110 protein-coding genes, 2 pseudogenes and 1 riboswitch (1 of these 113 running past the window's edge) are annotated in these 115,343 nt (G+C 52.8%); of the genes and pseudogenes, 55 read left to right on the forward strand and 57 right to left on the reverse strand.

Going from position 1 to position 115,343, the window contains the following annotated elements; genetic code table 11:
- Positions 1–272: 272 nt before the first annotated feature.
- A complete protein-coding gene (locus BSZ31_RS08670; RefSeq protein WP_146106647.1) occupies positions 273–824 on the reverse strand; it encodes an alpha/beta fold hydrolase in 552 nt (183 codons plus the stop codon).
- 300 nt (positions 825–1,124) lie between these two features.
- Between BSZ31_RS08670 and BSZ31_RS08675 the strand changes: the two genes are divergently transcribed.
- Both BSZ31_RS08675 and BSZ31_RS16885 read left to right on the forward strand, forming a co-directional pair.
- Complete coding sequence (locus BSZ31_RS08675; RefSeq protein WP_105028410.1) at positions 1,125–1,421, forward strand: hypothetical protein; 297 nt, start codon at positions 1,125–1,127, stop codon at positions 1,419–1,421.
- Positions 1,422–1,678: 257 nt separating this feature from the next.
- On the forward strand, positions 1,679–1,852 hold the full coding sequence (locus BSZ31_RS16885; protein WP_168426908.1) for a hypothetical protein: 174 nt from the start codon (positions 1,679–1,681) through the stop codon (positions 1,850–1,852).
- 50 nt (positions 1,853–1,902) lie between these two features.
- On the opposite strand, the gene BSZ31_RS08680 is transcribed toward BSZ31_RS16885, so the two are convergent.
- Positions 1,903–3,186 (reverse strand): Ig-like domain-containing protein, encoded by a 1,284-nt coding sequence (locus BSZ31_RS08680; protein WP_168426909.1) that lies wholly within the window; start codon positions 3,184–3,186, stop codon positions 1,903–1,905.
- An 80-nt stretch (positions 3,187–3,266) separates the two neighbouring features.
- A complete protein-coding gene (locus BSZ31_RS08685; protein WP_105028412.1) occupies positions 3,267–3,488 on the reverse strand; it encodes a hypothetical protein in 222 nt (73 codons plus the stop codon).
- Between the two features lie 607 nt (positions 3,489–4,095).
- Here BSZ31_RS08685 and BSZ31_RS08690 point away from each other — a divergent pair.
- On the forward strand, positions 4,096–6,375 hold the full coding sequence (locus BSZ31_RS08690) for a Coagulation factor 5/8 type domain-containing protein (RefSeq protein WP_105028413.1): 2,280 nt from the start codon (positions 4,096–4,098) through the stop codon (positions 6,373–6,375).
- A 40-nt stretch (positions 6,376–6,415) separates the two neighbouring features.
- Here the strand turns inward: BSZ31_RS08690 and BSZ31_RS08695 are convergent, their stop codons facing one another.
- Positions 6,416–7,462: a methyltransferase domain-containing protein gene (locus BSZ31_RS08695; RefSeq protein WP_105028414.1), complete on the reverse strand. Its 1,047-nt coding sequence runs from the start codon at positions 7,460–7,462 to the stop codon at positions 6,416–6,418.
- A 154-nt stretch (positions 7,463–7,616) separates the two neighbouring features.
- Here BSZ31_RS08695 and BSZ31_RS08700 point away from each other — a divergent pair, with 154 nt between their 5' ends.
- Positions 7,617–8,030, forward strand: coding sequence for a TM2 domain-containing protein (locus BSZ31_RS08700; RefSeq protein WP_206018576.1), 414 nt, complete (start codon positions 7,617–7,619; stop codon positions 8,028–8,030).
- 29 nt (positions 8,031–8,059) lie between these two features.
- Here BSZ31_RS08700 and BSZ31_RS08705 read toward each other — a convergent pair whose 3' ends face one another.
- Complete coding sequence (locus BSZ31_RS08705; RefSeq protein WP_105028415.1) at positions 8,060–9,448, reverse strand: PLP-dependent aminotransferase family protein; 1,389 nt, start codon at positions 9,446–9,448, stop codon at positions 8,060–8,062.
- Between the two features lie 281 nt (positions 9,449–9,729).
- Here BSZ31_RS08705 and BSZ31_RS08710 point away from each other — a divergent pair, with 281 nt between their 5' ends.
- The 8 genes from BSZ31_RS08710 to BSZ31_RS08745 all read left to right on the forward strand — a co-directional run bounded on the left by BSZ31_RS08710 (position 9,730) and on the right by BSZ31_RS08745 (position 17,505).
- A complete protein-coding gene (locus tag BSZ31_RS08710; protein WP_105029808.1) occupies positions 9,730–10,212 on the forward strand; it encodes an MSMEG_0572/Sll0783 family nitrogen starvation response protein in 483 nt (160 codons plus the stop codon).
- Positions 10,213–10,274: 62 nt separating this feature from the next.
- Positions 10,275–11,231: a Nit6803 family nitrilase gene (locus tag BSZ31_RS08715; protein WP_105028416.1), complete on the forward strand. Its 957-nt coding sequence runs from the start codon at positions 10,275–10,277 to the stop codon at positions 11,229–11,231.
- Complete coding sequence (locus BSZ31_RS08720; protein WP_105028417.1) at positions 11,218–12,294, forward strand: MSMEG_0568 family radical SAM protein; 1,077 nt, start codon at positions 11,218–11,220, stop codon at positions 12,292–12,294. The genes BSZ31_RS08715 and BSZ31_RS08720 overlap by 14 nt, the downstream gene beginning before the upstream one ends.
- Positions 12,295–12,315: 21 nt before the next feature.
- Positions 12,316–12,891: an MSMEG_0567/Sll0786 family nitrogen starvation N-acetyltransferase gene (locus BSZ31_RS08725; protein ID WP_206018577.1), complete on the forward strand. Its 576-nt coding sequence runs from the start codon at positions 12,316–12,318 to the stop codon at positions 12,889–12,891.
- On the forward strand, positions 12,888–13,904 hold the full coding sequence (locus BSZ31_RS08730) for a sll0787 family AIR synthase-like protein (RefSeq protein WP_105028418.1): 1,017 nt from the start codon (positions 12,888–12,890) through the stop codon (positions 13,902–13,904). Before BSZ31_RS08725 ends, BSZ31_RS08730 begins: the two co-directional genes overlap by 4 nt.
- On the forward strand, positions 13,885–14,169 hold the full coding sequence (locus BSZ31_RS08735; protein ID WP_105028419.1) for an MSMEG_0570 family nitrogen starvation response protein: 285 nt from the start codon (positions 13,885–13,887) through the stop codon (positions 14,167–14,169). The genes BSZ31_RS08730 and BSZ31_RS08735 overlap by 20 nt, the downstream gene beginning before the upstream one ends.
- A gap of 11 nt (positions 14,170–14,180) precedes the next feature.
- Positions 14,181–15,452 carry an MSMEG_0569 family flavin-dependent oxidoreductase gene (locus BSZ31_RS08740; protein WP_240605676.1) on the forward strand — a complete coding sequence of 424 codons (1,272 nt, stop codon included), beginning with the start codon at positions 14,181–14,183 and terminating at the stop codon, positions 15,450–15,452.
- A gap of 205 nt (positions 15,453–15,657) precedes the next feature.
- Positions 15,658–17,505 (forward strand): hypothetical protein, encoded by a 1,848-nt coding sequence (locus BSZ31_RS08745; RefSeq protein WP_206018578.1) that lies wholly within the window; start codon positions 15,658–15,660, stop codon positions 17,503–17,505.
- A 16-nt stretch (positions 17,506–17,521) separates the two neighbouring features.
- On the opposite strand, the gene BSZ31_RS08750 is transcribed toward BSZ31_RS08745, so the two are convergent.
- The 5 genes from BSZ31_RS08750 to BSZ31_RS08770 all read right to left on the reverse strand — a co-directional run bounded on the left by BSZ31_RS08750 (position 17,522) and on the right by BSZ31_RS08770 (position 23,509).
- The gene (locus tag BSZ31_RS08750) at positions 17,522–18,025 is read right to left on the reverse strand and encodes a thioesterase family protein (protein ID WP_105029812.1); all 504 of its coding nucleotides are present in this window, start codon (positions 18,023–18,025) and stop codon (positions 17,522–17,524) included.
- Positions 18,026–18,171: 146 nt separating this feature from the next.
- A complete protein-coding gene (locus BSZ31_RS08755; RefSeq protein ID WP_105028420.1) occupies positions 18,172–18,753 on the reverse strand; it encodes a TMEM165/GDT1 family protein in 582 nt (193 codons plus the stop codon).
- 6 nt (positions 18,754–18,759) lie between these two features.
- Positions 18,760–18,943, reverse strand: a riboswitch (yybP-ykoY riboswitch).
- 47 nt (positions 18,944–18,990) lie between these two features.
- Entirely contained in the window at positions 18,991–20,112 is a 1,122-nt protein-coding gene (locus BSZ31_RS08760; RefSeq protein ID WP_105029813.1) for an enoyl-CoA hydratase/isomerase family protein, read from the reverse strand.
- A gap of 112 nt (positions 20,113–20,224) precedes the next feature.
- Positions 20,225–22,432 (reverse strand): catalase/peroxidase HPI, encoded by a 2,208-nt coding sequence (gene katG / locus BSZ31_RS08765; RefSeq protein ID WP_105028421.1) that lies wholly within the window; start codon positions 22,430–22,432, stop codon positions 20,225–20,227.
- A gap of 162 nt (positions 22,433–22,594) precedes the next feature.
- A complete protein-coding gene (locus BSZ31_RS08770) occupies positions 22,595–23,509 on the reverse strand; it encodes a LysR family transcriptional regulator (protein ID WP_105028422.1) in 915 nt (304 codons plus the stop codon).
- 122 nt (positions 23,510–23,631) lie between these two features.
- Here BSZ31_RS08770 and ycaC point away from each other — a divergent pair, with 122 nt between their 5' ends.
- The 7 genes from ycaC (at position 23,632) to BSZ31_RS08810 (ending at position 29,310) form a co-directional block, all read left to right on the forward strand.
- Entirely contained in the window at positions 23,632–24,252 is a 621-nt protein-coding gene (ycaC, locus tag BSZ31_RS08775) for an isochorismate family cysteine hydrolase YcaC (RefSeq protein WP_105028423.1), read from the forward strand.
- Positions 24,253–24,275: 23 nt separating this feature from the next.
- Complete coding sequence (locus BSZ31_RS08780) at positions 24,276–25,166, forward strand: pirin family protein (RefSeq protein ID WP_105028424.1); 891 nt, start codon at positions 24,276–24,278, stop codon at positions 25,164–25,166.
- A 110-nt stretch (positions 25,167–25,276) separates the two neighbouring features.
- Positions 25,277–26,446: an acyl-CoA dehydrogenase family protein gene (locus BSZ31_RS08785; RefSeq protein WP_105028425.1), complete on the forward strand. Its 1,170-nt coding sequence runs from the start codon at positions 25,277–25,279 to the stop codon at positions 26,444–26,446.
- Positions 26,447–26,455: 9 nt separating this feature from the next.
- The gene (locus tag BSZ31_RS08790) at positions 26,456–27,229 is read left to right on the forward strand and encodes an SDR family NAD(P)-dependent oxidoreductase (RefSeq protein WP_105028426.1); all 774 of its coding nucleotides are present in this window, start codon (positions 26,456–26,458) and stop codon (positions 27,227–27,229) included.
- An 11-nt stretch (positions 27,230–27,240) separates the two neighbouring features.
- Positions 27,241–28,269 carry a phosphotransferase family protein gene (locus tag BSZ31_RS08795; RefSeq protein WP_105028427.1) on the forward strand — a complete coding sequence of 343 codons (1,029 nt, stop codon included), beginning with the start codon at positions 27,241–27,243 and terminating at the stop codon, positions 28,267–28,269.
- The gene (locus BSZ31_RS08800; RefSeq protein ID WP_105028428.1) at positions 28,269–28,643 is read left to right on the forward strand and encodes a DUF6285 domain-containing protein; all 375 of its coding nucleotides are present in this window, start codon (positions 28,269–28,271) and stop codon (positions 28,641–28,643) included. The genes BSZ31_RS08795 and BSZ31_RS08800 overlap by 1 nt, the downstream gene beginning before the upstream one ends.
- A gap of 352 nt (positions 28,644–28,995) precedes the next feature.
- Positions 28,996–29,310 carry a histidine phosphatase family protein gene (locus BSZ31_RS08810; RefSeq protein WP_255411444.1) on the forward strand — a complete coding sequence of 105 codons (315 nt, stop codon included), beginning with the start codon at positions 28,996–28,998 and terminating at the stop codon, positions 29,308–29,310.
- Positions 29,311–29,331: 21 nt separating this feature from the next.
- Here the strand turns inward: BSZ31_RS08810 and BSZ31_RS08815 are convergent, their stop codons facing one another.
- The 4 genes from BSZ31_RS08815 to BSZ31_RS08830 form a co-directional block, all read right to left on the reverse strand.
- A complete protein-coding gene (locus BSZ31_RS08815; protein ID WP_105028430.1) occupies positions 29,332–29,718 on the reverse strand; it encodes a YciI family protein in 387 nt (128 codons plus the stop codon).
- A 2-nt stretch (positions 29,719–29,720) separates the two neighbouring features.
- Positions 29,721–30,173, reverse strand: a complete 453-nt coding sequence (locus BSZ31_RS08820) for a YciI family protein (protein WP_240605677.1) — start codon at positions 30,171–30,173, stop codon at positions 29,721–29,723.
- Positions 30,109–30,525: a nuclear transport factor 2 family protein gene (locus BSZ31_RS08825; RefSeq protein WP_105028431.1), complete on the reverse strand. Its 417-nt coding sequence runs from the start codon at positions 30,523–30,525 to the stop codon at positions 30,109–30,111. The genes BSZ31_RS08820 and BSZ31_RS08825 overlap by 65 nt, the downstream gene beginning before the upstream one ends.
- An 81-nt stretch (positions 30,526–30,606) precedes the next feature.
- Entirely contained in the window at positions 30,607–31,857 is a 1,251-nt protein-coding gene (locus tag BSZ31_RS08830; RefSeq protein ID WP_105028432.1) for an RNA polymerase sigma factor, read from the reverse strand.
- Positions 31,858–31,938: 81 nt separating this feature from the next.
- On the opposite strand from BSZ31_RS08830, the gene BSZ31_RS08835 reads away from it, so the two are divergent.
- A complete protein-coding gene (locus BSZ31_RS08835; protein WP_105028433.1) occupies positions 31,939–34,095 on the forward strand; it encodes a TonB-dependent siderophore receptor in 2,157 nt (718 codons plus the stop codon).
- Between the two features lie 108 nt (positions 34,096–34,203).
- Complete coding sequence (locus tag BSZ31_RS08840) at positions 34,204–35,313, forward strand: putative solute-binding protein (protein WP_206018579.1); 1,110 nt, start codon at positions 34,204–34,206, stop codon at positions 35,311–35,313.
- A 9-nt stretch (positions 35,314–35,322) separates the two neighbouring features.
- Here BSZ31_RS08840 and BSZ31_RS08845 read toward each other — a convergent pair whose 3' ends face one another.
- Both BSZ31_RS08845 and BSZ31_RS08850 read right to left on the reverse strand, forming a co-directional pair.
- Positions 35,323–36,585, reverse strand: a complete 1,263-nt coding sequence (locus BSZ31_RS08845) for a DUF3089 domain-containing protein (protein ID WP_146106649.1) — start codon at positions 36,583–36,585, stop codon at positions 35,323–35,325.
- Positions 36,582–39,020, reverse strand: a complete 2,439-nt coding sequence (locus BSZ31_RS08850) for a neutral/alkaline non-lysosomal ceramidase N-terminal domain-containing protein (RefSeq protein ID WP_168426911.1) — start codon at positions 39,018–39,020, stop codon at positions 36,582–36,584. The genes BSZ31_RS08845 and BSZ31_RS08850 overlap by 4 nt, the downstream gene beginning before the upstream one ends.
- 192 nt (positions 39,021–39,212) lie before the next feature.
- Here BSZ31_RS08850 and BSZ31_RS08855 point away from each other — a divergent pair, with 192 nt between their 5' ends.
- On the forward strand, positions 39,213–40,520 hold the full coding sequence (locus BSZ31_RS08855) for a di-heme oxidoredictase family protein (RefSeq protein WP_105028436.1): 1,308 nt from the start codon (positions 39,213–39,215) through the stop codon (positions 40,518–40,520).
- A gap of 7 nt (positions 40,521–40,527) precedes the next feature.
- On the opposite strand, the gene BSZ31_RS08860 is transcribed toward BSZ31_RS08855, so the two are convergent.
- From BSZ31_RS08860 to BSZ31_RS08870, 3 genes are all read right to left on the reverse strand, one after another.
- Complete coding sequence (locus BSZ31_RS08860; protein WP_105028437.1) at positions 40,528–41,130, reverse strand: nitroreductase family protein; 603 nt, start codon at positions 41,128–41,130, stop codon at positions 40,528–40,530.
- A gap of 99 nt (positions 41,131–41,229) precedes the next feature.
- Positions 41,230–42,228: a catalase family peroxidase gene (locus BSZ31_RS08865; RefSeq protein ID WP_168426912.1), complete on the reverse strand. Its 999-nt coding sequence runs from the start codon at positions 42,226–42,228 to the stop codon at positions 41,230–41,232.
- 115 nt (positions 42,229–42,343) lie between these two features.
- Positions 42,344–43,558 carry an iron-containing alcohol dehydrogenase gene (locus tag BSZ31_RS08870; RefSeq protein ID WP_206018580.1) on the reverse strand — a complete coding sequence of 405 codons (1,215 nt, stop codon included), beginning with the start codon at positions 43,556–43,558 and terminating at the stop codon, positions 42,344–42,346.
- A gap of 176 nt (positions 43,559–43,734) precedes the next feature.
- Here BSZ31_RS08870 and BSZ31_RS08875 point away from each other — a divergent pair, with 176 nt between their 5' ends.
- From BSZ31_RS08875 to BSZ31_RS08895, 5 genes and pseudogenes are all read left to right on the forward strand, one after another.
- The gene (locus BSZ31_RS08875) at positions 43,735–45,576 is read left to right on the forward strand and encodes a TonB-dependent receptor domain-containing protein (protein ID WP_105028439.1); all 1,842 of its coding nucleotides are present in this window, start codon (positions 43,735–43,737) and stop codon (positions 45,574–45,576) included.
- Between the two features lie 2 nt (positions 45,577–45,578).
- Positions 45,579–45,767: a hypothetical protein gene (locus BSZ31_RS17555; RefSeq protein ID WP_369907265.1), complete on the forward strand. Its 189-nt coding sequence runs from the start codon at positions 45,579–45,581 to the stop codon at positions 45,765–45,767.
- A gap of 127 nt (positions 45,768–45,894) precedes the next feature.
- Positions 45,895–47,783, forward strand: a pseudogene (locus BSZ31_RS08885) (methanol/ethanol family PQQ-dependent dehydrogenase).
- A 137-nt stretch (positions 47,784–47,920) separates the two neighbouring features.
- A complete protein-coding gene (locus BSZ31_RS08890; RefSeq protein WP_240605678.1) occupies positions 47,921–48,148 on the forward strand; it encodes a pentapeptide repeat-containing protein in 228 nt (75 codons plus the stop codon).
- On the forward strand, positions 48,145–48,510 hold the full coding sequence (locus BSZ31_RS08895; protein WP_105029816.1) for a pentapeptide repeat-containing protein: 366 nt from the start codon (positions 48,145–48,147) through the stop codon (positions 48,508–48,510). The genes BSZ31_RS08890 and BSZ31_RS08895 overlap by 4 nt, the downstream gene beginning before the upstream one ends.
- On the opposite strand, the gene BSZ31_RS08900 is transcribed toward BSZ31_RS08895, so the two are convergent.
- From BSZ31_RS08900 to BSZ31_RS08910, 3 genes are read right to left on the reverse strand one after another with little or no spacing between them, the layout of a single operon-like run.
- The gene (locus BSZ31_RS08900) at positions 48,462–49,136 is read right to left on the reverse strand and encodes a response regulator transcription factor (RefSeq protein ID WP_105028442.1); all 675 of its coding nucleotides are present in this window, start codon (positions 49,134–49,136) and stop codon (positions 48,462–48,464) included. The genes BSZ31_RS08895 and BSZ31_RS08900 overlap by 49 nt on opposite strands.
- Positions 49,117–49,719 (reverse strand): hypothetical protein, encoded by a 603-nt coding sequence (locus BSZ31_RS08905; RefSeq protein WP_105028443.1) that lies wholly within the window; start codon positions 49,717–49,719, stop codon positions 49,117–49,119. Before BSZ31_RS08905 ends, BSZ31_RS08900 begins: the two co-directional genes overlap by 20 nt.
- Complete coding sequence (locus tag BSZ31_RS08910) at positions 49,695–50,564, reverse strand: HAMP domain-containing protein (RefSeq protein WP_146106651.1); 870 nt, start codon at positions 50,562–50,564, stop codon at positions 49,695–49,697. The genes BSZ31_RS08905 and BSZ31_RS08910 overlap by 25 nt, the downstream gene beginning before the upstream one ends.
- Before the next feature lie 29 nt (positions 50,565–50,593).
- Between BSZ31_RS08910 and BSZ31_RS08915 the strand changes: the two genes are divergently transcribed.
- From BSZ31_RS08915 to BSZ31_RS08995, 17 genes are all read left to right on the forward strand, one after another.
- A complete protein-coding gene (locus BSZ31_RS08915) occupies positions 50,594–51,697 on the forward strand; it encodes an alpha/beta fold hydrolase (protein WP_105028445.1) in 1,104 nt (367 codons plus the stop codon).
- 68 nt (positions 51,698–51,765) lie between these two features.
- A complete protein-coding gene (locus BSZ31_RS08920; RefSeq protein WP_105028446.1) occupies positions 51,766–52,359 on the forward strand; it encodes a hypothetical protein in 594 nt (197 codons plus the stop codon).
- Positions 52,360–52,364: 5 nt separating this feature from the next.
- Positions 52,365–53,201 carry a ChaN family lipoprotein gene (locus BSZ31_RS08925; protein ID WP_105028447.1) on the forward strand — a complete coding sequence of 279 codons (837 nt, stop codon included), beginning with the start codon at positions 52,365–52,367 and terminating at the stop codon, positions 53,199–53,201.
- Between the two features lie 26 nt (positions 53,202–53,227).
- Positions 53,228–53,896: a hypothetical protein gene (locus tag BSZ31_RS08930; protein ID WP_146106652.1), complete on the forward strand. Its 669-nt coding sequence runs from the start codon at positions 53,228–53,230 to the stop codon at positions 53,894–53,896.
- Positions 53,897–53,956: 60 nt separating this feature from the next.
- Entirely contained in the window at positions 53,957–54,823 is an 867-nt protein-coding gene (locus BSZ31_RS08935) for a dienelactone hydrolase family protein (protein ID WP_105028449.1), read from the forward strand.
- Positions 54,824–54,967: 144 nt separating this feature from the next.
- The gene (locus BSZ31_RS08940) at positions 54,968–55,405 is read left to right on the forward strand and encodes a MarR family winged helix-turn-helix transcriptional regulator (RefSeq protein ID WP_105028450.1); all 438 of its coding nucleotides are present in this window, start codon (positions 54,968–54,970) and stop codon (positions 55,403–55,405) included.
- 128 nt (positions 55,406–55,533) lie between these two features.
- The gene (locus tag BSZ31_RS08945) at positions 55,534–55,956 is read left to right on the forward strand and encodes an organic hydroperoxide resistance protein (protein WP_105028451.1); all 423 of its coding nucleotides are present in this window, start codon (positions 55,534–55,536) and stop codon (positions 55,954–55,956) included.
- 80 nt (positions 55,957–56,036) lie between these two features.
- Positions 56,037–57,026, forward strand: coding sequence for an amidoligase family protein (locus BSZ31_RS08950; protein ID WP_105028452.1), 990 nt, complete (start codon positions 56,037–56,039; stop codon positions 57,024–57,026).
- A complete protein-coding gene (locus BSZ31_RS08955; RefSeq protein WP_240605679.1) occupies positions 56,978–57,682 on the forward strand; it encodes a gamma-glutamyl-gamma-aminobutyrate hydrolase family protein in 705 nt (234 codons plus the stop codon). The genes BSZ31_RS08950 and BSZ31_RS08955 overlap by 49 nt, the downstream gene beginning before the upstream one ends.
- Positions 57,683–57,685: 3 nt before the next feature.
- The gene (locus tag BSZ31_RS08960; protein WP_105028453.1) at positions 57,686–58,117 is read left to right on the forward strand and encodes a YqaA family protein; all 432 of its coding nucleotides are present in this window, start codon (positions 57,686–57,688) and stop codon (positions 58,115–58,117) included.
- Positions 58,118–58,149: 32 nt separating this feature from the next.
- Positions 58,150–58,860 (forward strand): arsenical resistance protein ArsH, encoded by a 711-nt coding sequence (arsH, locus tag BSZ31_RS08965; RefSeq protein WP_105028454.1) that lies wholly within the window; start codon positions 58,150–58,152, stop codon positions 58,858–58,860.
- Between the two features lie 24 nt (positions 58,861–58,884).
- Entirely contained in the window at positions 58,885–59,649 is a 765-nt protein-coding gene (modA, locus tag BSZ31_RS08970; protein ID WP_105028455.1) for a molybdate ABC transporter substrate-binding protein, read from the forward strand.
- Complete coding sequence (gene modB, locus BSZ31_RS08975) at positions 59,646–60,314, forward strand: molybdate ABC transporter permease subunit (RefSeq protein WP_335618486.1); 669 nt, start codon at positions 59,646–59,648, stop codon at positions 60,312–60,314. The genes modA and modB overlap by 4 nt, the downstream gene beginning before the upstream one ends.
- Positions 60,311–61,474 carry an ABC transporter ATP-binding protein gene (locus BSZ31_RS08980; protein ID WP_105028457.1) on the forward strand — a complete coding sequence of 388 codons (1,164 nt, stop codon included), beginning with the start codon at positions 60,311–60,313 and terminating at the stop codon, positions 61,472–61,474. The genes modB and BSZ31_RS08980 overlap by 4 nt, the downstream gene beginning before the upstream one ends.
- Before the next feature lie 121 nt (positions 61,475–61,595).
- Entirely contained in the window at positions 61,596–64,193 is a 2,598-nt protein-coding gene (locus BSZ31_RS08985; protein WP_105028458.1) for a DUF6351 family protein, read from the forward strand.
- A gap of 112 nt (positions 64,194–64,305) precedes the next feature.
- Positions 64,306–65,874, forward strand: a complete 1,569-nt coding sequence (locus tag BSZ31_RS08990) for an ATP-binding protein (RefSeq protein WP_168426914.1) — start codon at positions 64,306–64,308, stop codon at positions 65,872–65,874.
- Between the two features lie 42 nt (positions 65,875–65,916).
- On the forward strand, positions 65,917–66,771 hold the full coding sequence (locus tag BSZ31_RS08995) for a MurR/RpiR family transcriptional regulator (RefSeq protein WP_105028460.1): 855 nt from the start codon (positions 65,917–65,919) through the stop codon (positions 66,769–66,771).
- Here BSZ31_RS08995 and BSZ31_RS09000 read toward each other — a convergent pair.
- The 6 genes and pseudogenes from BSZ31_RS09000 to BSZ31_RS09030 form a co-directional block, all read right to left on the reverse strand.
- On the reverse strand, positions 66,759–67,655 hold the full coding sequence (locus tag BSZ31_RS09000) for an SMP-30/gluconolactonase/LRE family protein (protein ID WP_105028461.1): 897 nt from the start codon (positions 67,653–67,655) through the stop codon (positions 66,759–66,761). The two genes, BSZ31_RS08995 and BSZ31_RS09000, sit on opposite strands and share 13 nt — an antisense overlap.
- Positions 67,652–69,199 carry a glucose-6-phosphate isomerase gene (locus BSZ31_RS09005; protein WP_105028462.1) on the reverse strand — a complete coding sequence of 516 codons (1,548 nt, stop codon included), beginning with the start codon at positions 69,197–69,199 and terminating at the stop codon, positions 67,652–67,654. Before BSZ31_RS09005 ends, BSZ31_RS09000 begins: the two co-directional genes overlap by 4 nt.
- 95 nt (positions 69,200–69,294) lie before the next feature.
- A complete protein-coding gene (locus BSZ31_RS09010) occupies positions 69,295–69,708 on the reverse strand; it encodes a biopolymer transporter ExbD (protein WP_105028463.1) in 414 nt (137 codons plus the stop codon).
- Between the two features lie 3 nt (positions 69,709–69,711).
- Positions 69,712–70,431, reverse strand: coding sequence for a MotA/TolQ/ExbB proton channel family protein (locus BSZ31_RS09015; RefSeq protein WP_105028464.1), 720 nt, complete (start codon positions 70,429–70,431; stop codon positions 69,712–69,714).
- 30 nt (positions 70,432–70,461) lie between these two features.
- Positions 70,462–71,178 carry an energy transducer TonB gene (locus BSZ31_RS17685; RefSeq protein WP_105028465.1) on the reverse strand — a complete coding sequence of 239 codons (717 nt, stop codon included), beginning with the start codon at positions 71,176–71,178 and terminating at the stop codon, positions 70,462–70,464.
- Positions 71,179–71,291: 113 nt separating this feature from the next.
- A pseudogene (locus tag BSZ31_RS09030) lies at positions 71,292–73,485 on the reverse strand (TonB-dependent siderophore receptor).
- Between the two features lie 304 nt (positions 73,486–73,789).
- Here BSZ31_RS09030 and bfr point away from each other — a divergent pair.
- Complete coding sequence (gene bfr / locus BSZ31_RS09035; protein ID WP_105028468.1) at positions 73,790–74,266, forward strand: bacterioferritin; 477 nt, start codon at positions 73,790–73,792, stop codon at positions 74,264–74,266.
- Between the two features lie 99 nt (positions 74,267–74,365).
- Positions 74,366–74,566: a bacterioferritin-associated ferredoxin gene (locus BSZ31_RS09040; RefSeq protein WP_008251330.1), complete on the forward strand. Its 201-nt coding sequence runs from the start codon at positions 74,366–74,368 to the stop codon at positions 74,564–74,566.
- Positions 74,567–74,601: 35 nt separating this feature from the next.
- Here BSZ31_RS09040 and BSZ31_RS09045 read toward each other — a convergent pair whose 3' ends face one another.
- The 7 genes from BSZ31_RS09045 to BSZ31_RS09075 form a co-directional block, all read right to left on the reverse strand.
- Positions 74,602–75,351: a hypothetical protein gene (locus BSZ31_RS09045; RefSeq protein ID WP_105028470.1), complete on the reverse strand. Its 750-nt coding sequence runs from the start codon at positions 75,349–75,351 to the stop codon at positions 74,602–74,604.
- A 61-nt stretch (positions 75,352–75,412) separates the two neighbouring features.
- A complete protein-coding gene (locus BSZ31_RS09050; protein ID WP_105028471.1) occupies positions 75,413–76,588 on the reverse strand; it encodes a type III PLP-dependent enzyme in 1,176 nt (391 codons plus the stop codon).
- On the reverse strand, positions 76,557–78,323 hold the full coding sequence (locus BSZ31_RS09055) for an IucA/IucC family siderophore biosynthesis protein (RefSeq protein ID WP_105028472.1): 1,767 nt from the start codon (positions 78,321–78,323) through the stop codon (positions 76,557–76,559). The genes BSZ31_RS09050 and BSZ31_RS09055 overlap by 32 nt, the downstream gene beginning before the upstream one ends.
- Complete coding sequence (locus tag BSZ31_RS09060; RefSeq protein ID WP_168426916.1) at positions 78,269–79,489, reverse strand: MFS transporter; 1,221 nt, start codon at positions 79,487–79,489, stop codon at positions 78,269–78,271. The genes BSZ31_RS09055 and BSZ31_RS09060 overlap by 55 nt, the downstream gene beginning before the upstream one ends.
- Positions 79,486–81,192 (reverse strand): IucA/IucC family protein, encoded by a 1,707-nt coding sequence (locus BSZ31_RS09065; protein WP_105028474.1) that lies wholly within the window; start codon positions 81,190–81,192, stop codon positions 79,486–79,488. The genes BSZ31_RS09060 and BSZ31_RS09065 overlap by 4 nt, the downstream gene beginning before the upstream one ends.
- The gene (locus BSZ31_RS09070) at positions 81,189–82,346 is read right to left on the reverse strand and encodes an ATP-grasp domain-containing protein (RefSeq protein ID WP_105029818.1); all 1,158 of its coding nucleotides are present in this window, start codon (positions 82,344–82,346) and stop codon (positions 81,189–81,191) included. The genes BSZ31_RS09065 and BSZ31_RS09070 overlap by 4 nt, the downstream gene beginning before the upstream one ends.
- 1 nt (position 82,347) lies before the next feature.
- Positions 82,348–83,136 (reverse strand): HpcH/HpaI aldolase/citrate lyase family protein, encoded by a 789-nt coding sequence (locus BSZ31_RS09075; RefSeq protein WP_105028475.1) that lies wholly within the window; start codon positions 83,134–83,136, stop codon positions 82,348–82,350.
- A gap of 209 nt (positions 83,137–83,345) precedes the next feature.
- Between BSZ31_RS09075 and BSZ31_RS09080 the strand changes: the two genes are divergently transcribed.
- Positions 83,346–85,406 carry a TonB-dependent receptor domain-containing protein gene (locus BSZ31_RS09080; protein WP_105028476.1) on the forward strand — a complete coding sequence of 687 codons (2,061 nt, stop codon included), beginning with the start codon at positions 83,346–83,348 and terminating at the stop codon, positions 85,404–85,406.
- Positions 85,407–85,464: 58 nt separating this feature from the next.
- On the opposite strand, the gene BSZ31_RS09085 is transcribed toward BSZ31_RS09080, so the two are convergent.
- From BSZ31_RS09085 to hemP, 7 genes are all read right to left on the reverse strand, one after another.
- A complete protein-coding gene (locus BSZ31_RS09085; protein ID WP_105028477.1) occupies positions 85,465–87,378 on the reverse strand; it encodes a c-type cytochrome in 1,914 nt (637 codons plus the stop codon).
- 56 nt (positions 87,379–87,434) lie between these two features.
- Positions 87,435–87,668, reverse strand: a complete 234-nt coding sequence (locus BSZ31_RS09090) for a hypothetical protein (RefSeq protein WP_146106653.1) — start codon at positions 87,666–87,668, stop codon at positions 87,435–87,437.
- Positions 87,669–87,714: 46 nt separating this feature from the next.
- The gene (locus BSZ31_RS09095) at positions 87,715–89,352 is read right to left on the reverse strand and encodes a PepSY domain-containing protein (RefSeq protein WP_105028479.1); all 1,638 of its coding nucleotides are present in this window, start codon (positions 89,350–89,352) and stop codon (positions 87,715–87,717) included.
- Positions 89,353–89,361: 9 nt separating this feature from the next.
- Positions 89,362–89,664, reverse strand: a complete 303-nt coding sequence (locus tag BSZ31_RS09100; RefSeq protein WP_105028480.1) for a hypothetical protein — start codon at positions 89,662–89,664, stop codon at positions 89,362–89,364.
- Positions 89,645–91,399, reverse strand: a complete 1,755-nt coding sequence (locus BSZ31_RS09105; protein ID WP_206018581.1) for a TonB-dependent siderophore receptor — start codon at positions 91,397–91,399, stop codon at positions 89,645–89,647. Before BSZ31_RS09105 ends, BSZ31_RS09100 begins: the two co-directional genes overlap by 20 nt.
- On the reverse strand, positions 91,378–91,764 hold the full coding sequence (locus BSZ31_RS17565) for a TonB-dependent receptor plug domain-containing protein (protein ID WP_206018582.1): 387 nt from the start codon (positions 91,762–91,764) through the stop codon (positions 91,378–91,380). The genes BSZ31_RS09105 and BSZ31_RS17565 overlap by 22 nt, the downstream gene beginning before the upstream one ends.
- Positions 91,765–91,835: 71 nt before the next feature.
- Complete coding sequence (gene hemP, locus BSZ31_RS09110; RefSeq protein ID WP_105028481.1) at positions 91,836–92,021, reverse strand: hemin uptake protein HemP; 186 nt, start codon at positions 92,019–92,021, stop codon at positions 91,836–91,838.
- Between the two features lie 134 nt (positions 92,022–92,155).
- On the opposite strand from hemP, the gene BSZ31_RS09115 reads away from it, so the two are divergent.
- The 4 genes from BSZ31_RS09115 to BSZ31_RS09130 are packed head-to-tail and all read left to right on the forward strand — an operon-like array spanning position 92,156 to position 96,933.
- Positions 92,156–93,325 carry an imelysin family protein gene (locus tag BSZ31_RS09115; protein WP_105028482.1) on the forward strand — a complete coding sequence of 390 codons (1,170 nt, stop codon included), beginning with the start codon at positions 92,156–92,158 and terminating at the stop codon, positions 93,323–93,325.
- Positions 93,325–94,734, forward strand: coding sequence for a di-heme oxidoredictase family protein (locus BSZ31_RS09120; RefSeq protein WP_105028483.1), 1,410 nt, complete (start codon positions 93,325–93,327; stop codon positions 94,732–94,734). The genes BSZ31_RS09115 and BSZ31_RS09120 overlap by 1 nt, the downstream gene beginning before the upstream one ends.
- Positions 94,734–95,864, forward strand: coding sequence for an imelysin family protein (locus BSZ31_RS09125; RefSeq protein ID WP_105028484.1), 1,131 nt, complete (start codon positions 94,734–94,736; stop codon positions 95,862–95,864). The genes BSZ31_RS09120 and BSZ31_RS09125 overlap by 1 nt, the downstream gene beginning before the upstream one ends.
- Before the next feature lie 4 nt (positions 95,865–95,868).
- Positions 95,869–96,933, forward strand: coding sequence for a DUF1513 domain-containing protein (locus BSZ31_RS09130; RefSeq protein ID WP_168426917.1), 1,065 nt, complete (start codon positions 95,869–95,871; stop codon positions 96,931–96,933).
- On the opposite strand, the gene BSZ31_RS09135 is transcribed toward BSZ31_RS09130, so the two are convergent.
- Entirely contained in the window at positions 96,926–98,698 is a 1,773-nt protein-coding gene (locus BSZ31_RS09135) for a PQQ-binding-like beta-propeller repeat protein (protein ID WP_105028486.1), read from the reverse strand. The genes BSZ31_RS09130 and BSZ31_RS09135 overlap by 8 nt on opposite strands.
- 158 nt (positions 98,699–98,856) lie before the next feature.
- On the opposite strand from BSZ31_RS09135, the gene BSZ31_RS16895 reads away from it, so the two are divergent.
- Complete coding sequence (locus tag BSZ31_RS16895) at positions 98,857–99,012, forward strand: hypothetical protein (RefSeq protein ID WP_168426918.1); 156 nt, start codon at positions 98,857–98,859, stop codon at positions 99,010–99,012.
- A gap of 16 nt (positions 99,013–99,028) precedes the next feature.
- Here the strand turns inward: BSZ31_RS16895 and BSZ31_RS17810 are convergent, their stop codons facing one another.
- From BSZ31_RS17810 to BSZ31_RS09150, 4 genes are all read right to left on the reverse strand, one after another.
- Positions 99,029–99,820, reverse strand: a complete 792-nt coding sequence (locus tag BSZ31_RS17810) for an MFS transporter (RefSeq protein WP_369907266.1) — start codon at positions 99,818–99,820, stop codon at positions 99,029–99,031.
- Complete coding sequence (locus tag BSZ31_RS17815) at positions 99,805–100,248, reverse strand: MFS transporter (protein ID WP_369907267.1); 444 nt, start codon at positions 100,246–100,248, stop codon at positions 99,805–99,807. The genes BSZ31_RS17810 and BSZ31_RS17815 overlap by 16 nt, the downstream gene beginning before the upstream one ends.
- A 55-nt stretch (positions 100,249–100,303) precedes the next feature.
- On the reverse strand, positions 100,304–101,248 hold the full coding sequence (locus BSZ31_RS09145) for an AEC family transporter (protein ID WP_105028487.1): 945 nt from the start codon (positions 101,246–101,248) through the stop codon (positions 100,304–100,306).
- Between the two features lie 147 nt (positions 101,249–101,395).
- A complete protein-coding gene (locus BSZ31_RS09150) occupies positions 101,396–102,472 on the reverse strand; it encodes a substrate-binding domain-containing protein (RefSeq protein WP_105028488.1) in 1,077 nt (358 codons plus the stop codon).
- A 102-nt stretch (positions 102,473–102,574) separates the two neighbouring features.
- On the opposite strand from BSZ31_RS09150, the gene BSZ31_RS09155 reads away from it, so the two are divergent.
- The 3 genes from BSZ31_RS09155 (at position 102,575) to BSZ31_RS09165 (ending at position 106,425) form a co-directional block, all read left to right on the forward strand.
- On the forward strand, positions 102,575–103,390 hold the full coding sequence (locus BSZ31_RS09155) for a quinoprotein dehydrogenase-associated SoxYZ-like carrier (RefSeq protein ID WP_369907289.1): 816 nt from the start codon (positions 102,575–102,577) through the stop codon (positions 103,388–103,390).
- Complete coding sequence (locus tag BSZ31_RS09160; protein ID WP_105028490.1) at positions 103,387–104,373, forward strand: quinoprotein relay system zinc metallohydrolase 1; 987 nt, start codon at positions 103,387–103,389, stop codon at positions 104,371–104,373. Before BSZ31_RS09155 ends, BSZ31_RS09160 begins: the two co-directional genes overlap by 4 nt.
- A gap of 300 nt (positions 104,374–104,673) precedes the next feature.
- Entirely contained in the window at positions 104,674–106,425 is a 1,752-nt protein-coding gene (locus BSZ31_RS09165) for a PQQ-dependent methanol/ethanol family dehydrogenase (protein ID WP_105028491.1), read from the forward strand.
- Between the two features lie 274 nt (positions 106,426–106,699).
- Here BSZ31_RS09165 and BSZ31_RS09170 read toward each other — a convergent pair whose 3' ends face one another.
- From BSZ31_RS09170 to BSZ31_RS09220, 10 genes are all read right to left on the reverse strand, one after another.
- Positions 106,700–107,995: an OmpP1/FadL family transporter gene (locus BSZ31_RS09170; RefSeq protein WP_105028492.1), complete on the reverse strand. Its 1,296-nt coding sequence runs from the start codon at positions 107,993–107,995 to the stop codon at positions 106,700–106,702.
- 124 nt (positions 107,996–108,119) lie between these two features.
- A complete protein-coding gene (locus tag BSZ31_RS09175; RefSeq protein WP_206018583.1) occupies positions 108,120–108,953 on the reverse strand; it encodes an ABC transporter permease in 834 nt (277 codons plus the stop codon).
- Complete coding sequence (locus BSZ31_RS09180) at positions 108,937–109,722, reverse strand: ABC transporter ATP-binding protein (protein WP_168426919.1); 786 nt, start codon at positions 109,720–109,722, stop codon at positions 108,937–108,939. The genes BSZ31_RS09175 and BSZ31_RS09180 overlap by 17 nt, the downstream gene beginning before the upstream one ends.
- Positions 109,719–110,915: a pyrroloquinoline quinone biosynthesis protein PqqE gene (gene pqqE, locus BSZ31_RS09185; protein ID WP_105028495.1), complete on the reverse strand. Its 1,197-nt coding sequence runs from the start codon at positions 110,913–110,915 to the stop codon at positions 109,719–109,721. The genes BSZ31_RS09180 and pqqE overlap by 4 nt, the downstream gene beginning before the upstream one ends.
- Positions 110,912–111,193 carry a pyrroloquinoline quinone biosynthesis peptide chaperone PqqD gene (pqqD, locus tag BSZ31_RS09190; RefSeq protein ID WP_105028496.1) on the reverse strand — a complete coding sequence of 94 codons (282 nt, stop codon included), beginning with the start codon at positions 111,191–111,193 and terminating at the stop codon, positions 110,912–110,914. Before pqqD ends, pqqE begins: the two co-directional genes overlap by 4 nt.
- Positions 111,190–111,915 carry a pyrroloquinoline-quinone synthase PqqC gene (gene pqqC / locus BSZ31_RS09195; protein WP_105028497.1) on the reverse strand — a complete coding sequence of 242 codons (726 nt, stop codon included), beginning with the start codon at positions 111,913–111,915 and terminating at the stop codon, positions 111,190–111,192. The genes pqqD and pqqC overlap by 4 nt, the downstream gene beginning before the upstream one ends.
- Positions 111,912–112,844, reverse strand: coding sequence for a pyrroloquinoline quinone biosynthesis protein PqqB (pqqB, locus tag BSZ31_RS09200; protein WP_105028498.1), 933 nt, complete (start codon positions 112,842–112,844; stop codon positions 111,912–111,914). The genes pqqC and pqqB overlap by 4 nt, the downstream gene beginning before the upstream one ends.
- Before the next feature lie 72 nt (positions 112,845–112,916).
- On the reverse strand, positions 112,917–112,991 hold the full coding sequence (pqqA, locus tag BSZ31_RS17570; RefSeq protein ID WP_083797182.1) for a pyrroloquinoline quinone precursor peptide PqqA: 75 nt from the start codon (positions 112,989–112,991) through the stop codon (positions 112,917–112,919).
- 255 nt (positions 112,992–113,246) lie between these two features.
- The gene (locus BSZ31_RS09210; RefSeq protein WP_206018584.1) at positions 113,247–114,458 is read right to left on the reverse strand and encodes a porin; all 1,212 of its coding nucleotides are present in this window, start codon (positions 114,456–114,458) and stop codon (positions 113,247–113,249) included.
- Positions 114,459–114,838: 380 nt separating this feature from the next.
- On the reverse strand, positions 114,839–115,343 hold the end of the coding sequence (locus tag BSZ31_RS09220; RefSeq protein WP_105028501.1) for a sigma-54-dependent Fis family transcriptional regulator. It continues 1,904 nt past the right edge of the window; the window shows 505 of its 2,409 coding nt (coding positions 1,905–2,409); its start codon lies beyond the right edge, outside the window; it ends in the stop codon at positions 114,839–114,841.

Here is a 115,343-nt window from a genome sequence, read left to right on the forward strand (position 1 = left end):
ACCGCGCAATCGATTGAGCAAGAAATGTTTGAGCTCTCGGTAATGCTTCTCAAACATGAATATTACTAATTAATGAGGATGTCTAAATGATAATCGATAATAGTTCTCATTAACAATAGAGAAGTTTTGCTAAATATCGAATAATCGAATTTGATAGTTAGTAGACATCTCTTTGTAGATCCAGACATGGACAGAAATTACGTAAGGATGTCCCGTGTACGTGTCTGCGGTCAACCTGCCGCCAGGCTGCTTCATGCAGGGTGATATGCCCCTCAAGGTTGCATAAACCTGTGAATGAAGGCCGCTGACTCTTTTGGGTACTCCGCATAAGGGAGCAATTTGGCGTTCTTGATCGTGACGAACTCCCCAGGGTTGGCGAACTTCTGAAACATCTCACGAGCCTCCGAAACTGGGAAGAATGGATCAGCCTCTCCCCAGATGCAGTGGACTTTTGCATTGATTTGAGTATGCACTTGAGAGAGCCTCTCACACTCGTTCCAGTCCATGGATTTCAGGAAGCGAAGGCATCCGGCCAATTTCTCAGGATTTTCGATCAGAGGTTTGGTTGTGAGCGAGAAGAACTCGCCATGGATAAGATCTTTGTTGGCAAAACATCCGCCGAAGCCCATTGGGCTTCGCGCGAGAAAACTGAGTGGTGTTGGGGCTGTTGAAGGCCGCGATTCACCAATGTCGATCAAGTCGAAGCAGATACACCTGAAATCTTTTTGCAGAATTCTTGTAATTGGCAAAAAAGTTTCTTTCTGCATTGGCCAGCCATGTATAAAAACCAATGCAGGACCAGTACCCGAGTCGATGTAAGACATCGGTCCGAAAGTCGTGTTCACCTTGTTTGTGTTGCCGCTAACGTATGTCTCCCTCATTCGCTTCTGATACTTAACTTGATTTCCTGGTATTTCACAGCACGCCAGAATCGCTTAATCACCAAATTGTCACGCCAACAGCCTTAGCCTTCCATGCTGATTTGTATGCCATGATCTATGAAAATTTCAATGAATTCCATGGACTTAGCGTGAGTAATCCGCCAGGTTCGTTTTGCATTGTGGCGCGTTTGCACATTCGTAACTTTGACAGGGTAGTATCAAAGGAAGTCTAAGGAGCACCCTATGCAATATTTTTTCATCATCAGGCATCTCGCCAAAGCTCAATTTGAACTACGTTTTCCAGATTTCGTGGGAGCTCGGGAATTGTTCTCCTCAATCGAGGAGGCGCAGAAAGAGGCCATGAGTATTTTTCTTGAGGCGGTTCAAGAGCGGTTTGAGAACAAGCAAAGAGTGCCAGAGCCGACCCAGGTTTTGAACGCTCAGGGTGTACTGAACGTTCCAGAGTCTTTTTGTGAATTGATTAAACAGCACAATTTGAGCATGGAGCTGCTGGGCGAAATTCAGGATGTGAATGAGTAGACGTTGCGGAAGCTTCTAAGCGTGTCTTGTGATGAAAATGGACTATCAAACGGCCAGTCACAATGGTGGCGATCATTAATACGGTATGTGTCAATTACAAGGACTGAATTCGGGTGACCACAGTTGTGGTGCCTCAACGCTGTTCACAGATCGCTTCAGTTCAAAGTGACATGTCATGCTGAATAGTTGCTCTTTAAATTAGACAAAGAAGTAGATCGGGTAGTCAGTAAAATACTCGTTTTATTCAAGGGCAGAACATGGAAGATTTCATTAAAGAGTTGAAGAACGTTCGAAAGGCCTTGGAACATGCAATTCAGGCAGCAGATGAAAAGCAGGTGGCTGAACGTACGTTGAAAGATTTGAAAGAGGCTCAAACCTTGATTGAATCCGTTATTCGGCGAAACAAAGCACAGCTTGAAAGAAAAAAGTAAGTGAGGGCTAAAGTGCCACTTTCAGTTTGGGAGTCAGTGGACTCACTGATTCACATGCCTGGAGATTGAGCGGACTGAGTTTCAAACCGCCAAATGTAAGCTTTTTTCAGAGCGCGGCCCTGTTTGTCTTTCACGCCGGTGCTGATCACCATAGTGTAAGTGTGTCCCGGTAGCAGGTTGGTCTCAGGTTCAAATCGAATCAGATGGGTGTGTTCCCGATCGTAAATACCAACGCTTGGTTTGCCTGCCACTGGTTTACCTTTTTCATTGAACATCTTCACGGTTTGGGTATTCACGGATGAGGGCTGAACATTGCGTCCCATGACGGCATATATTCTGAAATTATCCTGCTGAATATTTGTGGGTAGGTTTCGGGCGCCGTTTTTTGGATACACCCCGGCAACTTGGGGAGAGAAAATATCGTTGTCCGCTTTCGTGATCAACATTTGCCACCATTGCTCGTACATGCCTGCGACCATGTAGCCTGAGTCTACGACACCGCCTGGTCCTGCAAAGTAATTGCCGTGCAGCCATGGCATTGTGTTGCGGATGCGGATTATTTCTGCTGCTGCGCCTGTGCGCTCGGCTGCGACTGCGCTACGTGCAACAAGATGAGCGCGTTGAACGGCAGCCTCACCCACGGAGTTGCCCACAAAACGATTGCCTCGGTACACCTTTACCAGATCGGCGCTTGGGGGAAGTTCCAGTGCGGGTATTTCAGCCCACAAATTATGTTCGGCAATTCCTACAATGTCTCCAGCGTACTCGATTGCATTCAAAGGCGTCATCCCGAACAGATCGGACAGCTGCTTGTAACCAGCTTCGCCAATAATCGGAATCAAGGCCTCTTTGGGTGTGAAAGGTTTAAAAACCGCTTTACTGCCCAGCAATGAAATTGGGTTGGGATCTTCGCCGCGTGCTCGAACCTGTGGCTCGAATAATGAGTCCCAGGATTCATCGGTTAATCCATGTGCCGCGTTACCAAACATGAAAGCAATTAGTCTCCCACAGTCCTGGCTTAGTCCCAATGGATTGATTACGGCCAACGGGTTGTCAACCAGATAACTGGCCTGATAGTCACGAGCCTCTTTTGCACAACGGCCACCGTCTTTGTCTTTGCGCAAATAACTTAGAAACGCTTCGGTGAAATCGCCCCAGTGGGCAGCCTCGGCCATGCCACGATCTTCCGGAAACGCCGCACCTGACCCATAGCCACCATCCGGATGAATAGCCCCTGATATCAAAGAGGCGCGGTGTGCAGTGAGCAGGGCTTTGAGTGGCCCCTCTGGCAGTGCCTTGCGACCGAAGTCGGCCATAAAGGCGTGGGTGCTCATGCCAGCAGCGTATGTCTCTTGAACAAACGTGATGCCGCCCAATGAGAGGGTGACGCACACAAGAGATCTCAGCAAAATTTTCATGGGGAACCTGTCTTGTCGTTGTCGAGTGCAAGTTGAAGCACCAGGGTTTCGTCACTCGTTGCAGGGTCTTCGGTGTCGGGTTCGCCTCCCTGTGATGTATCAGGTGTACTCACTGGGTTAGTGCGGGAACTCATCGCCATTTGATCTTCGGTGCATGCAGATAATCCCAGCAATGCACCCAAAAGAATAAAAATTAGCTGAGAGATTTTCGAGGTCATTTTATCCGAGGTCACCGACATCCAGTTGCCTCAAGTGATACTTCCGTTCGACTGTTATGGATTAGCTGAAACAGTCTGAATGACACTACTTCAATTTGTAATTTATTTTGATGAGCAAGCCACTTAAAAAGGGAATGTTCACAGTGTGTGCCATCACCGCAGAGCTTTATTTTTTAGGCCCTTTTTCGTCTGAACAGGGAAGCTAAAAATGCCGTAAGCCCAACGACTACTGATAGAGAAGCTACCGTATCGATACCGTAAAAAAGGACAGTGCCATTCAAACTTAATATCAGGAAAGTTGGAACTGTCGCGGCGAATCCCATCGAAGTGGCATTGATTGCGGAAAGTTGTCGAAGCTGCATGGTGGTACTCCTTTAAAAATGACCGTGTAGTCATTAATGAGAGTACAGCCGTACACTTAGAGGATGCTCTACTAAATCAACGTGTTGTAACTACAAAAACAACAAAACCTATTGGTTAAACTCTCAGTGTGACAATTCATCATTCTGTCATTTGTGTGTCCATCACTCTTTGTGTCAGCTAATCGACATTGTCAAATTCTCACCTGTTCTACACTTTCCGAAACAATCAAAAATCGGAGACAGAGATGGGACGAGCAGCCTCTTGTTTGGTGTGGCTTGGTGTGCTTCTTTCCTTGGCGGGTTGCCTGGGGGGCGGTGACACTTCATCCACCTCAAGTACGCGGGTACAGGCTGGGCAAGCTGACTCGCGGCTTGATCAATTCAATATTGCCAATCAGTGTTTTTCAGTTGCCACAACCGATAGGCGTTTCTTGAATGCAAGCGGCAGCATGTATGGCATCGGTAACGCACCTTCACCCTTCTATTTCAAGCCAAGCCGCTTGGGCCAGTACTTGTTGTTTGACAGCAATGCAAGTTTTTTGGGGCTCTCCAATTCAAACCCTTTTAACCAAGCGCAACTAATCCAGTTTCTTCGAACTGGCACTGATTTTTTGTCAGGTCTTGGTGATCTCGCGGAAGTGATTGAGCCTTTGAAGCCGATCAGTGATGGCGTGCGTCAGGCTGGTGGGGCTTTGGGCGAGGCCGTCGATCAGCAAAGTGCAGAATCAAGCAGTGATGCAACGCCCTTTGCACAGGCTGAGCCTGGATTTTTAACCGTGTGGGAAATCATTCCCGCATTACAACAGAATTCATTTCGATTCAGGCAGCTTGTCACCCAACAGTTTCTGGCTGTTCAAGGTGAGGGGCTAGCCTTGGTCAATGGTGAGGCAGAAGCCAGCATGTTTGTGTTGCAGCCGGCTTCGGGATGTGCCGTGTTTCCTGAAGCCGAGTTGAACGCAGCAGGTACACCGTTCAAGGGCACCACTTCGAATGGGGAAGTGGTGGGTTGGGTGGATACGCACATTCACATCGGGGGCAGCGAGGCCTTGGGGGGCAAGCTTGCGCATGGCCGCCCCTTTCACCCTTTTGGCATTACCAAGGCCTTGAACAGTTGTGAAGCTGACCATGGCCCGCAGGGCACCTTGGGTGTATTGGACAACCTGTTGGCCACTGGCAGCCCTGTTAACCAACATGCCACGGATGGTTGGCCCACTTTTAGTTATTGGCCCAACCCAAGATCTCAAACCCATCATCAAACTTATTACGTGTGGATGAAGCGCGCGTGGATGGGTGGGCAGCGCATTATGGTGAATCACTTTGTGGCCAATGAGGTGATTTGCCAGGTGTGGCCTTTGAAAGAACATGATTGCGATGAAATGGAAAGCGTGAAATTGCAACGGCAATTGCTGCTGGATTTGGAGGAGTACATCGACGCCCAGGAGGGCGGCCCAGGAAAAGGATGGTTCAGGATTGTTTACGACAGCGCCACGGCGCGTGACGTGATCGCCGACGGCAAGCTTGCTGTGGTGATGGGTATTGAAAACGAAAAGCTGTTCAACTGCGGCGAATTCATGGGCATGCCCGAGTGCACGGAGCAGCAAATTCTGGAGCGATTGGATGAGTTCTATGCGTTGGGTATTCGCAGCGTATTTCCTCTTCATATATTCGACAACGCGTTTGGCGGCACTGAAATTAGCCGCTTCACCAAGGATGCTGCGTTGATGCAGGTGTTCAATGCCGGCAATATTTGGGAAACTGGTCACCCATTTGCAAGCACCACCTGTGAAGACATTGACAGTGCTGAACCTGCGACAGTGGACAGCAAGGACTACGGTTTGTTTGAATTGGCTTTGCTGCAATTGACCAATACCCCGCCCACTCCCGAAGATGTGCCGGGACGGGAGTGTCAGCGCAATGCCCGTGGTTTGACAAAACTGGGTGATTTTCTAATCGATGCCTTGGCCAAAAAAGGCGTGATTGTTGAGACAGACCACATGGGCGCTCTGTCGCGCAAGCGGGTGTTGGCCATGATGAAGGAACGTGGCCTGCCAGTGGTGTCCGGACACTCCGGCACCATCAGCGCTGCGCGCGATAGCCAGCGCATCGTCGATTCAGGCGGACTTATTTCTAATTTGCCCGACAAACCTTCTCCCACGGCAGTGGACTACATTCAAAAGCTGAGTGCTTTGTATCCAGCTGGCAAAGCACCTGCGAGCGGGTTTGGTTCAGACATCAACGGCATTCACCAGCAGGCAGATCCCCGCGCTGATGCAGTTGAAAAGCCCTTGGTGTATCCCTTCAAATCGCCAATGGGTGATGTGGTGTTTGAGCGCCAGAGAACAGGCGAACGCGTGTATGACTTGAACACCGATGGTGTGGCCCACTACGGCTTGTACCCGGATTACATCGCGGACATGATGATGCAGCCTGACGGTAAACCTGCTGTGGCCACTTTGTTCCGGTCGGCTGAAGCGTATTTGCAGTTGTGGGAGCGGGTGGAGGAGTTCAGCCGTGCCCGGAAGTAGCACTATTTAGGATGCAGGCCAGCGCAGTTATCCAGTCTGTTCAGCAACAAGCTCCCAACTTTGCTGAACTAATCTCTTGTTCAAATGGTATGGAACTGCCGCATCCCTCAAAAATTCCATAGTGTTTGGAAAAGTCACCGATGAACTGAAAGTGCTCTTTGAAACGGGTGTGTTGCAGCATTCGGAATGTATTGCCACACACGGGGAAAACCTTGCCGGTTTCCATGAAGTGGTGTTTGTCCAGAAGAAAGCCGTGTGCCTGGTTTTCGCTGGTGCCTCGGTAAATCACTGCTTGGCCGTAGTCTTCACACGCAGTTTCCAAATCGGCCAGCTTGAACAGTCGGTAGGTGGCGGAGTAAAAGCGTGTTTGCCCAACCAATTGACTCAAGCGTTCATCGGTTATGTCGAGCGGGCGGTCTTCGACCAAACGCGGGTCGGTAAAGCCGTTTTGGGTTGCAATCCTCAAGAAGTCGTTCCAGTACATGGCACCCCCCAAACATTCGCCATAGAGCACCGGGTCGCTGGCCACTTGAGGCGCTATTCTGCGATCCGAATACACATCCGAGAAATAAAATTCGCCACCTGGTTTCAGCAGTTCATAGGCTTGGCGCATGACAGCGTCTTTGTCAGGTGAAAGATTGACCACACAGTTCGAAACAATCACATCAAAACTGTTTTTCTCCAGACCCAGTTCATCGAGTCGTTCAATGTATCCTTGCAAGAAGGTTACATTGCTGTGCGAGTAGCCAAATTTCTCTCGATGGTATTCAATGTGGCGGTTGGCCACTTCCAGTTGTTCTTCGGTCATGTCGACACCCACCACTTCGCCGGTTTCGCCGACCAGTTGTGCCAGGGCATACACATCACGCCCGGAGCCAGAGCCCAGGTCAAGAATACGTTTTCCTTTCAAGTCTGTTGGGCACACCAAACCACACCCGTAGTAGCGGCTAAGTACTTCGTCGTGAATATTTGACAGCAAGGGTTTCAGCCACGCGGGTATGGATGAAAAATCACAACAAGCTGTGGTTTTCAGATCGCTGCTGCTTTGTAGTTCTTTGCCGTAGTAATTCTTGACTGCGTCGTACATGGTTTGTTTCCGTGAAATTGAAGATTTGACTCTGCCTGAATGTGTAGTTCGCACTTGCCACACAATAAGTTACTCGCTTTAAACAGCGCGTGTATTTGATCGAAGTTCTACAACACTGTGTTATTTTATTTTTTGGATAAGCTCTAACAAGAAAATGCACATGATCAAAGAAAACAACAGCCACAGTATCGTCATCGGATACATCCTCTGGATTTTCGGTTTCATGGGCGCACATCGTTTTTATTATGGACGCCCCATTTCCGGCATCATCTGGTTTTTCACGCTTGGCCTGTTTTTGATTGGCTGGATTGTCGATTTGTTCTTGATCCCGGGCATGGACAAAAGCGCAGATCGCCGTTTTCTAACCGGCCCCATCAACTACAACATTGCCTGGGTGTTGCTGACTTTTCTGGGTGTGTTCGGCATTCATCGGTTTTACCAACGCAAGTGGATTACTGGTTTGATCTACCTGCTCACTGTGGGCCTGTTCGGCATCGGTGTTATTTACGATTGGTGTACGCTGAATGATCAAATTGACGAGTTGCACCGTGACGGCACCTTGAATTAACCGGTTGATATCTGCGGCCACTTTTGGCCTCAGTGATTTGCTGGATAGCTGTTGAGGGTTTCAGCAACAATTCGCAAGGTGTGCTCCAAGCGCTCGTCATTTAGATTGCCACCCAGGGAAAGTCTCACAGCGTTGGGTGTTGCACCTTCCAGGCAGAACATGTCTGCGCTGGCAATGGCGATGCCTCGATTGAGCAGTCGCCCACAGAATGCGGACTGACTCCAGGCTGATGGAAGATTCAACCAGAGGTGAAACGCTTCCGGGTTTGTTTCGATTTTGAAATCTCCCAGTATTCGCCTGGCGATCAGTTGCCTTCGCTGGCTCATCAGTCGAATATTGTCCAGACACATTTGTGCTGTGCCATCGAGAATCCATTGTGTAGCAAGTGCTGAGCACATTGGGCTGGCCATGATTTGCGTGGCGCGCAGTGAGGAGGCAATGCGTTTGGATTCGAGTTCGGTTGGGCACACCAGAAATGCAATCCGAAGGCCCGCACTGCAGGTTTTGGACAATCCGTTGACGTAGTACGTCAGTTCTGGCGCAAGGCTGGCCAAGGATGTCGGCGGGTTGTGCATCAATTTGCTGTAAGGGTCATCTTCAATAATCTTGAGGCCAAAATATCGGGCCACTTCTACAATTTCACGCCTGCGTGTTTCGCTGATGGTGCGGGTGGTCGGATTCTGGATGGTCGGGTTCAGGTACAGCGCCCGAACTTTGTTGATTCTGCAGTGTGCCTCAAGAGCATCTGGAAGAATACCTTGGGCGTCGCCGGGGATGCCCAGTGTGCGTATGCCCAGCAAGCCCGCCATTGCTTTTACGCCAGGGTAGGTGATGGCTTCTGCACACAGTGTATTGCCCGCACCGACCAAGCCATTCATCAGGCCAGCCAGTGTGGCCTGAATGCCTGGTGTCACCAGAACCGTGCGCCCCTTGTGATGTGGGCTGACACCGTTTAACCAGACAGCAGCAGCCTGTTGATCGTCTTCAGTTCCCCCGAAATCCTGATACCGGGTTAGCCGGTGAAAGTTTCCTTGCTCTGTCACATGCCGTGCACCGTGGCGCATGCGCGCAAGTAATTCGGGCTCTTGTGGTTCAGGAGCCATGTTCATGGTCATCTCGATCAGCGTGGGTTCTGCTTCAAGCTGGTTTGAGTTTCTTATCCGGACGTAGCTGCCTACGCCTGCCTTGGACGTGATCAGGCCGCGGTGCTGCGCTTCCTGATAGGCACGTGCAACCGTGGTGTAGTCCAGATTCAAGCCTTTGGCCAGTTCACGAATGGGTGGAAGCCGGTCGTCAAGCTGCAGCACGCCCCGTTGTATTTCGAGTTCAATTGCTTCGGCAATAGCCAAATAGGCAGGCTTGTCGCAACTGGAAAGCACCTTGTTCCAGTCTTCCAAAAGAGTTGATCTGCTTCGCATGTTCACTCGCTGTGCCTGTCGGTTTCAAATGGGTGCAAGCAACTTGCGCGCCCGGTGCATTGCACTTTTCAGGTGCGATGTTTTTGACTTGTGTGGTGATGTCAGCTCTCAGGTTTGAGAATGGAACTGGCTGGAGAGTCGCATGAAATGGATTTGATTGCACATTGATTGGATTTGGAGAGCTTGAATTGGTACAGGCATTGCGACTCTGTGAGCGTGCGCCGGCACAGTGCAATTCACTTTCACGGTGCCCATTTGTTGATGACTCTGGAGATCATGAAATGCCTAAAGTAAATCACCCCGCTCATGTTGATGGCGATTATTTTGTCGATTATGAAGAAAAAGTATTTGAGGATGTGAAGGCCGAGCCAGGTCAAAAAGCGCTGGTGACTTTTCACACAGTGGCGTTTGAAGGTTCGATTGGTTTTGTGAATCTGTTGCAGGCTACACGATTGCAGCGCAAAGGCTTCGAGACCTCGGTGCTGCTGTATGGCCCCGGCGTTACTTTGGGTGTGCAGCGTGGATTCCCCACCTTGGGCAACGAGGCGTTTCCTGGTCATTTGAATTTCAACAATCAAATCAAGAAATTCATGGGTGAAGGCGGCAAAGTGTACGCGTGCCGTTTTGCGTTGCAGGCGCTGTATGGCCATGGAGAGCCTTCCCTGATTGAGGGAATTCGACCCATCAACCCCCTGGATGTGATGGACCTGGTGCTGATTCACAAACGTGACAGTGCCGTGATTATTGACACCTGGACGTTGTAAACGCGCAGTGGGGTCGCCCACCGGCGCCCCACTTGATGGCAGTTGAAGTGGAGTATACGTGCATGACCCAGCCCAGAATAATTCGCGCAGCAGCGGCGCAGATCGCACCTGATCTTCAGGACCCTGCCCAAACCATCCAACGGGTTTGTCAAACCATGGAGGAGGCTGCAGCCAAAGGCGTACAAATTATCGTGTTCCCGGAAACCTTTGTGCCTTACTACCCCTACTTTTCTTTTGTGTCGCCGCCTGTTCAGCAAGGCAAGGATCATCTGCGGCTTTACGAGTATGCGGTGACGGTGCCCGGTGCAGAGACTGAGGCGATATCGGCTTTGGCTGCCCAGTACAACATGGTGGTTGTTTTGGGTGTGAATGAGCGGGACCATGGCTCGCTGTACAACGCGCAAATTATTTTCGACGGCAATGGCGAAATACGCTTGAAGCGCCGAAAAATTACACCGACCTACCACGAGCGAATGGTGTGGGGGCAGGGCGATGCATCGGGTTTGAAAGTGGTGAAGACGAGTGCAGGGCGTGTGGGTGCGCTGGCCTGTTGGGAGCACTACAACCCTTTGGCCAGGTATTGTTTGATGGCCCAGCACGAGGAAATTCACTGCGCCCAGTTTCCTGGTTCTTTGGTGGGGCAGGTATTCGCCGATCAAATGGAGGTGACGATTCGCCACCACGCGCTGGAGTCGGGCTGCTTTGTGATCAACAGCACTGCCTGGCTTTCCGAAGAACAGGTTCAAAGTATTTCGCAAGACAGCACTTTGCAAAAAGGCCTGCGTGGTGGTTGTTTCACTGCGATTGTCAGCCCTGAAGGCAAGTTGCTGGGCGAGCCTCTAACCGAGGGTGAAGGATTGGTGGTGGCTGATCTTGACATGGCACTGATCACGAAGCGCAAACGGATGATGGATTCGGTTGGTCACTATGCGCGGCCCGAGTTGTTGAGCTTGTTGGTCAGGGATGAGGCTTCAAGTCCCATGAGAAGAATTTCGGGAGTGCAGCATGCTGAGTACTGATCTTCAAACCTATGGCTTGAGGCTGGAAGACCCGTCTGCGGGGGTTCAAAGCCGGCGTGGTGGTGCTGGCCCTTCCGATCACAAAGCGGTTGTGGTGGATGGGCAAACCGTGATGATTCCTGTTCATACGCATACGGCATGGGACTCTCCTTTCATGGCCAGCAAGCCCGATGCCAACGGGAAAAGCGAGCTTCGCAAAAACGGAATTCCAATTGCTGTGATTGATTTTCCAAAGCAACCGAAGTTCTATGGCCTGAAAACCGCAGAGGGCATTCCTTACGAGCAAATTGCCACACTGCACAGCAGCGATGTATTGGCCACCACCGTGCTGCAAACCTGCATTCGCTACCAAAGCAGAAATAAAACATGCAAGTTTTGCTCGATTGGCCAGTCTTTGGCGGCAGGCCGAACCATTGAGCGAAAAACACCACAGCAACTGGCTGAAGTGGCGAAGGCTGCTGTCGAGCTGGACGGTGTGAAGCAAATGGTAATGACCACTGGCACACCAGCTACGCCTGACCGGGGCGCAGCAATCATGGTTGAAAGTGTATTGGCGGTGAAAGCTGCGGTGGATTTGCCGATTCAAGTACAAATTGAACCTCCAGATCGCTTTGAATGGTTTGACGAATTGAAGCGAAGCGGTGCCGACACTTTGGGCATGCACCTGGAAGTGATTTCAGATGCAGCGCGGCAAGCAATGATGCCAGGCAAGGCCACAGTGCCGGTGAGTTACTACATGCAGGCATTTGATGCTGCGGTGAAGGTGTTTGGTCGCGGGCAGGTGAGCACTTACATTATTGTTGGGCTGGGCGATTCACAGGTTGAAATTATCGACATGTGTCGCGAACTGATATTGCGCGGGGTTTATCCCTTTGTGGTTCCGTTTGTGCCAATTGGTGGCACTCCTTTGGAAAGCCACCCGGTTCCGAGTTCCCAATTCATGCGGGAGGTGCTTCAACCCGTTGGCCAGATGTTGCGGGAAGCCGACCTGTTGTCCAAAGACATGAAAGCCGGCTGCGGAAAATGTGGTGCGTGTTCAACACTGAAAACTTTTGAAGTCTGAGCCTGTGAGTGAGGTGCTGCCATGTTTATTACCGAAATGAATGTTGAGGAATTTGCGCACAGTGAGTGCCACATCAAATTGGCCGTAGATGACTGGGCGTTACGAGAGGCGCAGAAATTGCGCAACGGTGTTTTTGTGGTTGAGCAAGGCATTTTCCAGACCAGTGACCATGATGTGTTTGACAGCAGCGCCAATACCCTGGTGGCCACCATCGGTTTGCTGGGTATTCCCGATGCTGTGGTGGGCACCGTACGAATTCATGAGCAGGCTCCGGGTGTGTGGGTGGGCTCGCGCCTTGCTGTGGATCAGGCTTATCGATCAGTCAAAGGCCTTGGAAAAGCGCTGATTGCCATGGCGGTGAGTAGTGCACGCGCGCAAGGGTGCACTGCCTTTTATGCGAATGTTCAACTGCCAAATGTGGGTTTGTTTCAAAAGCTGGGTTGGCAGGCTTTGGGTGAGGTAAGCGTGCACGGTGTGCAGCACATGTTCATGCAAGCCAACCTTGACATGTACCCGGTAGAGCACGACCCAGGCCGAGGATTTATTCACCTGTTCAAGCAACCATCAAGCAAAGCACGGATTGAGAGGCGTGTATGAGTTGGCTACAAACACTGGTGCACAGCATTCGGGAAAGCAAGGGGCTTGCGCATAAAAAAGACATTGCGATTGCCATGGATGAATTGGCGAGCGCTCAACCTTGCGATTCTTCATGCCGGGTGGGTGATGACTGCGCCGTGTTGAAGTCGGCGGATGGTTCTTTTCTTCTGTTTGCCATTGAAGGCTTCATGAACGAGTTTGTTCAAGAGGACCCCTGGTTTGCAGGCTATTGCGGCGTGATGGTGAATGTCAGTGACATCGCCGCAATGGGTGGGCGCGCCACGGCGGTTGTGGATGCAGTATGGACCGCTGATTCATGGCAGCTGCAAAGAATTCTCCAAGGCATGGCAGCAGCATCGGCTCGATACAGGGTGCCCATTGTAGGCGGGCACACCAATGCCAGAAATAAACAAGCTCAACTGGCTGTGTCGATTATTGGTTCAGCAAACGCCGTGTTGAGCAGTTTTGATGCCAAGCCCGGTGATGTGTTGATGAGTGTGATTGATTTGAGAGGCGGTTACCACGGTGCTGGAAACAACTGGAATGCCAGTACAGACTCGCCAGCGGAACGCTTGCGGGCAGATCTGGAACTGCTGCCACAGGTGGCAGAAGGTGGTTTGGCGGTGGCCTGTAAAGACATCAGTATGGCAGGTGCTTTGGGCACCACATTGATGATGCTGGAATGTTCTGCATGCGGTGCTGAAATTTGGCCAGCTGCATTTCCACGCCCACAGGAAGTCTCTGTAGAACGCTGGATGCAAACCTTCCCCAGTTTTGGTTTCGTGTTCAGTGTGCCATCGACTTGTGTGGAGCGGATGAAGCAACTTTTTGGAAGCAGGGATTTGCGTTGCGAACCCGTGGGGCATGTGATTGAGGGCTCCATGGTTTGGGTAAATCATGAAAGCGAGCGGGAACTGTTGTGGGATTTTTCTGGCACACCACTGTTGGGTTGCAGCCAGTTGAATCACGCAACTGATGTGGTGGGAGAGGCGCATGCCTGTGGTTCGATTTGATGTGATGTGGCCAGATGCCACAGTGATGAAGTGCCAGTCGCCTTCCACGGTGATTCGAAATTTCTTGCATGAGGGGCAACTTGTGTCTTTGCCCGAGTTTTTGAAAATTTCTGAACTGGGGTTGAGTGCGGCCAGCGAGCGTGTGCGCGAAAAATATGGGTTTGCCTGCTCAGCAGCCATTGATCAACTGGAAATCATCCTTGCCAAGGCAACTGATTTTCAGGGTTGGGAAGCGGCTGTGGTGCAAGTCATCCGAATGGATTGAGGGAGAAGAATGTGAGTGCTGAACCACGTAAATTGAAAGATCATTATTCTGTTGTTGTAATCGGCGGTGGCCAGGCTGGGCTCTCGATGAGTTATCACTTGACTCGCAAAGAGATTGATCATGTTGTGCTGGAAAGAAACCAGATCGGGCACAGCTGGCGCAATCAGCGATGGGACAGCTTTTGTTTGGTAACCCCAAACTGGCAATGCAATTTGCCTGGCTTTCCGTATGCTGGGCCTGAACCAAAAGGCTTCATGAAAAAAGCGGACATTGTTGCGTACCTGGAGGCATTTGTTGCCTCGTTTCAGCCACCTGTGTTCGAAGGTGTCGCAGTGAAACAGCTGCGCAAGTTAAGCGATGGCTTGTTCGAAATTCAAAGCACGCACGGAACATTGACGGCGAAGCAGGTGGTAGTGGCTGTGGGTGGCTACCACAAGCCAAGAATTCCAAGGGTGTCAGAAAAAGTACCTGCGCATATCCGACAGATTCATTCTTCAGAATATCGGAATCCTGCTCAGTTTTCAGAGGGCAATATTCTGGTGATTGGCTCTGGCCAAAGTGGTTGTCAAATTGCAGAAGACTTTCATTTGGCAGGCCGACATGTGCACTTGTCAGTGGGCAGCGCTCCCCGTGTAGCGCGCCGCTACCGTGGTCGCGATGTTGTGGAATGGCTGGCCGACATGGGGCACTACGACATGCCCGTGGAGTTGCACCCCCAGAAGGAAGCGGTCCGAGCCAAGGCCAATCATTACGTGACTGGTCGCGATGGTGGCCGGGACATTGACCTGAGAGTGCGGGCGAAGGAAGGTATGCAACTTCATGGCCGTTTGATCAATTGCGTGGATGGTGTGATGCATTTTGCAGATGACCTCACGAAGAATTTGGACAACGCGGACCAGAGCAGCGAGAACATCAAGAACATGATTGATGGCTTCATTGCCGAGAATGGAATTTCGGCACCGAACGAGGCCAGATATGTTCCTGTGTGGACGCCTGAGGATGGAGGGTCATGTATCGATTTGATTGCTGAAAACATCACTGGAATTGTTTGGTCCGTGGGTTTTGAAAGCTCGTTTGACTGGATCGATTTACCGATCTTCAATGGCAAAGGTTACCCGAATCATTATCGGGGTGTTAGCCGCGAACCAGGTGTTTATTTTCTCGGTTTGCCGTGGTTGCACACCTGGGGCTCGGGGCGTTTCTCGGGTATTGCGCGTGACTCTGAGTTCCTGCTTGCGCAAATTGAACAGCAGCTTTATACAAAGCTTGAGGAGACAGCTTAAGTTCCCTGGAATGCGTGCACCGTATTGTGTTTTTGGTTTGATTGCGCTTGTGAATTGCACCAAGTTGACGCCTCGCATTGAAGGAGATTACCCCTCTTTGTGGGGGATATTGTTGTAACAACGCTGACACCTTGCGCGTAACTTTCCAAATGGCATACACCTTGTGTATTCGAAAGCATTGATCTGCTTCCAGCAAGGGCCTGATATGCAAACAATGTTTTTGAATCGCTTGCGTTTTTTAACCCTAGGGGTGATCGCCGCATTGATGGTCTCAGCGTGCGGATCAGACGACGCTGCCAATTCAGCACGGACTGCGCCTCAGGAACAAAACGGGGACGATTCACCACCGATTACAGTGCCTCAAGCAAGAAGCCCACTGATGCTTCAAAGCGCCAGTGTCTTTCAAAACAATCCCAGCGCCAGTTTGCAGGAGGTGGATTACCGCTTCGGTAGGATTGTGGTTACCGATCCCAAGCGCAACGCGAGCTACGAAAGCGATGTACACGGTTACATCACTATCGATTCAAATGCCACCGGTATCATGCCTGTGGTGGTGTTGATGCACGGTAGACATCAAACATGTGAAACGGATATCGGACAACTTCCTGTTCTGATTGCTGACGACGACACATGCCCGAATATCAACGGTGTTTTGGGCCCGGCCGACAGTTACAGGGGCTATCAGTATTTGGTAGAACATTTGGCTAGCCATGGCTATGCAGTCATTTCAATTGATGCGAACGACATCAATGACAACGACGGTTCACCCGCCAGTGGCGACGCAGGTGCAAATGCGCGAGCACAATTGATCCAGGCGCATCTGGACGCATTTCGAGATATCGCCGAAACCGGTGCGTCAACTACACCTCAAACTGCGGGTTCTAACCTGGGTTTTCTGAAAGGTAAGTTGGACATGAGCCGCATTGGTACGATGGGACACTCACGCGGGGGTGATGGGGTGGCCAAGTACGTTACCTACAATCGCGAGCAAGCACGTCCGCACAAAGTAATTGCAACCTTTGGGCTTGCCCCCACAGATTACAACCTGGACGTAGTCGACAGTTCAGCTTACGCCACCTTGCTTCCTTACTGCGACGGTGATGTTGAAGACGTACAAGGCGCGTTTGTGTACGACGACTCCCGTTATTTCAAAGCGGACGATCAAGCTGCCAAGTTTCAGATTTTGACCATGGGTAGCAACCACAATTATTTCAATACCGTATGGACTAGCGACGATTGGACCATCACGAATCCTGGTGGAGATGACCCTTTTTGCGGCACCAATGCAGCGTCGAATCAACGTGATACGCCTGAAGAGCAGCGTGCCTTGGGGCAGTTCTTCATGGCCAGCTTTTTCCGGTATTTTGTGGGTGGGGAACAGGCATTTGCACACTATTGGAATGGCAGGGCCACCGTGTTGAACGAGGCCTGCCCGGATGGGGTTGGTCCTTGTGAGTTTCGCCACCATTTAAGTTTGACGCCCAAAGCAAGCGATCGTGTGTTGATCAATACATTCGGTACGCAGGGTGCGCTTACCGTCAATAGTCTAGGTGGTGTGGTCAGTCAGCAGGGTTTGACTACATTCGAAATTTGTGACCCGGATATTGAAGGGGTGGGGTGTCCATCGGCCACCACATTCTCGATCACGCCCCAACTGGCTGTGGCATGGAATTCTCCGGCCAGAATACGGAATGTTTTTCCTGCGCAAGATGCGAGTCAGTTTGATTTAATCAGTCTGCGTGTAGCCGTGAGTACATTGAATCCCGATCAAAGTCAGGATCAAAATTTCACTTTGGTGTTGGAGGACAGTGACGGAAAAACTTTCAACTTGAAAGCAAGTGATTACACCAGTTCGCTTTACAACCCACCAGGTAATCCAGAGGGGGGCGGTTCAAGAAAAACCTTGCTGAATGCAGTGGATTTTCCTTTGAGTGTGGTGAGTGGAATTAATTTGCGAAGTTTGAGGGCAGTAGAAATTCGATTTGATCAAACTCCGGGTGGCGCCATGCAGATCGCGGATTTAATGCTTCAACGCACGGCGACGACTCGTTAAGGTTTCTGCGGAAAACTTAAAGCGTTCCGGCGCTCACTGGTTTGTAACATTCCAGAAACCGGCTCGGTTGCTTTTTGGGGCGGCCGGTTTTCATGTCAATGCACACCCATTGAGTGTGCCCTTGCATCACGGTGGCGTGGTCGCTTTCGCGCACAAACTGGTACTGGCGAGTCATGTCGGCTTTGCCTTCGTTGTGGCTGATCCAGGTGGCAATCCACAGCGTATCGCCTGCAAAGGTGGGGCGTTTGTATTCCAGGTGATGCTGGCGTGCCACACAGCCGTAGCCCAATTCTACAAAGTCTTGAAACGTTAGCCCAAGTTGCCTGGAATGCAGTGCCGCAATAGCCTGCATCCACACCAGGTAAATGGTGTTGTTGGTGTGCTCGAATTCGTCGAGATGTTCAGGCTGCACCGTTAACTTGCCCACACATTGTGGGGTGCATGGCCACACGCTTTGTGGTGTGTCGCTGGTGGCGATGGTTTGGATATCGCTGACTTTGAAAATGTTGGAGTTGGTCATAGGTCCTTGATTTTGCAACAATGGGGCGACGCCGCTTGACATTTCATTATTACTTTTGTTGGGCATATCGAAAGCGTATGTCGCTGATGGTGACAGGTCAATGAAACAAATCGCAGTTTTTACAAATTCGCGATACGGAGAATTTTTCAGAAACCCCTGCCCGACCCAATCCCCAACAATGTGGCTACACCAAGCGCCGCAAACATCGCTGCAGCAATTCGGTGCACCAGCTTCATCGGAATTTTTTCAGCCAGCTTGTCGCCAGCAAACACCGCAGGCACGTCGGCAATCAGCATGCCCAATGTAGTACCCGCAACTACCATAAGCACATCGTTGTAGTGTGCTGACATGGCCACTGTGGCTATTTGGGTTTTGTCGCCCATTTCCGCTAAAAAGAAGGTGATGAAGGTGGCACCGAACACGCCCAGCTTAGTAGCCAGCTGAGTTTCTTCATCTTCGATTTTGTCGGGAATGAGTGTCCACACTGCCATGGCGATGAAGGATGCGCCAAGCACCCAACGCAGAACGGATTGATCCACATTGGCGGTGATCCAGCTACCCACCACGCCAGCCAGGCCGTGATTGATCAGTGTGGCCAAGGTAATGCCAATGATGATGGGAATTGGTTTTTTGAAACGTGTGGCCAACAGAAATGCGAGTAACTGGGTTTTGTCGCCAATTTCAGCGAGTGCAATTACACCGGTGGATACGAGAAGTGCCGAAGACATGACATAAGTTCCTGGGCCTGGAAAAACCAAATGACCACACAGCTTCTCCAGGCCGATCTGGAAGCTGAGTAGTCAAAGGTCTTGCCAAGTTCTAGAACCGCTTACGCCATAGCCTGTAAATGATGATAGGCCAAGTGTGTTGACGTAAGCCTTTCCTTGCGGAAAGAGGCTACTCCCCAATGAGTGTCGCAATGATAGGACTTGGCATTTAAAAAATCAAGTCAATCGAGATTGGCCTCAAAGGGAAATCGACAAATCGTTCAAGGGGTGCAGCCCGAGAAATCTTGGTTTCAAGAGATCGTGAATAGTTGCTTCACTCACCTCACTTAACTTGCCTGGGTTCCATTTTGGCGATTTGTCTTTGTCCACCAGCAATGCCCGCACGCCCTCCGGAAAGTCTGGATGTACGCAGCAGCCCACGGAAGCCTGATACTCCAGCCGCAATACATCGGCCAGGTCTGCGCCTGCATGGCGCTTCATCAATTCAAATGAAAGCGCAGCCGAAGTGGGAGAGCCATGCGCATATGCTTGAGCAGCTTTGGCCAGCCAAGCCACCTCGCTTTGTTGCAGCGCGCGCAAGGACACGTCGATTTCAGCCAGTGTGTCATGGTTCATTACGGCATCAATTTCTTTGGCGTGTGTATGTAACAAAGGCGTGGGTGCCTTCACTTCAAACTGTTTCAGCAGGGCAGACAATTTTTCCTTGTCCGATTTCAGCTCACCCTGCCAGCTGGTGTTTTCAATGGCATGCAGTACATTTGAAAACTGCGCATGTTCTATCACTGCATCGGCCCATTTGCCCAGCAACGCATCACCCGCGTTGATGACCGCGCCGGTCAGGGCCAAAAACAAACCCGTGCGCGCGGGCATGCGATGCAAGAACCAGGTGCCTGCCACATCCGGGTACAAACCAATGTGAATTTCCGGCATGGCAATGCGTGCATTGGGGCTGACTACGCGGTGGGAGGCACCCACCATCAAACCCACGCCACCACCCATCACAATGCCGTGTGCCCAACACAAAATGGGTTTGGGGTAGGTGTGTATGCGGTAGTCCAGCCGGTATTCACGTTCGAAAAAAGCCTCGGCTTCAGGCGGTACTACGCCTGCCCCTACGCGCTTGCTGGCGTGGTGCAAACTTACCACGTCTCCGCCCGCACAAAAGGCTTTGTCGCCTGCTGCACTCAGCACCACACCTGCAATCGAATCGTCTTCCGCCCAGCTTTTTAATTGGGGGTCGAGCAGGTCGATCATGGGCAATGTGAGCGCATTCAAGGCTGCGGGGTTATTAAGCACGGCGTGGCCAAAACTGTGGCCGCTTGCGGTTGGGAAAGTGCCGAATGTGACAGGTGCTGACATAATGTGATTGGAATGTAAGGTGTAAACCGACTGCAAACAATACACCGATTCCAGGGACAAATAAAAAAAGCCCGGTGCTTTCACACCGGGCTTTTTCGGCTACCAAGTCAAATTAATGGTGCAGATCAAATCGATCGGCATTCATCACTTTGTTCCAGGCGGCCACGAAGTCGTTCACAAACTTCTTCTCGGCATCTGCACCGGCATACACTTCGCACAGTGCACGCAGTTGCGAGTTGGAACCGAAGCACATGTCGGCCAGGGTACCTGTCCACTTCACTTCGCCTGTCTTGCGATCACGGCCTTCCAAAACACCGTCGGCGCTGGTTGACTTGCTCCACTTGGTGCTCATGTCGAGCAAGTTGGTGAAGAAGTCAGTGGTCAATGCCTCTGGGCGCTTGGTGAACACGCCATGCTTGGCACCGCCCACGTTGGCGTTCATGGCACGCAAGCCACCCACCAACACGGTCATCTCAGGTGCGGTCAAGCCCAGCAAGCTGGCCTTGTCGATCAAACGCTCTGCCGCTGTGCCTTCCAGGCCTTTGCGGGCATAGTTGCGGAAACCATCAGCTGTGGGTTCCAGAACTTCGAAGGAATCGACATCGGTTTGATCTTGCGTTGCATCGGTGCGACCCAGCGCAACTGGCACAGTAATGCTGTGACCCGCTTTCTTCGCAGCCGCTTCAACACCGGCAGCACCCGCAATCACGATGAGGTCGGCAATTGAAATTTTCTTGCCATTGCCTGCATCATTGAATTGCTTTTGAATGCCTTCCAGTTGCTCCAGTACCTTGCTCAGTTCTGCAGGGTTGTTGGCTTCCCAGTTTTTCATGGGGGCCAGGCGAATGCGGGCACCGTTGGCGCCGCCACGCTTGTCGCTGTTGCGGTAAGTGGAAGCGGAAGCCCAAGCTGTGCGTACCAGTTGAGGAATGCTCAGGCCGCTGGCCAGTACTTTGGCTTTCAGGGCTGCAACATCAGCATCATCTGCACGCTTGTAATCGGCTGCGGGCACTGGGTCTTGCCAAATCAAATCTTCCGCAGGCACCAATGGGCCAATGTAACGGCTCTTTGGACCCATGTCGCGGTGCGTCAGCTTGAACCATGCACGGGCATAGGCGTCCGCAAACTCGTCAGGGTTGTTCAGGAAGTGACGAGAAACTTTCTCGTAATCCGGATCCATGCGAAGCGCCAGGTCAGCTGTGGTCATCATGGGTGCGTGGCTCTTGTTGGGGTCGTGTGCGTCCACTACTGTGCCTGCACCTGCGCCACCCTTGGGTTTCCACTGGTGTGCACCAGCGGGGCTCTTGGTCAATTCCCAGTCATATTTGAACAAGGTTTCAAGGTAACCCATGTCCCACTTGGTGGGGTTGGGTTTCCATGCGCCTTCAATACCGCTGGTGGTGGTGTCACCGCCCTTGCCAGAGCCATGCTTGTTGATCCAGCCCAAACCTTGCTCTTCAATGGGTGCACCTTCGGGCGCTGGGCCGACCAGGGCCGGGTTGCCTGCACCGTGTGCCTTACCGAATGTGTGACCACCCGCGACCAGTGCCACTGTTTCATAGTCGTTCATGGCCATGCGACCGAAAGTAGTGCGAATGTCGTGTGCTGAAAGCTTGGGATCGGGGTTGCCGTCCGGACCTTCCGGGTTCACGTAAATCAAACCCATTTGTACAGCAGCCAAGGGGTTTTCAAGGTCACGCTTGCCGCTGTAGCGGCTGTTGGGCTTGTCGCTGGTGGCCAGCCACTCAGCTTCTGGACCCCAATACACTTCCTCGGGCTCGTACACGTCTTTGCGGCCAAATGCGAAACCAAAGGTTTTGAAACCCATGGTGTCCATGCAGTAAGTACCGGCCAGGGTAATCAGGTCGGCCCATGACAATTGCTTGCCGTACTTCTGCTTGATGGGCCACAACAGTCGACGTGCCTTGTCCAGGTTGCCATTGTCGGGCCAGCTGTTCAGCGGTGCAAAACGTTGCATGCCGGTGCCAGCACCGCCACGGCCATCGGCGATACGGTATGTACCTGCGGCGTGCCATGTCATGCGAACGAAGAACGGGCCGTAGTGACCGTAGTCTGCGGGCCACCAGTCTTGAGAATTGGTGTACAGCGCTTCCAAGTCCTTCAGAAGGGCAGGCACATCGAGTTTCTTGACTTCTTCCACATAGTCGAAGTCTTCGCCCATGGGGTCAGTCAATGGGGAATTCTGGTTCAACAATTTAATGTTCAGTGCGTTGGGCCACCAGCTTGCGTTAGTGGGTGTGCCGGCAATCGCTGTTTTGGGACCATCGCCCGTGAATGGGCACTTTGCATCATTTGACATACATCTCTCCTTGGTTGCCGTTAATTATTAACTGCTGAATTCAGTGTAGGGTGCTAAATCCTATCAATCAAGTTGTTTTTATAAATTTACCCTATAGGCAGGGGCAATTGATATTTTTGACCTTCAGCATGTCTTTCATATTAATACCGGAAAAAAAGTTGGTCACTCCTCGTCGAAAGAGTCGTACTTCTCGCAAAGAAAGTCGATCAACGCACGCACCGCAGGCAGCATGCCCCGCCTGGAGGGGAATACCACATGAATGATTTCACGACGGGGCGACCAGTCGGGCAATAACTTCACCAGCTCGCCGCTGGCAACTTGCTTGGGCACCATGAGGTTAGGCAACTGAACCACGCCCACACCCGCCATGGCGCTGGCCCGCAAGGCCACCATGTCGGTGGTCACCAGCCGTGGTGAATGGGGTATCACGATTCGCTCACCACTGGCGTGGGTCAGGCACCATTCAAAACTGGTTTGTACCTGACCTTGGGTTTGCCCCAAACCCAGGCTTGGCCAGTCAATCAAATCGTTGGGGTGTGTGGGCAAGCCCTTTTTGTTGATCAAGCAGGGCGATGCCACCAAACACAGGCCACGGTCTGAGAGTACCTTGAGCACCAAGTCACTGCTGTCCAAAGGCAATGGGCGAACCCGTATGGCCAGGTCAACACCCTCGGCCACCACATCCACCCGCCTGTTGCTGGCTTCCATGTGCACTGTGACTTGCGGATGTTTCACCAGAAATTCCGCCAGCATGTCGCCAATGTGTGCATGCAGCAATGCGATGGGGCAAGTCATGCGGATCAGGCCACGTGGCTCGGAATGATTTTGTTCAATCAATTCCTGCGCACTTTCTGCCTCAATCAACATGGCCTTGCAGTGCTGGTAGTAAGTTTTTCCGATTTCTGTGATGTGCAGCTTGCGGGTGGAGCGATACAGCAGTTGCGTGTTCAGGCGCTTTTCAAGCTCGGCAATTCGGCGGCTAATTTTCGATTTCGGGACACCCAGTGCGCGTGCCGCAGCAGAGAAACCCTGGTGTTCAACCACTTTGGCAAAGTAGTACAGGTCGTTGAGATCCATGTGTATTTGCCCCTTATTGTTCCTCATGCAGAACGATCTGTTGAGTTTTTGCGTGCTTATCAATGATTGTTTGTTTCAATAGCATATTGCCATTATTAACTGTCAATGAGAAGGAAGACACCATGAGCAAGCCCTATGTTCGTCTTGATAAAAACGATGCTGCTGTGCTGTTGGTTGATCACCAGGCCGGTTTGCTGTCGCTGGTGCGGGATATCGATCCCGATCGTTTCAAAAACAATGTGTTGGCCTTGGCCGATTTGGCGAAATATTTCAAATTGCCCACCATTTTGACAACCAGTTTTGAGACCGGCCCGAATGGCCCCTTGGTGCCCGAGTTGAAAGAAATTTTCCCCGATGCACCTTACATTGCACGCCCCGGTCAGATCAATGCCTGGGACAACGACGAGTTTTTGGCCGCAGTCAAAGCCACTGGCAAAAAGCAATTGATTATTGCGGGTGTGGTCACCGAGGTGTGCGTTGCATTCCCAGCCTTGTCGGCCCTTGAAGAAGGATATGAGGTGTTTGTGGTGACCGATGCATCGGGTACATTCAACGAACTGACACGCCACTCTGCCTGGGAAAGAATGAGCAACGCAGGAGCACAGTTGATGACCTGGTTCGGCGTGGCTTGTGAACTGCACCGTGATTGGCGCAACGACATTGAAGGATTGGGTGCCTTGTTCTCGAATCACATTCCAGACTATCGCAACCTGATTACCAGCTACACAGCACTGACGAAGTAATCGCAAACCGTTATGATTTTGACATGAACAAAATCAAGCGAATTGAACTTCGAAGTGCCGATTTGGGCGAAGGCATGTTGGTGAAACGTGCCTTGCCCAGTCGCCACAAGCGCATGGTGGGGGCGTGGTGTTTTCTGGACCATGCCGGCCCCGTGAATTTTGCACCTGACAAGGGTATGCATGTGGGCGCACACCCGCACACTGCATTACAAACTTTCACTTGGTTGATCGATGGCGAAGTGCTGCACAAAGACAGCCTGGGCAATGAACTGATTATTCGCCCAGGGCAGGTGAACCTGATGACCGCAGGGCGTGGCATTGTACACACCGAAGATTCGGTGGTGAATGGTGGCCGCCTGCATGCAGCACAGTTGTGGATCGCCTTGCCGCCAGAACTTGCAGATTGCGAACCCGATTTTGCCCATTATCCGGAACTGCCAATTTGGCATGTTGAGGATGTTCAATGCACCTTGCTGGCGGGCACCTTCAATGCATTCACTGCGCCCACGGCAGTGCGTTCGCCCATGTTGGGCATGGATTTGTTCAGTAAGCAGGGCGGCACAGTGAATCTGAGTTTGAACCAGGATTTTGAGTACGGATTTCTGACTTTGACAGGGCAGGTGAACGTGCAGGGCGAGACTTACACACCCGATGAGTTTGCCTATCTGGAACCTGGTTCAGAGAACCTTGAGATGACCCTGAGCACCGATGCGCGTGTCTTGTTGCTGGGCGGTGTGCCGTTTGAAACACCCGTGCAAATGTGGTGGAATTTTGTTGGCCACAGCAAGGAAGCCATTGCACAAGCTCAAAAAGATTGGGAGCAGGGCGATCCGCGTTTTGGCGACGTACTCGACGAATCAGCAAACACCGGTGTTGCTGCTCGACTGGCTGCACCAGCACTGCCCTGGAAATAGGGTTTTTAAAGCCATTTCAGGGTTATCCATAGGCCACGCTGACAGCTTGCATTTGGGCAGCCGTGTTGAAGTCGATTACAGTAGATGTATCGACTGACACGGAGTGCCCCATGGATTTTTCCCTGACCCCTGCATTGAAATCGCTTCAAGATGAGGTGAGAACTTTCATTGCCGAACAGATCATTCCTCTGGAGAAAGACCCACGTCAAACCGCGCACGGACCTTCTGAAGAACTGCGCGAGGAATTGGTGAGTTTGGCCCGCAAGGCAGGTTTGTTGACTCCGCATGCATCCAAAGAACTGGGTGGGCGCGGCTGGAGCCACATTGAAAAAGCAATTGCATTTGAAGAGGCTGGTTACTCCACCTTGGGGCCCACAGCCATGAATATTCATGCGCCCGATGAAGGCAATATTCACTTGCTGGAAGTGGTGGCCACACCCGAACAAAAAGAACGCTGGCTCAAACCCATGGTGCAGGGAAAAATTCGTTCGTGTTTCGCCATGACTGAGCCCGCGCCCGGCGCTGGTGCTGACCCTTCGATGATGCAAACCACCGCAGTGAAAGATGGCGACCACTACGTGATCAACGGTGACAAGTGGTTTATTACCGGCGCGGAAGGGGCAAGCTTTGCCATCATCATGGCGAAGATGGAAGACGGCACAGCCACCATGTTTTTAAGTGACATGAATGCCCCCGGGATTGAGTATGTGCGCACCATGGATGCAATGGACGCCTGTTTTACTGGTGGGCATGGCGTGTTGAAGTTCAACAATTTGCGTGTGCACGAAAGCAGTGTATTGGGTGAAATTGGCAAGGGGTTTCGATATGCGCAAGTGCGCCTTGCACCGGCCCGTTTAACCCATTGCATGCGCTGGCTGGGCCAGGCACGCCGCACACACGACATTGCATTGAACTACGCCCGCAAACGGCAGGCCTTTGGTGTGCAGTTGGGTGCGCATGAAGGCGTTAGTTTCATGTTGGCTGACAATGAAATGGATTTGCACACGGCGCGTTTGCACATTTGGCACACCGCCTGGATGCTGGACCAAGGCGAGCGATGTAATTTTGAATCGAGCCGCGCGAAGGTGGTGTGTTCAGAAGCCGAGTGGCGGGTCGTGGATCGCAGCGTGCAAATTCTGGGTGGGCAGGGCGTCACAGGTGAAACCATCGTAAGCCGCATTTTTACCGACATGCGCGCATTTCGAATTTACGATGGCCCCAGTGAAGTGCACCGCTTCAGCATGGGCAAAAAACTGATTGCAGGCCTGGACAAAAAATAAGGAAAAACCATGAGCAACAATGATCTGTTTTCCATGCAAGGCAAATTGGTGCTGGTGACTGGTGCTTCGAGTGGCTTGGGAAAACACTTTGCACAGGTGCTTGCCGGTGCAGGGGCAACCGTGTTGTTGAGTGCGCGCAACGTTGAAAAACTGCAGCAAGTGTTGGATCAAATTCAGGCAGCCGGTGGCAAAGCGTATGCGGTGGCCATGGATGTCAGCAAATCGTCTTCAGTGAACACAGCCATGGCGAATATTGCTCAACAACATGGTGTGCCCGATGTGTTGATCAACAATGCCGGCCAGTCGATTGCCAAACCCATGTTGGAGCAAACCGAAGACGATTGGGACCAAATACTGGACACAAACCTGAAAGGTTGCTGGCTGGTGGGCACTGAATTTGCGCGCGCCTTGGCTGCTGCTGGTAAACCGGGCGCGATTGTGAACATTGCATCCATTTTAGGTGAGCGCGTGGGCGGTGCGGTGGGGCCCTATGCCATTTCAAAGGCCGGGTTGGTGCAGGCCACCAAGGCGATGGCGCTTGAATTGGCCCGTTACCATATTCGCGTAAACGCCATTTTGCCTGGCTATGTGGCCACCGACATGAACAGCGACTTTCTGGCCAGTGAACTGGGCGACAAATTGCGCAAACGAATTCCGACACGGCAGTTTTGTGAGCTTGGCGATTTGACTGGGCCGCTATTGCTGCTGGCCTCGAATGCAGGGGCGGGGATGACTGGCGCTTGCGTTGCAGTGGACCGCGGGCATTTGGTCAGCGCTTTGTAGGGCGCCATGCAATGAACGATACTCAAAAAAAGTCTCTGGAAAAATATTTGACGCAGGCATTGCTCGCAGACAGGGTTGAAATCTTGCAAGCAGCATTGCTTTCCGGTGGTGCCGTACAAGAAAACTGGGCACTGGATTTGCAGGTCACTGGTGGTGTTCATGGAAGTACTCAAGGTGGCCGATTGAACACTGTATTGCGTTGCGATTCACCCACTGCAGGTGTGGCCATCAGCCACGGTCGTGCGCAGGAATTCGCTTTGTTGCAAACCGTGTTCAATGCAGGTGTAACCGTACCGCAACCCTTGTGTTTGTGCACCGACACTTCCGTGTTTGGGCGCCCGTTTTTTGTGATGCGCAGAATAGGCGGCACAGCGGCTGGCCATGTGCTGGTGAAGAACACCACTTACGCACCCGATCGTGTTGAACTGGCTAATCGCTTGGGTAGGGAATTGGCGCGTATCCATTCGATCAGGCCACCCCAGAAAGCGCTTGATTTTTTGCACACTTACGCTGAATCGCCCGCGCAGTATCGGATCAATACCCATCGCGAGTTTCTGGATCAACACCACACCGCTTACCCGGCACTGGAATGGGGTTTGCGCTGGCTTGAGCGCCACGCGCCAGCACGCGACTTGATTACACTGGCTCATGGCGATTTTCGCACCGGCAACTACATGGTGGATGAACATGGGCTGACCGGTATTCTGGACTGGGAGTTTGCAGGTTGGAGCGATCCGCTGGAGGACGTTGGCTGGTTTTGTGCGAAATGCTGGCGCTTTGGGCAAGACGATTTACCGGCAGGCGGCATTGGTCTGCGCGAACATTTTTACCACGGTTATGAGGTCGAATCTGGTCGCACGATTGATCGAGATCAAATTCATTATTGGGAAGTGATGGCCCATGTGCGTTGGGCGGTGGTGGCCATTGAGCAGGCACAACGCTTTTGTTCCGGGCAAGAAAACTCCCTGTTGCTGGCTTTGACTGGCCACATTGTGCCGGAGCTGGAATGGGAAATTTTGAACATGACGGAGCACAACTGATGCGTGAACAACCCACTGGTGAATTGCTTTTGCAGTGCGCGCGCGAGCTGCTTAAGAGCAAAGTGTTGCCTATGTTGCAGGGTGATGCCAAGCGAGATGTGTTGATGGTGATGAATGCCATGTCGATTGCGCAGCGTGAGTTGCAGCAAGGCGCCGCACTTGAGGAAGAAGAGCAACGCGGATTGGCCGAAGTATTAGGTGAACCTGTATTCGATGTGGCCCGGGCAAACCGTGTATTGGCGGCCCGCATTCGTGCTGGTGTTGCAGACCCTCACAACCCAGAGCGTACTGAAGTACTGAGCCACTTGCGTGTTGTGGGTAAAAACCGTTTGCTGGCCAGCAACCCCAAAATACTGACGAGCCACAAAGTATGAGCACCTTGGTGTTGATGCGACATGGTCAGGCCTCGTTTGGGGCCGCGCGTTACGATGCTTTGTCGGAACTGGGACAAGCCAGGCACGAGCCACCGGGCTGTGGATGCGCAATCAAGGCGTACATCCAAATGCGGTGTTGCACGGACCCCGACAAAGGCAGGCTGACACCGCAAACTTGTTGCTCAAGGAAAGCGGGTATCTAATTTCTGGCAAACAATCTGAGGCATTGGATGAGTTTGCGAGGGTGAAGAAATTTTCAGTGCAGCAGAGCAATTGCTTGGGCGCAGTATGGCACTCGACTCGGGTCGGTCACGCTTGAAGTGCTGCGTGATTACGATGCAACCTGCCGGGCCTGGGCCAATGGAGACGTGCGTATCCCGGGGCGATTAAGCTTGGCGAGTTTCGTGAACAGTTGCGCGATTGGTTAAGTTCGCACACACAGGCGCAACATGCCAACGGGCAGATTGAAGTGGTGGTCACATCTGCCGGATCTATTGCAGCACTGGTGTGCGAAGTGATGGGCTTGCCCGATGCAAGCTGGTACAGCCTGCTGCGTGTAATTCGAAATGCATCGCTCACCGAGGTACTGTATTCAAAAGGCAAAGTCAGCTTACTCAGTTTCAATGGTGTGAGTCACTTGCCACCGCAATTAAACACGTCCATGTAATTTAGCGGCAGTAAACACAGATCAAGCAGTTTGCTTGCTTCCTGCGGCATTTCCATGGCTCACCAGTTCCCGTGCAGGGCGCACTTCAATTGAGCCATAACGGGCGGGTGGAATTTTCTCGGCCAGTGCAATCGCTTCATTCAGGTCTTGGGCTTCCAGCATGTAAAAACCTGCGAGCTGTTCTTTGGTCTCTGCAAAGGGGCCATCAGTCGTGTGGGTCTTGCCATTTCGAACCCGCACGGTAGTGGCGGTATTGACTGGCAACAAAGGGCTACCTGTGATGAAGTGCCCCTTGTGGCTTAAATTTTCAACGCAGGCGATGCACTCGTTGTTCAGTGCATCCCATTCCTGTTGCGACATGCTGTTCATGATGTTCTCGTCGTAATACACCAAGGCCAGATATTTCATATTCAATCTCCGTAGCGACAATCTTCGCGAAGTGATTCTTCAATCGGACGAATTTCGATCGTACCCAACCGCGCAGAGGGCCATTGCGATGCAATTCGCAAGGCCTCGTTGAAATCATGGGCTTCAATCAGAAAAATACCACCCAGTTGTTCCTTGGTTTCTACAAAGGGCCCGTCGGTTGTTACCAACCTTTGATTACGCACCCGCACCAGCACACCATGGTTGGCGCTCTGAAGTGCATGGGTGGTAATCAAGTGGCCGCTTGCTTTCAAGGATTCCACATAACTCAATGTTTCCTGCCTCAAAGCCAGCCATTCTTCATGTGGCATGGCTTTGAACAGGGCCTCTTCCTCATGGGCAAGGCAAAGGTATTTCATGGCAGGTTGCCTCTCAAGGTTGGGCATCGAAAATGGCTTTACCGCTTTCAGGGTCGAATGGCGAAGAAAAATGCTCATGCACAATTTTCCATTCATTTTTTTCCTGACGCAGACACACGGTGGCACGCATCCAGCCAACGTTTTCATTGCCAAAGTCTTGAACCGAACCACAACGCGACAGGTAATGGCAGAAGGCCAGTTCGCCGCTGCTTTGAATGTTCAATTGATGAATTTCAAAGATGATGCCGCCACCGCACAACTGCATGCAGTATTTCCAGTGTTCTGCGTAATTCGCTTTGCCGACGATGTGCAGCACTTTGACTGCATCAAACGACACCACATTCTCGCTGTAGTGGCTCATGATTTTTTCCAAGTCTTCGTCGACCACCGATTGTTGCCAGCTTTCCAGCACTGCCTTGATTGCGTTCATGGTTTCTCCTTTAGTTGGGGGTTTCATGAATTAGTCGAACGGCACTTTCTGAAATCGACATTGTTTGAAATTTTTTTTAAATTAATTTTTCAGTCTGCCCAAGTCATCCAGACGTTGTTGTAAAAAGCGCTGCTCCGGCCCTTGTCGAGTCAGACGAAGTGCGTCTTGATAGGCATCACGGGCTTCCTTTACGTGGCCCGTTCGCCTGTACAGGTCTGCGCGTGTGGCGTGGGCCAAGTGGTAGTCGTGCAGGTGGCCTTGCGCCATCAACTCGTCGACCAGCGCAAGCCCTGCCTCGGGACCGTCTCGCATTGCCACGGCCACAGCCCGGTTCAGTGCAACCACCGGCGAATGGGTGTGTTCCAGCAGGGCGTCGTAAAGGCCAACAATTTGTATCCAGTCTGTTTTCTCCGTGCTGGGGGCTTCGGCATGCACAGCACTGATTGCTGCCTGCAGCGTGTATGCGCCAAATCGGCGTGTGGCCAAGGCCTGCAACACCAACTGGCAGCCTTCGCGGATCTGGGCCTGATTCCAGAGTGTGCGATTCTGGTCTGCCAGCAAGATCAGATCACCATTGGGTGTGCAACGTGCTGCCTGGCGGGAGTCATTCAATAACATCAAGGCAAGCAGCCCCACAGCTTCGGGTTCTGGCAACAGTTGTACCAGCAGGCGCCCAAGGCGGATAGCTTCGCTGCAGAGTTCTTTGCGAATCAATGCTTCGCCGGTCGAGGCCGAGTAGCCTTCATTGAACACCAGATAGATCACATGCAGTACGGCATGCAGACGTTCTTGAAGCTGATCGGCTTGAGGCACTTCGTAGGGAATTTTGGCATCGCGAATTTTGGTTTTGGCGCGAACAATTCGTTGCGCCATGGTGGGTGTAGTGCTTAAAAATGCGCTGGCGACTTCTTCCGTGGAAAGCCCGCACACCTCCCGCAAGGTGAGCGCCAATTGGGCTTCAGGTGACAGGCTGGGGTGACAACAGGTGAAAATCAACCGCAAGCGATCGTCTTCAATGGTTTCGTCGGCGTAATCGGGTTCATGGTGTAGTTGCTCGGCGAGATCGTCGGCAACGTCTTCAAACGAGGTGTCGAATTTTGCACGGCGGCGGATTTGATCAATGGCTTTGAATCGGGCGGTGGACACCATCCAGGCCCTTGGGTTGGTGGGGATGCCTTCGACTTCCCACCGCTGTAATGCAATTGAAAATGCTTCGTGCATGGCTTCTTCAGCCACATCAAAATCGCCAAGCAAGCGAATGAGGGTGGCCAGAATTCGGCGGGACTCCTGTTGGTAAAAAGTATCTAGCCAAGGTCGCAGGGCAGTTCTCATGTACTTAAATTAACATTCGTTAATACAAATGATAATAGTTATCATTATAATTGGTGGATTGTCCATTCTCCGAAGTTTCTCATGATCTCCCAGAATCCCAAAGTCAGCTTCTTGGCTCTCGCAGTATTTTCAGCCCTGTCATCCAACGCATTCGCCCAAGCCAACGAGTTACCTGCAGTGCAGGTCAATGCCAGTGCCGATGCCTCAGCCGACGGACTTGCACCTGAATACGCAGGGGGCCAAGTGGCCACAGGCGGACGTGTGGGTTTGTTGGGCACGCAATCAAATATGGATTCGCCGTTTAACCTGACCAGCTACACCTCGAAGTTGATTCAAGACCAACAAGCATCCAGCGTTGGCGATGTGTTGTTGAACGATCCGGCAGTTCGCGTGGCGCGTGGTTTCGGTAATTTTCAGCAGGTGTACCTGGTGCGCGGCCTGCCCATTTTCTCGGACGACATGTCGTACAACGGATTGTATGGTCTGCTGCCCAGGCAATATCTGGCCGCAGAATTGATCGAACGCGTTGAAGTGCTGCGTGGCGCGAACGCGTTTTTGAATGGTGCAGCGCCCGGCGGCAGTGGCTTGGGTGGTGCGATCAATGTGGTGCCCAAGCGCGCGCCGAACTACGACATTAACCAGGCCACAGTGGGTGTGCAGAATGGTGGAGAAACTTACCTGGCTGGCGACTTTGCTCGCCGTTTCAACGATGGGTCTACCGGCATGCGGGCAACCATTGCCAGGCGCGATGGCGACACCAATGTTGAAGGAGAGTCGCGTGAACTTTCCTTGTTCGCAGTGGGCGCAGATTTTCGCAGTGACCATCTGCGAATCTCCGCAGATGTGGGCTATCAAGAGCACAAGCTTCAGGCTTCGCAGCCCAATATCACAATCGCCGCAGGCCTCGCCATTCCAACCACACCGCGTGCAGACCGCAGCATTGCGCAGCCCTGGACCTTCTCCAACGCAGAGGACACATTCGGCACTGTACGTGCTGAATATGATTTCAATGACACGGTGACTGGCTGGTTGGCCGGTGGTGCAAGGGAAAGCAACGAGGCCGGGAATTTTTCCAACCCCACCGTGGTGGATGAACAGGGGAATACCAACGCCTTGCGTTTTGCAAATGTTCGTGAAGACTCCGTGCAAACTGCCGAAGCAGGTTTGCGCTTTAAGTTCAACGCGGCTGGGGTAAAGCACACCGTGAGTACCACCGCTTCAGTGTTTGAACTTGAGTCAAAAAATGCTTTCGATTTTTCCAGCTTTACCGGTTTCTCGAACAATATTTACAATCCAACAGCAGTTCCCGAACCCGCATTGGGCGCATTCCCCAGTGGCAATTTCAACAATCCTTTGCTGACCGAGAAAACAGAAACTTCAAGCCTCGCTGTAGCAGACACCATGGCGTTTTTGAGTGAGCGATTGTTGCTGACCGTGGGGGCGCGCCACCAGCAAATTGAAGCCACCAGTTTTAATGGAAACACCGGTGAGCAAACCGCCAATTACTCTGAGAATGCCACCACACCGGTGGCGGGCGTGGTATTCAAACTTAGCCCCAAGTACTCGGTATATGCCAACTACATTGAAGGACTGGTGAAGGGTGACACCGCACCTGCCACTACTGGCGCAGGTGCACCTGTGGCCAATGCAGGAACTGTGTTCAAACCTTACATTACTGAGCAGGTTGAGCTGGGCGTGAAATATGACGGCGGCAGCGTGGGTGGTTCAGTGTCGGTGTTCCAAAGTGAAAAGCCCAACTACGGCATTGACAGTTCCAATACTTTTTCACAAGTAGGCGACCAAACCAATGAAGGCCTGGAACTCATGGCGTTTGGCAAAGCCAGCAAAACAGTCACCGTGCTTGGTGGCGTGAGTATTTTGAACACCGATGCTGATGGCCGCGATGCGATTGGCGCCCCTTCAACACAGGCCAACGTGGGGCTGGAATGGAGCCCGGCGCAGGTGCAGGGGCTTGCATTCGAGACAAGGGCAATTTACACCAGCAGTCAGTACGCTGATGCAGCCAATACACAAGAGGTGCCATCATGGACTCGCCTTGATTTGGGTGTCAGGTATGTGATGCCGGTGGGCAATGCGCAAGCGTTGACACTGCGAGCCCGTTTGGACAATGTGACTGATCGGAATTACTGGGCCTCTGCGGGTGGCTTCCCTGGTTCGGGTTACTTGACGATTGGCAACCCGCGTACCTTGACAGTGTCTGCTTCGCTGGATTTTTAACAGAGCATGTTGCGGCGCATGATTGACCATGCGCCGCGAATGGCTGATGATGTAACCGCTCAGTTACATCTGTGTTGCAGTACTTTTTCCCTTCACTGGAACACCGCCATGCTCACCCGCTTTCTGCTTGCCTCACTGGCCTTTGTTGGAACTGCGGCTTCCACGCCTGCACTTTCACAGGTCAAGGGACCGGAAATTCCGCCCAACCTCATCGGCAATGTCTCTCGCCAGCTTATGAAAGAGATGAAGCCATTGGACAAGCCACTGCACATCAAGATTTGCATTTTCGATATTTTGGGCAAGGCTGGGCCGGTGTTCAGCGTGGCGCAAGACATTGCTTTGGAAGCACGCAAGTGGAATGTGTTCGCCGAGTTGATTCCTCACACCAATGAAACGGTGGCCACCGAGTCCTTCAGGACAGGGCAATGCGAGGCGGTGGGCATTACCACCTTGCGTGCGCGTTTGTTCAATCAGTTCATGGGCAGCTTTGATGCAGTGGGTGCGCTGCCCTCTTACGATCATGTAAAAACTGCTTTGCAGGTTTTGATGGGTAACGACGCTTTGTACGACCTGTCAATTCAAGGCAAGTATCAGGTGGTTGGCATGGCCCCATTGGGTGCAGCGTATGTGATGGTGAACGACCGATCCATCGACTCGATTGAAAAGGCTGCGGGCAAAAAAGTGGCGGTGATGGATTGGGACAAAAGCCAGGCCAAAATGATTCAGCAATTGGGCGCACAGGCTGTGCCCAGCGATATTACCAACTTCGCGCAAAAATTTAATAACGGTGTGGTCGATATTGTGGCTGCGCCCGCCGTGGCCTTTGCACCGCTCGAGTTGTACCGTGGCTTGGGCACCAAGGGTGGTGTGTACAAAATGCCGCTGTTGAACGTGACAGGTTCGGCCATTATCAACCGCACGCGCTTGGAGAAAGAAATTCCGGACCTCGATGAGCGTTTGAAAAAAATGCGCAAGTTTGGCTTGGGCTTTATTGATCAAGCGCTGGATGCTGTCAGGCTGATTGAGAAGCAGGTGCCTGCCAAATACTGGATGAACGTGACACCAGTGGATCAGGAAAAATACAATGTGATGATGCAGCAGGCGCGTGTGCAGTTGACGCAGGAAGGTGTATACGACAAACGCATGATGAGCCTGCTGAAAAAGGTACGCTGCCACCACACACCCAGTGCTGCGGAATGCAGCACGAATGTGGAGTAATGCAACGTTTTATTGTCGCAAGAAGCTGGCCGCTTGACGCTGTGCAAGCAGCACCAAATTGCCTTGCGCAATTGACACATCAATCAGGTGAAGTCCCCAATTCGATCCGCCAATAAATTCACCGGGATAGTCGTCTGCGCGCGGATCGTCGGGGTTTGCCACGATACTCGCTTCAAGATAACTGACACCATTCGGCCCCACCTTGCATTCTCCTTTCACTTGCCCGGGCATGGAGTAGTAGGGGGTGGGAATGGTGAAGTTGCTGATTGGATTCGCGTAGGGGCCGCCAGGTCCACGTGGAATCAGTAACACACGAAATACCGGTGGCTGCTGGCGAGGCACAATAGGAAACAAATCTGCTTGTCCGCCTGCCAGTGCTGCGGGGTTTGTGCACAGCGCTTGTTGACCTTCTTCAGCGCTTAAACCAAAGCGTGGATCTTCAAGCTGAGGATCGCCTGCGCGGTAGGTCACATAGGCCACTACGCAGCCCAGTTGGTTGGCATTTCGACAAGCGGGTACCGTTTGAAACGATCCGCCCACATCGCGACCCTTGGGCACCAGCACATTGGTACCGGGTATGTGGGCTGAAATGAAACGGCTCATCAGCTCGGGTCTGGTTTCAATTTCCTCTGCAATCAGCCTGCGCAAAATGCCCGAACCTTGAGAGTGCCCCACCAAAATAAAACCGCGTCCATCGGTTTGATTCGCGATGTATTCCTTGAAGGCGTCCAGTACATCGGCATACGCCACTTCACCGGCATTCGGTGCAATGTCGATGCCACCCAGCGCACCGGTGAATGTAGTCAGGCCCAGTGCGGTCAAAGTGCGTTGTCGGTACACCGGTGCGAACTGACGACACACCTCGCCATAACGGCCAAATTGCAGTGCAGTGGTTTGTTGTTCTTGCAAGTCATCATTCAAGTCTGAGTTGCCCATCAGGTCGATGCTGGTGGTTGGGTAGACGTAGAAACAATCCACTTGGGGCGCTGTGGCAGATGCGTAGCTTAGTGTGGTAGCAGTGGCATCTGCAGCCACTGCAGTGCTGTCAAAATTGCCGTTGCACACGTTGCTGGTTCCCATCAAATCGGGGTGACACAACCAATTGCTGGTGCCTGTGTACAAAGTGCTTTGGTAGCCCGGGAACGGGTTGCTGGTATTGGCGGCACTCGCGCCTACTCGTGTGGCAGCACTGCTGGTGCTGCTTGAGTCTCCACCGCATGCGGACAGCAACAGCGATACAGTCGCAACGCTCAATAAAAATGGATGAATCACATTCTTCTCCCGTCACTGCAGGTGGCACCTGTAGCCGTTACATCAAACGCCTCGCTCACACCTTCAAATGGCTCGGGCGACCCCGCTGGTACGGCAACACCCCGGTGCTTGATTCGATATTTACCCGCAGGCGTGTTGGCCGGAATTTTCCATTCCGCCAAGGCGGAGGATACAAAGCCGGGCAATGGAATCGGGCTTAAGTACGGCGTGGGCTCGAAGGGCTGCCAGCGGAAAATCAGTTCGGGCGAACGGTCGTGGGTAAAACTTTCCCACTCACCTTTTGCATTCATTCGCTCCACTTCCACTATCGCCAAGCCGCGGGTTTTCATGTTGCGCGGATGAGCGCTTTGAAATTGTGCGGTCACCGTGTTGCCGGCCGTCACCGTGGGTGTGGGTTGGGCCAATACATCGCCAAATGCGGCACTGGGGGCCTGATCAAACGGCACATAGGGTGGGCGGGGAATCGGGTTGCTGGTCACTGTGCGGGGTGGGCCGGCAGGCGGTTGATTTTGCTGGGCCAATGACAGGGCCAGCCTGCGGCTTTCCTGTTGCACGGCGGCCAGCGTCCAGGGTCCAAATTGCGTGGAGGCGCCCTCATATTGCTGAATGGAATATTCTTCACGCGTGGTGAGGTAATTGACAAAATCATTGCTCAGGCCACTGATGATAACTTGGTCAATGCCTTGTGGCTCCAACACTTCCAGCACAGTTTGACGAATGCGCCGCCCGGCCATGGTGGTAATTTCCCAAGGCAAGCCCAACACTGCCACATTGCCAATGGTGAACAACTGAAATGGCAGCACATTGTTGCTGAAGTTCAGGGGCGGGCCGAGTACAAACAGCACGGGTTTTTCAGCTTGGCAACTTAGGCTGGTGCCAGCGGGCACCGCGTCAAATGGAAGGTCATTCAGGTTGCACAGCACGGCGGTGGCCAATATTTCCGGTGGCAGTTTGCCTGCGGCCAGCGCAGCCAGGTCGCGGGTGAGGCGGGCCGGGTCGGTGCGGCCGTTGCAGCTCGCGCCTTCCACTGTGGGGCCAGGGCCGTCTTCAGCGCCTGCACCAAATGACACGCCCATGGCGGCGGTGCAGGTTTTTTTCACGGCGCTGTTCAGTGATTCTGGGTGGCGCAGTGAATTCAGCACCACGGGGTCTGTAATTTCCACTTCGTCCATCTTCACGTGGAATTGTGCAAAATTCACTCCACCACGCACCAACTGGTTGGCATCGCGGTACAGGGTCAGTGCGCGCGCCAGTTGCTTGCTACCGTTGATTTCCACAGCCTTCAATTCATCGGTAGAGCCACCACGTTCCTCAAAAGGTTTGTCTTTGAAGAAAATATTGGGGCTGCTGTCACCTTCATCGGTTTGTGCAAATGCAGCCACGAAAGTGTCTTTCCCGGCCGGTGCCTCGTATTGTGTGCCCATCAATTTTTCAAAGGCCAATGCTGCCCAACCTTTGTTGTCTGAGGAAATCAAGGGATTGGTGTTGCCTGTGGTGGTGGGGTGCACACCAAACCAGTTGATTTGCCCGATGGGTGTGCCATCGGCGCGGCGCAGTTTCAGCAGTGCCATTTCCTTGTTCACATTCTGGCTTTCACCACGCTGGTTCAAGTACTGGTTGCGTTCTTCTTGCGGGTTTTGATCGTATGCAATCGCAGAGCGATTCACATTGGCATTCAACAATTCACCATTGTTGACCAACAGGCGACCTGGCTCTGGGTTGGCTTGCAGGTTGGCATGTGCACGTCGAATGGCTTCCACAATGCCGTCTACGATGAAGTTGTAAACCTCCTCGTCATGCCCCAAACGGAACGCATTGAAAGCGGTGAAGTGCGCATAGCCACCGGGTCCGGCGTGGGTGTGGGTGGCGTTTAGCATGATGTTCTGCTCGTTGTAGAACGGTGCCAATTGAGCATCGGCTGCCACCTTGTTCAAAACCCCTTGGCGCACAGCATGGAAAATCATGCCGAGGTCGTTGACCACATACACCACGCGGTTACCGTTGCATGGTGAACCAATCACATACGCGCGGGAAAACTGGCGGGTGTGCAGGCCAAGGCTGGCGTGGGTGGGGCTTTCATAACCCATCATCACAGAACCCGCTGCGGGGCCAGTGATGTCGACAATGCCGGTGCCCATGGTAAACGCGGTGTTGTTTCTGCAAGTGCCACTGTTCAAGCCTGTGCTGGGTTGAATATTGCTGTTCGGTGTACTGGCTGGGGTCAGGGAGGGGCTGTCTTGCCCTTCACCGATCAACAGGTTTGGATCGCTTAGCGCACATTGCAAACCTGCGGTGTCAACAAACTCAGCGTTGCCGGGGTTTTCATTGGGGTTGGTGCGATTGTCGGTTTGGGTCAGATCGCTGCTTTCGCCAAGGCAGCCTGCCAAAGTGGCTGCGGCCAGCAAAACTGTGACAGCGCGAGTTGTGCGATGCAAATGGATGTTCATTGTGAATACTTGTTGTGTGTGTCTCCTTTGATTCTTACTGCAGCGAGTCCTGTGCAGATTCAGGTACTTGCGGATAGACAGTGTCAATGTCGTGTAACCGACACTAGTCACTTTTGAATCCAATTTGGAAGTGTGGAAGTAAGAATGAAAAAACCATAATCATCATTATAATTTCGAGACATGATCAAGAGTTCACGCCATGTGGCGGCCTTTGCAGCCATCGGTCTGATGTTGGGCGCCTGTACTTCAGAAGACAATTCAATCAATACCAACTCCCCGAACAATTCGATACAGGCTGCCGAGCAAACGCGAGCTGAAACACGCGACCTTGAACTGCACGACTGGTCGGCCCCAATTGATGGTTTGACACCCACACAATTGGCCCGTTTTGAGAAGGGCAAAGCGATATTTGAAAAGGTATTTACGCCCAGCAATGGTTTGGGTGCTGTTTTCAATGCGCAAAGCTGTGTGGAATGTCATGGTCAGCCGGCCGTCGGTGGTACTGACCCCACCAAAACCATTCAGCGTTTCACCACGGTGTTGGCGCCGCATTTTGCAGTGGGGTTGGTGACCCAGGCCGACGGTGCACCTCATGTTCATGCGCGTTCAGTGGCCACCGAGTTTCCAGATGAAGTACCCGGCTGTGTGTTGGGTGGTGAGTTGGTGCCTCCCCATGCGATGGCCAGCACCACTCGGGTAACGCCCCACCTGTTTGGTATTGGATTGCTGGAGAATATTCCTGACAGCACCTTGATTGAAAATGGTTTGGCCAGTGAGCAGGCGAACCCGGAGGTAAGTGGTCGACCTGGTGTGATGTTTCCAGGAGGGGTGAACGACTTGAATGCCGCAGACCAATTGGTGGGCCGTTTGGGAGCACGCGGTTTTGTGGCCGATGTTCAATCATTCACGCAGGGGGCGTTTTCAACAGAATTGGGCATTGCCACTTTCCACCCTCTGTTTGCTGCTCCAGTGCGGCCCAAGGGCAACCTGGCGACAGCGGATTGCACACCTTTTGTGGGCGAGGCAGTCAGCCTTGCTGAAACACAGGCCACGGCAGATTTTCAACGCTGGCTGGCGCCACCGCCAAGGCCGCAACTGACGGGCATTGCTTTGCGAGGACAGCAGTTATTCAATGACATTCAATGCAGCAGTTGCCACACACCCATGATGAAAACATCGCCCATGGCACCCGCGCCCTTGAACGACCGGGAGGTATGGCTGTATTCCGATTTGTTGCTGCATGACATGGGGCCGGCTTTGGCTGACAACGCACCCGAAGGTCTGGGGCTACCCACTGAGTGGAAGACAGCGCCGCTGTGGGGTGTTGGCCAAACCAGCAAACCCCTGTTGCACGATGGTCGCGCAGGCAGGGATTTCAGGAAAGCGATTGATTTTCACGGTGGTGAGGCCGAGGGGGCAAAACGCCGCTTTCAGGATTTAAACCCTGCAGAGCAAGCAGCGTTGATTGCATTTCTGGAAAAGCTCTAAAAGCCTTTTAGAATGTGTTGTTCACCAACACTTCATCAAGGCTAAGCTGGCCGGGCTTTGGCCAAGGCGCTTTGGTGCCTTTGCCGATGGCCACCATGGGGCCCATGACATGGTCGGCTGGCAAGTTGATCAACTTGGCCACTGCTTCGATGTCGAAGCCGATCATTGGGCAGGAATCCAGCCCAATGCCTTTGGCGGCAAGCATTAACGTTTGCATGGCCATACCGATGGATCGCTGAGCTTCATCGCGTTGCAACCATTCGCGGCCATCGTGGAAAGGCCCCATCCAGCCGACCAGTAGGTCGGCTACTTCTTTTGGCGCCTGCACCCAATAGCGTGAAGGGTCTTTCTGCCAGGCTTTCATGTCGGCGGTCATGATGACCAGCAAGGATGAGTCCGTGATTTGGGCCTGGTCATTGCCCAGTTTGCGCATTTCAGCGCGCAAGGCTTTATCGCGCACCACCACAAAACGCCAATGCTGAATGTTGAAACTGGTCGGTGCCTGAATGGCGGCCTCGAACAGTTTTTTTTCATCGTCTGCGGAAATGGTGTGCTCGGGATCGAATGCCTTGATGGCTCGGCGTTGATAAATTGCGTCAAATAATTCCATGTACTGCTCCTTGTGTACTACTGGCGATCTGCATAAAAAAAGCCGGAACCCTGGAGGGGGAACCGGCCAATAGTGTACAGGCTAAAAGGGGAACGTCGTTTATTTGGCCAAACGACGCGCCTGTGACACTGCGTAGCTTCCTGCCCGTGCTGCAAGCAAAGGATCGTCCGATCCTTCGATACCGGTGGGCAATACCAGTGGGTTGAAATTGATGCCATCGCAAGTTGATTTGTCAGTCACTGCCGTTACTTTCAAACGACCCGCCACCACCTTCTTGCGGTCATCGGGCCATGCCACTGTGGCATTGTCAGTGGGGTCACCAGGCTGCGCCAATTGCAGCACCATGTCGAATTCCACTGGAATTTGTGCAACGCGACCTTTCAACTCGTCTTCCAGAAACACCTTCGCATAAGTAGCCAATTTGTCATCAGGAATGAACTCTTGGCCGGTTACGGGCAGAAACATCCACTTTGCAAACTGGGTTTTTCCAGCGGCGTTGGTGAATTTGAATGCGTTGGTACTCCAATAATTCACAGCAGCATAGCTTGCGGGTACGCCGGTTTTGGCAACCCATTCCATTTGCGGTTTGAAGTCAGGGTACTTGGCGGCCGCCGCTGCTATCTTTGCAGGATCCGGTTTTTTAGTTGCAGGGTCTGGCTTGCGTGCTTCCAGGAATGCCAGGAATGCATCGGGTGTCGCGGCGGTGAAGAAGGGGGCTGAAATGTTGGCCATTAGCCATTGTTCACCATTGGGCAGATCGAATTGGGCAGCCAAGCCACGCACGCCCTTGCCGTTTTCGGGTGCATTTGGATTGCCACCGCCCACCGAGAAGCGCAGGGTGACAGGTACTGGTTTACCAGAGAAAGCGGAGGCCTTGGAAATGGCGGAAGCAGCCTTGTTGCCAACGAATTCACCTGCTGCGCACACACCGCGTGCGCCAGAGCGGCGGGCTGCATGGGTCCCGAATACACCTTCCAGGCCATCTACCAGGTTCACCGCATTGGCCGGCTCGCTGGGGATTGGAGTTTGCGCTACCGCTGCCTGTGTACCAATTGCGGCCAGTGCCGCAACAACTGCCATACCGATTGCTGTTCTCATTTCCTGCATCCTTCTTTTGATGGTCATCAATCTCGCAACCCACCCGGTTGGCCGGGTGGTCTACGCTATAGATCGTTGATGCAGTGTGAAAGTTACAGCGTCACAAAAATATAATTTATTGGGTAGGCAGCAGGTTCTTGATCACTGACTCGGCAACACGCTGGTTCATGTAGCGGGGCACTGCGTAGGTGAACCGCGCCTCCGCAATCGCAGACTTGGCCACTGCTGGAATATCGGCCGCTTTCAGCGCTGCCAATTGGGTCGGGATTCCGAATTTTGCATTCATCTCGCGAATACGGGCGATGAAGGCGCGGGCCAGGTGCACATCGTCTGCCCCTTTGTCGCCGATGCCACATGCGCGAGCCAGGATGGCCAGGCGGTCGGCGCAGTTGGGCAATGAATAGTCCAGCACATGGGGCATTACAATCGCGTTGGCCAAGCCATGGGGCGTGTGGTAGAGGGCGCCAAACTTGTGTGCAATGCCATGCACATAACCCACTCCGGCTTGTGTGAAAGCAATGCCAGCCAGGTGCGATGCCCGTGCCATTTTCTGGCGGGCTTCCAGGTTGCTGCCGTCTGCAACGGCAGTTTCCAGGTGCTTCATGATCAGCTGGGTTGCTTCCAGGGCTTTTTCATTGGTTTTTCGGGTGGCATTGCGTGATACAAAGGCTTCCACAGCGTGGGTTAATGCGTCCATGCCCGTGGCCGAGGTGATGTGCGCAGGCAAGCCGGTCATGAGCGATCCATCCAGCGCGGCGGCCGTGGGCAACAAGCGAATGTCCATGGCGGCTACTTTGCGTTTGTTTTCTGTGTCGCTGACCACGGCCGCAATGGTGACTTCTGCACCGGTACCCGCAGTGGTCGGCACAGCGAACAGGGGAATCATGCCTTTGTGCACCCGCAGCAAGCCGGTCAGTTTCAATACAGGCTTGTTGTTCTTGGCGCGGGCACCAATCATTTTGGCGGCATCAATCGGGCTTCCTCCGCCCACTGCCAAAATGGCCTGGCAGCCGTTTTCCATCAACATGCGGTAACCGGCTTCGATTTGCTCCACAGTGGGGTTGGGTTCCACACCGTCATACACCACGTACTTCACGCCCTGGGTTTCAAGCTCGGCCTTCATTTTTTCAAGTACGCCAAGCTTGACCAACACAGCATCGGTCACGATCAATACATTGCGGTGGCCCGCGTCGGCCATGTGCCGAACCAAGTCCAGTGAGGAACCGGTGCCTTCGAACATGCGGGGCCACTTGAAGGGCATCAGTGCAGTGACCACTTTGAAAATGGCCATGTAGACGCGTAAAGCGAGCACTTCGAGTGCATGCAACATGCGGGTGTCTCCTGATATTTTTTGTGGGTTAACAGTTGTTACTATGATTGTACAAAGAGTAGGCAGTGTAGAGGCAGAGGAAATATTCCACTTTTCTTGACGATCGGGAAAATTTCACGAGCCGTTTCGGTCAAGCTTGCCGCACTGCCAACAACAACATTCAAGAGACATTGTTCATGAAGCACCGCAGTACACCCTTGATTGCCGCTTTGGCCACTTTGGGCATGGCCTCACCTGCATGGTCACAAACCGAAAACCTGGACACCTTCGTGGTCTCGGCCACCCGCGAGGCACGCGACCCGTTTGAGGTGCCAGCCTCGGTCGACAAGATCAACCAGAATACCTTGGAAAAAGCGGCCAGCTTTCAAGTGAATTTGTCGGAAACACTGACCCGTGTGCCAGGTTTGGTCATCAACAACCGCAACAATTTTGCGCAAGACCTTCAAATTTCAATTCGAGGTTTTGGGGCGCGGGCAACTTCGGGTGTCCGTGGTGTTCGTCTTTTCTCCGATGGCATACCCGCCACCATGCCGGATGGTTCCGGCCAAATTTCCCACTTCAGTCTGAGTTCAACCGAGTCCATCGAGGTGCTGCGCGGGCCGTTTTCCTCCCTGTATGGCAATTCTTCGGGCGGCGTGATCTTGCTGACCACTGAAAATCCACGGGTTGGTACCGAGCTTGAAGTGAACCAGATCTTTGGCACCGACAGCACCCGCAGAAGTGGGATCAAGCTGAACAAAGGCAATCAGGAAGTGGGCATTGTGATTGATGCTTCTACTTTCCGCACCGATGGCTACCGTGATCACAGCAAAGCGCGTCGAGACAATTTCAACAGCAAAATGGTCTGGAATTTAAGCAGCGACACTCGCTTAAGCTGGGTTGTGAACTATGCGGACATTCCGCTGGCACGAGACCCGGCTGGTCTGACAGCCGCGCAACTGGCCAGCAACCGCCGGCAGGCGGGCAACAATACAGTGGCCAACAACACCAACAAAACCGTGGAGCAAAGCCAAACTGGTCTTGTGCTGGAGCACAAGTTCAGCCCCAGCACCAATGTGACTTTCAGCCCTTATTACGGGGACCGGAAGATTCGCCAGGTGTTGGCCAGCACTGCGGTGATTGATTTGAAAAACGAATACAGCGGCGCTGACCTGCGATTTGGGCACCAAACCAGTCTGTTGGAAAGACCTTTGTTTTTGAATGCGGGCTTGACCGTCGGTGAACTGGAGCAGGCTCGCTTGGGCTTTTTTGGTGCCAGCACCACTCCCAATCGGGATGAGGCCAACACGGCCAGCCAGTTCGATCAGTACCTGCAGGCGGAGTATTTTTTCACCGATAAATTCAGCGTGCTGGGCGGGGTTCGAAATTCATCCATCGAGATCGAATCCAATGATCAATTTTTGAGCAATGGCAATGGCAGTGGCAGCAAAAAGTACGATGAGGTCACCGGCAATTTGGGTTTCACCTACCGTTTGCAACCCAACATTAACACCTATATTTCTTATGGCGAAGGGTTCGAGACACCCACCTTGCTGGAAACCGCGTATTTGTCAGTTGCACCGCCCAGCCCGAATTTCAACTCGCAACTGGACGCTGCAAAAAGCGAGCAGCTTGAAGTGGGTGTCAAAGCAAAATTTGGCGCAACCAAAGTGAATGCGGCGCTGTACACGGTTGATACGGACAATGAAATTGTGGTGCTGGCTGCCAACGGTGGTGCCACATCATTCCAAAACGCAGGCTCAACGAGCCGTGAGGGTGCAGAGTTGGCTTTGCAGCATGCGTTCAACACGCAGTGGCAAGCCAATGTGGCTTTGAACTACATTCGCGCTACTTACGACACCTCGGTCAACAGCATTCAGGCCGGCAACAGCTTGCCCAGCATTCCGAAAAAACCTTTTTTGGTGAACTGGTCTACAAGCCTTCAAGCCTGTATGAGGCAGCCACAGAATTGCGGTATGTCGACAAGCTGTTTGCCAACGATGCAAACGATGCCTTTGCCCCTTCCTACTCGGTGGTGAACTTGCGCGCCAGCAAGGACTGGCCTTTGAATGGTGGCTGGAATGTGCGCACTTATGCCCGTGTGGACAATGTGTTTGACAAGGAATACGTAGGGTCGGTGATTGTGAACCAAGGGGCAGGGCAGTTTTTCGAGCCTGCCAGCGAACGCCAGTACTTGTTGGGTATCACGGTCGGTTTGTCATGGAAGTAAGTTGAGTAAAGAGTGCATTGGTTTTTCGGGAATAAATCCCGGTTTACTGCGGGAATTCTGCTCTGGAGAATACGGGGTGCTCTCCTTAATCTGAAACGAGTCCGAAAGAAGAGTCGGATTACAACAAATCAGATTAAACAAAGAGGAGAGATCAGTGAGAAATTCAAGTTTTAAACTCAGCGCCCTGACGCTTGCTGTTGTCGCTGCAACAGCTGGCCTGGCGTTGCAGAGTGGTTCTGTGTCGGCCAAGTCAGGTGGTGTTACCTGGGAAGACATCGTCAACGATGAAAAAACTCCGAAAGACATTTTGAGCTACGGCTTTGGGCCGAAGGCGCAGCGCTACAGTGCCATGACCGCGATCAATGACAAGAACGTGGCCAATCTGGTGCCAGCGTGGTCTTTCAGTTTTGGCGATGAAAAGCAGCGCGGCCAGGAAACGCAGGCCCTGGTTCATGATGGCGTTATTTATGTTACGGGTTCCTATTCCCGAATGTATGCATTGGATGCGAGAACAGGTGCAAAACTTTGGCAGTATTCTCATCGATTGCCTGAAGATATTCGACCTGTTGCGACGTGGTCAACCGCGGGGCGGCCATTTTTGGCGACAAGGTTTTCTTCGGCACGTTGGACGCGGGCATTGTTGCGCTAGACAAGAAAACCGGCAAGGTGGCTTGGCGTGAAAAGTTCGAAGACCACACCGCTGGCTACACCATGACAGGGGCTCCCACCTTGGTGAAGGATCAAAAAACAGGCAAGGTACTGTTGATTCATGGTTCTTCCGGAGACGAATTCGGTGTGGTGGGCAAGCTCTACGCACGTGATCCGGAAACAGGCAAGGAAATCTGGATGCGTCCTTTTGTTGAAGGACACATGGGGCGACTCAATGGAAAAGAAAGCACTCCTACAGGTGATCCTCGAGCGCCGTCCTGGCCGGATGATCCGAACAGCCCCACTGGCAAAGTGGAAGCCTGGAGCCAGGGTGGTGGCGCTCCATGGCAGTCTGCCAGCTTTGACGTTGAAAACAATCTGATCATCGTGGGCGCAGGTAATCCCGCTCCCTGGAACACTTGGTATCGCACACCCAAAGGTGGAAATCCGCTGGAGTACGACAACCTGTACACCTCAGGTCAAGTTGCCGTAGACCCCAGCACGGGAGAAGTGAAGTGGTTTTACCAACATACACCCAATGACGCTTGGGACTTCTCTGGCAACAATGAACTGGTTTTGTTTGAGTACAAAGATGGCGGCAAAACCATCAAGGCCACAGCACACGCTGACCGAAACGGGTTTTTTTATGTAGTGAATCGAGCGGACGGCAAATTCATTCGGGGTGTGCCTTTCGTAGACGGCGTGACCTGGGCCAAGGGCATTGACCCGAAAACCGGCAGGCCGATTGAAGTGGCCGGGCAGCGTCCTCCTCCCCCGGAGCCAGGTCAGGATCGCGGCAAATCTGTTGAAGTATCTCCTCCGTTCCTGGGTGGCAAGAACTGGAACCCCATGGCCTACAGTCAGGATACTGGCTTGTTTTATATCGGCGCCAATCACTGGAAAGAAGATTACTGGACAGAAAACGTGACCTACAAGAAGGGGTCTGCGTATCTTGGTCAGGGGTTCAGGATCAAGCGTATGTACGACGACCATGTGGGTGTATTGCGTGCCATGAATCCTGTTACAGGAAAAGTGATCTGGCAGCACAAAGAGAAGTTACCGCTTTGGGCCGGCGTCATGGCCACCAAAGGCAATCTGGTGTTCACAGGGACAGGCGATGGCTTCTTCAAGGCCTTTGATGCAAAAACCGGCAAAGAGCTTTGGAAATTCCAGACGGGTTCAGGAATTGTTTCCTCCCCGATTACTTGGGAAATGGATGGCGAACAGTACATTGGTGTGGCCAGTGGTTATGGTGGTGCAGTGCCACTTTGGGGTGGTGACATGGCCGAGCTGACCAAGCCAGTGCCGCAAGGCGGTTCATTCTGGGTATTCAAGCTGCCCAAGATGATTCAGCAAGCCTCGCGTTAATACGACGTCAATTTTCCTCTCTTCATCCTAGAAGACGTTGTTGCTTAGGATGGGTTTGCTTTGCAGGGCAATCCCATCCGTTTTTCTTTTTTGGGAATGACTCAATGAACTCAATCAAGTGTTATGGATTGACAATAATGGCGGGGCTAATGGTTGCTGTGAATGTTCAAGCCTGTGAACTACAGCCCGGAAGCCACTGTAAAAACGCCAACCTCACCGGCATGGATTTACGAAATATGGAATTGAGTGCGATCGATTTGTCGGGTGCGGACCTAAGGGGAGCGGACCTGCGGCATGCTGATTTGCGGGGGGCTAATCTTGAAGGAGCCAACCTGACTGGTGCCAATCTGACCAGGCTGATTTGAAGCGCGCCAATTTGCGCAGAGCCGATTTTACCGATGCAACATTAGATGCCGTGCAGGCTTACGCGGCTTTTGGTCAAGTAGCAAACTTCACACGCACGAGTCTGATAGCGGCTGATTTTTCGTTTGCCAGGGTTAATCGGGCCAACTTTACCGGTGCTAACGCACAGATGGCCAGTTTCGAGAAAGCCTGGATGGAGAAATGCAGCCTGGTGGATTCCAACTTCAACAATGCCAATTTGCAGGAAGCCAAAATGAATATGGTTGACTTTGATGGCAGCACAATAACAGGGGCCCGAATTCATTACGCCACGTTTCAGGATGCCAATTTTGAGGGTTGTACTGGCTGCCCCGTGGGTTGGTAAACTTCAATCAACTGGAGGCTCACTGCAAGGTGAGTCATCGCTGCTGTGGTGTCTACATTCAACTTCTGTTTGATAATAGAAAGGTTGTTGGCGACTGTTTTTGCACTGAGATTCAATAGTTTGCCGATTTGTCTGGATGAATATCCCTTTGCAATCATCAGAAAAATTTCATTCTCACGACCTGATAGTGTGGCGAGTGCGTTGCTTCCTGTGTGTTTTGAGCAAACAAGTCCGGTGGCCAGACGATGCTCAACATAGAATTCGCCCTCCGAAATTGTCCGAATCGCCCGGGCAAACTCTTCAGGTTCAGCTGATTTGCTGACGAAAGCGCATGCACCAAGTTTCATGGCACGACTCACCAGGCCAAGCTCATCGTGCATGCTGAAAAACATTACACGAGTCGCCGGTTGTCTGCGCAAAATTTTTGTTGCCAGATCCAGACCGGAGATGTCGGGGAGATTGACGTCAAGTACGACCAGTTCGTGTCGTATTTCTGTCCATTTGAGCCAAGCTGATTGGGCGTTGTCCGCATGATCGATTTGCGCCAAGCCATTGCAAATCTGATTAATGATTTGTGAGTAGCTTTGACGAATTAGTGGATGATCATCAACAATCAAGTAATTCATTCGAGTGTGCTCTCTGGTGTGTTTTGTGCAAATGCACGGTCACGCCCGTGCTGTGTTTTTGTATACGAAGACGTGCTCCAAGTTCTTTTGCCCTCACTTGCATAGAGCGAAGACCATAACCGGATTTCAACTCTTTTGATGAGACACCGTTGTCTTCAATTTTCAAATCGAGGTAGTCCCGAGTGTTGACCAAGCTCACGGTGGCTTTATTTGCATTCGAGTGTTTGTAAATGTTGTGAAGGGACTCTTGGACAATCCGGATGATGTGTACTACTTCTTGTGCGACCAAGGTTATCGCTGGTGACACTTCACACGAGGCTTCAAGTTCACATTCAATGTAAGTGACTTGCATCCATTTCATGCAAATCTGGTTCAAGGCCTCATTCAGGTTGACTGTTTGTAGATCCATTGGATCTAACTCGGTGATCAGATTCCGGATCACGCGGTGGGCCTCTTCCAGTTCGTCGGATACTGATTTCAGGGTCTCTAGACCAGAGGCTGACATCTCAGACTGAGTTTGAATGTTTAGTAAATAGACTCGGGCACGAAGACCTGCGATTATCTGTCCCAGATTGTCGTGCAGTTCACTGCCAAGCGTCTGCGTTCCTGTTCTTGAGAGTTAATCAGTGAAATCGACAAAGACTTATTGTCTTCTCTGGCTTGCTTGAGTGTCAGTGTGGTGGCATTGAATTGACGGGCTATAGCCTGAAGTTCCACAATCGGGCTGGTTTCAGGCAGCTTTGTTTCAAGGTGGCCATCGCGCATTTCTGTCATGGCGCGACTAAACTGACGCATTCGTTTAAGAACGTCATTGAGCCCAAACTGAATTAACGCGATGCACAAAAGTGCGGAGACAAGAAATACAAAAAATGTCGAAGTCAGACTTTCCCAGACTTCATCGAGCTCATCCTCCGGTGTGGCGTACACAGTCCACATCTGAACCGGGTCGAGGTGAATTGAATACTTTTGCCAATCACTGCCAACATCACCCAAAGTCCAGTTAGCCAGCCAGGAAGGCATGCTCACATTGAGGCTTTGATTCACCAAGTGCGGTGGCTGCGTTGAAATCCGGATGTGTCTGAACTGCAGATTTTTCGCCTCTTGCGCACCGATTCGGTCATATTCAATCAGCAGTGCCAGGCTTTTCGCGACATGCGTTGCGGATTCCAGTTCTTCTCGGATGTCATCCCTCGCTTGTATCACAATAAGACTGGCAGACAAAGCGAAGCCAATTGAGAAGGTCAGGGGAACCCATATCAATGATCGTAGTGAGAATTTCATGCAAATATCTTCGAATAAGCCGTGCGCTGACGCCAGGGAATATTTCCCGTTTTCTTGGACTCTGCTTGCCCACACAATGAGCTCGGCGGGATTTTTTAGAGACAGCACCCCAATCAATTCATTGGCGGCGCTGTTAGAATCTGACACACATAATTTTCACAATCAGGTTTGCCGCCATGTCCACTGCACTCAGCCTTCGTCGAATCAGCCGCATGTCCAGCAACGGCTGGGATCGTTTGTTCAAATCAGAATCCATGGTTCGCGCTGGTTTGCAGCCGTTTGAAATCGTTCATCAAAGCGGTATTCACAGCGTTCGCCATTACCTGCCCTTGACTGAAGAAAGCATCACCGTGGGTGACGACACGCTGCCAGTGAGCAAAAAGCGCAACGCAATTCCGCTCGTGCTGATCGCACCCCTGGCCGTGAACATGTATGTGTATGATTTGCTGCCTGAGCGCAGTTTTGTTCGCTACCTGATGGCGCAGGGATTTGATGTGTACCTGATCGATTGGGGCAAGCCCACGCGCAAACAGGCTGGTTTAACTCTTGAGAATTACATCAAGGAATTTCTGCCCGCGTGCCTGAATGCCGTGCGTGAACACAGCGGTTCCAAAAAGCTCAATCTGCAGGGTTGGAGCATGGGCGGTGGCATGGCCTTGGCTTACACCGCTTTATTTAAAGACGAAAACATCAACAAAGTGGTCACCTATGGAACGCCCATCGATGGCCACGCCAATGGCGCCATCGGTCAGCAATACAAGCGCCTGGCACACTTGTTGAAGTCTGCGCGAATCAATTTCAGAAAGGTACCCGCCAAACTGTTGTACACACCGGGCTGGGCCAACGTGATCGGCTTTAAATTGCTCGATCCAGTGGGTAGCCTGAAAGGTTACTGGAACCTGATTTCACAGTTGCATGACCGTGAGTTCGTGGCCCAGCATGCCAACCAAGCTGCATTTATTGACAGCCTGGAGGCCTATCCTGGTGGTGCATTGCGCGACTGGTTCGCCAGCATTTGGCTTGAAAATGAAACAGCGCACGGCCACTTCAAAGTGGGCAAGGCCGTGGCCAACTTCAAAGACATCACTTGCCCGGTGTTGGGCATTGCAGGCAAATCGGACAACCTGGCCAACGTAGCCTGCTGCAAGCCGATTACCAAGGTTGTTGGTTCGGCGAACTCCGAATTCTTCATCGGCCCGGGCGGCCATATCGGCATCATGAGCGGCAAGGAATCGCCCAATACCATCTGGGCGAAAACCGTGAGCTGGCTAAATAGCTAACTTCGTGCAGCCACCCTTGCTTTTGGTTATAGTGAACTCACTCAGCACCAAAAGCAGTAGGAGGTGGCATGCTGAAATTCAGACGAAAAATTCTTCAGGCCGGCGCGGGCCTTGTGCTTGCAGACCCCATGTTTAGTCAACGCCGTGCCTTGGCGCAAACTCCCGAGTGCGTGGACAACCCCACACCCCGTCAAATTGAGGGGCCTTATTACACGCCTCAAACTCCCAGGCGCAGCAATTTAATCGACGGTTTGCCCGGAGAAATTCTGGTGCTCGAGGGCAGGGTATTGTCCACCGCCTGCCAACCCGTTGCCGGTGCAATAGTGGATTTGTGGAGTTGCGATGCTCAAGGTGTTTACGACAACACGGGTTTCAAGTTGCGTGGGCATCAAATCACCAATGCGCAAGGCTGGTACCGGTTTGAAACACTCATGCCCGGCGCTTACGGCAATTCAAGTTTCAGGCGAACCCCCCATTTGCATGTCAAAATTCAGCCTCCGGCAAGTTCATTGCTGACCACACAATTGTATTTTCCAGATCAACCCCTGAACCAACGCGATGGTTTCTTCAATCCAGCCTTGTTGGTGAAGATTGAACAAAAGGCGAAACAGCCCAAGCGGGCCTTGTTTGATTTTGTAGTGCCTGTGCAGGCCAGGGGATAACTTCTATGGCAGTCTTGACACGAAGTCTGTTTGCCTTGTCGGCAGTGTGGGTGACCACTGCCTGCTCCATGCAGCACACCGCAGAATCTGCCATGCGTTCAGCGCCCACTGTGTGGCTCATGGGTGAGGTTCATGACAACCCCCAAGCCCACCAGGCGCGGTATGAAATCATTGCTGACAAGGTCAAGCAAGGTTGGCGACCTGCCATTGTGATGGAACAGTTTGACCGCGAACACCAAGGCCTGCTGCGTACGGCGCAAGATGAATGCAAAACAGCAGCTTGCATCACTTCCAAACCATGGGCGGAAAAGTGGCAGTGGGAACTCCACGAGCCAATCATTCAGCTGGCGCTTGATTACCAATTGCCTTTGTTGGCGGCCAATGTGTCGCGCGAGGACGCAAACCGCATTGTAAAGGGCGGCTACAGCGCGGCATTGGACCCTGACACGGTTGCCCACTATGAATTAAACAAACCTTTGCCACCGGCACTGGCCGAACAGCACCGGCAAAACATTGTGGAGGGGCATTGCAATATGCTGCCACCCCAGGTGGCCGAGAAGATGATTGCGGCGCAAGTGGCCCGAGATGTCTGGATGGCCAAGGTCATCGAGCAGCAAGCTGAACAGCGCGATGTGGTTTTGATTGCCGGCAACGGCCATGTTCAAAAAGATGTCGGCGTGGTGCAATGGTTGCCCGTTACGCTACAAGAAACAACAACCGTGTATGGTTTCATTGAGAATTCGCAAGCGGGTGGCTCTAAGCAATTCGATGTACTGGCGCAGGTGCCGGCGCATCCCCGTGAAGACCCTTGCGAGGCATTCAAAGCCATGATGAAAAAATAAACCACACAGGCAGAGGGGACAAACAGGTGGGTAGTTCATTGCATTGGCGGTGCGCTGGCGCGCTCCTGCTCGGCGCAGCGGCGTTTTATTCTCAACCATTGAAGGCCAATGGCTTTGAGGATTTTGACGACGCAGAGTTGATTGACCACATTGCAGGCAGCGTGGCCCGTGGATACGGACGCATGTATGGCTATGGCGTCGATTTCAAATTGATCGGAAAAGAAACGCCTCACCAGTCACCTTTGCTGGTTCAGTACAACGCCCCGCTTAAGCGCTGTACGTTTTTTATCAGCACTCGTGACAAAACATGGCACAGCTTTGAGCAATATCTCGAGTTTTTCGAAGGGCTGCCCAAGCAGGTGGTGTACGAGGCTTTTTTCGCGCATGAATCAGGCCATTGCGTTCAAATGCGGGAGCAAATTGATTTTGGACCTGTTCGGCGTCGTCACCGTGAGGAATTGTATGCCGACGTCTTTGCCCTGTCGCATGTCGAGCGTTATTACCCCAAGCATCGTAAGGCATTTCAAGAAGCGCAGTTAAAAATGCGTCGCGCAGCGCTGGGCATTCAAAACGAATACGACTTTTACAAAGAATTACTGAGATTGCATTACAGCCCTGGTCTTCAATCGGCATTGAAAGTGAAAAATCCGCAGGAAAGAGCGTACTCAATAGCCAAGGCAGTCGATCTCTTGTGATAGTTTGTTATCGTGATAAGCAATCAAGCTTAATCCCAAGGAAGCACAGGAGTAGTTAGCATGGATCAAATGAAATTTGGCTTGGCAGAGAAAATCAGGGAAACAACAGTCAATCGAAGGGGCTTTTTGCTCACGTCGCTCGCAGGCGGCTTTGCCGTGGCCTCTGAGCCTCTGTTCGCCCAAGCGATCAAAACAGACACGCAGGGCATCACTGCCGGTGAAGTGAAAGTACCGGTCAAAGACGGGCAAATTCCAGCTTACCGGGCCATGCCAGCCAAAGGTGGAAATTTCCCTGTCATCCTTGTGATTCAGGAAATTTTCGGTGTTCACGAATACATTCAGGACATTTGCAGACGCTTGGCCAAGCAAGGCTACTATGCGATTGCCCCGGCGCTGTTCAGCCGCGAAGCGGATGTTTCCAACATGAGTCTCGATGCAATCTTGAAGGAAGTGGTGCCAGTGGTGCCCGATGCACAAGTGATGACCGATATTGATTCCACCGTGGCTTTTGCCAAGGCCAGCGGCAAGGTCAATACCGCCCGTTTGGGTATTGTTGGCTACTGCTGGGGAGGCCGCACGGTATGGCTTTACGCGAACCACAATCCGGCCGTGAAAGCGGGTGTGTCTTACTACGGTTTGTTGGCAGGTCTAAAAGGACCGAACAAACCCGCTGACCCGGTGGATGTGGCCGCAAGCCTGAAGGTGCCCGTGCTGGGTCTGTATGCGGGCGAGGATAGTTTCGTGCCCGATGAGGTGGTGGACAAGATGCGTAATGAGCTGGGCAAAGGCAACAGTGCCTCTGAAATCGTGGTATTCCCAGCGGTCAACCATGGTTTTCATGCAGATTACCGCCCCACTTACGACCGACGGGCCGCCACGTATGCCTGGAAGCTGACTTTGGACTGGTTTAAGGAACGAGGCGTGTAATTCGGGGTTCAGACGGGTGCGGTTTGAGGTGAATTGTCTGCATTCATGCAAGATTGTCTTGGATTGACTTAGACAAGGATGACTCAAACCGCTCAAGCGTTTACACTTGATACACCCCAATCGTTTGGTTAAAACTCCAACAACATGAAAACCGAGAATCCTTTAGCGCTAGACAATCAGCTTTGTTTCTCTTTGTATGCCACTTCCCTGGCAATCACCCAGGTTTACAAGCCCCTGTTGCAACCTTTGGGCTTAACCTTTCCGCAGTATCTGGTGATGATGATCCTGTGGAAAGAGGACGGTGTCAGCCTCATCAATGTGGCCCGTCAGCTGGGCCAACAGCCAGGCGCACTGACGCCAGTGATCAAACGCATGGCTGAACAAGGCCTGTTGACCCGCAATCGAAGTACCGATGATGAAAGGCAACTGCAAATTTACCTCACTGAAGAAGGCAAGCGGATTCGGGAAAAAGCGCTGGACGTTTACGCGTGTGTGGTTGAACAATGTGGCATGACACCCATGGACATTCATCGATTGAAATGCGAATTGGATGCCTTGCGTGAACGACTGCTAAAAGCCTGATCGCTTGTTCGTAATTGGTTATTGCGATAACATTTGCCGATCACTGGCAAATTTTATTGAATTGTTCTTGTAAATAGTTACTGCGATAACTATTTGCTGCTTCATCCACCTAATCAAAGGAGAAAACAATGCAAGTCGTGTATTCAACCAAAGCCACATCCACCGGCGGCCGTGAAGGCGGCTCAGCCACCGACGACGGGCGCTTGAAAGTGCAACTCAGCACGCCCAAGGAGTTGGGTGGTGCCGGCGGCCCAGGTACCAACCCTGAGCAATTGTTTGCAGCAGGCTACTCGGCCTGTTTTATCGGCGCAATCAAATTTGTGGCTGGACAGGAAAAAATCAGCTTGCCTTCCGAGCCTGAAATTACCGCCACAGTGGGGATCGGTGGCAACCCGAAAGGTGTGGGTTTTGCAATCACTGTGGACATGAGTATCAAGCTGGACGGCATGGACAAAGCCGCCGCCAATGCGCTGGTGGAGAAGGCGCATCAGGTGTGCCCTTACTCCAACGCAACCCGTAACAATGTGGATGTAAAGTTGACTGTGGTGTAAGCGCTCACAGGCTGTTAACCGTTTGAAAAGCGGTGGGCTTGAAAAAGCCCGCCGCTTTTGTTTTTTGTAGGGAAAATTGAATGGTCAAGCACTATGCCAAACCTGCATGGATGAACAATGCCGAGGGGCAAGTACGCTGTGCAGGTTTCGAATTGGAATTTGCCGGGCTTGACTTGCAAACCGCGGCCAATGCAGTCGCAAAGGCTATAAACGGCGAGGTGATCAAAGATACTCAGGCCGAATGCAAAGTGAAGCCCCCACAATTTGGCGATTTCAAGATCGAACTGGACTGGAGCTTTGCCAAAAACATGGCGCGCAAGCGGCTCGAAGAGCAGGGGGCCAGCGAGGATGCCGTGCTGGAATTGATGGCCGACTTGGCGCGTCAGATCGTGCCTCTCGAGGTTGTTTGCCCACCTGTTCCAGTTGATCAACTCGGCATACTTGACGACATGGTGAGCGCCTTGCAACAGGCTGGTGCGCTGGGTACGTCCGATTCACTGCTTTACGCATTTGGCGTGCACATCAATACCGAATTACCTGCGCTGGATTCGAAAACACTGGTGCCCTATTTGCAGGCCTATTGCGTGTCGCAGTACTGGTTGATGAAGGCACATGACGTGGACACACTGCGTCGCTTAACGCCTTACATCGACACCTATCCCAAAAAGTACATCCATGAGGTGATGACCTACACGGCCGATACACCCTTGGAACAAATCATGGACGATTACCTGGAATACAACCCCACGCGGAACCGGGGCATGGATTTGCTGCCTTTGTTCAAACAGATTGATGAAGCGAGGGTGCTGGCTGCGGTGCAGGATGAACGCGTCAACGCCCGACCTACATTCCATTACCGCTTGCCCAACTGCGAGATTGAAAAGCAGGGTTGGGGCTTGGCCGACAGCTGGAATATTTGGTGCGTGGTGGAACACTTGGCTGCGGACCCGGTCACATTAAGGTCCATGTGTGAACAATGGACTGATTACAACGAAAACCTGATCAACTTGAAGGAAGAGCCTTGGCACCAGCAACTGGCGACCATTCACGAAAACCTGTTGTCGGTGTGACCGGCAATGCCAAATGGTGGTCGCCCTCGTGGTTCAGTATCCGGTTTGCCGTGTGGCTGGCCGGCGGCACAGCCCGGCGCATCAGCGTGAGGCACCCGTGGCCGATTTCAAAAATTGATGCCTTGATTGTGAGTGGTGGTGACGACATTCACCCCTCCCTGTATGGCGAAGAGGAAGCGCCCAAAGCGCATTACGACCCTGATCGCGATGCCCTGGAGCAGGCGCATATCGCCTGGGCTTTAAAGCACCAGTTGCCCATGCTGGGAATTTGCCGCGGCACCCAGTTGATCAATGTTAGCTTGGGTGGCAGTTTGCACATCGACATTCGCGCAAAGCGTAAATTAACGTCGAACAGGGGCACGGTGTTGCCGCGTAAAACCGCCGCCTTGCGGGCCAGCAGTTGCTTGGCCTCGGTAACCCGTGCCAGCAGGTTGCGAATAAACAGCCTTCATCATCAGGCCATTGACCAACTCGGTGAGGGTATTCGAATCGTGGCTCGAGATCTGGATGGATTCGTGCAGGCCATTGAACCCGCAGAGCACTGTCACTGGTTGGGTGTGCAATGGCATCCGGAATATTTGTTGTACCGCCCGCAGCATCGGCGCCTGTTCAAATGGCTTGTGCAACTATGCAAGCAAGCTTCCCTCCGCGTGTAACCCATGTCGTATCTTTTGCTGTTTGCCTCTGCTTTTTTGGCGGCCACCATTTTGCCCTTTTATTCCGAAGTGGTTTTGTTTGCCATGATTCGCGCGGGTGAACCCGCTGGTTTGTTGCTGGCCGTGGCCGCAGTGGGCAATACCCTGGGTTCGGTGGTGAACTGGGTGCTGGGGCGTTACCTTTTGCACTTCCAGCACAAAAAATGGTTTTACTTCAAGCCTGAGCAAATCGAGAAAATGCAGGCCTGGTTTCAGCGCTACGGGGTTTGGAGTTTATTGTTGGCCTGGATGCCCGTTGGAGGTGACCCGTTGACGCTGGTCGCCGGTATTATGCGAGTGAACCTGTGGCTGTTTATTGTGCTCGTCGGTATTGGAAAAACATTGCGTTATGTGGCGGTGATTTATTTTTCTGAAATGTCGGTGGCCTGGTTTTAATCAAATTCAAACAAGAAGGAAATGGTGTTGTCATGAACCCGAGTGATTTGCCCAACCTGGATGCCAACTGTTTCAAGCAGCCTTATCGTGACCTGCTGGGCGACAGCTTGTTGCACCCGCCACGGATTCTGATTTTGTATGGCTCGCTGCGTGCGCGTTCATTCAGCCGTTTGGCAGCCGAGGAAGCTGGGCGCTTGCTAACCTTGATGGGGGCAGAGGTTCGGTTTTTTAACCCGGAAGGTTTGCCTTTGGTGGATGAGGCGAATGAGCAACACCCCAAAGTGCAAGAACTTCGTGAGTTGGCAGATTGGTCGGAGGGCCAGGTGTGGAGCTCGCCCGAGCGCCACGGTGCCATGACAGGCGTGATGAAAACACAAATCGACTGGTTGCCCCTGACCGGTGGCGCCAAGCGGCCCACTCAGGGCAAAACCCTGGCTGTGATGCAGGTGTGCGGTGGTTCGCAATCGTTTAATGTGGTGAACCAGTTGCGTGTGTTGGGCCGATGGATGCGCATGATCACCATTCCCAACCAATCTTCAATTGCCAAAGCATTCATGGAGTTTGATGAGAACAACCGCATGAAGCCCTCGCCGTATTACAACCGCTTGGTGGATGTGATGGAAGAGCTCATGAAATTCACCTTGCTGACGCGCGGGCATGCGCAATACCTGGTTGATCGCTATTCCGAGCGTGTAGAGTCTGCGGAGGAGTTGTCCAAACGCGTGAACCAGCGCAGCATTTAATTTTGAATAGGTAGGCGAAACACTGTGTTGAAAACATTGGCCTGTTTTGTTTTGCTGATCAGCCTGGGCGCAGCCCATGCAGGCAGCGCTACCGTTGCCGCTGCAGCCACTTTGCGCTACGCGCTGGACGAAATTTCCCCCCAATTTACCAAAGCCACCGGGCACAGCTTGAAGGTGGCGTATGGTTCGTCGGGCAACTTTTATAGCCAGATTAAACAGGGCGCGCCGTTTGATGTGTTTTTGTCTGCCGACATGGTTTTTCCCCAAAAGCTGGTGGATGAAAAACTGGCTGCATCGCCGGTATTGCCCTATTCTGAGGGGCGTTTGGTGTTGTTGCTGCCGCGTAAAACCCGCCTGAAACCCGATGGCTCTTTGGCAGACCTGGCCGCTGCGCTGAAGGACGGTCGCTTGAGCAAGCTGGCCATTGCCAACCCCACTGTGGCACCTTATGGCATGCGTGCGCAAGAAGCGCTGATGCATGCTGATTTGTGGGCAAAGGTAAAGCCACGCTTGGTGATGGGTGAAAACATAGGGCAGGCTACGCAGTTCGTGGTATCAGGTGCAGCACAGGCCGGGCTGGTGGCGTTGTCGCTAGCCCTTGCACCCGAGTTGGCCGTACGCACCCAATATGCCCTTGTGCCCCGTGAATGGCATCAACCCTTGGTGCAGGGCATGGTATTGATTCGCCCCGATAACCCGGCTGCAAAGGCATTTGCGGATTTCATGAACACGGCACCTGCTCGCGCGGTGCTCAAGAAATACGGCTATGACGAGGTACTTGGGCGATGATGGATTGGTCTGCGTTTTCGCTGTCCATTCAATTGGCCCTTAGCACTTTGCTGGTGTTGTTGCCCGTGGGTTTGTGGATGGGGCGCTGGTTGGCTCGCACAGCGTTCAAAGGGCGCACATGGATTGAGGCTGCAATTTTGCTGCCTCTGGTGCTGCCACCCACGGTGATGGGTTACTACCTGTTGGTGGTGGTGGGGGGTGGTTCGCCTGTGGGGCAGTGGCTTCAAAACACCTGGGGAATTTCGCTCACTTTCAATTTTGCTGGTCTGTTGCTCGCTTCCGTGTTGTTCAATATTCCTTTCATGCTGCAACCCATTCAGCGCGCATTCGAATCCATTCCCCACAACTTGAACGAGGCTGCACAGGTGAGTGGTTTAAGCACCTGGGCCATTTTCACCAAGGTGGAATTGCCTTTGGCCTGGCCCGGTATTTTGTCAGCTATGGTGCTGACCTTTGTACATACCTTGGGCGAGTTTGGTGTGGTGCTGATGATAGGCGGCAGCATTCCTGGCGAAACCCGAACCTTGGCCATTTCAATTTACGACAGCGTGCAAAGTTTTGACTTGAATGCAGCCAACACCATGTCGCTGGCCCTGTTGATGTTCTCGCTGGTGGCGGTGGCCACTTCGCTGTTGTTGTCTGGCCGAAAAAGGCGCAAGCCATGAGCGTCACTACGAACAGGCCAAGTGAATTGCTGGTCGACATCGAGCAGCAAAAACCCATGCCCCTGCGCGCAAATTTTTCTTGCGAGGCCGGGCAATTGCTCGCCTTGGTGGGGCCATCGGGGGCGGGCAAATCGTCCATATTGCGTGTACTGGCGGGCTTGATGAAACCAGCGAGTGGTCGCATCGAAGTGGGCGGGCAGGTGTGGCTCGACACGCAGAAGGGTGTTTTCCAAACACCCCAGCAGCGTCGGGTAGGTTTGGTCTTTCAAAATTACGCCCTGATGCCTCACCTAAGCGCTGCTGCCAACGTGGCGCTGGCCTTGCAACACTTGCCCAAGGGTGAACAAATTATTGAAGCGGTGCAGTGGCTCAAGCGCGTGCGCCTGACTTCCGATGAAGCCATGCGCAAACCGGCACAATTGTCGGGCGGGCAACAGCAACGCGTCGCGCTGGCCCGCGCCCTGGCGCGTCAGCCCCAGTTGTTGTTGCTGGATGAGCCTTTTTCTGCGGTGGATCAAATGAACCGTGAAGGCTTGTACCGTTTGTTGGCCGAACTGCGGGCCGACCTGAATATCCCGATTGTGCTGGTCACCCACGACTTGAATGAAGCCCGTATGCTGTGCGACAAACTGGTGGTGCTGGACCAAGGTCAGGTGCTACAGGAGGGCCCAGCCTTTGATGTGCACCGAAGACCCCGCAATTCCAGGGTGGCTGACCTGGTGGGCATTCAAAACCGGTTTCACGGGGCATGGCTTGGGCCTGGCCAGGAAGCCGGCGTGGGGCATTTGCAATGGACCCGTGCGCTGGATACCCAGCAGGCAACTCTTTCCAACAGCTATCAGCTTCGGGTGAAAGACAAAGGCAAGATTCCGCCTGGTTTCCCGGTGAACTGGGTGGTGCATGCCGACGGCCTGGCCTTGAAGCCGGCAGCATACAATTTGCAGCGAGAGGGTTTTGTGGTGTTGCCTGTGCATGTTCAAGCGCACCGTGACCTGGGTGAACTCAGCTTGATCGATTTGGCCTTGGATGTGGCGCCGTTCGAGACGCTGAAGATGGCTGTGTCGGGGGCGCAGCGTTTGGGCCTGAAAAAGGGCGAGCCCTGTGTGGTGGAAATGGATTTGGGATTAATCCACATCATGCCGAAAAAACACCGACAGTAATAAACTGCAACTGTGATTAGGTAAAGTACGAAACAAAGTAAGTAACTGATTTACAAGGTGAATCTGAAAGTGTTGGCTTGAAGTATGAAGGTTTGGAGACAATTCAAACTTACAATACATAATGAGCAAAACACTTCAGTCCGCGCTGGCGCTCAGCACGCTTGCGCTTCTTGCCGGTTGCCTGGGTGGCAACGATTCCAGCATTCTGGCTGGGGGTGATGGCCCCACGGTCACCAACCCCAACGAAGAGACGCCGGTCGAACTGGAGCCGGGGGATGGCATTCGCGTTTTGTCCAATCGTGCCGACTTGATCAGCGACGGCAATGCCTTGGTTGAAATTACGGCCGAAGACCCTGCCAATTTGCAGAATGTCAAAGTGATGCTGGGCTCCGTGGATGTAAGCGACCAGTTTGCGCTGCGCGAAAATGGCCGTTACATGGGTCGCATTCAGGGCTTGGCCTTGGGTGAAAACCGCATCATGGCAGTGTTGAAAAACACAGGCCGAATTGTGACCACCATCACCAATCACCCCAACGGTGGGCCGGTGTTCTCCGGGCCGCAAGTGCAACCGTGGACCTGCACCAACGAGGGTGCAATGGACGCCCAGTGCAATCAGCCTGCTGTATTCAGTTTTTCATATCTGCCTGCCAACAAGCTGCAACACGTACTGACCAATTCCAATATTCAGGAACAGGAATTTGCACCCACTTTCCTGCCATACGATCCGGAAAACCCACCGCCCGCCAGTGAAATTGCGATGACCACAACCGACAACGGTGTGACTGTACCCTTTATTGTTCGCACTGAACGGGGTGTGCAAAACCGCGATCGTTATCAAATCCGCACACTGTTCAACCCGGCCGAGGATTGGCAACCGTGGAAGCCTCAGCCGCAGTGGAATGGCAAAGTACTGATTCACCATGGTGGCAATGTGGGCGTAACTTATGGCCCAGGCAACCCGCCCAATGGTGACATTTCGGGTACAGCGCCAGACGGTGCGGAGTTTTTGCTGGGTGACAGCATTACAGTGGCTTTGGGGCGCGGCTTTATTGCCACCTCAACTGCCCTGGCCAATTTGGGTCACAACGTGAATCTGGTGACTGCCGCTGAATCGCTGATGATGGTGAAGGAACGGATTGTTGAGCAATATGGCGAAATCCGCTACACCATGGGCACAGGCTGCTCGGGTGGTGCGATTGCCCAGCAACACATTGCCAATGCCTACCCTGGTATTTATCAGGGCATCATCGTGCAGTGTTCATACCCCGATGTCTGGACCACAGCCACTCAGTTTGCGGACTACAACCTGTTGAACTCCTATTTCGGCAATCGCTACCCAGGGGTGAATGAAGCAGACAATTCCCGCCAGTTTCCGCAATTTGCTCCCAACTTCCTGCCTTACGTGCAGTGGAGTGCCGTGTATGGGCATTTGCCAATCAACCCAGTGCTGTCGGACAACGCATTTTTTCCAAAAGCCTACCCATATGCCCAGAATTGTCGTGGCTTGAATGGCGCGGCCACGCCCTACGATCCAGTCAACAATCCGGGCGGTTTGCGTTGTGGTTTGATCGATTACATGAGCACCCAGTTTGGCTTCAGAACACCCGATGTGTGGAGTGCCAACGAAAAGAAAATCGGACGTGGATTTGGTGGTATTCCCTTGGACAACGTGGGTGTTCAATACGGTTTGGGTGCCTTGAAGCAAGGCACCATCACAGCCGATCAGTTTCTGGACTTGAACCGCAATATTGGCGGTTTTGATGTGGACATTCAACGCGTGGCCAACCGCACCGTGGCGGACCCATTGGCTTTGGCCAATTCCTATAGAACAGGCGCGGTGAACACGGCCGAGCACCTCAGCAATATCCCGATTATCGACTTGCGGGGCCCCGATCCCGGCATCGCACACGATGCTTTCCACAGTTGGCAAATGCGCGCCCGTTTGAATGCCACACAGGGGCACTTTGACAACCATGTCATCTGGTTCGGGCAATTGGTGTTGGCCGGTGACTCCACCTACAGCACCGAGGCCTTGCTGGTGATGGATCGTTGGTTGAGCCAGATTGAGGCTGATGACAGCAACAAGCCACTGCGCGAAAAAGTAGTGGCCAACAAACCGCGCGCAGCCCGCGACAAATGCTTGTCAGCGCAAAGCATTTATGCAGATGACGGGCCTTTTGTTCCGCTCAGTGGCAACCTGTTTTATCCAGACCCTGTGTTGCCCATGGCCAATTCAAGCAGTATTCCGAAGCCACCTCCCGAGGCGGGTCAAATTTTTGATCAGCTCAGCAATCAGGTGTGTGGTTTAGACTTTTCGGCTTTTGACCCCACGGGCATGTCGGGCCAACTCACCGGCCCCATTGCAGAGCTGCAACATGTCTTGGTGCAAACCCGGTTTGGCACACCGCGCACAGTGGCGGGTGACGATATTCGCACCCTCACCAACAAATGCGTATTGAAGCCAGTGGATGCAGCCGACTATGCGGGGGTAATGTCCATCACCGACCCCGCAGCCTTTGTGGCCCAGGTGAAGGAAATTTTCCCACAAGGCGTGTGCGACTATACCAAGCCGGGAGTAGGTACACAGCCCACACAAACCTGGTTGCGTTATGGCACTGCCACCGAGAAGTTGATCGGAGGAACACCCTTGCCAGTAAAGCCCGCCAATTCAAGGCAGGGTTGGTCAGCACCTGCTTTTAGAAATGTTAATTCACAGTAATTAATTATTTATCAATTGAGCGAACAGAGGGGGCTTTACCACGGTAATGCCTCCTTGTTTTTTTTCGGACTCGGGCAAACTGCTTGTATCGAATCCAGTGACCCCATTCCCTTTGAACTCTGAACAAATAACTCCCGATGTGTTGGAGCACAGCCCTGTTGGCCTGATGCAGGTTGATCACACAGGGAGAATCCTCTCCCTGAATTCCTATTGCGCCGATATTTTCGGTTACTCCGTAGCAGAATTGCTGGATCAGCCCTTTGAAATATTGCTGCCGCCAGATTTGAGAACCGATCACTCAGGCCTGTTCAGTGAATTTATGCAGTCGTCTACAGGGCGCATGATGGGGCAGGGCACCGGGCAAAAATACTTTCCCGCCCATCACAAAGGGGGCCATGAAATTGCCGTACAAATTGGTTTGAATGTGAATCGAAAAGGTGCAAGGCCTGTGGTGATTCTGGCCATTGTGGACGTGACTGACAAAGCCAGGTTATTGAATGAACTCAAGCATGGCAACGAGCGCCTTCGTCACAAAACCAAAGAACTGATGCAAGTGGTGCGCCAGCAGAACCACTTTTTGAATGTGGTTAGCCACGAGCTGCGCACCCCTTTGAACAATTCTCTTGAAATGTTGAACCAGTTGTCGGCCACACAACTGGATGAGAACCAGGCTGAGTTGTTTCAAGACCTGGACAAAGCCAATATTGATGTCACCCGCAGCGTAAAAATGTTGATGGATTACGCCGACAGTATGTTGGGCGAGTTGCAACTGGAAGAGGAGGAATTTGACTTGCGCGCGCTTTGGCTGGACCGCTTGAGACTTGTGCAGCGTGCGCACCCCGGTCAAATCCACTTGCTGCAATTGAGTGAGGAATTCGATTTTGACCCTTTGGTGCTGGGCGACAAAATGCGCATTGGTCGAATGATGCATGGTTTGATCGACAACGCCATGAAGTTTTCTGATGCCCACCAGATCAAGGTGCACATTGCCTTCAAAGCGGAGCCCCAGGCTCAACTGTTCTTTGAGGTCAGCGATGATGGAATTGGTATGGCCGATTCATTGATTCAATCGATAGGCCAACCTTTTGCCAATCAATCGGTGCGCCGCACCCGTGGGGGCGGTGGCATGGGGGTGGGTTTTTACCTGACCAACAAATATCTTGAAATGATGGGCGGGCAGTTTTCACTGACAAGCCGGGAGGGCGAAGGCACATGCAGCAGTATTCAACTGCCACTTAAGTTGATGGGCCGTGCCAGCGCACAAGCGATGTCTGCCGACAGTGCAGGGGGTGATTTGCCTTTGAGTAATTTGCGGCTTTTGCTGGTGGAAGACGACCCCACTGTGGCGAAAATCAATGCCATTCGACTTCGCAAACTGGGTGCCCATGTGGTGGTGGCTGGCAATGGTCAAGTGGCCGTTGAAATGCTTCAGGACAAAAGCGTGAACATTGCCGCAATCTTGATGGACTTGCACATGCCGGTGATGGATGGGTTCAGTGCAACGCGCCACATTCGGGACATGGTTGAGTATGTAAAAATTCCAATTGTGGCGGTTACTGCGGGTTCGCGTTTGGCTGAATATGCACGTGCCATGGCAGCAGGCATTGATGCCTTTTATTCCAAACCCTTTGAGCCCAATGTATTGATTCAATACTTCAAGGCGCGTGGTGTGATTCGCTAGTACAATGTAATTTTATTACTTCGGGTTTAACCCGGCATGTGCATGAATTTACTTGATCGAATCCGCATGGAGCTGGACCAGTTTTCCAGTGCTGAACAGGCAGTGGCACAGTTGGTGTTGAAAGACCCCAGTGGTTTTCAAAAAATGCCTGTGACTGAACTGGCCAAACGTGCAGGTGTCAGTAGCCCGTCGGTGGTGCGGTTTTGCCGCTCGCTGGGTTACGAGGGCTTAAGTGATTTCAAGTTGAAATTAGCCGCCAGTTTGAATGCAGGTGTGCCATTCATTCACCAGTCGGTGAAAGCTGGCGACAACGGTGAAACCCTGATTCAAAAAGTACTCGACAACGCCATTCACACTCTGCGCACTTTCCGAAATACAGCCCCAGCCAAACCCATCGACAAAGCCACGCAACTACTTGCAAAAACAATTGCCAAAAAAGGCCGGCTTGTTTTCTATGGGGTGGGCAATTCAGGTTTTGTGGCGCTAGATGCTGAGCACAAGTTTTTTCGAATGGGTTGCACAGCGCATGCTTACTCCGATGGGCATTTGCAAATTATGGCTGCATCCATGTTGAACAAGGGCGATTGTCTCATCATCATTTCAAATTCGGGCCGCAGTCAGGATTTGCTGGATGCCACGCAAATTGCACGTGCCGCCGGGGTAAGTACGATTGCAATTACGGCGTCGGGTTCGCCTTTGGCACAGGCAGTGCAGGTGCATATTCCAGCCGATCACGGTGAGTACTATGAGCAGTACAGCCCCATGGTGTCGCGTTTGTTGCACCTGTGCGTGGTGGATGTGCTGGCCACGCAAGTGGCCTTGCAACTGGGCGATTCAGTTCAGAAAAACATGGCACGCTTAAAGAAAAACCTGATCGATAGCCGTTACACCAAATAAGTCGGATTGGCGAAATTTTCTGACAATGCTTCGAAGCCTGTTTCACAGGCAATCAGGCTAGTGTTTTCGAAACCTGGCTTATTGGTAAATTTCTCGTCGGCCTGGGCTGAGCACACCAGCAACACATTTCCCTGTGCACCGCCAAAGCAGGGCATGGTGGGCTTGGCCAAGGGCAGCTCAATGCTTTCAATGTATTCGCCGCGTTCGCTAAAGCGGTCCAGTCGGTAACCCTCCAGAATGGCAACCCAGTAGCTGCCATCGGCAGAAAAGCAAGCGCCATCGGGTCGTGCTGTTCCTTCGGAATATTGTTTGATCAATTGCCGATTGCCCAATGCACCAGTTTCAAGCTCGTAATCAAATCGCCAAATGCATTTGTGCCGTGTGTCGCTCAGAAAAACCGAGTCCCCCTGGGGCGAAAAGGCAAGACCATTGCCCACGATCAAATCGTTTATCTTCGGCTTGGCTTGTCCCGCCTCAATGCAATACAGGGCGGCAGTGGCCGGGCTGCGGGCATCCACCAGTGTGGATATCCAGATTCGGCCGGCTCGGTCGGCGCGGCCGTCGTTGAAACGATGTTTGCTTGAATCGTAAGGAGCATTCAATTTCAGGGTGCAGGTGTCGCCCTCAATCAGCCAGCCACCTTGTCTGCCCAGTGCCACCCAAGTGTTTTTAGTCTCTGTGGGCAGCACACAGCCTATTTCATCGGGCAAATGCAAGGTATTCAATAACGTGGTGTTGTCCAATGCTGTGTTCAGCACATCGCTTTGATTCAAGCGGTACAGGGTGCGCGTGTTGATGTCCACCCAAGCCCATCCGCCATGCGCATACCGAGGACTTTCGGCCAAGCTGCAGGCAGGCAGTGGCAGGGCTTGCCAATTCATCATGTCGCTGAATTTTTCAGGAAATGGTTGATCAGGTGTGCGGTCACCGGGTTCTCTGCAGGGGCGTGGCCAGGTGGTACGCTCTGTTCCAGTTGCTCCGCAATGCCTTTGCCCAATTCAACCCCCCATTGATCAAATGGATTGATGTTCTGCATGGCGGCCAACGCTGCGGTGCGGTGTTCCCAAAGGCACAACAGTGCGCCAAGCGAGTAGGGTGTCAGCGAATCGAGAAACACCATTTGAACTGGACGGTGTCCAGGACACGATTTGAAATTGGTGGCGGTGTTGTTGAGCTCCTCGGGTGAGTTTAAACGACCCACCGAGAATGCTTCAGACTGCGCCAAGGCATGCGAGAGCAACACTTGGTGCGACTGGACTTCATCATGATCGGGTTGCACCACTGCGATCAATTCAACCGAACTGGCAATTTTGCTTTGGTGCAGCATCTGGAAAAAAGCATGTTGCCCATTGGTGCCCACATCGCCCCACAAAATCGGGCAGGCGGGCTTGTCGAGCAACTCGCCTTGGTTGTTCACGCCTTTGCCCAGCGATTCCATCCACAGTTGTTGCAGGTAGGGCACCAGTTGGCTCAGGCGGGAATCGTAGGGGCTTAACATCAGCGAGGCGGCACCGTGTTCCAGGTTGTACAGGTCGCTTAGCGCAAGAAGTGTGGGAATGCACTGGCTGGCTTTGCTTTGTAATACATGACCGTCCATCAAGGCAGCGCCTTCAAGCAGTTCATTGAACACCGGGTTGCCGTGCACCATGCGCACACCAATCGATACGGGGCCCCACAGTGAATATCTGCCGCCCACTGTTTCACTGAATTCAAACACCCGTTCCGCTGCCACGCCCAACTCGATGGCTTTGTTGGGTTTGCAGGTCGCGGCCACCAGCGCCTTGGGTCGGTACGCTGGCCCCGCAGCATCCAGCCACTTGAAAATATGCTGTGCGTTGTGCAAGGTTTCACGGGTTGAAAATGATTTGCTGGCAATTACGACCAAAGTGGTTTTCGGGTTCAGGGCCGCCAGTGCGGCTTTCATTTCATGAAAATCCACATTGGCGGCAAACCGAATTTTCAATGCGGGTGCTGCGCCCAAATCCAGTTTGCTGAACACGTCATTCAACAGCCGGGGGCCGAGGTCTGATCCACCAATGCCCAAATGCAACACGCTGTCGTAGTGTTCTCCGTCGGGAGTGGTATAGCGGCCAGAGCGCACCTGGTCAACAAAGCTTTCCATGTGTTGTTGCACTTGCCTGGTCAGCGCCAACTCATCACGACCATTCACCACCAGCGAAACTGGTGAATGATAGGCCTGCATGTTGCTGGCTGCACGCAAGGCCCAATGGCCTGCAGGCCGGTTTTCCGTGCCGTTGACCACCTCGCCACTGAACATGCGGCGAAGGAAGGTGGACAAATGCTGATGTGCCTGCGTTTTTTCAAAGTTCAACACATGGCTGGTGCTGTAAAGTTGCCGATCCAGATTGATGTGAACAGGGCCGACACTGCGGGAAAGATAACCGGGGTTCAAGGCGGATGTGTTCATGACTATGGCAATAAAAAAAGGCGTTGAATAATCGCTTCAACGCCCAGTTTCGCATGACTTCAAGAAAGTGTGTTTACTCTGCCCACAAATTTGAATCAGGGTGTGTTTTGGGGTTCAGTCATGAATCCAAGTTTCTCGACGCCCGAGCGTTGTGCCGCGGCCATCACTTGCACCACTTTTTCGTACTCCACTGCTTTGTCGCCCTGAATGCGCAACTCAGGCTGTTTCTCTTGCTGCGCCACAGCCTGCAAGCGAAGCTCCAGGTTTTCAAAAGTCAGTGCCTCGTCATTCCACATCAGGCTGCCGTCGCGTTGCACGGTGAGTGTGACCACATCGGGTTTCACCTCCGTGGGTTGCTGGCTGGCCTGCGGCAAATCAACTTTCACCGAATGCGTAATCACCGGCACGGTGATGATGAAAATAATCAGCAGCACCAACATTACGTCCACCAGCGGCGTCATGTTGATTTCACTCATCTCTTGCTGATCGTCGTAAGAATTGAACGACATGGCTTACGCCTCCTTTTTCAAGGGCATGGTGCGTACGGCAGAGTCTTTTTGCATGGGTGACCCGGTCAGGAAGTAGGCATGCAACTGGCGCGCAAATCGGTTCAACTTGCTCAGCAAGCCTTTGTTGGCCCGGGTCAGTGCGTTGTAGCCCAGCACCGCTGGAATGGCCACGGCAAGGCCGAATGCAGTCATGATCAGGGCCTCGCCCACGGGGCCAGCCACTTTGTCGATGCTGGCCTGGCCGGACACACCAATGGCCACGAGCGCATGGTAAATGCCCCACACCGTACCGAACAGGCCAACAAACGGGGCTGTGGAACCCACGGAAGCCAAAATAGACAGACCGGATTGCAGCTTTTCGGCTGCTTCATCCATGGCGCCGCGCAGCGCTTCGCTGAGCCAGTCGGCCAGGCTGATTTGCCCGTGCAGGTCGTCTTTGTTCGTGCTGTGATGGTTTACTGCGGCTTGGCCTTCAATGGCCATGTGGTGAAACGGGTTGCCGGTGTCCTTTCCCAAAACCTGAAGACCTTCGGCAAAGCTGTGGGTGTGCCAGAACTTGTCCACGGTGCCCACATTCTTGCGCAGGCGATACAGGCGAATACTGCGGGTGATGATGACGTACCAGGACGCGATCGACATGATCAACAGAAGCAGTGCCACGCTTTTGATGACCCAGTCACCTTGGGCCCACATCGCGGCCATACCGTAAGGGTTGTTTTCCATTTCAATAAACCTCGCTTAAATTCAATGTTCTCAGTTATTCAATACAAAAGAAACCGGTTGCACGTACCAAAACGGAATTGGCTTGTCGCCACGTTTGGCAGGCACGTACTTCCAGGTTTTCACAGCCTGAAGGGCTGCGTTGTCCAGTCGCGGAAATCCGCTTGACCGGTTCAGTTTGATTTCACCCACACTACCGTCAGGGAGAATGTACACATCCAGCATCACCCGCCCTTGCTCGCCCAATCGGCGTGACAGTGCCGGGTATTGCGGCGCCGGGTTGTTCAGGTGCGCGGCGTCCGTGCGTGGCGGCGTTACAGGTGCTGGCGCCTCGGGTGCTGGCGTGGCCTGTTGAACGGGCGCAGATGGCGGCGCAGGTGGAGTTGGGGCCGCTTGCTGTACCGGTTCCTGCGCCACTTCACGCACGGGCTCAGGCTTTGGTGTTGGCTTGGGCGTCGGTTTGGCGACAGGCTTTGGTGTGGGTACGGGTTTTGGTTCCGGCTTGGGCGGAGGTGGTACAGGCTTGGGTGGCGGTGGTGCAGGCTCTGGTTCAGGCGCCACCAATACACCCACCACGCTGGGTGGCGTAATGACTGGTTCACTGACGCTGAGTTGTTGCGCGGCCCAAACTAAACCCAGCAAGTGCAACAACACCACACCGGCGAAGGTGACGGCGTTGCTGATTGTTTGAGTGTTGTTGCTCAAAGGAGCACTCATTGGAACGGACATGGTGTTCAACGTTGTGTTCATTGAGTCAATTGCTTCGATCTTGCTTGCTGACTATTGAATCAGCAAGCAATTTTCATGCACTCCAATTTGTGAATGAGAATTAATATCAAAAAGAGTGTAGCAGATCTTCACGATTAAAATTCAACCGACAGGCTCACATTGACTGTTCTTGGTGTGCTGGTGCCCACGCGCACGGCACCGAATGAGTCGGTGGTGGTGCCAGCCTGTGCAAAGTTGTACTCTTCATCGGTGATATTTTTTAGGTTCAGCTGTACTTTCCACCCGTCCGCCTTGTAATACGCCAAGGCGTCCAGTTGCGCCCAGCCATCGTATTTGGCCCGGTTTTCTGTAGATACAAACGAACCGGTTTGGGCAAACACGCCAAGCCCCAGCCCCAAGCCCTTGTATTGGCCGCGCTGCACTTCATACACGCCGAACAAATTGCCAGAATGTTCGGGAATGCCGGGCAGGGCATTGCCTTCCTGGCCAGCCAAAGAAGGATCAACCGCCACGAGTTGGTTGTCCAGATAAGCGTAACCGGCAACCACGCGGAAAGAGTCATTCACCTTGCCGATTGCTTGAATGTCAAAGCCCAGGGTTTGGGTTTCGCCCAGGTTGGTGGACCATTGTTCCCCTGCTGGCAAACCAGACGACGCCGGGTCGGTAACGGCCACATCGGTTTTGCGCAAATCAAAAATTGCGGCGGTAATATCCAGCTGCTTGTTCAACAACTGTTTTTTGATACCCAATTCATACTGCTCGGTGCGTTCCGGGTCCAGCGGCGCGCCGCCAATGCCGTTGCCCGTTGCGGGGTTAAAGCCAGTGGCGGTGGTGGGGGTGAAGCCTTTGGCCCAACTGCCGTAATACGACAAGGTGTTGGTGGCCTTGTACACCAGCGAATCGGGGGGATACATCGTCGCTGTCCACATTGGCTTGGCGATCTTCAAATTGGGTGCTGCGCAAACCGGCCAGCAGGTTCCATTTCTCGCCAATTGAAATCAGGTCTTGAATCACTAAACCTTGTTGGCGCGCACTGCTTCCACCTTGGGTGAATGGGCCAACGACCACACCCCCAGGTGGAATGCCGCTGTATTGCCCGGTATTGACGTTGTAAGTAATTTGAGTGCCAGATGCAGAAATGGTGTTGTTCACAATGCGTTCATAGTCGCCTTGTAACAGGAATTTGTGGCCGATGGTTTGCCCAAACAATGTGCCGCCATCAAGTTGCCACTGATACTTCAGCACCATGCTGTCGCTTTCGCCCTGGCCACCCTGTTGCGAAGCACGAATGGCCACATCGCCATTGTCTGCAACCACTTGCATATTGGGGCCAAGTGCTCTCGGGCTGGAGTCAAACAGGGTTTTGTCGACGCGTGTGCGTGAATAGTTGGCAGTGATCGACGAGCCATTGTCGAAGAAGTGTTCGGCCAGCAGGGCAAATCGGTTGTAGTCGCTTTCGGTATTTTCGTTCCAGCCGGGAATGCCGTAGAACTGGGTGCCGTTCAGGCGACCGCTGTAGGAATAGCCCGTGGCATTGTTGCCGTCGAGTACCTGGCCACGGTCTTGGGTGTAAGTGTCGGTGATGTATTCGTATTGCGCTGTAACCAGTGTTTGTGGACTCAGCTTCCAGGTCAACGAAGGTGCCACAAGCTGTCGATCCCGGACCGTGAAGTCACGGTGACTACCGCTGTCTTCAGACGACACAATGAGTCGGTAGGCAAACGTATCGCTCAGTGGCCCGGTGAAATCGGCTTCTACGCGGTAATAGTCGTCGCTGCCCGCAATTACTTCGGCGGCCCGGTACTCGGTGAATTTTGGTTTTTTGGTGACATAGTTGATGACACCGCCTGGTTCGCCCTGACCATACAAAATTGATGCAGGGCCTTTCAAGATGTCGTAGCGCTCAATATTGGCGGTTTCTGTGGTGGCGATGTTGGTGGCGTTGAACACGTTGTTGATGCGTGCACCGTCTTTGTAAAGGGATTGGGACGCATCGAAACCGCGAATCGAGAATTTCTCCTCGCCACCATTGCCCTGTTTGAATTTGGTGACACCGGCTACGTTGCGCAATGCATCTTCAACGTTGTTAACTTGCTGGTCTTCCAGAATGTCGATGGGAATGCTGATGGTGGTCAGCGGTGTGCTCATCGGGTCCGCTTCGAAGCCCAAGGCCGTATTGGTGGTCGGTTCTTTGTAAACCCGCTCAAACCCGGTGACCTGCACTTCTTTAAGTGTAGTCGCCTCATTTTGTTGAGTACTTTGTGACCATGCAGCCGGGTGACAACCTACAGCTGCGCCAATCGCCACGACCAGCGCGCGTTTTTTCATGACAGCAATCCTTTGAGATAAAAGATGCACTGGCTTGCGGCGGCTGGCTGGTGCGGGAGGGTCTTTCCGAGCGAGGAAGGCCTACCGGTGAGGATGCCAACTGTTGCGAAGAAGGAGATTGAGCGGTAGACCCACGGCAATCTTACCCGGAAAGATAGAAACGAGAAGTGTTTTCATTATTATTTGGCTTTTCGATTTTGGCAAGTACTTTTTTAAGAAGCGCACCAGAAAAGGGTTTCGGCCCCCTTGGCCCGCGTTGTACACTGTGGATTGAGTTGATTTTTGAATGCAAGGGAGAGGAACAATGAAAGGTTCGAGCAAAGTAATTGCGGCACTGAATGCGCAATTGAAGAATGAATTGACTGCGATTAACCAGTATTTCCTGCATTCGCGCATTTTCGGCAATTGGGGCCTGGATGTACTGAAGAAAAAGGAATATGAGGAATCAATCGGTGAAATGAAGCACGCTGATTTGCTGATTGAACGCGTGTTGATGCTGGATGGCCTGCCCAATCTGCAAGACCTGGGCAAGTTGATGATTGGCGAAAATACACGCGAGATTCTGGAAAGCGACTTGAAAATGGAAAGCGCGGCTCAAGTGACGATCAAAGATGGCATCAAGGCGTCGGAAGACGAGCGCGATTATGTTTCTCGCGACATTCTGAAAGAAATTCTGGAAGACACCGAAGAACACATCGATTGGCTGGAAACCCAGCTGAGCCTGATTGACAGGGTAGGTTTGCAGAATTACGAGCAATCCATGATGGGTGTTTCAGAGTAAATGTTCTAACGATTTTCGAATTGTGTTGAAAAAATACTTGATTGTAGTAATGCGAATCATTATTATTACTTTCAAGTTCAACGCAATTTGAGGTCAACCGTGATCGTCTGCATTTGTGCCAACGTAAGCGACCGTACCATTTCTGAAGCCGTGCGAAGCGGTTGTGGTTCAGTGGACGACATCACCATGAAAACGGGCGCCTGCTCGGGCTGCGGCCAGTGCCGCATGCACTGCCAAAGTGAAATTGATGCGCACAACACGCTGATTCAAGTCAGTGAGATGAGCCAGCAAACGGTTTGATTTCCCAATTCAATCGCTTGGTTTAGTTTCCTACCTTAGCTCCCAAATTTCAAAATTCTCGCTGCTGCCCTGGCATGGCTGGGCTCACCCAATGCTTGTTCGGGGCTTGAGTTCCTTGATTCTGTAAATCGTCTTTTCGCAGCTTGCCGCGGCAACACGGTGCCTGCCTCGTGGCGAAACTGGTCGAAATAATCCAGCCAGGGTTGAACCTTTGAATTCGCTTGGGTTTGGCCTCCACATTGTTCTACGAATTCCTGATCGGTACGCCTGGCTTTGTAATCGGCCAGGCAGTCGGCCAACATGCCAACTTGTACCTCATGAATGGAATGCGGGTTGAATTGGTATTTTAGAAAACCCGGGGTGCTGGAGCAGACAATGTCTATTTTCAGGTTGGGTGCATTCTCGCGTGTCATGTGCAACACATGTGCGAAATTTGCGTCGCGTTTCAAATTCAGTTTGCCCAGTGTTTCTGGATTGGCCAGTTCTACTCGGCGAATTGCAGTGTCATTGACAACGACATCAAGATCATGGGGCAGGGGGAGTTTGCATGTGGCGTTGGGGTGTTCAAGTGCATGAAGGTGCATGGCGGCGCTACCTACAAGGGTGTAGTTGCCGCGACCGCCTAGCAGGGTGTCGAGGGCATGAACCAGTTTGCTCGCGTTGACGCCGGGGAGTGCGGATTCAAGGGCTGAGGCAATCTGGATGGGTAGGGTTTGGTTTGTTTGATTACGATCTGGTGAGGAATGATGGGACTGAGTACGACCAATGGCTGATGAAGGGTTCATTTTGATGAAGTGCTTTGGGTTAATCGAAGTAGGTAGCCTTCTCAGCCCAAGAGTTCAACTCTCAATCGAGATAGATAGTTTCTGGCGCAGCATGCATCAAAAAATTTTGATGTGAGATATTCCATGCATAAGCCCCCGCAAGCGTAAACACCAGATAATCTCCGAGAGCCAATTCCTGAACAGGCAGTTGCTGGTGCAGGCGGTCTTTGGGTGTGCACAGCTGCCCCACGATATTCACCGTTGAATTGCGTACAACCCCAGCCTGTCCGTTGCGGTGCACCCAAACCGGGTGGTTGTGGTTTTGTGCCGCAGGGGTCCGAAAGTGGTGTGTGCCGCCCTTTCCAATTGCAAACCACTGCCCGTGACTTTGTTTCAGGTCGATCACTTCCATCACGTAGTAGCCACAAAATGCGCTCACGTAGCGGCCACACTCAAACCGGATTTGCCGTGTTTGCATGTCGTGCTGCCTGATCAATTGATCAAGCCCTTGGCAAAATTCTGGCCAGTCGAACTGTTCATCCACGCACTGATAGTTCACACCAATCCCGCCGCCCACATTGATCACCTTGCAGCGAATGTGCCATTGCGATTCCCATTGCCGGGTGATTTCGAAGTACCGTGTAATCAGTTTCAGGTGATTTTCGACTGACAACTGGTGTGACATGGAATGAAAATGAAATCCTTCAAATTCAAGTTGTGCCGATTCCCGAAGTAATACCAGCGCTGTGCCAAGGTCGCAGGGGTCGAGCCCAAAAGGCGTAGCCTGCCCCCCCATTTGAAGTTTGCTGCTTGCTATTCCTTCCAGCGTAATATTCATGCGTAACATGATTGTTTGGGTTTGACCCGTGTGGGCGCAAAGCAATGCAAGGCGCTTCAGTTCGGTCAGGCTTTCCACATGAATGCAGGCTACTTGTTGGCGTAGCGCCTGTTGCAAATCGTCGGTGGTTTTGCCCGGTCCGCCGAAAATCAGGGGTTTGCCGAAGTGCTGTTCACTCAAGTGGGCCAATTCGCCCGCAGAGGCAGCTTCAAAGCCATCCACGTGTGGTGCGAGTGTTTCAAGTAGCCGTATATCGGGGTTGGCTTTGGCAGCGTAATACAGCTCGCAATTGCGGGGCAGGTGCCGTTTCATGTGTTGTGCATGTGCTGCCAGCGCTGGCAAGTCGTACACATAGGCACACCAGGGTTGTGTGCTGGAATTGGCCTGTTTAGTAAGCAGTGTGTTCAGTGTGTTTGTCATGTTGCGCAATCAGTGGGTGTGAAAGGAATGTGTAGTCGGAAAGGCGATCGGCCTTTTTGAACAAACGTGTTTTGAGGTTGTTTTTCGATGCCAGTGCCTGGCCTTGCAACAAACCGGAAAGCTCCTGTGGTGTACCCAGCGCATGGCTGGTTTTTTGAAGCAAGGCGGCCAGCATTGCCCATACCCTTTGTTCCAGCCCCGGCGTGTGTTGGCAGGCGTGAAAAATCATCTCGGCAATGTTGTTGACCAACAGGCAATAGCTGACCCTTTTCCAGCCTTGGTCTTCGGAATAATGCACCGAGGCAATGGCGCGTTCCGAGAGGCTTTGCAGGCGATCAGAAGGCCAGTGTTGTGGAATCAGTTTGGTGCCTTCCAGGTCTCGGATCCACACGCGCACGGGCAAACCGTTTTCCTGTGCCAGCACGGTGTTCTGCAAATGCGGTTCAAGCACCACACCGTGCTTGAACAACAGGGTCAGGGTGCCGGGCACCAGCAGATTGAAATAGCTTTGCAGCCAGTTCAGTGTGAATTCAGTTTTTTGCAAATCATGTTGTTCGGCGTGTTCGCAAAGCAATTGCGCCAGTTGGCTTTGGCCAACCGTGTCCCATGAAGCAAGCGTGCCTGCCATGTGAATGTTGGTGTGCTGGCTTTGAAGTTGTTCCCTGAAAATGATGCCGAAACTTTCTTGCAGGCTTAAGATTTCTTCGCTGCCGGCAGTTGTGCAAGCCTGTGACAAGTCTAGTGTGCAAGCCGCTGGTTCACGCAACATCCGAAAACCGGGGTGTGCATGCTCAACATGTTCAAAGGTGTGTGCAAGCAGCTCGGTCATGCCCACCGCGCTTTCAAGTTCATACCATGCGTTTTTGCGAATGCAATTGGTGAGCCGAACATGAATGGAGCATTTCAAAAATACATCCAGTTCAGGGTGGTACAAAGTGCGCACGGATGAAGTAGGCCACACCACTTTGCCCAAGGGGCCAAGGTGGCGAATCAGATTATTCTGGCTTGCTTGTTGATAAATTCTGGAGTTCACAACAAGGTTCACTTCCCAGGGGTGACAGGGGTACAGGCCAGCGCGCCCAGTCAGGGTTTCAGACACTTTGTTGATCACAGGGTTGCCAAGTTCTTTCAGCAAAACCGGATCAATTTCAAACCAGTGCAACTGGAAGGCAGCACCCACTTCGGGTGAGCATTGCAGCAGTTGATCAGGCTCTACGCCTGATCGGCTTTTCGGGCTGGGGTGAAATGGATGGCCCCACAGCAACGATTGTTCTGTGTGTTGCAGGGCGTTGATGTAGGGCACGTTTGCGTGTGCCAAAAACCGTTGCATGTTGTGCAGGCTGTTGTGTATTTGGGCTTGCAATTCAATGTTGGGTTCGGTTTTCGTGAGCATGGCCATGTGGTTAAGCAGGGCTTCAATGGCAGCATGGGTGCCCAGTACTTGCCAGGGTTTTCCCATGGGTTTTCCGAACAGTTTGGATCCCAGTTTGATCTGGTTCAGTGCGCCCCGGGCTTGCACTTTGAAGGCGATTTTTAGAAGTGGGTAAGCCATGCGAATTCTCACGGTTTCACCTTCCAGCAGATCGCTTTGCAAGGCTTTGGGCAGATCGCCTTGTGCTTTCCAGTCGACCAATTGTTGCGGCACTGCGAATTCACGCAAATAGCAATTCAGAAGATGGTTCAGGCTGTGGTGTTCGGCTTGGTGTCGCTGAATTCGTTGTTCAAATGTGGGCATGGGTTTGATCCTGTTTTTTGAATGTGGTGAACAAGTGGCATGGCTGCAAGGCTGGCCACTGCGGAAAGTAGAAAAGGCCAAGCAAGGTTTAAGTGGTTAACTGCAAAACCGGCTGCAATACCCGCGGCCACGCCAGCCAGTTTCCCCACGCTGTCGAGCGAACCAAACCAGGTGCCAGCACGTGCCGCCTGAAACGACTTTGCCACCAGTTGGTGAGTGCCGTGATAGCCCAACCAAATACCCATGCCAAACAGAACACGCGCCGCTGCAAGGGCCAGACCGCTGTTGAATTGCCACTGCATGCACGCTGCAATGGCAAGGGCCAGCATGCTGAGGTGGCAATTGAAAGCCCAGTTTGGCAGGCGCTTTTTCAAGAGCGGTTGAAGAAACAAGTAAACAAGGTGGGGCAGCACGTACAGAAGGGCAATGGCAGTGGTGCTTGCAACGCCAGGGGTTGCATAGGGCAGGAAGTACGGAAAGGTGACCACCATGGCAAAGCAGAACAGGGCTTGCAAGCTGCACACCGCAAGGGCCGATGCATATTGCACAGGGGTGGCTGTGTTGGTGGATGTGGTAACTGAGTGCGTACTTGAAGCTGCTTTCGATGCATGCGATGGCTGTGAATCTTTGGGCAGTGTGCAGGCATACAAGGCACCCAGCATGGGCAGGCTTGCCAACACAATGTACAGCTGTTGCAGTTTGCAGTATTGAATGCCCACAGCCAGCACCAAAGGCGCGGTAACCAGCGCCATGCGCGCGCTGAATTGTGTCCAGTTCAAAGTGTTGGACAGCGCTTCACGCGGCATGGTGGTGGCCAGGTAGGAATTTGCTGCAGCCAATGTGCCGCCCATCAAGCCTTGCAGGGTTAATGCCATGACCAGTTCCGCCACTGAACTTGAAACACCGACCCACACGAACGCGATGGACAAACCCGCCAGCGCGCGGATCAGCGAGAAGCGCCTGCCGAAACGATCAGCCACTTTGCCCCACAACGGACCGCTGAGTGCAGTCAACAGTGTGGGCCAAGCAAACACAAAGCCGATCCAGGGGCTGTTCGGCGCTAGCCCCAAATCAGTGAACAGAACGGGCAGGTACAGGGGCATGCCCAGCACGGTGAACGCGGCCAGAAAATGGCAGGCCAGTACGGCAATCAGCACACGGTTCATGATAGATCTCGAAGGGGGTTGGGGCCGGTCATGCCGTAAAACTTGTTGACGTCGCTGGCACCGCATTCTTGTTTGCTCAACAGGCTTGCACTTTGCAGCAGGTACTTCACAGGGTGCATGCGTGCGCACAGCAACAGTTCGTTGGCCAGGTCGATGTCGCACCCCTCTTTGCGCAGGCTGTGCAAGGTGTGTTCGATGGCCCTGCGCAAGGTAAGCAAAGCCTGTTGGCGATTTAGTGCACCGCTTTGCGCAAGCCCATCGAGTACAGCAAGCAAATTCAGCTGCAGGGTGATGGTGATGAACATGTGGGCCAGCGGTGCTTCGTCGTTCACCAGAATGCGGGCGTCTTGCAGCATGTGCACACTGTGCCCTTGGCTTGCCACAGTTGTTTCAAACCGTTGCGGCCACAGGCGTGCGGCGTCGTTGTCTTTCATCACCAGCGTTGGCGGCTGCCCGGGGCGCAATGACAATACCGAGTTTTGTTGGTTCGATTCCAGCGCAATGCCGTGTTGAATCCACAAACGCAGATGTACACCAATCATCAGTGTGCAGTAGCTGGTCCACCAGCTTTGCAAGTTTTGCCCATGTTGCTCGAGGTATTCAAGAATGTACGGTTTGCCACTGGGCATGGGGCTGCACAGTGTGGCCACGGTGGCCAGCGTTTCATCGGGCAGTTCGGGCGGGTATTGGCGGTGCAGAAAACCCGCAATATTCAGGTTTTTGTAGCAACCAGTGAATGATTCATCCACATGCCGGTACAAACCCTTGATCCCTTCGTTCGTTTGCTCAATCGACACAAGTGCGCGCGCAAACCAGTCACCGTCTTTCAGGGTGGATGGCTTGATGTAGCGAATATTTTTCTGGCCCAGCGTGGCAATCGGCATCGGCAGTTTGATGTGTGAAGCCGGGTGGTTCAGCGCAGCCACGGTGCGCACCGACAGCGTGGGTTTGACGGGCAAATAAGTGTGTGGTGCTTCAATGCTTTCCGGTATTTCCTGTGCAATTGCGGCGCGCATCATGGGGTGAACTGGCAGCAATGCGTGGCTGTTGGCAAGCGATTGTGGCAAACCCACTTGCGCCAGTGTTGGCCACCACGCAGGCTCTGTGCCGGTGCGTTCCAATTCGCTTGCGGGCACCGCAAACCAGGCCAACTCGAAAGTTGGGTTGAATTCCGGTGAGTAGGCTTTCAGCTCGCTGGTTTGCATGCCGAACTTTGCTCGCGCCGTAGGGTAATAAGGGTGGTCGAGAAAGCTGGCCATTTGATCGGCGTGCAACATGCGTTCTGCCCAATTGCGCAGGCCCACATAAAAGCCAAGCTGGTGCTGTTGTTCGGTGTAGGTTTGATCGCACAACATGGTTTGCTCAATCGCAGCCTGCACTTCCAGTTCATAGTTTTGATACAGGGCTTTTGCTTCACCAGGCAAACCTTGCGCCAGAAAACGGATCCATTGCCGTGCACCCTGTTGTTCAATCCATTGACCGTGTTGAAGTACCTCCCAATGTGGGTTGATTGCCCTGAGGGTTTGCATGCTGTGGCTTTCCTTCACTTCAATTCGGCAGGGTTCAGGCAGGTGTTCAAACACCAAAAACTTGTGGCCTTCGCTTGCTTCAATACGCCCCATGCTCAGTATGTTGCGAACGTTTTCCCGCAGGCAGGTGTTGATTAGCCGTAGCGCAATTCGTTGGTTGTGCAAAGTGCTCATTGAACGCTCCAGGGGTTGCGGTGCTGTATGTCAGTTCGAAGGCGTTGAAGTTCGCTGTCGGAATCCGCTTGATAAGTGAATACGCCAATGTAGTCCTTGTTGGAGTTGCTGATCTGGATGGTTTCGCCTTGCTGCTTAATGGCGCGGTACTGCACGGCTGCATTGTTTTCAATACGCGGTGCCACGCGCAAGGTGCCTGCATGTGGGGCAACCAGGTAATCGATTTGTGCAAATTTTGGCTTTACTTGCGGCACTTCAATTTCCTGCCCAAGGTGGGTTTGCAGAATGGATTTGAACCAGCCTTGCTCCACCAACTGATCAAGCAGGAATTCACGGTTGTCGCCAATGCTTCGATAATTGATTTCCACCAGCACCGGGCCGCGTGGCGTCACAACGAATTCGCTGTGGCACGCCCCAAGCCCCACACCAAACTGCGCAAGGGTGTATGCCATGTGGGCGCGCCATTGCACCGTATGCGGCCCATTCCATTGCGCTGCGGTTTCGACAAAGTAAGGTGGATTGGACAGGCTTACATCAAACCCGCCAATTGTGTGCAGCCGTTCGCCATCGCCCAGTGTTTCAAGGGTAATCAATGGGCCTTCCATGAATTCTTCCAGCAACACGCTTTGCGATTCATCCAGCTGCGCAAGGTGTTGTGCCAGTTGAGTAGGTGTGTCGATGCGAACCACATCTATTGATGCCACCCCTTGGGTGGGCTTAACCACCAGCGGGTATGGCCATTCGCTGTGAACTGCGTCGGTGCTGCGAATGGTTTGGCTCCAGATGGTGGGCAGGCGAAGCGATTCAAGCCGCTTTCGCATCCAGTGTTTGTTTTTGGCGTGGTAGCAAACCTTCGAGGGTTTGGCAGGCAGGCCCAGCAGTTCAGCCACCATGGCGGTGCAGGTTTGAAGGTGGTCGCTGTTGGAGAACACGGCGCTTGGTTCAATGTTCAGTGCGGCAATCAGGTCGATTACCCCGATTGGGTTGAACACATCGCATTCATGCACACGCACATCGGCAAGTGCTTGCTGGTGGGCGTGGCCGTGGTCGGTCAACACGATGACGTCGTGACCCAGTGATCGGGCTGCGGGAATGAATCCGTCGACTACTGCGTTGTTCAACACATGGGTCAGAAAAACTAGGGTGGGTTTCAATTCAGGCTCCTTGAGGAACATCATGGGGTGTCTGGAAAGGTAGAAGCTTGGTTCGCAGTGCATGACCGAAGTGGCTTCGGTCTTCGCCACACAAGAAAAGTTTGCATTCAAGTTCTTGCCAGTGCCGCAGTTGGCTGGGTGTTCTTGGGTTGGGGCAAAAGGGCACATCGGCGTGTTGGCAAATTTGATGCAGCTTGTTCAATGCGTCGAACACCGCTGGGTGCAGCGGGCTTGGTCCAAGGCCCATGTTCAAGGCAAGGTCCAGTGCACCTTCCATGACAAAGCTGACCTGCCCGGTGGCCAGCATCTGGGATAGGGCATTCAAGCCGCTTTCACTTTCAATCATGGGCACTAGCAATGTGTGTGTGTTGGCCTGCGCAATGTAGTCGCTCAAGGGCAGTTGGCCGTAGCCTGTCACTGTTCCGCCAGTGATGCCGCGTGTGCCGAACGGGGGGAATTTCATGGCGTTGGCAATCGCTTCAATTTGATTTGCGTTCTCTGCGCGTGACAGCACAATGCCCATGGCACCCGCATCCAATACCTTGCCGATGAAGTTGGGGCGAATTTCTGCAATGCGAACCAGGGGTACGCAATGGTGGTGCCGGCAGGTTTGAATGCATTCGCGCAGGGTGTTTTCATCGAGCAGCACGTGCTCGGTGTCGATAATCACGAAGTCGTAATTGCACTGGGCAATCATGTCGATGATCAACGGGGAGGGCAGGGAGTTCAGCAGGCCCAGCTTGGGCGATGTGTTGGATGCTGCTTTGGTTAACAAGTAAGGATGGATCATTTTTAATTATGTAAATGATAATGATTAATATTAGCATTAAATAAAACGGCGCTTCAAAAAAATTAACAATCCATCACTCGATATGGGGGTGAAGGCGCGAATACAGCGGTGCGGTACAAGAAAAAAATGTCTTTTTGAAGGGCTTACAAAAATATCGTTGTAAAAATAACGATAATGAGAACGATTTTTATTATTAAAAGGAAACAGCAATGTCATTTCGTCGTGCGCATGCCGATTCGCGCCAAGGTCCCCGTATTTCAATTCTATCCACGGCTGTGGCCCTGGCCTGTATTTCCCTGGGTAATGCTGTGTTCGCGCAAAACCTGGCACCGGTCACCGTCCAATCGGACTGGTTAGGCCCACCCACAGAGGAAAGCGTAAAAACCTACACGGGTGCGCGCACGGTTCTTGAGAAAGAAGACCTGGAAGAGCGTGGTGCTTTGAACCTGGAAGACGCTTTGCGTCGTGTACCGGGTGTTCAGGTGTTGGATGAAACAGGGACCGGCATTTTGCCCAACATTGGTGTGCGTGGTTTGAATCCCTTGCGCAGTGAGCGTTTACAAATTCTGGTCGATGGTTACCCGATTGCGATTGGCCCATACACCAACGTGGGCTTGTCGCTGTTCCCGGTTACCTTGCCCAGCCTTGAAGCGGTGGATTTGGTGCGTGGCGGTGCGGCTGTTCATTACGGCCCCAACAACGTAGGTGGCGTGCTGAATTTGGTGACCAAGCCCATTCCCGCAAAAACCAGTCAAACCTTCCGCGAACGCCTTCAAATTTCCGAAGAAACCGGCAACATGCTGACTGACACGTACTACCGCATTGGTGGTTTTGTGCGTGAAGACATTGGTTTGCAATTTCAGGCCAATATTGTGGATGGAAAGGGTCAGCGCGATCGTTCCGACACCGAAGTGCGAAACTTTATTGTAGATGGTGAGTACTACCTGAACCCGAACAACGATTTCAAGGCGCAGTTGCAGTACTACGAAGTGAAGGCTGAATTGCCCGGCGCATTGAGCCCTGCAGCATATGAACAGAATCCGAATCAGTCTCAACGTCCATTTGATGCTTATGATGCAGACATGTGGCGTGCCACTTTCACTTGGAATCACAGTTTTAACGAAGATACCAAATTGACTTGGCGTAATTTTGCACACCAGGCCGACCGCACCTTCTTCTTCAGTGATCCCATGGACCCTGCCTTGCCGGTGACCAGCGTCAGTGAATCGCCAAGAATTTTCAGTGTGCACGGCACCGAGCCCCGCATCACCCGAAAAATTGGCAATCACACCATTATCGCGGGTGCACGATTTGTCGAAGAAGATGTGCGATTTGATGTAACGCGTACCACTTTGGCAACTGGTGCGGTGAATCCATTGCGCAGATGGGATTTCTCAACCACTGCAATGGCGTATTACCTCAGCGATTCAATCGCTTTGATGGAAAATCGATTAACCGTTACCCCGGGTATTCGCTATGAGGACGTGGAAACCAACTACAGGGATTTGAACACGGGCGCACAGTTTCAGAATAACCCCGATGAATGGTTGCCTGGATTGACTGTGGGCTACCAGGCCACGAAAGATGTGTATGTGTTTGCCAATGCGCAGCGCTCGCTGGTGCCGGTGCAAACTGCGCAGGTTACCCGCGGTGGTGATGTGGGCAATGAAACAGCCCAGAACTATGAGATTGGTTCACGCTGGCAAATTAACCCGCAGGCCAATATAGCGGCAACCTTGTTCCGTGTTGATTACAAAGACCAAATTGTTTTCGATTCAGGCGCATTCCGCAACTTGGGTGAAACACGCCAGGAAGGTGTGGAGCTGGAAGGTCGCTGGAACCTGGACAGTCAAACTGAACTGGGCATGAGCTACACCTACCTGGACACGGAGCAGTTGTCGGGTGCAGACCGAGGCAAGAAACTTCGCAATGCGCCAACTCACCATATTGGTGTTGACGCTGTACACAAGTTTGGCAAGTGGACTGCCAATGCGAATGCCTTGTATGTTTCTGAAAGTTTCAGTGATTCAGCCAACACTCAGGTTGAAACTGCCAATGGCAGCGCCGGGGAGTTGCCCGCTTACACCTTGGTGAACATGCGCGTGGGTCGTGATTTCCCAATTGGTCAGGGCAAAAATATGAACCTTGGTTTTGGCATCAATAACCTGTTTGATGAGCAGTACTTCTTCCGTGGTGTGGATGTGAGTACCATCGGCCGGGTGCCTGCACCTGGACGTATGTTGCTGGTTGAAATGCAAGTTGATTTCTAGTCATCGTTAAGCGCGACATCGAAAAACCGGTGATGAAGCAATTCATCGCCGGCTTTTTTTATTGATTACCACGTTGCTTGTCGACTTCGACAGACGCCACTCCACTGGCATTGTTCCCCCAGCTTCGCCGGATGTAAGTGACCACTGCTGCAATGTCGTTGTTGCTCAGTTCTACTCGATAGGGTGGCATGCCATGTGGATACGGTATGCCTTGTGTGCTGGGTGAAAAACCGCCATTGAGCACCATGCGTATGGTGTTGACCGGGTTGGGTGCAATCACATTCACATTGCTTGCCAAGGCCGGAAATTGATTGGCTTTGCCTTCGCCTTTCTTGCCATGGCATTCGGCACAGGTATTGGTATAAATGTTCTCTCCTCGAACCATCAAAGGTTGCAAGGTGCGTTGCCCAAGGCCTGTTGATTCTTTTTCTGATGGGGCTTGTGCAGGCAGGCTTTTCAGGTAAACCGCCATGGCTTGGGTGTCGGCAGCCGTGGCAAATTGCAGGCTGTGCGCAATGACCTCGCTCATGGGGCCATAGCTTGCCGCATGAGAATTCACGCCAGTTTGCAAATATTGCGTAATGTCGGCTTCGGTCCATTTACCCAAGCCCTGTGCGGGGTGATTGTTCAGTGCAGGTGCGAACCAGTTCAACACCGGGATGGTGGCACCGCTTAAATTCAGTTTTTCCTTCAATCCACCCAAGGTGCCGCGTGGTGTGTGGCAGGCTGCGCAATGACCCAGACCATTGACCAAGTAGGCACCACGATTCCAAAGCGCGGTTTGTGTGGTGTCGGGTTTGAATTCACCTTCGGTGAAATAGAGTGCACGCCACACCGCCAGCAGTGGGCGTTGATTGAAGGGAAATTGCAATTCAGGCTGCGGTGTTTTTTGGGCAATGGCGGGCAGGCGTTTCAGGTAGGCGAACAAGTCATCTACCTCTGCACGGCCCATTTTGGTGTAGTCGGTGTAGGGAAATGCAGGGTATAGATAATCCCCGTTTTTTGAGATGCCGCTGTGCATCGCTTTGTAAAAATCGTCGGCAGTCCACCTGCCCAGTCCGTGTTCAGCATTCGGTGTCAGGTTGGTGCTGTAAATTTTCCCAAAGGGTGTTTCGATTGCACGCCCACCCGCATAGGGTTTTTTGGGGTTGGCAGTGTGGCAACCGGCGCAATTGCCCAAGCGTGCCAGATAGGCACCGCGTTTCTCTTGTTCAGACAACACATTCAACGCAATCGGCTCGGGCGAGATATTGTTGCTGCCTGGCACGGCTGTGGCAGTGTGTGTGCCGCACTTCAGCGGAAACTGAATGCTGTCGCTGGGAGCTGCTTTGGGGTTTTCTGGCATGGGCTGTGCCGCAAGGTATGCGGTGGCCGTGTTCAATTGCTCGGGGCTGAGCGCTTTCACTAGCGCATGCATGCAATCGGGGTCAGCGGCTTGGCGCTGACCGTTGCGCCATTTGCCAAGTTGCGCATTCAGGTAATCGCGCGGCAAACCCAACAACCCGGGTGTGTAGGGTTCAACACCAGTCAATGCTTGCCCGTGGCAGGCTGCGCATGCAGGAATTTTTTTGGATGCAACGCCGTCGAAAACCAGGCGTTTGCCTTGCTCAATTTCTGAAGCAGAGGCGGTGCTCTTTGCGGGCGCAGGGTAGGGTGGATTTTGCGCAGCAAAGTACCTCGCCATTTGCTGTAAATAATCATTCGACAGATGTTGCACAATGCCATTCATGGCAACGTGTTGACGGCTTCCCTCCCGAAAGGCAATCAGCTGGTTGTACAGATAACCTTCCGGTTTGCCCGCAATACGTGGGTAGTACCCTTCTGCACTGGCACGCCCTTCCGCGCCATGGCAAGCCACGCAGGCTTGAACGCGGTTGGCCATGTCGGCTGGGAGGGGGGGTGCATTGCTTTGTGCGTTCGCTGTAAGCGCGCACAACAGAATGAAGGCGGAGGTGACAACACGGGTGATCATGACAACTGCTCATATGGAATGTGGAGTAATTATACGCCCACAATACAAGTGAGCGCTTATCTCGATGGGGCAAGCACCCAGGCCAACACCACGGCCAGCATGGCCGCTGCCATGACCCAAAGCACAAGCCCGAAAGCAAGTCCTTCAATCGCAGCCAGTGCAGTTGCGCTGAGCAGCAACGCCACAATGCCGGTTGTGCGCCTTGCGCCAACAGACTTGAGGCCCACTGCATTGCAACGCCCTGCCCAGCGGTGATGATGGCAATGTGCCTGCTGTGAAAGCGCGATCAATAGCAACCCAAAAAAAGCAGCGAAAAAGCCAGCGCAAGTTGTACCGTTAGTGGCATTGTCCAACCTCGCTGGGCTCAGCATACTTCGCTGTCGCGCTGACTGACAGTTTGTGGGCGGTGAAGACACCGCTTGCAACCATCAGCATTAAACCGATGTCGATGGCCAGTGAATTCATATCCCCTTGAGCCATGGCTTGAACCAGCCCACCTGTGTTGATCTGGTTGAGCAACCAGGCCAATGCAGACAGGGCGGTAAATACGACCGTGGGTGGCAGCCATTGGCTGCTGCGGTGCGCCGCTGCCTGGTTTTGCAAATTTTGGTGCCGGAAGGCACTGACAAAGGCCCAAACGATACAAAGTACCCATACACCATAAAATGCCCAGGTCTCGACAGTGGCCCTGTTCTCAATGTGATTCGGCAAAAGCTGGTTTGCTACAAGATAGGCGGCAGTGGCAATCAACATACCGATGGTACCGCCCACGGCCAGGGCTTGAACCACTGTGAAGCCTGGTAGTTTTTTCTTGTGGTGTTGAACACGGCGAGACTCGAGCCAAAACAAAAAACCAGTGTGAATCATGACGCAACCCAACAAGCCACCCACCACGTACAGCACTCGAAGTGCAGTGTGGTCAAACTGAATGAAGTGCAGGCCGTTGATCCAGTGCGTGAAGCCCTTGATGGGTTTGGGCTCGTGTGCATGCAGCAGTTCACCGGTGTGCAACAGCATGGTGTCAGCATGTGTGCTCATGCTGATGCGGCGCTCGGGAAACACCCGGCGAATTTCAAGTGTGGCGTTGCTGTCACCCAAGTTTCGAATATTGATTGAATCAGCACGCGCGGTTTCACCCAGGGCTTGGCTCCAGGCAATTTCCCGCGCTTGAACCAAAGCCGGTACGCTTTTCAGTGCAGCGAGTTGTTGCTCGGCGTCTTCAACAAAACCACTGGGGGGCATGTTCAAAAAACCACTCATGGCTTTCTGCGAGGCGGCTTTGTCACCATCAAATGCGGCCAGTGTGGCCCAAGGAAAATAGATTGAAAAAAATATCAGCAAACCGGTGAAAGTGATGAGGAAGTGAAAGGGCAATGCCACCACGCTGCTCAGATTGTGCAAGTCGAGCATACTGCGCACGGTGTGCTTGTTGGGGCGAAACAAAAAGAACTCAGCCAGCAGTTTTCGGTGAATGACAATGCCGCTGATCAACAGCGCCATCATGGCCAGGCCGGCAATACCCAGCAAAAAATATCCCACGTTATTCCAGGCAATATTGAATTTGTAGTGGAAGGGAAAAAAGAAACCGCTGCCACCCAACGTGTGTTCATTGGAGACCACTTTGCCTGTGTCTGGATCCATGAAATAGGCTTTCAAGGTTCGGTCGGGCTCCACGATCCGAATCAGCGTCATGGGCGTTCGCTCGGTGGGCAAGCGCAATCGAATGTTGTCGGATCCGGGCGCCAATTCATGGGCCTTCAGCAACACTGTTTCAAGTTGCTTTGGGCTCAGTGTGCAACATTCACCGGCAATGCTGCGGCTTTCCGGGTGCATCCATCGGTCAAACTCTTTGTCGAACACGGTGAGGGTACCCATCCAGAACACCGCAAACAGCAGAAAGCCGATGAACAGCCCAAACCAGGTGTGAAACCAAGCCATGTGTTGACGAACGGAAGGTGCTTTCTGCTTACTCACGGCCAGGGTTTACCAAGGAAAATAAATCACGATTGCACACAGCAAACCAAACAGCAGCCCTTTGGCACTTAGCCAGGCCAGGCTGGCTGTGCAGTAAATCCACAGCACCCAGCAGGGCATGGCAAGGTAGGCCAGCAGCAGGCTCAGGGTCATGGCTTCGCTTTGTTCCATGCCAGCTTTAAACAGCAAAATGGCCAAGGCCGCTGCAAACAGGTTGGCCAAGGCCAACCCTGCTGGAAAAGCCAGCAGCAGGCAAACAATTTGCCGACTGCTGATTTTTAGCCAATGTGTTTTAGAAACGGTAGTTTGCACTGAACACCACATTGCGTTCGACACCATAGAAACAGTCGCCACGAGACAGGCAAGTGGACACATACTCCCGATTGGCCAGATTGGTCGCATTCACTGCGTAGCGCCAATCGCCAGTTTCATACGAGAGCATGGCGTCCAGCAGCGTCACACTGGGTGTACGCACGTTGTCTACGCCGTCCCAGGATTCGTCAATGAATCGCAAGCCTGCGCCCCATTGCCAGCCGGGTAAGCCGAGCATGGAAAACTTCTGGCGTCCCCACAGGCTGAGGGTTTGTTTGGGCACTGTGGCCAATCTTTTGCCTTGACTGTTGGGCGTGGAATGGCGGGTTACTTTGGCGCTGGTGTAGGCATAGGCCGCCAGAATGTCCACAGTGGGGCTGAGACGGTGGTTGGCTTCCAGTTCAACGCCTTTGCTTTCCGCTTCGCCAACCTGAATCTGATTGTTGGCTACAACAGGATCAGCGACGCGGCGGTTGTTTTCCTTGATTTCATAAACGGCAGCAGTGAAAAGCGACTTGCCATCCGGTGTTTCATATTTCACACCCATTTCCTGTTGTTCAGCTTGTTGTGGCTTGAACGGATTGCCAAAGAAGTCCAGGCCACCAATTGGCAGAAAGGATTCTGAATAGCTGTAATAAGGCATCACTCCGAAATCGGTGATGTATCCCAGGCTGGCCTTGTAGGTGTTTGTGGATGTATCCAGGTTGGAGGCTGGTGCGTTGTCGGTTTCGGATTTGGCCCAATCGCGACGAATACCCACGGTAGAAAGCCAGCGCTTGGCGTACTTCACCTGGTGTTGAGCGTAAATACCGGTTTGAGTTTGCAGTGTGCCTGCAATGTCTGCCAGTACAGGCGCAGTGAAGTTACCATACACCGGATTGAGATAATCGATCGCGGCAGCACTGCCGCCTGCACCACGCGCGCCGCCCAAGGCAACTCGCTGGTAATCAAACCCGACAATGCTGGTGTTCTCGAACTCGCCAAAATTCCATTTGGCCGTTAGTTGTGAATCAGAGGTGAGGCTGTCAGCCACGTTATATTGCGAAATGGCCACGCGGTTGATGGTTCGTCCATCTGCATTGATTCGAGGTGTGAATGCCGAGTAAATCGAGTTATACGACACCGCACTGTCGCTTTGTTTCACTTTCTGGCTGAAGGTGAACACATCGTTCAAACGATGATCAAACTCCAGCCCATACGAGGTTTGTTTGGCCAGGTACAAGTCGAAGCCTGGCTCGCTGATGAATGTGTCAGTTGGAATGCGGCCATTCGGCCCTTCAAAGCGGGTGCCGATGATCGGGAAAAAGCCGACGGATGAACCCGACACATCCCGTTGCACATTCAAATACGCAGTCAGGCTGGTGTCGGCGTTGGGCCTCCAGGTAATGGCGGGTGCGAACAGGTCTCGATCATCCGGCACAAAGTTCACTTGGGTGTCGCTGTCGCGGGTCAGTGCGATCATTCGGTACAGCAGGGTGCCGTTCTCATTCAGTGGGCCGGTCAAGTCGAGTGCCAATTGTTTGCGGCCGTATTCGCCCAGCTGCACCCCCACTTCACCAGCCTGTTCGCGTTGTGGGCGCTTGCTGACCATATTCACCAGGCCGCCAAAACCACCCTGACCATACAGCACAGATGAAGGGCCTTTCACCACTTCAACGCGTTCCAGGGTAAACGGGTCGGGGCGTACATTGTTGTAAAAACCAAAAAGCTGTTTCAAACCATCTTGGTACTGCACAAACGAAGTACCGCGGATAAAAGCCCAGTCGCCGCGATTGTCAAAGCCATAAGAGCCAGAGCACTTACGCCTGCGGTGTAGCCGAGCGCGTCTTGCAGGGTCAGTGCACCCTGATCTTCAATGCGGTCGCGTGTAATCACCGAAATGGATTGCTGGGTTTCAACAACGGGTGTCCCGGTCTTGGTGGCAGAAAATGTGCTGTTGGCTTTGTACCCGTCCACTGGCGCTGAAGGGCTTGGTTCGGCTTGTACCTGCCCCTCTACTTTGACAGCGGGCAGGGTGGCAGCTTCTTGAGCGTTTGATAGTTGGGGCCAAAACAGGGTGATTGCGCTGATGGCGCAAGGCAGAATTTTTTTCGGATTCATGATGCGGTTTGAAAAAAACGCTGGCTGGCTATTTGTTTTTTGCTGGCTTGCGGTTTGAGGGTGAGAGAAGATTATTTGGTCAAAATCAGTTTGCCTTGGGCGGTAATTCGCAAGCGATACTCTGTGTTGTCATGAACAATGGTCCGTTCGCGGCTGCCTTGTGGAAACAGGTTTTTTGTATTCAAAGGCGCTGCGGCCGCTGGCTCAGTGTGGCTTGCGGGGGGAGTGCCAGTTTTCAGCGTAGATAGGGAATTCATGGTGGCCCGGAATAAAGTGGATTGCCTGCGTTGAATGAGTCGAAGTGTAACGGATGTTCTTATTAATTGCAAATCATTCTCATTAAGATTAACATATAGGCTGTTTTTGATTGATTCAAAGGTTTCAGGTCCTTATGACGTACTCGTGGTTCAACGCCAAACACAAGGCGATGGTTGTCGGTTTAGCTTTGGCATTTTGCAATGTGGCCGTGGCGGCCCCTACCGATCAAGATGTGGTGAAGGGTTATGGGCAATTGGTGTATGCCAATTACACCGATTCAGTGAATGCAGCCCAGAAAATGCAGGCAGCCATTGATGCATTTTTGAAAGCGCCTTCCCAGGCTGGCCTGGATGCAGCAAAAAAAGCATGGTTAAATGCCCGCGAGTTTTACGGGCAAACAGAGGCTTTCCGTTTTTATGGTGGCCCGATCGACGATGAAAACGGGCCCGAAGGGCAGATCAATGCCTGGCCGATGGATGAGTCGTATGTGGACTATGTGCAAGGCAATGCACGCAGTGGTTTTATCAACAATCCAAAATTCAAGATTACCCGCGATGCCTTGATCGAAGAAAATGAGCGGGGTGGTGAAGAAAACATTGCCACCGGTTGGCACGCCATTGAGTTTTTGCTGTGGGGTCAGGATTTGAATGAGAATGGCCCCGGCAATCGGCCTTACACCGATTACGTGAAAGGCAAAGGCCAGAATGCAGAACGCCGCGCTGCTTATTTGCGCGAAATAACCGCCTTGTTGATCCATGATCTTGAAACAGTGCGATCGGCCTGGGCCCCCAAGAGAACTGACAATTTCCGCGCGAGTTTTGAGAAGGGCGGCAAGGAATCCATTCGCAAAATTCTGGTGGGTTTGGGTTCACTCTCGCGCGGCGAGCTCGCTGGTGAACGCCTTGAAGTGGCCTTGTTCAGTCAGGATCAAGAGGATGAGCACTCCTGTTTTTCAGACAACACACACCGCGATGCAGTGACCAATGCGCAAGGTATTTTGAATGTGTGGACTGGCACTTACAAACAGGCCGATGGGGCAGTGTTGAAAGTACCTTCTCTGGCCGAGTTGGTGGGGGCACGTGCACCGGAAGTTGCGAAGAAAACCACGCAGCAAATCCAGAATTCAGTGAAAGCCGCAAGTGCCATCCAAGCACCCTTTGACCGGGAAATTATTGGTGGTGCAAACGCACCTGGGCCCAAACGCGTGAAAGCCACCGTGGATAGCCTGGTTGAGCAAAGCACCTTGCTGGTTGAATCGGCCAATGCAATCGGCATTACTCAACTTACCCTGACCTTGCCCTGATGAAAGTAGCTGTTTGTTTGGCAGGGGGAACCCTGTTGCTTGCCGGGGCGGCATGGGCCGCAGTTGAAGGAATGACTGCCCGCACTGCAGGGGACGTCACCGTGTTTGCCGATGGCCGAAACGCCTTTTCATTTCCCGCCGCCAATTTGCCCGATGAAGAACGAACGCGATTTGCCATTGGCAATTCATTTTTCAAACGCAACTGGGTACAGGCCCCTGCATCGACCACTGCGCGTGATGGACTGGGTCCGCATTTCATTGCACGTTCCTGCGGTGGTTGCCACATACAGGACGGTCGAGGAAAGCCGCCCGAAATTCTGGATCGCCTGAGCACTGAGCAACCGGTGGACCTCTTGTTCCGCCTGTCCATTCCCGGTAACGATTCCAAACATGGTGTTGTGCCCGATCCTGTGTATGGCGATCAGTTCAACAACGCCGCCATTGCGGGCGTGAAGCCTGAAGGCAAGGTGCACATTCAAATTACAGAGTTACGTGGCAAGTACCCGGATGGCACACCCTATGTGTTGAAAAAGCCGAGCTATTCTTTCTCTGATTTGGGCTATGGCCCCATGCACCCCCAAGTGATGGTGAGCCCTCGAATTGCGCCACAGGTGATTGGCCTGGGCTTGCTGGAAGCCATTGAGGAAAAGGATGTTTTGAACAATGCCAAGCGGCAGGCTGCACAGCCCGGCCCAATCAAGGGTGTGCCCAACCGGGTTTGGGATGCGTATGCACAAAAGAATATGTTGGGCCGCTTTGGCTGGAAGGCCAATGTGGCCACCCTGGCGCATCAAACCGGTGGCGCTTTTCTGGGCGACATCGGCATCACCAGCAGTTTGTTTCCCTCCGAGAATTGCACACCTGCCCAGAAAGACTGTGTGCAGGCACCCAATGGTTCCGAGAACGGAGAGCCTGAACTGAGCGACAAACTGTTCAACGAGATTGTGTTTTATCAAGCTGTGTTGGCACCACCAGCCCGCCGCAACGTGAATGATGCGCAAGTGTTAAAGGGTCAAAAGTTGTTTGAGCAAGCGCAGTGCGCCGTGTGCCATCGCCCTTCCTACACCACAGGCAAAGTGCCTTTCCCGGCCTTGAGCAGCAAAGCGTTGGAAGGACAGGAAATTTGGCCCTACACCGATTTGTTGTTGCATGACATGGGCGAAGGCCTTGCCGACAATCGCCCCGATTTCAAGGCGAATGGCCGCCAGTGGAAAACACCGCCGCTGTGGGGTATCGGCTTGATTCCCGATGTGAACAACCACATGCGTTTGTTGCACGACGGCCGCGCCGATGGCGTTGAAGAAGCCATTCTCTGGCACGGTGGTGAAGCCGAAGAAAGCAAGAACCGCTTCATGAGTTTTTCGGCGGAAGATCGTTCAGCACTGATTCGTTTCGTGGAGTCTTTGTAATGAATCCCCAACATCAGCATGAATTGAAAACTGGCCTGTTGCGCGGACTGGTCTGGGTAGTGTTGGCCTTCGTGTTGTTGGTGGTGCTTAATTTTGCCAATTCAGCCGTGGCTGCAAAACCCGTGGACCGAAGCACGATGCTGTTTCCTTACTACGAGGTGGCAGAGGTATTGAATAGTGTGGCGATACACCACCATGCCAAGGACACTGCCCTGCTGCGTGATCAACTCGAGGCGTTGAGTGTGGCCACGGCGCAATATTGCAAAACGGGTGGAAAAGCGCAGCCTGCCAACATGCAACAGTTACAGGGGCAATATGCCAAGGCCTACCTGGCCTGGCTGGAACTGTCGGCGGTGGTGATGGGGCCCATGCTGGACAACAACACGGTGCGCCAAATCGATTTTCGACCTTTGCGCCTGAACTTGCTTGAGCGTGCAATCAAAAAACAGCCGCAAGGCGCGCAAGCCATGGCCCTGATCGGAAGCCCGGCAAAAGGTTTTCCTGCCCTTGAGTATTTGTTGACGCAAAATGATTTCAAATCGGGCACCCCCCAGTGCAATTACGCGCACGAGGTAGTGCTCGACATTGCACGCACTGTGGCCGGTTTAAGGTGGCAAACCAGTGCAACGCAAGCCAATCAAGACGACGCACAGGCGCTGGGTGCAGGCATGCAATTGTATTTCAACCAGTTGGTTGGAGCCACGCACAACCTGGCTTGGGAGCGCATGGAAAAGCCGCTCTTGAAGAACAAGGATGAAGCCAGTGCAAACATGGCGCCTGCAGGACATTGGCCATTTTCAGAATTTCATTTGACCGAAAAAGCATGGGCTGCACAGTGGCAGGGCATAGAACATTTGTTGATGGTGACTGGCCAAACTGTGCCGCAGGCCAATACGCAAGTGATCCCGCTGGAGGCTTATTTGCGCGGCTTGGGGAAAATTGAACTGGCCGACACCTTGGTGAAGTACAGCAGTGCTGTGGCTGTGGCCATGCGGTCCAACGACATCACAAAGCAAGCCAGTGTTGAACAGTCAGTTAAAGCACTCAAGGTGCTCAAGGGGTTTTTGGAAAGCGAGGTGGCCAAGGGTTTGAAAGTGTCTATTCAGTTTTCATCTTCTGATGGTGATTGATCCAGTGTTGAATTCGCGTCGACAATTTTTGGTTCAAAGCAGCGCGTTGGCCTTGAGCATGGCCTTGCCCTTGCCTGCTGAACTTGCAACCCCTACTCGTCAGACCCGTTTATTGGCAGCCTGGCAACTTCCCAATGGGGGCTATCAGGTGGGTGTGCTCAACGCAGCCGGGCTAGGTGCAGCGCTTTCTTATACTGTAACCACGGCAGTCGATTTGCCCACACGCCCGCACGGTTTAATGCACCTGCAGGGCGATGAGTATTTGGTGATCGCTCGCCGCCCCGGTGACTGGTTGTTGCGCCTGAATATTCGCAGTGGTGAAACCTCGCGCGTTTGGCAGGAAGAAGACCGGCATTTGAACGGACACAGCGCCGTGTATGGCGATTGGCTTTACACCACAGAAACCGATGTGCTCGGCGGCACTGGTGCATTGGCCGTGCGAAACCGCCATACCTTCGAGTTGCTGGATGTGTGGCCCACGCTGGGCAAAGATCCCCATGAAATGCTGGTGCTGCCCAAGGGTGGGTTGGGCATTGATGAACCTTTTTTGTTGGTGGCCAACGGCGGAATACCCACGCATGCAGACATGGGCAGAACCCAGTTGAATCAACTGCCCATGGATTCTTCGCTGGTTGCTTTGCATCCCCGAACGGGAAAGGTGTTCAATCAATGGGCCTTGAGCGATACGCGACTCAGTTTGCGACACATGGCGGTACACGCCAGTGGTGTGGTGGGCATTGCCATGCAGGCACACCACGGCAATGCTGCCCTTCGGGATGCTGCGCCGGTACTGGCTTTTCTTGATGAAAACGGACTGCGCACGGTGAATGAATCGGCGGGTGTGAAGGGCTACGCCGGCGACATTGTGGCCACCCCCCAGGGCTTTGTGATCAGCTGCACCAAGAATAATTCTGCCGGGCAATTCGATGTGCAAGGCAACCTATTGCATTCACGGGCTGAAAACGCCCCGTGTGCCTTGGCTGCCGAAGGAGAGCAGGTGTGGCTGGGTAGCTCAGCTGTTGAGTTCAGCAGGCCATTGGAGCTGGACAATCATTGGCTGCTTATTTAACCCGCAGTGCCCAAGCCTTGATGGTTTGTCCCTGCTTGAAACCAAACAGTTTGTTGCCACCCACAGCCACTGCCAAAAACTGTTTTTCATCCACTTCGTAGGCAATGGGTGGTGCATTCACGCCCGCTGAATTGTTGCGTTGCCACACACGTTTGCCGGTGTTTGAATCAAGTGCGAAAAACTCACCACTGCCTTCACCTGAAAAAACCAAACCTGTTTGTGTACTGAGTACACCGCCAATCAAAGGTGCATTCACTTTGTGTTGCCATACAAGTTTGCCAGTGTCCAAATGAATGGCTGACAACAAACCGTATTTTTCTCCGTCTTCAATTGGTGACATCGAAGAGTATTTCAGCGCAGGCTTGTTGCCTTTCGCTTTCAGCTCGTGCAATTGATACTTCACCGGCCAGTGAATGCCGGCGATGAACACCATGCGGCGTTGTTCATCGACCGACACAGGCGACCAGTTGGAGCCGCCAATTACACCGGGGTAAATCACATTGCCTTGTTCAGTGGGCAGGGTAAACATATTGTGCTGCGGTACAAAGGCCTCGCTCTTGAACAACAATTCACCCGTGATGCGATTGTGCACATAAAACCAACCAGTTTTGCCTGCTTGGCCAACAGCTTTCACCGCCTGGCCCTCATGCCTGGTGGTGAACAACACCGGTGGGCTGGCCACGTCGTAACCCCACATGTCGTGCGGCACTTGCTGGTAAAACCATTTCAGCTTGCCGGTGCGCACATCCAGCGCTACCAAGGAGGCGGTGTACAGGTTGTCTCCCGGCCGCGATGAGCCTTCCATTTGCGGTGAAGGGTTGCCCGTGCCGAAATACAAAATGCCATTGTCCCGGTCAATGGCGGGTGTGCTCCAGGCTGATCCGCCGCCAAATTTCCAGGCATCGGGATATTGAGCTGCTTTGGCTTTTTCTTCCTCAATGTTGCGCGGTAACACAACGCCATCGAGGGTGGCCTTTGTGAATTCTCCCTCCCAACCTTGGTCGGGAACCGTGTCAAATTTCCACGCCATTGCGCCGGTGTTAACATCGTAAGCGGCCATAAAACCACGGCGCCCGTAGTTGCCCGCAATACCCACCACCGCACCGAGTGGCGCATCGGGATCGGGCGAGTCCAGGTGCAAGCCATAGCCCACACCGGTAATGCCCACAATAACCTTGCCATCGAATACCATGGGCGCCATGTTGATGCCTGCACCAGATGCACCCGACACTTCCAGTTTTCCGCCCTGCGTGTCCAGTTGCGACCCCAGTGTGGCGGCATCTTCCTGCACACCTTGTTCGCCTTTGGTAACATCGATGTCCCAAAGCTTTTGGCCAGTGCGTGCATCCAGTGCCAGAAGGCGTGAATCGACTGTGCCCATGAATACCTTGCCATCACTCACGGCCACGCCCCGATTGGCGGGGCCGCAGCACATGGGTCGGTCTTTGATCCTGTTGTGTGTGTAACGCCACAACAATTTTCCAGTGTCGGCTTTCAAGGCCACCACATGGTTAAACGGCAGCGACACAAACATGACGCCGTTCACCACGATGGGTGTGGCTTGAAAGCTGGATGACACACCCGTGTCAAACTCCCAGGCCAAGTCCAGCTGCCCGACGTTGCCAGGCGTAATTTGTGTTGACTGACTGTGCCGCTGATGATCCCAATTGCCGCCAAATACCGGCCATTCTTTGCCTGAACTGGCAAACGTGGCGGTGCAAACAAGTAGTGAGAAAGCGGCGGCGAGGGCTTGATGCAGCGTCATGGTTGTCGTTTTGGATTGGAATTGCCTGAAGAGACAAGCAAGGATCAATCCACTGCTGTTGTTGCAAAGTGGCGCACCGGAGTTGTCACAAAAGTGTCATCCAATGCGCAGCCGCTTGCGTGTATATTTCGCGTACCCGATTCTATTGGTAAATGATCATGAAGCAACAACTTGAGCTGTTGAAAGAAATTGAACACAAGCTCGAAGAATTGAGCAAAGACAAGGACCTGAAAGAAAAGCGCCCGCTGGAAGTCAAAGAGATCAAAGGTTTGCGCTTGGTGGTGTCGTCGATTATTCGCCGCATGGCCAGCTAAGCCACGATTAAGCCGTTTACTGATAGACCTTCAGACGCTTTGCAATCAACAGTGCGGTCAAGTTAAACGAGATCGCGATCACGCTGCATATCCAGAAGTTTTCGATCAGACCCTCTGCATTGCGCGAGATCACCATGCCACCCACCAAGGCGGCAAGGCCCATGGCAGCAGATTGCATGGACGAGTTCAGGGTCATGAATGTGCCCCTGTTTTTCGGATTGCCTGCTGCGCTGACCAAAGCCATGCCTGGAATCATTCTTCCGCTGACGAACACAAAGAAGAACGTGGTGATCACCAGAATGACTGTCATGCTCAGGCCCGCAGTCACAGTAATCAATGCCATGGGCAACACTGCAACACCGGCGATGATTTGCAGCATTTTCAATTTGCCAATTCGATCGCTGAGCTTGCCGATGATTTGCGCACTGAACAAGGTGGCCGCGCCGCCAGCCAGGTAAATCACAGGAATGTCCGAAGGCGTCAGCCCTGCATTGATTTGCATGTAAATCGTGATGTACGGAATGATTGAAAACCCGGCGAAGATCATGCAAAACGAAAACAGGAACGCACGCAGGTGATTCGAATCGCGAAGCACCTGTGCAATGCCCTGAAGTGGGCCGGTTTCGCCCCGCGCATGCAAATGGCCTTGAAGTGTTGGAATGACGTACCAGCCTGCCACTGCCAGCACAAAGCTGATACCGGCAATTCCGAAGAAGGGGGTGTGCCAGTCCGAATTGGCGGCCACGTAGAGACCCAGAGGCACACCCATCACCGTAGACACGGAGAATGAGGTCATGATGACACCCATGGCTTTACCCCTGCGCGCGAAGGCACCACATCGGCCACAATGGTTTGAATCATCGCCGATAAAATTCCGCCAAAAAGCCCGGCAGCGATTCTGGCGCTCATCAGCGTTTCATAGGTGGGCGCAAGGCCGCAGGCCAAAGTGGCCACGGCAAACAACACATACAAAATCAACAACAATCGACGCCGTTCAAACCGGTCAATGTACAAGGAGGCCAACAAACCCGAGGCACCGGCCGCGAAAGTGTAGGCGGACACCAGCAGGCCGAACTTCGCATCGGAAATTGCAAAAGCCTGCGTGAGCTGTGGCCCCAGCGGCATCATGATCATGAAGTCGAGAATGTGGGTGAATTGTATGCCAGCAAGAATCAGCAGCAACGCCCACTCGCGTTGGGGCGTCATTGTCACTTGGCATGCGGTGGGGCTGTTCATGTACTGCTACCTGTGGATGGTTTTTTGCTTTTGACCTTGAGTTTAACCCGCTACCCTAATGACCCAGGGCGGTGAGTGCATAAATGCCGATCGTCATGGAGACGATGGACACCAGCGTGGTGAGCGCGATGATGTTGGCGGCCAACTTGCCGTCGCCGCCGGCAGCCACAGCCATTGCGAAGCTGGCTGCTGCAGTGGGGCTTGAGAAAAACATCCAGAGAATGATCAGGTCTCGCCCTTCAATGCCTATGGCCCATGCAGCAGCGCAGGCCAGCACGGGCAGTATTGCAATTTTAATGACGCTTGATTGCGTGGCTGACAGGCCCGAGGCTTTCACCCCGGCCAATGAAAGTGTGCCCCCTACACAGATCAGTGCCAGTGGGAGAGTAAGCCCGGCAAAGTACTCGCCCGATTTTAACAGCCACTGCGGAATGTAAAGCTGGATTGCGCTGGCCAACATGCCCAGCACCACCGCAATAATAAGAGGATTTTTAAGCAGTTCCTTACCCACTGCGGCTGGGCTGAATTTCAGGGTGGGGCTGTAAATAGAGAGAATCAACACCGACAGCACGTTGAACAACAAAATGGTAAAGCCAACCAACACGCCGCCCACGGACAGGCCGTAGTCGCCGTAGTAACTGGCCACCAGCGCAAAACTGACCACACCACAATTGCCCCGGAAAGCACCCTGAACAAACACCCCGCGTTGACCATAGGGAACAAAGCGCGTGGCCCACCACCAGCTGGCCAGAAAACCCAGTACCGTTGCAGCACAGAGAAAAAGTACCAATTTGGCATTGAATGCGCTTTGCAGATCGGCCTGCCAAATGGACAGGAAGAACAGCGTTGGCATGGTGGCTTTGTAGGTGAGGGTGGAGGCGGTTTGAATGAACGAGTCGTTGATGAGATTGACTTTGCGCAACAGCAGGCCCATGAAAACCATGGCAAATACGGGGGCGGTAACTCCCAGAATTTCTGAGAGCACATTGACTTGGTTCATGTTGACAGGCGTGGCTTGAGGTAGCGGCCATTATTTCAGCACTGAACTTTGGGTCAATTGTGGATGACCCTTGCAGGCGTCTTAAATTATGCAAGAGATTGCATAATTTTGTTGCGCTGCACAGTTTTGACACACCCGGACAGAAGCCTAGCTGGTCTGTATCTCATTGAGAAACAACTCCAGTGCGCGCGTTCTTCCAATATTCAATGGGCAGTAGCCTGCAATACTTTCGACATAGGCGCCCGCTTCCGCACTGCGCAACCAGGGCAGCAAAATGTCCAGTGCCGGGTATTGCAAATCGCTGTTGTGCAACACCAAAAAATAACGCTCTTTGGACACTGCCCTGAATTGCAGGCCGTAATGGTCAGCCGCAGCGCGAATGCCCAAGCCCAAATCACCGTGTCCCGCTGCAATCGTACAGGCCACTGCCAAATGGGAGTTCTCTTCGTGAAAAAATCCTGGCAAGTCTTCTGCCTTCAGGCCGGCCTTCGTAATCAAGGCATCAAGTTGGTGGTGGGTGGAGGATGCCGAGTTGCGGTTCACCAGCAGGGCACGCCTTTGGGCCACATCCTCCAGAGTGGGGGGCTTGGCGGCTGGGCGGCTCATCCAGCCGATGTCGCGCTCGAACAGTTCAATCACACTGAGGTTGGAACCACGCAACCAGCGCCGCATGATGTGATGGACATGGGAGTGTTCTTCAAGGCCAACAGGCAAGTGGCAGCCGGCCACGCGCACTTCACCGCGGTGCAGTGCCGAGAGCGCCGCAATACTGCCCGACCAGCGCAGCGACAGTTGAAGCTTTTTGTACAGCGAAGTGTTTTGAAACAGGTTCTGAAGCACCAGGTCGTCGCTCAGCGCAAGGCTGATCCAGGGCTTGTTTTGATCAACATCCAGCCATTCGGCGTTCAGTTGCTCGCCCACGGTACCCAGGTCGGGTGCCACGCGCACATTGCCTTGCTCCACCATCCAGATCAACTTGTGACCGAACCGGGTCAGGCATGCCCCCGCGCGTCCGTGCGTAGCCACCAGTTCTTCACCCAGCATGAGGTTGTATTGCTGGATTTGCGACCATAAGGTACGGTAAGAGATACCCAGCGCCTTACAGGCCAGCGAAATGGAACCTTCCGAGTCAATGGTTTTAAGGGTGTTCAACATGCGCTGGTCCAGTTCAACAAACTGACCATCGTCTTTTTTCCAGCGGGCGGATACTTTTAAATTGAGCATTTGCGGATACAGGCATGTCGATTGCTTGCATTCTGACAGATTACAAAATGCAGGAGACAAGTAATCATGATGTTCAGCGGTACAAAACAATCGATTAATAAAATGACCCCGCTAGGGGTTTTCTTGAGCGGTTTCTTGCTGGTGAGCAATTTCTTCGCCAGCCCTGTTCTTGCAGCACCCGCCGAACTTGGCGCAGTCAAAGGCGATTTGACTGGCGGAGACCCGCTGGGTTCCATGCAGTGGCCTGACATGAAAGGCCAGTTCTTCGATGCCGATGCAAAAACCGTGTTTGATTCCCGCATCAAGGTCACGGTGCCCTTGTTCGCCGAGGATGCCATGAATGTGCCCGTGTCATTCGATGCTTCCGCACTCGGTAAGGTGAAAAAAATCGTGGTGCTGGTGGACAGAAACCCGATTCGAAAGGTGCTGGAGTTCATTCCCGAGAAAGCCAAGCCTGCCCTGAATTTTCGTTTCAAGTTGGAGCAAGCCAGCCCCATTCGCGTTGCAGCCCTGACCGAAAACGGTGTGTGGCATGTGGGCTATGCCTTTATTGAAGCGTCTGGCGGGGGTTGCACCGTGCCTGGCGCAACACGGGCCGATGGCAGCTGGCCACAAACCTTGAACAAGGTGGCTGGCAAAATGTTTGATGCCAACCAGTTGCGGGATGACGCACGCCTGCGCGTGCAGGTGTCGCACCCCATGGACACGGGGTTGGTGGCCGGCGTGCCCGCCTTTTACATTGAAGAAATGATTTTGCAAGACAAGAACAAACAAGTACTGGCCAAGCTTTACCCCTTTGAGCCTGTGTCGGAGAACCCTTTGTTTTCGTTTGATTTTGACAAGAAACCGGTGGGCCCAATCAGCCTGGTAGGGCGCGACAACAACGGCAACCGAATTGATGCAAAGGTTACCCAATGAATTTGTTCAAAGCTGTGCGCGCGATATTTGCCGCATCCACGTTCATTGTTCTTGTTGCCCCTGCGCTGGCTGAGCTGCCCAATGTTGCCAAACCAACACCTGACAAAGCCACCCTTGATTACGGTTTGAAAGCCACCAAACTGGCGGGTGGCTGGTATGTGATTGCGGGTGCGAACGATGACTTTTCTCAGGCCAATGGCTGCAACATCATCAACACCGGTTTTTACATGGACGACTCGGGGGTGTACGTCATCAACACCGGAACCTCGCGTATTTATGGCGAGCAACAGCGGACCTTGATCAACTCGGTCAGCAAGAACAAACCAGTGAAGCAGGTGGTGGCACTGAACCTTCACCCGGATTATTTTTTGGGCAATCAGGCTTACCCCCAAGAATCACTGGCCGCGACGAAGCTGACCATCCAAGGCATCAAGGCCGAAGCGGCTTTGTATGAAATCAACTTGTACCGCTTGTGTGGCGACTGGATGAAGGGCACTGAAAGCGTATTTCCCGTGCAAACCATACTGCCGGGCAACTTCAATAAACTCGGCGATAAGACAATTCAAACCCTTGAATTGAAAGGCCACACCGATTCGGACCTGGTGTTATTTGACCCGGAAAGCAAAGTGATGTGGGCCGGTGGCCTGGTGTTTTACAAGCGTATTGTGACCACCCCGCATGCACAGCTGAAACCGTGGATAGAAAGCCTGAAAAAATTGCAAGCCATGAAGCCCAAGGTGGTGGTGCCCAGCCACGGCCCCTTGAGTTGGGGCACCGAGGCCATTGACCAAACCCTGGATTACTTGAGTTGGCTGGACAAACGACTGACCGACGCGGCCAATATGGGCGAGGAAATGAATGATGTGATGAAGAAAGGTGCCCCCGAGCGATTCCGAAACTTTGCAGCCTACCCGGCTGAGTTTTACCGCAATGTGACCAATTTGTACCCCCTGTATGAAAAGCAGGCTTTGGGCGGTTTTTGAGCGGCGAGCATAAGGGTTAACGCTGTACCAAGTGTGTCAAAAAGGGACAGTTTGTGTGTTGCTGAACAGGTGAGCTGTTGCAATGTCACAAAACTGTCTCTTTTTTTGCTTATCGCGATCAATGAAATCACTCTAATGAGGGTGTTTTTGTAACATACTGATTTTATTGAATAAAAAATTTATTTAGATGAAATATTCTACTTGGCATGAAGCTTGCGCTAGGTTTCTGTGGGTAGCCCCGACTCTGCAAACGAGGGGCGAGAACCTCAAAGTAACGGATGATGAGAGGAGAAACAAATAATGCGCAAAACTCTGCTTAGCGCGATGGTAGCAACCGCACTGGCGATTCCCGCAGTGGCTTCGGCCAATGTGACAGACGCAATGATTCAAAACGATGCCAAATCCACAGGCGACGTATTGTCCTGGGGTATTGGTACAGAGGGTCAGCGTTACAGCCCATTGAAAGACATCAACGTATCGAACGTGGGCAAGCTGGTTCCAGCGTGGTCATTCTCGTTCGGTGGTGAAAAGCAGCGTGGCCAGGAAAGCCAGCCGCTGATTCACAACGGCAAGATGTTTGTCACCGGTTCCTATTCACGCATTTACGCACTGGATGCTTCGACAGGTGAAAAGCTGTGGAAATATGAGCACCGCCTGCCAGAAGGCATTATGCCTTGCTGCGACGTGGTGAACCGCGGTGCCGCCCTGTATGACAACCTGGTGATTTTCTCGACACTGGATGCCCAGTTGATCGCCCTGGACCAGAACACCGGCAAGGTGGTGTGGAAAGACAAGATTGACGACTATGCAGCGGGTTACTCCAACACTGCTGCACCCATCATCGCCAATGGTTTGGTGCTGACAGGTGTATCGGGTGGTGAATTCGGTGTAGTGGGTCGCGTTGAAGCACGAAATGCCAAGACTGGTGAAATGGTATGGCTGCGCCCAACCGTTGAAGGCCACATGGGTTATACCTGGGACAAAGACGGCAACAAGAAGGAAGCTGGAATTTCCGGTACCACCAATGCCACCTGGAAAGGCGACATGTGGAAAACCGGCGGTGCAGCAACCTGGTTGGGTGGCTCCTATGACAGCAAAACAGGTTTGGCTTACTTCGGTACTGGTAACCCAGCGCCCTGGAACAGCCACCTGCGCCCCGGCGACAACCTGTATTCCACATCCACAGTGGCAGTTGATGTAAAAACCGGCCAGATCAAGTGGCACTACCAGTCCACACCGAACGACGGTTGGGACTATGACGGTGTGAACGAGTTCGTGACCTTTGACATGAATGGCAAGCGTGTTGGTGCGAAAGCTGACCGCAACGGCTTCATGTACGTGAACGACGCCACCACCGGCAAGCTGGAAAATGCCTTCCCGTTTGTGAAGAAAATCACATGGGCCAAGGGCATCGACATGAAGACAGGTCGTCCGATTTTCGATCCCGCCAACCGCCCTGGTGATCCCACCAAGATGGATGGCAAGAAAGGCGAAACAGTGTTCTCCGCACCTTCTTTCCTGGGTGGCAAGAACCAGCAGCCAATGGCTTACAGCCCTGACACAGGTCTGTTCTATGTTCCAGCGAACGAATGGGGCATGGAAATCTGGAACGAGCCAATCACCTACAAGAAAGGTGCGGCTTATCTGGGCGCTGGTTTCACCATCAAGACATTGCCTGGCTTTGACTACATCGGTGCCCTGCGCGCGATGAACCCCAAGACCGGCAAGATCGAATGGGAAATCACCAACAATGCTCCTCTGTGGGGTGGCGTGTTGACCACTGGCGGCAACCTGGTGTTCTGGGGTACTCCAGAAGGTTACCTGAAGGCGGCTGATGCCAAGACCGGTAAGGAAGTCTGGAAATTCCAGACAGGTTCTGGCGTGGTTGCTCCTCCCGTGACCTGGAAAGGCAAAGACGGTCAGCAGTACGTGGCTGTGGTGTCTGGCTGGGGCGGCGCTGTTCCCCTGTGGGGCGGAGACGTAGCCAGCAAAGTGAACTACCTTGAACAAGGTGGTTCCGTGTGGGTATTCAAACTGTTCGACGGCAAGTGATCAGTTTGTGAAGAACATCAAACTGCCCCATGCGGGGTGGTTTGGTGAGTAGTGAAGTAGTAGAGCGTTTTAGAAGTGTTGTCATTTTCACCCCCAAGTTTTCTGCCTGCTCCGCAGGGAACTTATTGACGCAAACGGTTTGATCGAATTGCTCCTTGGGACCTTTTTCTGGCATTGATTGGGAGCTGGAAAAGTTGTGGCGGTTTGAGAGTCTCCTAAACGAATGCGTCTTTTCTGCCCGGCCTTGTGCCGGGCATTTTTTCGTCTACAGCTTTTAAAACTTGTACGACACCTGACCAGAAAGAATGAATGCATCACCTTCAGCAGTACCCAGTACTCGCGTTTGCTGACCTGCCGCAGGGTTTCCTTCGGTGCTGTCAATTTTCGCTTTGTCGGGCATCACGTACTGAAAGGCCACATCAAAGGTGGTGGCTTTGTCGAACTTGTACTGTGAGCCCACTGCAAAAGTAATGCGGTTTTCATCGGGCAAGCGCACTTTGCGACGCTCATCGGGCACCGGTGTGATGTCGTAAGCCACGCCTGCTTTCAAATTGATGGTGTCGCTGTACTTGTAAATACCACCCACCGCAAAACGCCAGCTGTTTTTCCATTCGTAGTCTTGCACTGTCAATGGCGCAGCACCTGCTGGGGCGTTCTGGCGCTGAAAATCCAGCTTTTGAATCGTGCTCCATTCAGTCCAGGTGGCGTCGGTCAACAGTTGCCACTTGGGTGTCAGCTCAGTCACCGATGAAATGGCCAGCGAGGCAGGCAGTCGGATCTTGGAAGTGAGTTCACTGTTGGCGAAAAGAGCCGCAACTGCCGGTGCAACATTGTCGAAGGTGACATTGCCTTCCAGGTCTTGCTCAATTGCTGAACGGTAGGCAACACCCACACGTGTCGCAGGCGTTACCTGACCCATCACGCCCAGGTTAAAGCCGTAACCCCAACCATCGCCGGCAATGGTGGTCAACCCTTCAGTACCGCCAAATGGGGCGTAGTTGATTTGTGAACTGAGCTTGGCATCCAGCTTTTGTGCGGATACACCCGCGCCCACTGACCATTGTTCATTGACTTTGTACGACGCGGAGGGGTTGATGTTGACTGATTTGATGTCAGAAGTAACACCCTGAAAGCGACCGTACCAATCGGGCTGGAAATCGGTTTTCAGACCAAAGGGAGTGGCCACAGACAGGCCAAAGTTGATGCGGTCATTGAAAGGCACAACAAGGTGAAAGTTGGGGATATAGCCTTCATCGCCAAACTCGCCTGTGCTGCTGCCCAAGGGGCGACCTGGTGCGGCGGTGCTGCCTTCGTTGTTGACCTCGCCGTTCAGGTCAATGTAATGCCCGCCCAACACCACCTGGCGTTCTTTCAGGCGGCTCATGCTGGCTGGGTTGAACCATGCTGCGCTGGCGTCTTCGCCAATGGCTGCTTTGCCTGCATAAGCCACACCAGCACCGCTGGCGTTTTGTTCAAGCAGGGCAAACCCGGCTGCTTGGGCGGTACCCGCAATCGTCAAGCTTGCGATGGCCGCGCAAATCGTTTTGATTTGAAAAGGGGATTGTTTCATGTCGTCCTCGTGGGTCCGTTTGTAAGAATGGATGTGTACGAGGGGTATTGTAGGTAAAAATACGAACGGTCGTGCTTATAAAATATAGAGTTATTCTCTATAAAATCTATTCAAAAATAGTATTTTATTGATTCAACGGCACTGCTGCACCACTTTGCGAGAACTTCCAGGTGGCGACAATCAGCATGGCCACAGTTGCACCCACAAGCACCAAGGTGGCAAACATCAAGCCAAATTCTGCGTGGCTGCTGAAGGCGTGGCGAAGCAGGTCGACGCAGTAAGAAAATGGATTCACCAAGGCTACCCAGCGCGCCAGTGCGGGCATGGGGTCGATGGGGTACAAAGCGCCACTGAAAAAGAACACCGGAAAAATCACGAAATTCATCATGACAGCAAAACCATCAATGCTTTTTGCAAAAGTACCGCACAGTACACCCAAGGCAGCACAGGCCAAAGCAGCCAAGGCGGCTCCGGGCAGCAACACGTGCAGTTGTGGCCACAAGGTGCGGCCAACCCAAGGCAGTATTTCCTGCAAATCAAACCCGAGAGGAAACAGCAGGGTGTACAGGCCTTCAAGAGCCAGCAGCAGGGCGATCAACAGGCCCATTTGCACCAGTGCGCCAATGGCTGCACCCAGTGTTTTGGCAATCAGTATGTGATAGGTTTTGACTGGGGCGGTCACCAGCAAGCGCATGGTGCCTGCGTCTTTGTCCAGCGCAATGCTCAGGCCACCCACCATGCCGCCAAACAGCAGTGTCATGCCCACAATGCCAGGCAGCAAACGTGCGGTGTAATCACCACCAGCCAAGGCTTGCATGCCGCCACCAATAATCCATAACCACAGCACCGGGCGTACCATGGCTGCTGCCAGGCGGTCCCGTTGTTTCAACAACTTTTGGCTTTCGCGGCGTATCACAGCCCAGTAAAAATGCATCAACATCTCAGTGGGCTCCGCCATTCATTTTCCACACAAACCAGTCAGCCAGGGTGGCTGTGCGCACGCTGGTTACACTTTGGTCGGGCAATTCGTCCAGCGCTTGCGCGGGTGTACCAAGCCAACTCAATTCGCCTTGGTGGAGAAAACCCACCCGGTCGCAGCTGTTGGCCTCGTCCATTAAATGCGTTGCGATAAAAATGGTCAGCCCGTCGATGGCCTGCAAGGTTTTCAGGGTTTGCCACACACTGTTCTTCGACGGTACGTCCAGTGCGGTGGTGGGTTCGTCGAGTATAAGAACCCCGGGTTTGTGCACCATGGCGCGCGCAATATCCACCAGTCTTTTTTGTCCACCTGAAAGGCTTCCCACGGTGCGGTTTAACCAGGCCTGAATTGGAAAAATGGTGTACAAGTGTGCCAGGTTTGCTTTGGCTTGCGTTTTGTTCAAACCTTGCAGGCCTGCGGCAAACAGCAGGTTTTCCTCCACGGTCATGAAGCGGTCCAGTGACACCGATTGAAATACAAAGCCCAGGTTTTTGCGGGCCAGGTCGGCTGCCCTGCGGGTGCTGTAACCCAGCACCGAGAGCTCACCCTGGTCGGGTGTGATCAGGCCGGCTATCAAGCTGATGAGTGTGGTTTTTCCTGCGCCGTTGGGGCCCAGCAGGCCAAACATTTCGCCTGCGTTCAAATCTAGGCTGACATTGCTCAGTGCCCGCCGTTCTCCCCAGGAGAATGAAAGGCCCTGTGCGTGCAGGCGGATGGTGGTGTCGGTTGCGGTGTTGTTGGTGTTCAAGAGCCGTTTTTGCTGAGGTGCAAGCTGTTGTGATCGCTGCGATACCATACCACGGGCACCTCGGCGGTGTTGGCCAATGCTTGCTGTTCGGGCTTTTGAACTTTCAGGTAGTTGTTGGGGTTGTCGCGCCTCTGGGCTGCATCGACGAACGCGATTACTTTTTCATGATCGGGCGATTTGTGGCACACCGGGTCGGCGTTGGTGGCGTCGCCGGTGATCAGGTAGGCCTGGCAGCGGCAACCGCCGTAATCCTTGGTTTTGTCGGGGCAGGTGCGGCAGGGGTCTTTCATCCAGGCATCGCCACGGTAGCGGGTGAAACCATCGCTTTCATACCAAATGTGTTCAACCGTGCTGGTTTTTACATTTGGAAATTCAAAGCCCGGCAACATGCGCGCGGCTTGGCAAGGCAGCGCGGTACCATCTGGGCTGATACTGAGAAACACATTGCCCCAGCCGCTCATGCAGGGCTTGGGGGTTTTCTCGAAGTAATCGGGCACCACGAATAACAGCTTCATGCTGTTGCCCAGTTTTTCGCGCCATGCGGCCACACGTTCTTCGGCGTGCTTTAACTGTTCGTGGGTTGGAATCAGGGCCGCTTTGTTTTTAAAGGCCCAGCCGTAGTATTGGGTATTGGCCAACTCAAGGTATTCAACGCCCAGCTTCACCGCCAACTCAATAATTGAATCAATGTGGTCGAGATTCAAACGATGGAGTACCACGTTCAACACCATGGGCCAACCAGCCGCTTTCACAGCGCTTGCAATTTCCAGTTTCTTGGCAAATGTTTTTGTATCACTCAGTGCATCATTTGCGGCCTGGGTTGCATCTTGAAAACTCACCTGGATGTGGTCGAGGCCAGCGGCTTTCAGGGCATCAAGCCGTGCGGGTTTCAGGCCGATGCCTGAGGTGATCAAGTTGGTGTAGTAGCCCAGTTCATGGCCATAGGCCACCAACTCTTCGAGGTCGTCTCGAAGCAAGGGCTCACCACCGGAAAAACCCAATTGAACTGCACCCAGCGCACGGGCCTGTTTCATGGTTTCTTTCCATTCGGCGGTTGTCAGCTCATTCGTGTTGGTTTTGTAGTCCACTGGGTTGTAGCAAAACACGCAGTGCAGCGGGCAGCGGTAGGTCAGTTCAGCCAGCAACCAGAGCGGGCCAGCCGGCCGTGTAGTGAGTTCGCTCAAGCCTGTCATGCGTCCAGCCAGTTACGGCGCGTGGCCTCTTGCAGCATGCTGCGCACATCGGCTTCCAGTCCGCTTGCGTTGAACTTGGCTTCAAGCGCCGCAACAATGTCATTCACAGTTCGGCTGCCATCGCACAACAGTAAAATTTCACTGGCCGATTGGTTCAGTTTCACCATGCCTTCGGGGTACAGCAGCACATGGGTTTTCTGCGCCTCTTCGTATTGCAGGCGAAACAAGCGGTTCAGTTTCGGGTGTTCCGGCAGGCTTGGAATGGTCTCGGTGTTCATTGTTTTTTCTGTTTTGTTTTGGCGGGTTTGTCGTGATAAGCCAGCGCAATCGCGTCTGACATACTCCACAACACATCCAGTTTAAATTGCAAAATTTCAAGCGCACGTTCCTGTTGCGCGCGGGTCTTGAAATAATTCAAGGTCACTTCCAGTCCGTGCTCCACATCGCGTTGTGCAAGGCTGATTCTCGAGCGGAAGTAATTCAACCCCTCGGAAGCAACCCATTTGTAATCTTTGGGCCAATTGCTCAGGCGCTGTTTGTGAATTTCAGGGGCGAACATCTCGGTCAGCGACGAGCACACCGCCTCTTGCCATGGCGCACGGCGCGCGAAATTCACGTAGGCGTCCACCGCAAAACGGACACCTGGCAACACCAGTTGCTGGCTCCACAGTACATCCCTCTCAATGCCCACCGCTTCGCCCAGGCGGCTCCATGCCTCTATACCACCGGCATTGCCCTCCCAACCATCGTGGTCAAGAATACGTTGTACCCAACGGCGGCGGGTTTCACGGTCGTCGCAGTTGGCCATCACAGCGGCGTCTTTTTGCGGAATGCAAACCTGGTAATAAAAGCGGTTGGCCACCCAACCACGCAATTGTTCACGGCTTAATTTGCCTTCACGCATGGCCACATTGAAAGGGTGGTGTATGTGGTAGCGGTCGCCTTTGGCACGCAGACGTTCTTCGAACTCTTTTTTACTCCACGCCTTGTTGCTGCTCATGCAAGAATCTCCATGCCGTCATAAGACACTTCAATTCCATTGTCGGCCAGAATGGCGCGTTCGTCGCCATGCTCGTACAAAATCGGGTTGGTGTTGTTGATGTGAATCAGGATTTTGCGCTGGTGCTCGAATTGGCGAAGCTGACTGATCATGCCTGAACCACGCTTGCCTGGTTTGTCGGTTTGCGGCAGGTGGCCCATATCGGCTGCCATTTTTGTTGAGAAACCCTGTGTGACCATTTCGTCTTCGGTCCAGAACGTGCCGTCCACCATCAACACGTCAGCTTGTTGCATGTAGGGCAGAATATCGGGCGTAATTTCTCCGAGGCCCGGCGCATAAAAAACCTTCTTGCCCGTGTTGATGTCTTCGATCAGCAAGCCAATGTTGTCGCCACGGCGTTGCGCATATCGGTTCGGCGAATAGGGCGGCGCTTTGCTGATCAATGGAATTGATTTGATCTTGATGCTGTCCATCGGGCTGATGGTGAGGGGGTCGTCGCATTCGGTACACAAAGGTGTCCATTTCACGCCGCAATAAAATCCCAAAGTGGGTACCAAGGGCAAACCATTGGTGAGGTCTTCCCACACTGCGGGCGTGGTGTAAAGGCGCATGGGTGTTTTGCCTTCACGCATCATCAACAGGCCAGTGGTGTGGTCAATTTGCGCGTCCATCAAAATGACGGCAGAAATACCGGTGTCGCGTGGTCCTCTATTGGGTTGTAACTCTGGGGTATTTTTGATTTGCGCAAGAATATCGGGCGACGCGTTCACGAGAATCCAGTTAGCCGACCCGTCCGATATGGCAATCGACGACTGGGTGCGCGCAGTGTATCCAGGCGCTCTGGCCCTGACAGCTTGGCAGTTGTTGCAGTTACAGTTCCATTGTGGGAACCCTCCGCCTGCTGCGGAACCCAGAACTTTGATTTTCATAGTTGCTTTTTTTCAGGGGTAAAAAAAGCCCCGCCAGCCGAAAGGCTATCCGGGGCTGTGCGAACCGTCAAATTAACGGTTGGCAATGTACATGGTGATTTCGAAACCGAAACGCATGTCAACAAACGATGGTGTAGTCCACTGCATGAAATATCCTCCTTATGCTTTTTAAAATGCACCACATCCCGAAGGGATTTGGTGAAGAACCAGGCTTGCGCCATGTTGTTCGTCCTCGATTATTTAAATAGCAATTCCTGTGCCTTGCACAGGTATTTGTCGGAAATTTTATGATGTGGAAAATAAGGGTGTTCTGGGTGTTGCAGATTGAAACAAAAAGCAAAAAGGCGCGAGCCTTATGAGCTCGCGCCTTAGGGTAATCGTTAACGGAGGGTGGTTAACGATTTAGAAGAACAGAATTGCACCGATTGCGATTGTGTCGGATTCAGCGTCCTGTGTGGGGCCGCCCAACTGGTACTTCACGGTGTTGGTGATGTATTCACCAGCAATCGTCAGGCTAGGCGTAAGGTTGTGATAAACACCAAGCGTCAACTGCTCACTTTCATCCAGAATGCGAGTTGCCGTTGCACGATCGTTTGCAGTGGCGTCCAGGCTGGAGACACCGTAATTCACGCCGAACTTGGTATCACCTACCTTGTAAGTTGCTTGAACCAGATAACCTTGAGACTCTCGTTCTTGTGCCAGTGCGTCGCTTCCGCCGAAACCAATCAAGGCAGTTCCAAGTCCGTCACCAGTGAAGTAGTTCGCGGTCAAGCCCAGTGAACCAAAGTTCAATGTGCCACCCACTTCAAAGCCGCTAATATCGGCTACGGGAGCATTGGTGTTTGTTTGCTCATTGCCCTGGCTGATGAAAGCACCCCACAACTTGCCCATATCACCCAAGCTGTATGTGGCCAAGCCTTGGAAGCCCAGTTCACGGTCGCCAGTTACTGATGCATTGCGAGCGACTGGCTGGAAGGCACCAGCGCTGACGCTCAAATTGCCAATGGCCGGTGTGGTGTAAGTGATTTGGGGTTGAAATTGGGTGTAAACATAACCGGAGCCGATCGAGCCCAAAGTGGTATTCAAAGCACCGTTAAATGCTGAGCCGCCACCCACTGCAAGCAAGGACATGTCGTTCAAGATTGCATTTTGACCAAACAAGCCGATATCGCGACCTGCTTTTACGGTACCCATGGTGGCATTGCCCACCGAGAAATAAACGCGACGCTGATCGCCCACAATTTGGCCGCGACCGCCGCCTGCATCGCTCAGGTTGCCAGATCCCAATGCACTGGAAGTTCCGCCATCGGTGGATGTGCCAGGGTCAATCGAAATCACAGCTTTCAGGTCGTAACCCTTCTGTGTGGTTGAGGCGGAGAAAATGATGAAGCCAGGCAGCAAGCCGTTTTGAATGTTTTGCTTGTCCACGCCGTTGGTTGCATCAATGCCGCAAGGGTGCAGTGCTGTGCCGTTTCCGGTGAAAATGCCTGCACCGTCGCCCACGTTGTCGCAACTGGTGCTGGTGTAGTAAGCATTCACAGAACCAGAAATATCCATTTCCCATTCACCGGCCTTAAAGCCGATCGCGTGTGCCGAAGTCCCCATTGCTGCCAAGATGGAAGCTGCTACTAATTTTTTGCTGATCATAAGATCAACCCTCCAGTTTTAGTTTTTAAAGGTTGTTGCTTGTTTGTCTTCTAAAGCTCGCCAGCACACCGCAGAGTAGAACTGGCTTGAAGGGACTAGGGCAAAAGACATGCCAGTATTTAAGTTGTTGATTTTATTGAATTAAATAAAAATGTAGGGCTTTTGATGACAGGGTGAAGCAGTGCAGTTGCTTTGCGTCAGGCGGTGCGCTTTGAAACAGAATTGTGTGCGGCTGGAGCAAGTGAATGACAGTTTTGTGACAACTGTTCAGTTGGTTTGTGCCAAAAAACCACCCTGCAGTGGGGTGGTTTTTTAAAGGCAAAGAGTTGTTTGTTAAACGCGATTTTTTACTTTGAATTCAAGCGCCGGTAAATTGTGTTTCTGGAAATACCCAGCATTCTTGCTGCTGCGCTGACATTGCCTCTACAGGTTTCCAGCGCATCTTGAATGGCACGTGATTCAAGGTCGTCCAGATTGATTGGATTTTCAACTTGAGCCCTTGCGGTGGCCTGTCGTGAACCCAGATAACCTTGCGCCCGTGCATCGTAGGCACGGGTGTCATAACTTTCTTCCTTGAAGCGTGGTGACTGCGCAAGCGCGTTGATATTTTCCTCCCGGCTGGCGGGTTTTGGGCTGTGTGTCCAGCTGTCGAACCGACCTTCCCTGAACTTACTGAATGTTTGGTCGAGGTTATTGCCTTTGCGAGCAACGGCCGGCCGGTGGTGAACCTGCACCTCAAATGTGCTTGGTTTGTTTCTGCCCGGTAACGCTGGCGAATTGTTGTGAACCGGTGTTGCGATTTTTGTTTGTACTGAAAAATTACTGCGCACGCTGAACTGTGGGCGTGTATTT

The sequence above is a fragment of the Limnobacter sp. SAORIC-690 genome (assembly GCF_002954425.1).
GTDB classification, from domain to species: domain Bacteria; phylum Pseudomonadota; class Gammaproteobacteria; order Burkholderiales; family Burkholderiaceae_B; genus Limnobacter; species Limnobacter profundi.

Coding starts and splice junctions, on each gene's coding strand:
- BSZ31_RS08670 (WP_146106647.1), bottom strand. CDS start 824: ATGTCTTACATCGACTCGGGTACTGGTCCTGCATTGGTTTTTATACAT.
- BSZ31_RS08675 (WP_105028410.1), top strand. CDS start 1,125: ATGCAATATTTTTTCATCATCAGGCATCTCGCCAAAGCTCAATTTGAA.
- BSZ31_RS16885 (WP_168426908.1), top strand. CDS start 1,679: ATGGAAGATTTCATTAAAGAGTTGAAGAACGTTCGAAAGGCCTTGGAA.
- BSZ31_RS08680 (WP_168426909.1), bottom strand. CDS start 3,186: ATGAGCACCCACGCCTTTATGGCCGACTTCGGTCGCAAGGCACTGCCA.
- BSZ31_RS08685 (WP_105028412.1), bottom strand. CDS start 3,488: ATGACCTCGAAAATCTCTCAGCTAATTTTTATTCTTTTGGGTGCATTG.
- BSZ31_RS08690 (WP_105028413.1), top strand. CDS start 4,096: ATGGGACGAGCAGCCTCTTGTTTGGTGTGGCTTGGTGTGCTTCTTTCC.
- BSZ31_RS08695 (WP_105028414.1), bottom strand. CDS start 7,462: ATGTACGACGCAGTCAAGAATTACTACGGCAAAGAACTACAAAGCAGC.
- BSZ31_RS08700 (WP_206018576.1), top strand. CDS start 7,617: ATGCACATGATCAAAGAAAACAACAGCCACAGTATCGTCATCGGATAC.
- BSZ31_RS08705 (WP_105028415.1), bottom strand. CDS start 9,448: ATGCGAAGCAGATCAACTCTTTTGGAAGACTGGAACAAGGTGCTTTCC.
- BSZ31_RS08710 (WP_105029808.1), top strand. CDS start 9,730: ATGCCTAAAGTAAATCACCCCGCTCATGTTGATGGCGATTATTTTGTC.
- BSZ31_RS08715 (WP_105028416.1), top strand. CDS start 10,275: ATGACCCAGCCCAGAATAATTCGCGCAGCAGCGGCGCAGATCGCACCT.
- BSZ31_RS08720 (WP_105028417.1), top strand. CDS start 11,218: ATGCTGAGTACTGATCTTCAAACCTATGGCTTGAGGCTGGAAGACCCG.
- BSZ31_RS08725 (WP_206018577.1), top strand. CDS start 12,316: ATGTTTATTACCGAAATGAATGTTGAGGAATTTGCGCACAGTGAGTGC.
- BSZ31_RS08730 (WP_105028418.1), top strand. CDS start 12,888: ATGAGTTGGCTACAAACACTGGTGCACAGCATTCGGGAAAGCAAGGGG.
- BSZ31_RS08735 (WP_105028419.1), top strand. CDS start 13,885: ATGCCTGTGGTTCGATTTGATGTGATGTGGCCAGATGCCACAGTGATG.
- BSZ31_RS08745 (WP_206018578.1), top strand. CDS start 15,658: ATGCAAACAATGTTTTTGAATCGCTTGCGTTTTTTAACCCTAGGGGTG.
- BSZ31_RS08750 (WP_105029812.1), bottom strand. CDS start 18,025: ATGACCAACTCCAACATTTTCAAAGTCAGCGATATCCAAACCATCGCC.
- BSZ31_RS08755 (WP_105028420.1), bottom strand. CDS start 18,753: ATGTCTTCGGCACTTCTCGTATCCACCGGTGTAATTGCACTCGCTGAA.
- BSZ31_RS08760 (WP_105029813.1), bottom strand. CDS start 20,112: ATGTCAGCACCTGTCACATTCGGCACTTTCCCAACCGCAAGCGGCCAC.
- katG (WP_105028421.1), bottom strand. CDS start 22,432: ATGTCAAATGATGCAAAGTGCCCATTCACGGGCGATGGTCCCAAAACA.
- BSZ31_RS08770 (WP_105028422.1), bottom strand. CDS start 23,509: ATGGATCTCAACGACCTGTACTACTTTGCCAAAGTGGTTGAACACCAG.
- ycaC (WP_105028423.1), top strand. CDS start 23,632: ATGAGCAAGCCCTATGTTCGTCTTGATAAAAACGATGCTGCTGTGCTG.
- BSZ31_RS08780 (WP_105028424.1), top strand. CDS start 24,276: ATGAACAAAATCAAGCGAATTGAACTTCGAAGTGCCGATTTGGGCGAA.
- BSZ31_RS08785 (WP_105028425.1), top strand. CDS start 25,277: ATGGATTTTTCCCTGACCCCTGCATTGAAATCGCTTCAAGATGAGGTG.
- BSZ31_RS08790 (WP_105028426.1), top strand. CDS start 26,456: ATGAGCAACAATGATCTGTTTTCCATGCAAGGCAAATTGGTGCTGGTG.
- BSZ31_RS08795 (WP_105028427.1), top strand. CDS start 27,241: ATGAACGATACTCAAAAAAAGTCTCTGGAAAAATATTTGACGCAGGCA.
- BSZ31_RS08800 (WP_105028428.1), top strand. CDS start 28,269: ATGCGTGAACAACCCACTGGTGAATTGCTTTTGCAGTGCGCGCGCGAG.
- BSZ31_RS08815 (WP_105028430.1), bottom strand. CDS start 29,718: ATGAAATATCTGGCCTTGGTGTATTACGACGAGAACATCATGAACAGC.
- BSZ31_RS08820 (WP_240605677.1), bottom strand. CDS start 30,173: ATGAGCATTTTTCTTCGCCATTCGACCCTGAAAGCGGTAAAGCCATTT.
- BSZ31_RS08825 (WP_105028431.1), bottom strand. CDS start 30,525: ATGAACGCAATCAAGGCAGTGCTGGAAAGCTGGCAACAATCGGTGGTC.
- BSZ31_RS08830 (WP_105028432.1), bottom strand. CDS start 31,857: ATGAGAACTGCCCTGCGACCTTGGCTAGATACTTTTTACCAACAGGAG.
- BSZ31_RS08835 (WP_105028433.1), top strand. CDS start 31,939: ATGATCTCCCAGAATCCCAAAGTCAGCTTCTTGGCTCTCGCAGTATTT.
- BSZ31_RS08840 (WP_206018579.1), top strand. CDS start 34,204: ATGCTCACCCGCTTTCTGCTTGCCTCACTGGCCTTTGTTGGAACTGCG.
- BSZ31_RS08855 (WP_105028436.1), top strand. CDS start 39,213: ATGATCAAGAGTTCACGCCATGTGGCGGCCTTTGCAGCCATCGGTCTG.
- BSZ31_RS08860 (WP_105028437.1), bottom strand. CDS start 41,130: ATGGAATTATTTGACGCAATTTATCAACGCCGAGCCATCAAGGCATTC.
- BSZ31_RS08865 (WP_168426912.1), bottom strand. CDS start 42,228: ATGAGAACAGCAATCGGTATGGCAGTTGTTGCGGCACTGGCCGCAATT.
- BSZ31_RS08870 (WP_206018580.1), bottom strand. CDS start 43,558: ATGTTGCATGCACTCGAAGTGCTCGCTTTACGCGTCTACATGGCCATT.
- BSZ31_RS08875 (WP_105028439.1), top strand. CDS start 43,735: ATGAAGCACCGCAGTACACCCTTGATTGCCGCTTTGGCCACTTTGGGC.
- BSZ31_RS08890 (WP_240605678.1), top strand. CDS start 47,921: ATGGCGGGGCTAATGGTTGCTGTGAATGTTCAAGCCTGTGAACTACAG.
- BSZ31_RS08900 (WP_105028442.1), bottom strand. CDS start 49,136: ATGAATTACTTGATTGTTGATGATCATCCACTAATTCGTCAAAGCTAC.
- BSZ31_RS08915 (WP_105028445.1), top strand. CDS start 50,594: ATGTCCACTGCACTCAGCCTTCGTCGAATCAGCCGCATGTCCAGCAAC.
- BSZ31_RS08920 (WP_105028446.1), top strand. CDS start 51,766: ATGCTGAAATTCAGACGAAAAATTCTTCAGGCCGGCGCGGGCCTTGTG.
- BSZ31_RS08925 (WP_105028447.1), top strand. CDS start 52,365: ATGGCAGTCTTGACACGAAGTCTGTTTGCCTTGTCGGCAGTGTGGGTG.
- BSZ31_RS08935 (WP_105028449.1), top strand. CDS start 53,957: ATGGATCAAATGAAATTTGGCTTGGCAGAGAAAATCAGGGAAACAACA.
- BSZ31_RS08940 (WP_105028450.1), top strand. CDS start 54,968: ATGAAAACCGAGAATCCTTTAGCGCTAGACAATCAGCTTTGTTTCTCT.
- BSZ31_RS08945 (WP_105028451.1), top strand. CDS start 55,534: ATGCAAGTCGTGTATTCAACCAAAGCCACATCCACCGGCGGCCGTGAA.
- BSZ31_RS08950 (WP_105028452.1), top strand. CDS start 56,037: ATGGTCAAGCACTATGCCAAACCTGCATGGATGAACAATGCCGAGGGG.
- BSZ31_RS08960 (WP_105028453.1), top strand. CDS start 57,686: ATGTCGTATCTTTTGCTGTTTGCCTCTGCTTTTTTGGCGGCCACCATT.
- arsH (WP_105028454.1), top strand. CDS start 58,150: ATGAACCCGAGTGATTTGCCCAACCTGGATGCCAACTGTTTCAAGCAG.
- modB (WP_335618486.1), top strand. CDS start 59,646: ATGATGGATTGGTCTGCGTTTTCGCTGTCCATTCAATTGGCCCTTAGC.
- BSZ31_RS08980 (WP_105028457.1), top strand. CDS start 60,311: ATGAGCGTCACTACGAACAGGCCAAGTGAATTGCTGGTCGACATCGAG.
- BSZ31_RS08985 (WP_105028458.1), top strand. CDS start 61,596: ATGAGCAAAACACTTCAGTCCGCGCTGGCGCTCAGCACGCTTGCGCTT.
- BSZ31_RS08995 (WP_105028460.1), top strand. CDS start 65,917: ATGAATTTACTTGATCGAATCCGCATGGAGCTGGACCAGTTTTCCAGT.
- BSZ31_RS09000 (WP_105028461.1), bottom strand. CDS start 67,655: ATGATGAATTGGCAAGCCCTGCCACTGCCTGCCTGCAGCTTGGCCGAA.
- BSZ31_RS09005 (WP_105028462.1), bottom strand. CDS start 69,199: ATGAACACATCCGCCTTGAACCCCGGTTATCTTTCCCGCAGTGTCGGC.
- BSZ31_RS09010 (WP_105028463.1), bottom strand. CDS start 69,708: ATGTCGTTCAATTCTTACGACGATCAGCAAGAGATGAGTGAAATCAAC.
- BSZ31_RS09015 (WP_105028464.1), bottom strand. CDS start 70,431: ATGGAAAACAACCCTTACGGTATGGCCGCGATGTGGGCCCAAGGTGAC.
- BSZ31_RS17685 (WP_105028465.1), bottom strand. CDS start 71,178: ATGAACACAACGTTGAACACCATGTCCGTTCCAATGAGTGCTCCTTTG.
- bfr (WP_105028468.1), top strand. CDS start 73,790: ATGAAAGGTTCGAGCAAAGTAATTGCGGCACTGAATGCGCAATTGAAG.
- BSZ31_RS09045 (WP_105028470.1), bottom strand. CDS start 75,351: ATGAACCCTTCATCAGCCATTGGTCGTACTCAGTCCCATCATTCCTCA.
- BSZ31_RS09050 (WP_105028471.1), bottom strand. CDS start 76,588: ATGACAAACACACTGAACACACTGCTTACTAAACAGGCCAATTCCAGC.
- BSZ31_RS09055 (WP_105028472.1), bottom strand. CDS start 78,323: ATGCCCACATTTGAACAACGAATTCAGCGACACCAAGCCGAACACCAC.
- BSZ31_RS09060 (WP_168426916.1), bottom strand. CDS start 79,489: ATGAACCGTGTGCTGATTGCCGTACTGGCCTGCCATTTTCTGGCCGCG.
- BSZ31_RS09065 (WP_105028474.1), bottom strand. CDS start 81,192: ATGAGCACTTTGCACAACCAACGAATTGCGCTACGGCTAATCAACACC.
- BSZ31_RS09075 (WP_105028475.1), bottom strand. CDS start 83,136: ATGATCCATCCTTACTTGTTAACCAAAGCAGCATCCAACACATCGCCC.
- BSZ31_RS09080 (WP_105028476.1), top strand. CDS start 83,346: ATGTCATTTCGTCGTGCGCATGCCGATTCGCGCCAAGGTCCCCGTATT.
- BSZ31_RS09085 (WP_105028477.1), bottom strand. CDS start 87,378: ATGATCACCCGTGTTGTCACCTCCGCCTTCATTCTGTTGTGCGCGCTT.
- BSZ31_RS17565 (WP_206018582.1), bottom strand. CDS start 91,764: ATGAATCCGAAAAAAATTCTGCCTTGCGCCATCAGCGCAATCACCCTG.
- hemP (WP_105028481.1), bottom strand. CDS start 92,021: ATGAATTCCCTATCTACGCTGAAAACTGGCACTCCCCCCGCAAGCCAC.
- BSZ31_RS09115 (WP_105028482.1), top strand. CDS start 92,156: ATGACGTACTCGTGGTTCAACGCCAAACACAAGGCGATGGTTGTCGGT.
- BSZ31_RS09120 (WP_105028483.1), top strand. CDS start 93,325: ATGAAAGTAGCTGTTTGTTTGGCAGGGGGAACCCTGTTGCTTGCCGGG.
- BSZ31_RS09125 (WP_105028484.1), top strand. CDS start 94,734: ATGAATCCCCAACATCAGCATGAATTGAAAACTGGCCTGTTGCGCGGA.
- BSZ31_RS09135 (WP_105028486.1), bottom strand. CDS start 98,698: ATGACGCTGCATCAAGCCCTCGCCGCCGCTTTCTCACTACTTGTTTGC.
- BSZ31_RS16895 (WP_168426918.1), top strand. CDS start 98,857: ATGAAGCAACAACTTGAGCTGTTGAAAGAAATTGAACACAAGCTCGAA.
- BSZ31_RS17810 (WP_369907266.1), bottom strand. CDS start 99,820: ATGGGTGTCATCATGACCTCATTCTCCGTGTCTACGGTGATGGGTGTG.
- BSZ31_RS17815 (WP_369907267.1), bottom strand. CDS start 100,248: ATGAACAGCCCCACCGCATGCCAAGTGACAATGACGCCCCAACGCGAG.
- BSZ31_RS09145 (WP_105028487.1), bottom strand. CDS start 101,248: ATGAACCAAGTCAATGTGCTCTCAGAAATTCTGGGAGTTACCGCCCCC.
- BSZ31_RS09150 (WP_105028488.1), bottom strand. CDS start 102,472: ATGCTCAATTTAAAAGTATCCGCCCGCTGGAAAAAAGACGATGGTCAG.
- BSZ31_RS09155 (WP_369907289.1), top strand. CDS start 102,575: ATGACCCCGCTAGGGGTTTTCTTGAGCGGTTTCTTGCTGGTGAGCAAT.
- BSZ31_RS09160 (WP_105028490.1), top strand. CDS start 103,387: ATGAATTTGTTCAAAGCTGTGCGCGCGATATTTGCCGCATCCACGTTC.
- BSZ31_RS09165 (WP_105028491.1), top strand. CDS start 104,674: ATGCGCAAAACTCTGCTTAGCGCGATGGTAGCAACCGCACTGGCGATT.
- BSZ31_RS09170 (WP_105028492.1), bottom strand. CDS start 107,995: ATGAAACAATCCCCTTTTCAAATCAAAACGATTTGCGCGGCCATCGCA.
- BSZ31_RS09175 (WP_206018583.1), bottom strand. CDS start 108,953: ATGGCGGAGCCCACTGAGATGTTGATGCATTTTTACTGGGCTGTGATA.
- pqqE (WP_105028495.1), bottom strand. CDS start 110,915: ATGACAGGCTTGAGCGAACTCACTACACGGCCGGCTGGCCCGCTCTGG.
- pqqD (WP_105028496.1), bottom strand. CDS start 111,193: ATGAACACCGAGACCATTCCAAGCCTGCCGGAACACCCGAAACTGAAC.
- pqqC (WP_105028497.1), bottom strand. CDS start 111,915: ATGAGCAGCAACAAGGCGTGGAGTAAAAAAGAGTTCGAAGAACGTCTG.
- pqqB (WP_105028498.1), bottom strand. CDS start 112,844: ATGAAAATCAAAGTTCTGGGTTCCGCAGCAGGCGGAGGGTTCCCACAA.